This window comes from Flavobacterium sp. YJ01 (genome assembly GCF_029320955.1).
Taxonomy (GTDB): Bacteria; Bacteroidota; Bacteroidia; order Flavobacteriales; family Flavobacteriaceae; genus Flavobacterium.
This window is the reverse complement of record NZ_CP119757.1, coordinates 2,710,557-2,825,899: the sequence shown is the minus strand read 5'-3', so window position 1 is coordinate 2,825,899 and position 115,343 is coordinate 2,710,557. Positions and strand designations below refer to the sequence as shown.

The 115,343-nt window shown below is 33.1% G+C and carries 110 protein-coding genes and 3 tRNA genes (2 of these 113 cut by a window edge); 52 read left to right on the top strand and 61 right to left on the bottom strand.

The genetic code is table 11. The features are described 5' to 3' along the window. From P0R33_RS12390 to P0R33_RS12285, 22 genes are all read right to left on the bottom strand, one after another. Window positions 1-893, bottom strand: the 5' portion of a protein-coding gene (locus tag P0R33_RS12390; protein ID WP_276171435.1) for a beta-ketoacyl-[acyl-carrier-protein] synthase family protein. The gene continues 307 nt to the left of window position 1, outside the view; the window shows 893 of its 1,200 coding nt (coding positions 1-893); its start codon is at window positions 891-893; its stop codon lies beyond the left edge, outside the window. Window positions 894-998: 105 nt separating this feature from the next. Then, a complete protein-coding gene (locus P0R33_RS12385; protein WP_068841663.1) occupies window positions 999-1,256 on the bottom strand; it encodes a phosphopantetheine-binding protein in 258 nt (85 codons plus the stop codon). 2 nt (window positions 1,257-1,258) lie between these two features. Further along, complete coding sequence (locus tag P0R33_RS12380) at window positions 1,259-1,876, bottom strand: 3-oxoacyl-ACP synthase (RefSeq protein WP_276171434.1); 618 nt, start codon at window positions 1,874-1,876, stop codon at window positions 1,259-1,261. An 11-nt stretch (window positions 1,877-1,887) separates the two neighbouring features. Further along, complete coding sequence (locus tag P0R33_RS12375; RefSeq protein ID WP_276171433.1) at window positions 1,888-2,319, bottom strand: hypothetical protein; 432 nt, start codon at window positions 2,317-2,319, stop codon at window positions 1,888-1,890. Between the two features lie 54 nt (window positions 2,320-2,373). Then, window positions 2,374-3,378: a virulence RhuM family protein gene (locus P0R33_RS12370; protein WP_276171432.1), complete on the bottom strand. Its 1,005-nt coding sequence runs from the start codon at window positions 3,376-3,378 to the stop codon at window positions 2,374-2,376. A 1-nt stretch (window position 3,379) separates the two neighbouring features. Beyond that, a complete protein-coding gene (locus P0R33_RS12365) occupies window positions 3,380-4,519 on the bottom strand; it encodes a beta-ketoacyl synthase N-terminal-like domain-containing protein (protein ID WP_276171431.1) in 1,140 nt (379 codons plus the stop codon). A gap of 24 nt (window positions 4,520-4,543) precedes the next feature. Further along, window positions 4,544-5,059, bottom strand: a complete 516-nt coding sequence (locus tag P0R33_RS12360; RefSeq protein ID WP_276171430.1) for a hypothetical protein — start codon at window positions 5,057-5,059, stop codon at window positions 4,544-4,546. Between the two features lie 7 nt (window positions 5,060-5,066). Next, window positions 5,067-5,516: an acyl-CoA thioesterase gene (locus tag P0R33_RS12355; RefSeq protein ID WP_184158666.1), complete on the bottom strand. Its 450-nt coding sequence runs from the start codon at window positions 5,514-5,516 to the stop codon at window positions 5,067-5,069. Then, the gene (locus tag P0R33_RS12350) at window positions 5,491-6,774 is read right to left on the bottom strand and encodes an ABC transporter permease (RefSeq protein ID WP_276171429.1); all 1,284 of its coding nucleotides are present in this window, start codon (window positions 6,772-6,774) and stop codon (window positions 5,491-5,493) included. The genes P0R33_RS12355 and P0R33_RS12350 overlap by 26 nt, the downstream gene beginning before the upstream one ends. After that, window positions 6,764-7,462 (bottom strand): ABC transporter ATP-binding protein, encoded by a 699-nt coding sequence (locus P0R33_RS12345; protein ID WP_229353484.1) that lies wholly within the window; start codon window positions 7,460-7,462, stop codon window positions 6,764-6,766. Before P0R33_RS12345 ends, P0R33_RS12350 begins: the two co-directional genes overlap by 11 nt. A gap of 63 nt (window positions 7,463-7,525) precedes the next feature. Then, window positions 7,526-8,524 carry a BtrH N-terminal domain-containing protein gene (locus P0R33_RS12340; RefSeq protein WP_276171428.1) on the bottom strand — a complete coding sequence of 333 codons (999 nt, stop codon included), beginning with the start codon at window positions 8,522-8,524 and terminating at the stop codon, window positions 7,526-7,528. Next, entirely contained in the window at window positions 8,525-8,929 is a 405-nt protein-coding gene (locus P0R33_RS12335; protein WP_276171427.1) for a hypothetical protein, read from the bottom strand. It abuts the gene before it with no gap. Window positions 8,930-9,263: 334 nt separating this feature from the next. Beyond that, a complete protein-coding gene (locus tag P0R33_RS12330; protein ID WP_276171426.1) occupies window positions 9,264-9,734 on the bottom strand; it encodes an ABC transporter permease in 471 nt (156 codons plus the stop codon). 2 nt (window positions 9,735-9,736) lie between these two features. After that, on the bottom strand, window positions 9,737-10,168 hold the full coding sequence (locus tag P0R33_RS12325) for a hypothetical protein (protein WP_276171425.1): 432 nt from the start codon (window positions 10,166-10,168) through the stop codon (window positions 9,737-9,739). Beyond that, window positions 10,168-11,301: a beta-ketoacyl-ACP synthase III gene (locus P0R33_RS12320; protein WP_276171424.1), complete on the bottom strand. Its 1,134-nt coding sequence runs from the start codon at window positions 11,299-11,301 to the stop codon at window positions 10,168-10,170. The genes P0R33_RS12325 and P0R33_RS12320 overlap by 1 nt, the downstream gene beginning before the upstream one ends. Window positions 11,302-11,318: 17 nt before the next feature. Next, a complete protein-coding gene (locus tag P0R33_RS12315) occupies window positions 11,319-12,221 on the bottom strand; it encodes a dialkylrecorsinol condensing enzyme DarA (protein WP_276171423.1) in 903 nt (300 codons plus the stop codon). A gap of 200 nt (window positions 12,222-12,421) precedes the next feature. Continuing rightward, a complete protein-coding gene (locus tag P0R33_RS12310) occupies window positions 12,422-13,303 on the bottom strand; it encodes a lipid A biosynthesis acyltransferase (protein WP_276171422.1) in 882 nt (293 codons plus the stop codon). Beyond that, window positions 13,304-13,558 (bottom strand): phosphopantetheine-binding protein, encoded by a 255-nt coding sequence (locus tag P0R33_RS12305; protein WP_276171421.1) that lies wholly within the window; start codon window positions 13,556-13,558, stop codon window positions 13,304-13,306. It abuts the gene before it with no gap. Further along, window positions 13,551-14,786 carry a beta-ketoacyl-[acyl-carrier-protein] synthase family protein gene (locus tag P0R33_RS12300; RefSeq protein WP_276171420.1) on the bottom strand — a complete coding sequence of 412 codons (1,236 nt, stop codon included), beginning with the start codon at window positions 14,784-14,786 and terminating at the stop codon, window positions 13,551-13,553. Before P0R33_RS12300 ends, P0R33_RS12305 begins: the two co-directional genes overlap by 8 nt. Before the next feature lie 192 nt (window positions 14,787-14,978). Then, window positions 14,979-15,710 (bottom strand): 3-oxoacyl-ACP reductase FabG, encoded by a 732-nt coding sequence (gene fabG, locus P0R33_RS12295; protein WP_276171419.1) that lies wholly within the window; start codon window positions 15,708-15,710, stop codon window positions 14,979-14,981. Window positions 15,711-15,719: 9 nt separating this feature from the next. Further along, the gene (locus P0R33_RS12290) at window positions 15,720-16,946 is read right to left on the bottom strand and encodes a WG repeat-containing protein (RefSeq protein WP_276171418.1); all 1,227 of its coding nucleotides are present in this window, start codon (window positions 16,944-16,946) and stop codon (window positions 15,720-15,722) included. A 69-nt stretch (window positions 16,947-17,015) separates the two neighbouring features. Continuing rightward, the gene (locus tag P0R33_RS12285; protein WP_276171417.1) at window positions 17,016-18,536 is read right to left on the bottom strand and encodes an aromatic amino acid ammonia-lyase; all 1,521 of its coding nucleotides are present in this window, start codon (window positions 18,534-18,536) and stop codon (window positions 17,016-17,018) included. A 101-nt stretch (window positions 18,537-18,637) separates the two neighbouring features. Between P0R33_RS12285 and P0R33_RS12280 the strand changes: the two genes are divergently transcribed. Beyond that, on the top strand, window positions 18,638-19,888 hold the full coding sequence (locus tag P0R33_RS12280; protein ID WP_276171416.1) for an NAD(P)/FAD-dependent oxidoreductase: 1,251 nt from the start codon (window positions 18,638-18,640) through the stop codon (window positions 19,886-19,888). Window positions 19,889-20,317: 429 nt separating this feature from the next. Here P0R33_RS12280 and P0R33_RS12275 read toward each other — a convergent pair whose 3' ends face one another. From P0R33_RS12275 to P0R33_RS12255, 5 genes are all read right to left on the bottom strand, one after another. Further along, the gene (locus tag P0R33_RS12275; RefSeq protein ID WP_276171415.1) at window positions 20,318-20,920 is read right to left on the bottom strand and encodes a hypothetical protein; all 603 of its coding nucleotides are present in this window, start codon (window positions 20,918-20,920) and stop codon (window positions 20,318-20,320) included. A gap of 162 nt (window positions 20,921-21,082) precedes the next feature. Next, on the bottom strand, window positions 21,083-21,418 hold the full coding sequence (locus P0R33_RS12270; RefSeq protein ID WP_276171414.1) for an L-rhamnose mutarotase: 336 nt from the start codon (window positions 21,416-21,418) through the stop codon (window positions 21,083-21,085). A 4-nt stretch (window positions 21,419-21,422) separates the two neighbouring features. After that, a complete protein-coding gene (locus P0R33_RS12265) occupies window positions 21,423-22,280 on the bottom strand; it encodes a fumarylacetoacetate hydrolase family protein (RefSeq protein ID WP_276171413.1) in 858 nt (285 codons plus the stop codon). Between the two features lie 286 nt (window positions 22,281-22,566). Continuing rightward, entirely contained in the window at window positions 22,567-23,331 is a 765-nt protein-coding gene (locus P0R33_RS12260; protein WP_276171412.1) for a glucose 1-dehydrogenase, read from the bottom strand. Between the two features lie 38 nt (window positions 23,332-23,369). Beyond that, window positions 23,370-25,025 carry an altronate dehydratase family protein gene (locus tag P0R33_RS12255; RefSeq protein ID WP_276171411.1) on the bottom strand — a complete coding sequence of 552 codons (1,656 nt, stop codon included), beginning with the start codon at window positions 25,023-25,025 and terminating at the stop codon, window positions 23,370-23,372. Between the two features lie 171 nt (window positions 25,026-25,196). Between P0R33_RS12255 and P0R33_RS12250 the strand changes: the two genes are divergently transcribed. Beyond that, window positions 25,197-26,093, top strand: coding sequence for an AraC family transcriptional regulator (locus P0R33_RS12250; protein WP_276171410.1), 897 nt, complete (start codon window positions 25,197-25,199; stop codon window positions 26,091-26,093). A gap of 142 nt (window positions 26,094-26,235) precedes the next feature. Here the strand turns inward: P0R33_RS12250 and P0R33_RS12245 are convergent, their stop codons facing one another. From P0R33_RS12245 to P0R33_RS12225, 5 genes are all read right to left on the bottom strand, one after another. Beyond that, window positions 26,236-27,015, bottom strand: a complete 780-nt coding sequence (locus P0R33_RS12245; protein WP_276171409.1) for an SDR family oxidoreductase — start codon at window positions 27,013-27,015, stop codon at window positions 26,236-26,238. Between the two features lie 275 nt (window positions 27,016-27,290). Beyond that, window positions 27,291-28,976: a sodium/sugar symporter gene (locus P0R33_RS12240; protein ID WP_276171408.1), complete on the bottom strand. Its 1,686-nt coding sequence runs from the start codon at window positions 28,974-28,976 to the stop codon at window positions 27,291-27,293. Between the two features lie 242 nt (window positions 28,977-29,218). Beyond that, window positions 29,219-30,277 (bottom strand): UDP-glucose--hexose-1-phosphate uridylyltransferase, encoded by a 1,059-nt coding sequence (locus tag P0R33_RS12235; RefSeq protein WP_276171407.1) that lies wholly within the window; start codon window positions 30,275-30,277, stop codon window positions 29,219-29,221. Window positions 30,278-30,294: 17 nt separating this feature from the next. Continuing rightward, window positions 30,295-31,455, bottom strand: coding sequence for a galactokinase (gene galK, locus P0R33_RS12230; protein WP_276171406.1), 1,161 nt, complete (start codon window positions 31,453-31,455; stop codon window positions 30,295-30,297). Window positions 31,456-31,491: 36 nt separating this feature from the next. Continuing rightward, entirely contained in the window at window positions 31,492-32,544 is a 1,053-nt protein-coding gene (locus P0R33_RS12225) for an aldose epimerase family protein (protein ID WP_276171405.1), read from the bottom strand. A gap of 101 nt (window positions 32,545-32,645) precedes the next feature. Here P0R33_RS12225 and P0R33_RS12220 point away from each other — a divergent pair, with 101 nt between their 5' ends. Then, a complete protein-coding gene (locus P0R33_RS12220; RefSeq protein ID WP_276171404.1) occupies window positions 32,646-33,644 on the top strand; it encodes a GntR family transcriptional regulator in 999 nt (332 codons plus the stop codon). Window positions 33,645-33,844: 200 nt separating this feature from the next. On the opposite strand, the gene P0R33_RS12215 is transcribed toward P0R33_RS12220, so the two are convergent. Then, window positions 33,845-34,534, bottom strand: a complete 690-nt coding sequence (locus tag P0R33_RS12215) for an NUDIX domain-containing protein (protein ID WP_184158615.1) — start codon at window positions 34,532-34,534, stop codon at window positions 33,845-33,847. A 542-nt stretch (window positions 34,535-35,076) separates the two neighbouring features. On the opposite strand from P0R33_RS12215, the gene P0R33_RS12210 reads away from it, so the two are divergent. The 7 genes from P0R33_RS12210 (at window position 35,077) to P0R33_RS12180 (ending at window position 44,986) form a co-directional block, all read left to right on the top strand. Next, on the top strand, window positions 35,077-36,621 hold the full coding sequence (locus P0R33_RS12210) for an alpha-L-arabinofuranosidase C-terminal domain-containing protein (RefSeq protein ID WP_276171403.1): 1,545 nt from the start codon (window positions 35,077-35,079) through the stop codon (window positions 36,619-36,621). 9 nt (window positions 36,622-36,630) lie between these two features. Beyond that, window positions 36,631-38,616: a glycoside hydrolase family 127 protein gene (locus P0R33_RS12205; RefSeq protein WP_276171402.1), complete on the top strand. Its 1,986-nt coding sequence runs from the start codon at window positions 36,631-36,633 to the stop codon at window positions 38,614-38,616. A gap of 316 nt (window positions 38,617-38,932) precedes the next feature. Continuing rightward, a complete protein-coding gene (locus P0R33_RS12200; protein WP_276171401.1) occupies window positions 38,933-40,624 on the top strand; it encodes a ribulokinase in 1,692 nt (563 codons plus the stop codon). After that, complete coding sequence (locus tag P0R33_RS12195) at window positions 40,608-41,309, top strand: L-ribulose-5-phosphate 4-epimerase (protein WP_276171400.1); 702 nt, start codon at window positions 40,608-40,610, stop codon at window positions 41,307-41,309. Before P0R33_RS12200 ends, P0R33_RS12195 begins: the two co-directional genes overlap by 17 nt. A gap of 152 nt (window positions 41,310-41,461) precedes the next feature. Beyond that, window positions 41,462-42,970, top strand: coding sequence for an L-arabinose isomerase (gene araA / locus P0R33_RS12190; protein ID WP_276171399.1), 1,509 nt, complete (start codon window positions 41,462-41,464; stop codon window positions 42,968-42,970). Window positions 42,971-43,110: 140 nt separating this feature from the next. Next, window positions 43,111-44,295 (top strand): aldose epimerase family protein, encoded by a 1,185-nt coding sequence (locus P0R33_RS12185; protein WP_276171398.1) that lies wholly within the window; start codon window positions 43,111-43,113, stop codon window positions 44,293-44,295. Between the two features lie 220 nt (window positions 44,296-44,515). Continuing rightward, window positions 44,516-44,986, top strand: coding sequence for an OsmC family protein (locus P0R33_RS12180; RefSeq protein WP_276171397.1), 471 nt, complete (start codon window positions 44,516-44,518; stop codon window positions 44,984-44,986). A 117-nt stretch (window positions 44,987-45,103) separates the two neighbouring features. Here the strand turns inward: P0R33_RS12180 and P0R33_RS12175 are convergent. After that, window positions 45,104-45,183: transfer RNA gene (locus tag P0R33_RS12175), tRNA-Leu, on the bottom strand. Between the two features lie 289 nt (window positions 45,184-45,472). Between P0R33_RS12175 and P0R33_RS12170 the strand changes: the two genes are divergently transcribed. The 4 genes from P0R33_RS12170 (at window position 45,473) to P0R33_RS12155 (ending at window position 48,880) form a co-directional block, all read left to right on the top strand. Beyond that, window positions 45,473-46,414, top strand: a complete 942-nt coding sequence (locus tag P0R33_RS12170; protein WP_229353403.1) for a ribose-phosphate pyrophosphokinase — start codon at window positions 45,473-45,475, stop codon at window positions 46,412-46,414. Window positions 46,415-46,536: 122 nt separating this feature from the next. Then, the gene (locus tag P0R33_RS12165) at window positions 46,537-47,148 is read left to right on the top strand and encodes a 50S ribosomal protein L25/general stress protein Ctc (RefSeq protein WP_276171396.1); all 612 of its coding nucleotides are present in this window, start codon (window positions 46,537-46,539) and stop codon (window positions 47,146-47,148) included. A 353-nt stretch (window positions 47,149-47,501) separates the two neighbouring features. Further along, complete coding sequence (gene pth, locus P0R33_RS12160) at window positions 47,502-48,128, top strand: aminoacyl-tRNA hydrolase (protein WP_276171395.1); 627 nt, start codon at window positions 47,502-47,504, stop codon at window positions 48,126-48,128. Window positions 48,129-48,268: 140 nt separating this feature from the next. Then, on the top strand, window positions 48,269-48,880 hold the full coding sequence (locus P0R33_RS12155) for a superoxide dismutase (RefSeq protein ID WP_035646435.1): 612 nt from the start codon (window positions 48,269-48,271) through the stop codon (window positions 48,878-48,880). A 61-nt stretch (window positions 48,881-48,941) separates the two neighbouring features. Here the strand turns inward: P0R33_RS12155 and P0R33_RS12150 are convergent, their stop codons facing one another. The 6 genes from P0R33_RS12150 to P0R33_RS12125 all read right to left on the bottom strand — a co-directional run bounded on the left by P0R33_RS12150 (window position 48,942) and on the right by P0R33_RS12125 (window position 55,159). Further along, window positions 48,942-49,313: a hypothetical protein gene (locus tag P0R33_RS12150; RefSeq protein ID WP_276171394.1), complete on the bottom strand. Its 372-nt coding sequence runs from the start codon at window positions 49,311-49,313 to the stop codon at window positions 48,942-48,944. Window positions 49,314-50,093: 780 nt separating this feature from the next. Then, complete coding sequence (locus P0R33_RS12145) at window positions 50,094-51,992, bottom strand: amidophosphoribosyltransferase (RefSeq protein WP_276171393.1); 1,899 nt, start codon at window positions 51,990-51,992, stop codon at window positions 50,094-50,096. A gap of 79 nt (window positions 51,993-52,071) precedes the next feature. Then, window positions 52,072-52,995 carry a PfkB family carbohydrate kinase gene (locus P0R33_RS12140; RefSeq protein WP_276171391.1) on the bottom strand — a complete coding sequence of 308 codons (924 nt, stop codon included), beginning with the start codon at window positions 52,993-52,995 and terminating at the stop codon, window positions 52,072-52,074. 281 nt (window positions 52,996-53,276) lie between these two features. Beyond that, window positions 53,277-54,185 (bottom strand): alpha/beta hydrolase, encoded by a 909-nt coding sequence (locus P0R33_RS12135; RefSeq protein WP_276171390.1) that lies wholly within the window; start codon window positions 54,183-54,185, stop codon window positions 53,277-53,279. Window positions 54,186-54,192: 7 nt separating this feature from the next. Next, window positions 54,193-54,588, bottom strand: coding sequence for a hypothetical protein (locus P0R33_RS12130; RefSeq protein ID WP_276171389.1), 396 nt, complete (start codon window positions 54,586-54,588; stop codon window positions 54,193-54,195). After that, entirely contained in the window at window positions 54,572-55,159 is a 588-nt protein-coding gene (locus tag P0R33_RS12125) for a sigma-70 family RNA polymerase sigma factor (protein WP_276171388.1), read from the bottom strand. The genes P0R33_RS12130 and P0R33_RS12125 overlap by 17 nt, the downstream gene beginning before the upstream one ends. Window positions 55,160-55,441: 282 nt before the next feature. Here P0R33_RS12125 and P0R33_RS12120 point away from each other — a divergent pair, with 282 nt between their 5' ends. After that, entirely contained in the window at window positions 55,442-55,792 is a 351-nt protein-coding gene (locus tag P0R33_RS12120) for a DUF6249 domain-containing protein (protein ID WP_276171387.1), read from the top strand. Between the two features lie 49 nt (window positions 55,793-55,841). Here P0R33_RS12120 and rnhA read toward each other — a convergent pair whose 3' ends face one another. Then, window positions 55,842-56,318, bottom strand: a complete 477-nt coding sequence (gene rnhA, locus P0R33_RS12115) for a ribonuclease HI (RefSeq protein ID WP_276171386.1) — start codon at window positions 56,316-56,318, stop codon at window positions 55,842-55,844. A 65-nt stretch (window positions 56,319-56,383) separates the two neighbouring features. Next, the gene (purN, locus tag P0R33_RS12110) at window positions 56,384-56,947 is read right to left on the bottom strand and encodes a phosphoribosylglycinamide formyltransferase (RefSeq protein ID WP_276171385.1); all 564 of its coding nucleotides are present in this window, start codon (window positions 56,945-56,947) and stop codon (window positions 56,384-56,386) included. A gap of 175 nt (window positions 56,948-57,122) precedes the next feature. On the opposite strand from purN, the gene P0R33_RS12105 reads away from it, so the two are divergent. The 19 genes from P0R33_RS12105 to P0R33_RS12015 all read left to right on the top strand — a co-directional run bounded on the left by P0R33_RS12105 (window position 57,123) and on the right by P0R33_RS12015 (window position 78,309). Beyond that, window positions 57,123-57,359: an acyl carrier protein gene (locus P0R33_RS12105; protein WP_007137004.1), complete on the top strand. Its 237-nt coding sequence runs from the start codon at window positions 57,123-57,125 to the stop codon at window positions 57,357-57,359. A gap of 179 nt (window positions 57,360-57,538) precedes the next feature. Further along, on the top strand, window positions 57,539-58,792 hold the full coding sequence (fabF, locus tag P0R33_RS12100; protein WP_276171382.1) for a beta-ketoacyl-ACP synthase II: 1,254 nt from the start codon (window positions 57,539-57,541) through the stop codon (window positions 58,790-58,792). 9 nt (window positions 58,793-58,801) lie between these two features. After that, window positions 58,802-59,542 (top strand): ribonuclease III, encoded by a 741-nt coding sequence (gene rnc / locus P0R33_RS12095; RefSeq protein ID WP_276171381.1) that lies wholly within the window; start codon window positions 58,802-58,804, stop codon window positions 59,540-59,542. 125 nt (window positions 59,543-59,667) lie between these two features. Beyond that, window positions 59,668-60,156 carry an IPExxxVDY family protein gene (locus P0R33_RS12090; protein ID WP_109191320.1) on the top strand — a complete coding sequence of 163 codons (489 nt, stop codon included), beginning with the start codon at window positions 59,668-59,670 and terminating at the stop codon, window positions 60,154-60,156. A gap of 5 nt (window positions 60,157-60,161) precedes the next feature. Further along, the gene (gene pyk, locus P0R33_RS12085) at window positions 60,162-61,595 is read left to right on the top strand and encodes a pyruvate kinase (RefSeq protein WP_276171380.1); all 1,434 of its coding nucleotides are present in this window, start codon (window positions 60,162-60,164) and stop codon (window positions 61,593-61,595) included. Window positions 61,596-61,994: 399 nt separating this feature from the next. Beyond that, entirely contained in the window at window positions 61,995-63,674 is a 1,680-nt protein-coding gene (locus tag P0R33_RS12080) for an arylsulfatase (RefSeq protein WP_276171379.1), read from the top strand. 64 nt (window positions 63,675-63,738) lie between these two features. Further along, the gene (locus P0R33_RS12075) at window positions 63,739-64,752 is read left to right on the top strand and encodes an HAD family hydrolase (RefSeq protein WP_276171378.1); all 1,014 of its coding nucleotides are present in this window, start codon (window positions 63,739-63,741) and stop codon (window positions 64,750-64,752) included. A gap of 67 nt (window positions 64,753-64,819) precedes the next feature. Then, window positions 64,820-65,620, top strand: coding sequence for a hypothetical protein (locus P0R33_RS12070; RefSeq protein ID WP_276171377.1), 801 nt, complete (start codon window positions 64,820-64,822; stop codon window positions 65,618-65,620). Window positions 65,621-65,767: 147 nt separating this feature from the next. Continuing rightward, the gene (locus P0R33_RS12065; protein ID WP_276171376.1) at window positions 65,768-67,240 is read left to right on the top strand and encodes a DUF1254 domain-containing protein; all 1,473 of its coding nucleotides are present in this window, start codon (window positions 65,768-65,770) and stop codon (window positions 67,238-67,240) included. Window positions 67,241-67,261: 21 nt separating this feature from the next. Then, a complete protein-coding gene (locus P0R33_RS12060) occupies window positions 67,262-68,671 on the top strand; it encodes a DUF1254 domain-containing protein (RefSeq protein WP_276171375.1) in 1,410 nt (469 codons plus the stop codon). An 11-nt stretch (window positions 68,672-68,682) separates the two neighbouring features. Then, window positions 68,683-70,083, top strand: a complete 1,401-nt coding sequence (locus P0R33_RS12055) for a DUF2252 domain-containing protein (RefSeq protein WP_276171374.1) — start codon at window positions 68,683-68,685, stop codon at window positions 70,081-70,083. 28 nt (window positions 70,084-70,111) lie between these two features. After that, window positions 70,112-70,852, top strand: coding sequence for a DUF2092 domain-containing protein (locus tag P0R33_RS12050; protein ID WP_276171373.1), 741 nt, complete (start codon window positions 70,112-70,114; stop codon window positions 70,850-70,852). A gap of 19 nt (window positions 70,853-70,871) precedes the next feature. Next, complete coding sequence (locus P0R33_RS12045) at window positions 70,872-71,624, top strand: DUF6515 family protein (protein ID WP_276171372.1); 753 nt, start codon at window positions 70,872-70,874, stop codon at window positions 71,622-71,624. Window positions 71,625-71,860: 236 nt separating this feature from the next. Beyond that, window positions 71,861-72,439, top strand: coding sequence for a DUF4136 domain-containing protein (locus P0R33_RS12040; protein WP_276171371.1), 579 nt, complete (start codon window positions 71,861-71,863; stop codon window positions 72,437-72,439). Window positions 72,440-72,564: 125 nt separating this feature from the next. Next, complete coding sequence (locus tag P0R33_RS12035; protein WP_276171370.1) at window positions 72,565-73,740, top strand: helix-turn-helix domain-containing protein; 1,176 nt, start codon at window positions 72,565-72,567, stop codon at window positions 73,738-73,740. A 72-nt stretch (window positions 73,741-73,812) separates the two neighbouring features. Further along, window positions 73,813-74,781 (top strand): transporter, encoded by a 969-nt coding sequence (locus P0R33_RS12030; protein ID WP_276171369.1) that lies wholly within the window; start codon window positions 73,813-73,815, stop codon window positions 74,779-74,781. Window positions 74,782-74,829: 48 nt separating this feature from the next. Further along, window positions 74,830-75,990: a BamA/TamA family outer membrane protein gene (locus tag P0R33_RS12025; RefSeq protein WP_276171368.1), complete on the top strand. Its 1,161-nt coding sequence runs from the start codon at window positions 74,830-74,832 to the stop codon at window positions 75,988-75,990. 211 nt (window positions 75,991-76,201) lie between these two features. Continuing rightward, on the top strand, window positions 76,202-77,398 hold the full coding sequence (locus P0R33_RS12020) for a C1 family peptidase (protein WP_276171367.1): 1,197 nt from the start codon (window positions 76,202-76,204) through the stop codon (window positions 77,396-77,398). Window positions 77,399-77,637: 239 nt separating this feature from the next. Continuing rightward, entirely contained in the window at window positions 77,638-78,309 is a 672-nt protein-coding gene (locus P0R33_RS12015) for a hypothetical protein (protein ID WP_276171366.1), read from the top strand. A gap of 543 nt (window positions 78,310-78,852) precedes the next feature. On the opposite strand, the gene P0R33_RS12010 is transcribed toward P0R33_RS12015, so the two are convergent. From P0R33_RS12010 to rseP, 4 genes are all read right to left on the bottom strand, one after another. Beyond that, window positions 78,853-79,146, bottom strand: coding sequence for a GIY-YIG nuclease family protein (locus P0R33_RS12010; RefSeq protein WP_276171365.1), 294 nt, complete (start codon window positions 79,144-79,146; stop codon window positions 78,853-78,855). Between the two features lie 52 nt (window positions 79,147-79,198). Beyond that, window positions 79,199-79,272 (bottom strand) — tRNA-Asn (locus P0R33_RS12005). Between the two features lie 38 nt (window positions 79,273-79,310). Next, window positions 79,311-79,384, bottom strand: a tRNA-Asn gene (locus P0R33_RS12000). Between the two features lie 83 nt (window positions 79,385-79,467). Further along, on the bottom strand, window positions 79,468-80,811 hold the full coding sequence (rseP, locus tag P0R33_RS11995; RefSeq protein WP_276171364.1) for an RIP metalloprotease RseP: 1,344 nt from the start codon (window positions 80,809-80,811) through the stop codon (window positions 79,468-79,470). A 337-nt stretch (window positions 80,812-81,148) separates the two neighbouring features. Here rseP and P0R33_RS11990 point away from each other — a divergent pair, with 337 nt between their 5' ends. The 15 genes from P0R33_RS11990 to hflX all read left to right on the top strand — a co-directional run bounded on the left by P0R33_RS11990 (window position 81,149) and on the right by hflX (window position 97,466). Beyond that, window positions 81,149-81,469: a hypothetical protein gene (locus P0R33_RS11990; RefSeq protein WP_276171363.1), complete on the top strand. Its 321-nt coding sequence runs from the start codon at window positions 81,149-81,151 to the stop codon at window positions 81,467-81,469. A 65-nt stretch (window positions 81,470-81,534) separates the two neighbouring features. Then, window positions 81,535-81,696 (top strand): class IIb bacteriocin, lactobin A/cerein 7B family, encoded by a 162-nt coding sequence (locus P0R33_RS11985; RefSeq protein WP_276171362.1) that lies wholly within the window; start codon window positions 81,535-81,537, stop codon window positions 81,694-81,696. 20 nt (window positions 81,697-81,716) lie between these two features. After that, window positions 81,717-81,848 carry a class IIb bacteriocin, lactobin A/cerein 7B family gene (locus P0R33_RS11980; protein WP_177211389.1) on the top strand — a complete coding sequence of 44 codons (132 nt, stop codon included), beginning with the start codon at window positions 81,717-81,719 and terminating at the stop codon, window positions 81,846-81,848. A 48-nt stretch (window positions 81,849-81,896) separates the two neighbouring features. Then, entirely contained in the window at window positions 81,897-82,475 is a 579-nt protein-coding gene (locus P0R33_RS11975) for a hypothetical protein (RefSeq protein ID WP_276171361.1), read from the top strand. Further along, the gene (locus P0R33_RS11970; protein ID WP_276171360.1) at window positions 82,456-83,028 is read left to right on the top strand and encodes a DUF3267 domain-containing protein; all 573 of its coding nucleotides are present in this window, start codon (window positions 82,456-82,458) and stop codon (window positions 83,026-83,028) included. Before P0R33_RS11975 ends, P0R33_RS11970 begins: the two co-directional genes overlap by 20 nt. Window positions 83,029-83,039: 11 nt before the next feature. Beyond that, the gene (locus tag P0R33_RS11965) at window positions 83,040-83,285 is read left to right on the top strand and encodes a hypothetical protein (protein WP_276171359.1); all 246 of its coding nucleotides are present in this window, start codon (window positions 83,040-83,042) and stop codon (window positions 83,283-83,285) included. Window positions 83,286-83,394: 109 nt separating this feature from the next. Then, window positions 83,395-84,459 (top strand): HlyD family efflux transporter periplasmic adaptor subunit, encoded by a 1,065-nt coding sequence (locus P0R33_RS11960; RefSeq protein WP_276175649.1) that lies wholly within the window; start codon window positions 83,395-83,397, stop codon window positions 84,457-84,459. Then, window positions 84,460-86,610, top strand: a complete 2,151-nt coding sequence (locus P0R33_RS11955; RefSeq protein ID WP_276175648.1) for a peptidase domain-containing ABC transporter — start codon at window positions 84,460-84,462, stop codon at window positions 86,608-86,610. Between the two features lie 114 nt (window positions 86,611-86,724). Then, window positions 86,725-87,795, top strand: coding sequence for an NADH:flavin oxidoreductase/NADH oxidase (locus P0R33_RS11950; protein WP_276175647.1), 1,071 nt, complete (start codon window positions 86,725-86,727; stop codon window positions 87,793-87,795). Between the two features lie 215 nt (window positions 87,796-88,010). Then, entirely contained in the window at window positions 88,011-89,051 is a 1,041-nt protein-coding gene (locus tag P0R33_RS11945) for a Gfo/Idh/MocA family oxidoreductase (protein WP_276175646.1), read from the top strand. Between the two features lie 419 nt (window positions 89,052-89,470). Then, on the top strand, window positions 89,471-90,691 hold the full coding sequence (locus P0R33_RS11940) for an MFS transporter (RefSeq protein ID WP_276175645.1): 1,221 nt from the start codon (window positions 89,471-89,473) through the stop codon (window positions 90,689-90,691). A 196-nt stretch (window positions 90,692-90,887) separates the two neighbouring features. After that, window positions 90,888-93,707 (top strand): carboxypeptidase-like regulatory domain-containing protein, encoded by a 2,820-nt coding sequence (locus tag P0R33_RS11935; protein WP_276175644.1) that lies wholly within the window; start codon window positions 90,888-90,890, stop codon window positions 93,705-93,707. Between the two features lie 16 nt (window positions 93,708-93,723). Next, entirely contained in the window at window positions 93,724-95,073 is a 1,350-nt protein-coding gene (locus tag P0R33_RS11930; protein ID WP_276175643.1) for a DUF5689 domain-containing protein, read from the top strand. 136 nt (window positions 95,074-95,209) lie between these two features. Then, complete coding sequence (locus tag P0R33_RS11925; RefSeq protein WP_276175642.1) at window positions 95,210-96,070, top strand: hypothetical protein; 861 nt, start codon at window positions 95,210-95,212, stop codon at window positions 96,068-96,070. Between the two features lie 160 nt (window positions 96,071-96,230). After that, a complete protein-coding gene (hflX, locus tag P0R33_RS11920) occupies window positions 96,231-97,466 on the top strand; it encodes a GTPase HflX (protein ID WP_276175641.1) in 1,236 nt (411 codons plus the stop codon). A gap of 166 nt (window positions 97,467-97,632) precedes the next feature. On the opposite strand, the gene P0R33_RS11915 is transcribed toward hflX, so the two are convergent. The 6 genes from P0R33_RS11915 to P0R33_RS11890 all read right to left on the bottom strand — a co-directional run bounded on the left by P0R33_RS11915 (window position 97,633) and on the right by P0R33_RS11890 (window position 101,744). Beyond that, on the bottom strand, window positions 97,633-98,583 hold the full coding sequence (locus P0R33_RS11915) for a DUF3078 domain-containing protein (RefSeq protein ID WP_276175640.1): 951 nt from the start codon (window positions 98,581-98,583) through the stop codon (window positions 97,633-97,635). Between the two features lie 77 nt (window positions 98,584-98,660). Beyond that, window positions 98,661-99,170 (bottom strand): DUF2480 family protein, encoded by a 510-nt coding sequence (locus tag P0R33_RS11910; RefSeq protein WP_229353345.1) that lies wholly within the window; start codon window positions 99,168-99,170, stop codon window positions 98,661-98,663. A gap of 81 nt (window positions 99,171-99,251) precedes the next feature. Next, window positions 99,252-99,575, bottom strand: a complete 324-nt coding sequence (locus P0R33_RS11905) for an SUF system Fe-S cluster assembly protein (protein WP_025570977.1) — start codon at window positions 99,573-99,575, stop codon at window positions 99,252-99,254. Between the two features lie 88 nt (window positions 99,576-99,663). Continuing rightward, window positions 99,664-100,089: a SufE family protein gene (locus P0R33_RS11900; protein ID WP_012023259.1), complete on the bottom strand. Its 426-nt coding sequence runs from the start codon at window positions 100,087-100,089 to the stop codon at window positions 99,664-99,666. Window positions 100,090-100,091: 2 nt separating this feature from the next. Then, window positions 100,092-100,445, bottom strand: coding sequence for a hypothetical protein (locus P0R33_RS11895; protein ID WP_276175639.1), 354 nt, complete (start codon window positions 100,443-100,445; stop codon window positions 100,092-100,094). Between the two features lie 84 nt (window positions 100,446-100,529). After that, on the bottom strand, window positions 100,530-101,744 hold the full coding sequence (locus P0R33_RS11890; RefSeq protein ID WP_276175638.1) for a cysteine desulfurase: 1,215 nt from the start codon (window positions 101,742-101,744) through the stop codon (window positions 100,530-100,532). 221 nt (window positions 101,745-101,965) lie between these two features. Here P0R33_RS11890 and P0R33_RS11885 point away from each other — a divergent pair, with 221 nt between their 5' ends. Continuing rightward, window positions 101,966-103,315 (top strand): serine hydrolase, encoded by a 1,350-nt coding sequence (locus P0R33_RS11885; RefSeq protein ID WP_276175637.1) that lies wholly within the window; start codon window positions 101,966-101,968, stop codon window positions 103,313-103,315. A gap of 119 nt (window positions 103,316-103,434) precedes the next feature. Here the strand turns inward: P0R33_RS11885 and sufD are convergent, their stop codons facing one another. The 8 genes from sufD to P0R33_RS11845 all read right to left on the bottom strand — a co-directional run bounded on the left by sufD (window position 103,435) and on the right by P0R33_RS11845 (window position 108,883). Next, on the bottom strand, window positions 103,435-104,751 hold the full coding sequence (gene sufD, locus P0R33_RS11880) for a Fe-S cluster assembly protein SufD (RefSeq protein WP_276175636.1): 1,317 nt from the start codon (window positions 104,749-104,751) through the stop codon (window positions 103,435-103,437). Window positions 104,752-104,868: 117 nt separating this feature from the next. Continuing rightward, a complete protein-coding gene (locus P0R33_RS11875; protein ID WP_276175635.1) occupies window positions 104,869-105,237 on the bottom strand; it encodes a four helix bundle protein in 369 nt (122 codons plus the stop codon). A gap of 50 nt (window positions 105,238-105,287) precedes the next feature. After that, complete coding sequence (sufC, locus tag P0R33_RS11870; RefSeq protein WP_029271512.1) at window positions 105,288-106,034, bottom strand: Fe-S cluster assembly ATPase SufC; 747 nt, start codon at window positions 106,032-106,034, stop codon at window positions 105,288-105,290. 13 nt (window positions 106,035-106,047) lie between these two features. Further along, window positions 106,048-106,536 (bottom strand): flavodoxin family protein, encoded by a 489-nt coding sequence (locus P0R33_RS11865; protein WP_276175634.1) that lies wholly within the window; start codon window positions 106,534-106,536, stop codon window positions 106,048-106,050. A gap of 6 nt (window positions 106,537-106,542) precedes the next feature. After that, window positions 106,543-106,815 (bottom strand): Txe/YoeB family addiction module toxin, encoded by a 273-nt coding sequence (locus tag P0R33_RS11860; RefSeq protein ID WP_250834504.1) that lies wholly within the window; start codon window positions 106,813-106,815, stop codon window positions 106,543-106,545. Further along, a complete protein-coding gene (locus P0R33_RS11855) occupies window positions 106,806-107,003 on the bottom strand; it encodes a DUF2683 family protein (RefSeq protein WP_276175633.1) in 198 nt (65 codons plus the stop codon). Before P0R33_RS11855 ends, P0R33_RS11860 begins: the two co-directional genes overlap by 10 nt. A 16-nt stretch (window positions 107,004-107,019) precedes the next feature. After that, complete coding sequence (sufB, locus tag P0R33_RS11850) at window positions 107,020-108,468, bottom strand: Fe-S cluster assembly protein SufB (RefSeq protein ID WP_276175632.1); 1,449 nt, start codon at window positions 108,466-108,468, stop codon at window positions 107,020-107,022. A gap of 85 nt (window positions 108,469-108,553) precedes the next feature. Continuing rightward, on the bottom strand, window positions 108,554-108,883 hold the full coding sequence (locus tag P0R33_RS11845; RefSeq protein ID WP_012023267.1) for an iron-sulfur cluster assembly accessory protein: 330 nt from the start codon (window positions 108,881-108,883) through the stop codon (window positions 108,554-108,556). Window positions 108,884-109,214: 331 nt separating this feature from the next. Here P0R33_RS11845 and P0R33_RS11840 point away from each other — a divergent pair, with 331 nt between their 5' ends. Continuing rightward, complete coding sequence (locus P0R33_RS11840; RefSeq protein WP_276175631.1) at window positions 109,215-110,141, top strand: hypothetical protein; 927 nt, start codon at window positions 109,215-109,217, stop codon at window positions 110,139-110,141. Window positions 110,142-110,219: 78 nt separating this feature from the next. After that, complete coding sequence (locus P0R33_RS11835; protein WP_276175630.1) at window positions 110,220-111,077, top strand: MBL fold metallo-hydrolase; 858 nt, start codon at window positions 110,220-110,222, stop codon at window positions 111,075-111,077. Window positions 111,078-111,154: 77 nt separating this feature from the next. On the opposite strand, the gene P0R33_RS11830 is transcribed toward P0R33_RS11835, so the two are convergent. Further along, a protein-coding gene (locus P0R33_RS11830; protein WP_276175629.1) for a T9SS type A sorting domain-containing protein crosses the window boundary here: on the bottom strand, window positions 111,155-115,343 show its 3' portion. The gene runs 671 nt beyond the window's last position; only the last 4,189 of its 4,860 coding nucleotides appear in the window; its start codon lies beyond the right edge, outside the window — the gene reads right to left on this strand; its stop codon occupies window positions 111,155-111,157.

Sequence of the window (115,343 nt, the reverse complement as noted above, 5' to 3'; positions counted from 1 at the left end):
GGCGTTGCGGTTCCATGAACGTTGATGTAGTCAATTTGAGAAGGTTTTAAACCTGAAACTTCAAACGCTTTTTTCATGGCCAGATAAGCGCCGTCTCCATTTTCTGAGGAAGCCGTTTGGTGAAAAGCGTCATTTGCATTTCCATAACCTGAAACTCTTGCCAATACTTTTTTGTTTTGTTTTGCCACAATTTCATCCGATTCTAAAACTAAAAAAGCCGCAGCTTCTCCCAGATTCAATCCTTTTCTGTTATTGTCGAAAGGTTTGTTGTAATCGTCAGATAGAATCATCAAAGTCTTAAATCCGTTGATGGTAAATTTTGCCAAAGCATCAGCTCCGCCCACAATTACGCGATCCAATTTTCCTGTTTTAATTAATCTTGCGCCCAGCATAATAGAATTTGCCGCAGAAGAGCAAGCTGTAGAAATAGTAGTTACCATTCCTTTTAAACCTAATTCTTCGGCAATTTTTTCGGCAACATCACCGCCATCGTGACAAGTGATATATTTAACCAATTCTGGTTTTTCGAAATAATCGTAATAATGTTTCTCTGTCATGTCCATTCCGCCCACGCTAGTAGCCGAAATAAGTCCAGTTCTAAATTCGTTGATTGAGGTAATGCCAGCGTTTTCAACAGCTTGTTTTGCTGCTAAAGTACCAATCATAGCGGTTCTGGAGAAATTATTATTCTCGTTTAACTTCAATTCATTGATAAGATCTTCGTTGGTTTTTTTAATTTCTCCAACTTTGATTAAATCTGCATGAACCGTAGAAATATTTTGAATGCGAGAAATACCGATTTTGTTTTCGATCAACGAAAGATAATTTTCCTCAACCGAATTCCCAATCGCAGAAATAATTCCCATTCCCGTTATTGCAACACCTTTTGCCATTTTAGATTTTAGAGTTTTGATTTTAGATTTTAGATTTTGAACTTTGTCAAAGTTGTAGACTTTCAGATTTTCAGAAATCTAAAATCTAAAATCTGCAATCTACAATTACTTCGTTCTGTTAGCGCTGATATACGCCGCCATAGTTTCGATAGATTGGAAAATTGTTTTTCCTTCTTTCGGATCTACTAATTTAATTCCGTAATCTTTATCTAAAATCACGATCAATTCAAGTGCATCAATCGAGTCTAAACCTAAACCGTCTCCAAACAAAGGATCGTTATCAGCAATATCTTCAACTGCGATATCTTCAAGGTTTAAAGTAGTTATGATTTTATTTTTTAATTCTTCTTTTAATGCTTCCATGATTATTTATTATATAATGTATTGATAGTTTCGTTTTTAAATTCTGTGTTTTCCGTTGTACTAATCGTACAAAGAAAAGCTTTATAATTGTCATTGTAAAATTCTACCCAACCGCACAAAACCGTATCTGCTTTATTCGTATTCAGAAGAATATTAGAATAATTGGACATAAATTCGGTATTAAAGGTGTCAAATATAAAGAAAGAATTCTCACTTTTTAGCTGATGACGAATACTTATTTCGCCCAAACAAATATTTGGCAACGTGTAAACAAAGACCGCTGGACTCGGAAAATAGTTTTCTTTGTCTGAAATAGATTCCTGATATTTTACATCGGTATCTAAACTTGACGATTTATTGGCCAAAACCAAAGCAATATTATTTTCTTCTTCTGTTGAAGTTATCGGACTCAAAAGCAATTCTGAACCTAAAAAAGCCAGTTTGCTCAAAGCATCCATTTTGAAAAACTTGGGATATTGCATTTCAAAACTACGATACGCTTGTTTGGCAAAATCTGCAAAATCTGTTGGTTCAATTTTGAATACAGAAGTTCCGTTGAGAACAATTTCGTTGTTTTCAATCGTACAATAATTTTGTATGTAAGTTTTATTTTGAGTCATCAGAACTACTGTTATTTGTTCGACGGAACAAAATTTAAATCGTTTTTCAGTTTATTTAATTTTTTTGCAGCTTCGTAAACGTCCTTTTCCGCGTTATTGTTTTTAGGAACTGCATCAGACGAAAGTCGAGCATTTAAAATTAAAAATTTAAAAGTAATATCGCTTCCTGATTTACTTTGATAAGACTCTGTATATTCTGGTTTGTCAATTTTGTTTATGGTTCTTGAAACCTCATTTCCTAAAACAGAATTTATCGGAGTGCCATAATTTTTATTCGTTTTCAGATCATTCAAATATAGCGTGTCTTTTCCTAAATATCTTAGTGTATAACTGCTCTTTGCATCTTGATAATTAAAGACGAAAGTGGGAGTTTTAATTTTTTCTACTTTTTTGACACAACTCAATGAAGATATTGCCAAAAATAAAATGATTAAATTTTTCATTTAGTATTTTTATAAGTTGTTTTATGAAGTCAAAGTAGCGACAATTTTAATATTTCATTTTTTCTTTCCGATTTGCTTAATTTCTTTGTCAAAATCTGAAATTATTTTTTGAGTTTTATTGAACTCATCATATTCTTTAATCGCTTTTTTATCCGCTTGGATTTTCGATATATTTCCTTTTCCCTCTAGAATTTTGTATTCATTGAAAGAAAGAAATTTATTTACACTTGTAGCCAATTGTTCCATAGTAAAAGTATTTTCTCTCTCAATTAAACTTTCTATGTAATCGAAATAACCTGTAACAGTTCTTTCTAATTGACTAATTTCTTTCTCCTGTAAATAGTTTTTAGCAATAATCACATCTGACTTTATAATTCTTCCATCTGGAGCATTTTTCCAAGATGTAAGTCCCATATTATCTTTAGTTTTATCTGCATTTTTATGGATAATTTCTGCAGCGGTATTTCCGGTTATAGCAAAATGGAATTTATTTTGAACCATAGCATAGAAATTTTTAGTTATCTCCGAATTTCTATCATAATCAATACTACATTCAGCAAAAATATCACTTACTTGTTGGTAAATTCGACGTTCACTTGTACGAATAGAACGTACTCTGCGCAATAATTCTTTAAAGTAATCTTTGCCAAAAATGGTCTGTCCTTGTTTTAGACGTTCATCATCTAAAACAAAACCTTTAATTATATATTCTTTTAAAGTTTGAGTCGCCCAGATTCTAAATTGTGTAGCTTTTGTTGAATTTACTCTGTAACCGACAGATATAATTGCGTCAAGATTATAGAATTTTTGGTTCCTAGAAACTTGACGATTACCTTCAAGTTGAACTTGTAAAATTTCTTTACAAGTTGAATTTTCCTCTAATTCACCTGATCCAAAAATGTTTTTTAAATGCGTTGTAATATTTTGTGTTGTCGTATCAAACAATTCACTCATACCTTTTTGTGTGAGCCAAACTGTTTCATCTTGTACAAAGACATCAACCCGAACATTTCCGCTTGGATGATTATAAATTATAAATTTAGTTTCGTTATTTTCCATTTCATTTTATCTTCTCAAAAACAACCGCCGTATTACAACCTCCAAATCCAGAAGCCGTTTTTAAAAAATAATCAATATCCTTTTCTTCATTTTTTTCAATCACATTTATTGATTCGCTAACACCACTCTCATCAAAACCTTTTGATTCAAAAAGCATGTTTCTGTTCGCAGATTCAATCACAATTACCGTTTCTAATAATCCCGAAGCGCCCAATGTATGACCGTAAAATCCTTTTAAACTATTAATAGGAACATTTTGTAAACCCAAACGATTTAAAGCAATGGCTTCCATTTCATCGTTATAAGGAGTTGCAGTTCCGTGCGCTGAAATATAATCTAATTTATCCGCTTCAATTTGTGCCTCTTTTAATGCATTTTGAATACTTCTAAACAAACCTTCACCTGTTCTTGACGGACCAGAAATATGATTTGCATCGTTGATTGAACTATCGCCAATCACTTTTATTTTGGCGTTTTTGGCTTCCGCCGAAACTAAAACAGCGGCTGTTGCTTCGCCCAAACTTACTCCAGTTCTGTTTTTAGAATACGGTTTACAAGGCAGATCACTCATTGCCTGAAAAGCATTAAAACCAGACAAAACAAATTCTGAAACTTCATCGCCAGCAACAACAAAAGCATGATCGTAAAGTTCAGACTGAATCATTCTTTTGGCAATTGAAACTGCTAAAATTCCAGAAACACAAGCATTTGAAACCACAATTGGTTGTGTTTGAAATTTGAAGAAATCGGCAACGTTTTTGGCTAAAACATCTAAATGTGCGTTGTTAAAACTTTCTTCAGAATCATTTGCTAAAGCCGTAACATTCCCTTTTGTGGTAGAAAGTATAAAAGCGGTTTTTGAATTTAATTCAACTTCTGAATTTTTGATAATCGGCTCTAAAGCCAAAATCATCATTTTCTCTAAACGGGAATATTTTGTTTCAGTGCTGATTTTTGCAAAAGCACTGTTTATTTTTTCATTTGAAATAATGGAAGCATAAAATGAATTTGGCATTAAAGAAATGTCATTGTGAAGCTGAATGCCAGAATCTCCACGAAGAATCGCTTCAACATTTGATTCGACATCAAAACCTAAAGGCGTGATGCAATTTGTTTCTGTAATGTATATTTCTTTTAACATTTTATCATTTTTCTATTAGAAGCACTATTCAAATTCATAATGTCGAGAAGTAATAGATTTCCATTTATGCTTTTCATGACCAAAATTTCGTATTGAATTTTCAATAAACAGATTTTCAATTTCATTAAAATTGAAATACAAAAATTGAGGGAATTCTATTTTTTTGCCATTTTGTAAATACAATATTATAGATTTAAATGTCCAAATTTTTAATGGATATTCTGATGTACTAAAACCTTTAATATCAGTTTTTTTTAATAATTCCTTTTTTCCAGATAAGATAGAAACTATGTATATATTTCCTTCATCAATTATAAAATTATTTGATTGCTTAATAATAAGAACGATAAAATGATAAGCAAGGTATATCATTATCATACTGAATATTATTGCAAATACAACTTCAGTTGAAAAACCTTTTGATTTTAAATTTTCAATTAAAATATAAATCATTGCGAAAGATAATCCTGCAAAAAATATAGAGAAGATAAATCTTGAAACAAGAATTATGTAATTGAATCGAGTTTTAAAAAAGTCCATATAATTTTTACTTTAACAATCCAACTTTCCTTTTCCATTCTTCATAAAAAGGTGGATTCGTCAGCATTAAATTTCCTTCTTTATCTAAAAAAACCTGAGTTGTTTCTCCCGTGCAGGCAACTTCACCTTTATCGTCAATAATTTTAAAACGATAAATCATTTTTGCTGCTGGTGTGTCTACAACCGTTGTTTCAATTGTTACCACATCACCGTAACGCAAAGACAATTTATGTTCGCAAGTCGATTTTACAATTGGTGTTGTGTAACCAGTCGCGGCAATATCCAAATAGGTAAGTCCGTGTTGGCGACCAAAAGCTTCACGTCCATCTTCGAAATAAGTGATATAGTTTCCATGCCAAACAATTCCAAGCGGATCTGTTTCGTTAAAACGAATTCTGATTTCGTGTGAAACGGTCAAGTCTGTAGCCTCGTTAAACTGCTCTTTTCTTTTTATCATAAAATAATGCGATCGAAGTTGTAATAATGAAAAACAAAAATAATAAACTTATTTCTGGAATGATTTCGAGGAAAGAAACGCTGCGCAATAAAACATCGTAAAAAGCTTCCAATCCCCAATTCATTGGAGAAGATTTTGCGATAAACTGCATAATTTTCGGCATCGCAAAAACAGGAACCCAAACACCTCCAACGGCAGCTAAAATGATAACACTTGTTGCGCCAAAAGGAGCAGATTGTTCTTGTGTACTTGCTACGGTTCCTAATAAAATTCCGAAACCAATAGCGGCAAAACCTGAAAATAAAGCCACAACACTCATCATCAATAAATGTCCTTCAATATTTAAAGAAGGTAATCCGATTGATGGAAATAAGAAAACGGCAACGGCAACCATCATATAAAACTGAATCATACAAATGATCGAGTAGGTGATGGTTTTTCCGATAATGACAACCAAATTAGAAACTGGATTTGTTCTCAATCGAACGAAAGTTCCTTGCGATTTTTCTTTTACAATATTGATAGATAACGGAATCACAATAAAAAAGATTGCAAAAAGCGTCCACGCTGGAACGTTGTGTTGTGTCGAATTGGGACGAACTTCTTTGTTATTAATCTTCGGAATTATTTCTTTAAAACTGATGAAATTTTTCTGTTCAAAATCGATTGTTTCTTCTCCCAATTGCTTTTGAAAAGTACTATAAATCGATTTGGTTTCAATTTGCGAAATCATTTTGTCAATCGAACTCATGACCGCATTTTTAAAACTCATTTGAATCGCTGGATCAAAATATAGTTTTACTTCTTTTTCTTTTATAATGCGTTGAGGTTCTGCTGTTGCAGTGCTATCTGTCAAACCTAAATTACTCACAATTTTTTCTACATTCTGATCTACTTTTGCCTGTAAATCAGAACTTAGGTTTTCTGGAATTACAATTGCCAATTGAAATTTTCCTTTGTAAACATTTTCTTTGGCAATTTCTTCTGTAACGGGTTTATTGTCAATTTTAGTTACAACAGTAAACAGATTACTTTTTTCTAAATTTTCAAAAACCGTTTTTGCAACAGAACCTTTGTCGTTATCCACAATCAGAATCTGAATTTTAGAATCGGTTACAGCTTTAAATGTGCTGTCCTGAATTAAAGTCACAGTAATTACCAAAACCAAAGGCATGATAAATAATATAATCAATCCGCCCAAATCTCTTTTTAGTAAAAGGAATTCTTTTACCACCGACATCCAAATTTTATATATCATCTCTCAACGCTTTTCCGGTTAATGAAATAAAAACATCTTCGAGATTTCGAGCGTCTTTCGTAGCTTCAATTAATGCCGATGGAGTATCTTGTGCATAAATCTGACCTTGATCTAAAATAGCGATTTGTGTACAGAAATCTTCGGCTTCAGCCAAATGATGTGAGGTATAAATAATGGTCGTTCCGTTTTGGTTTAAAACTTTCAAGTAATCGATAATCGCAGCTTTAGAATGCACATCGACGCCAACCGTTGGTTCATCTAAAAACAACACTTTTGGTTGATGGAGAATTCCAGCGATAAGATTAACACGGCGTTTCATTCCGCCAGAAAAAGTCTGAACTTGTTTATCGGCAAATTTCAATAAACCCAAAAGATCCAAAGCTTCGATTACTTTCTCTTTTAAATCAGAACCTTTTAAACCGTACATGCTTCCAAAATAATGCAGATTTTCTCTCGCCGTCAAAGTCGGATATAAAGCATATTCTTGAGGAACAACGCCAATGATTTTTTTAATTTTTGAGGCCTGATGCTGATAGTCTAAACCATCAATTGAAAAATGTCCAGAAGTAGGTTTTACCAATCCGCAAAGCATGGAAATTAAAGTGGTTTTTCCAGCGCCATTTGGACCTAATAAACCAAAAATCTGACCTTCGTTTATGTTTAGCGAAACGTTGTTCAAAGAATACATTTCTGCATTTTTGTACTTTTTCGAAAGGGATTCTATTTGAATGATAGACTGCAAAATATTGTTTTAGCTAATCGCTTTTTTTAGTTTTTTGAAAAAGATTTCTTCTCTATTGGCAATGTCCAAAAGTTCATCGGCAATAGTATTGTACGCATCTTCTTTAGCACTTCTGTTTTTGTAAATTCTAGAAGCTTCAACAGCAAAATCTCGCCATGAATCGCCAATTTTTGTCATTTCTTTAGAAAGTTCTTTCAGTTCTTCATTATTCAAAATAACTGAAGCTTCCTGTAAAAAGGCAGCATAAATAAAACGGAAACCACCGCCTCCAGTTCCAATTTCTTCTTGCATACGAACCATTTGTGCCAAATAATGATTGGCTTTTTTGGTTCCGTGTTTTATCGGCCATTTTCTAATTTGCTTAGAAACAAATTTGATGCCGCGAACACCTACAATTGGCATTGGCGCGAGCATATCTCTGCACGTATTTTTTATTCCTTTAATAATGGCGCTTTTTAAATCGACATTCGCAGGAACTTGAATCGGATAATACATTTGTCCGCGTGGCGCAAAAGCTCCTTTAGCAAAACGAACTTTATCTAATTCTTCGTGCGTTAAAGTCGTAACGGTTTCCATAACTGGATCGCTCACTAAATAATCAGTTTCAGTTTTTCCGTAAACCACTAAATTATGCGCGTTGAAATGAAAACGATATTCGTCTGGAAAATAACTTAAATTGTAAACGCCAACTTGTAATCCGGTTGGAATATTATTTTTTAAATTTTCGTCTAATGCTTTAGTTGCATTTGAAACAGAAGAAAATTTTTGTCTTTTTATTTTTAAATTTAAACGAGTGGCAACTTTATTAAAAATCTGTCCAGGCAAAGTTCTGTAACTAATTGCCGGAGCATAATTGACTTTTATAAAAGGTAGATATACAAAAAATAATCCAGAGCCAATACCAAAAACCATCGGTTCGCTGATGTTTAGTCCGCTGTTTTTTAGCAGATTCGACGCTACTCCATTCTCACAATGAGCAGACTGATGATGTGTGAAAGTTAATTCCATTTATTTGGTAATGCTGTTTTTTAATTCTTCAATTGATACTTCAAATGTATCGGCGTATTTCTTCAAAATTTTATCGCTTAATGTTGCAAAAACATTTGGTTTAAAATGTCTTTTTACGCGCCATTTCCAAAATCCTACATAACTCGACAAAATGGTAAGATCCATTTTATTGACTTCCATAAAATACACAATCGGACTCACTTCGCCATTTAAAACTTGTTGTTTGGCATCGGCAATACGTTCGTTTATTTCATCAATAGAATTCGAAAGTGCAATTGTTTTAGGTTCCCAACCTGTACTTAATGTTGTGGTATAATTGCCGTTTTCATCTGTTGCGTACAAAAGTTCTTTAACGTTGTTTTTCGTTAAATTGCTTTTATCCTGAGGTACATTTTCTTTTTCCATAGCAAGTTTATTAAAAACTAAATGACTAATTGCAATAATACCAAAACTGGTGCTATTTCTATTATAATTAAAAAAGCGAGATTTATAAATGCTAAATTCTTGTGTCTTTTCATAAAGAAATAGATCATTTCTAAAAGTAGAAATAAAGAATAAGCTTGAATTAAAAAGAAAGCTAAACCGAAAAATCCAATTTTTGGATTTAAATGTCTGTTGTATGGATTCGGATCGTATGTGTAAGAACTATATGCAAAAACCCCAATAAATAGCAATACAAATATTCCTATTCGAATTAGTAAATGATATAGAGGTTTTTTTATATACATTTTGAAATTTATTACTCAACAATTGAAACCGTTTTTTGAATAAACAAGTTGATTTCGCATTCTAAGAGTATCTGATCTTCGACAGAACTGTTGCAGCTCATCGTGCATAATGTGTAATCGTCTCCTGCAAATTTTGAAACTAAATTTGCTTTGGTAATTATAGTTTCGCCAACTTTTGGCAGCGAATGAATTTTTACATTTTTTAAGGCACTGATAAATCCAATTACATTTACGTTTTCATTTTCTGTTCCGTCTTCGTCAAAAAAGTATTTTTTTCCAACAATAGACGAACAAGTCTGCGCCGTATTTTCAATTAAACCAGCTTCAATAAAAACATTATTCTGAACAAAAATATTGTCTTCTTTTATCAAAAATATGGTTTCTACGAAGTTGGCATCGATATCCAAAATTAAATCAACCATAAGCATTGGCGCTCGGTGCGGTAAATAATTTTGTATGTCAACTCCGGTATTCAAAATCATAATTATTTGGCTAAAACGGTTTTCATTTGTCCGTTTGCAATTTCTTCATTATTTAATTTCGTAACAATGTTCACCAAAGTGATTCCTGCAAATTCTTGCAAAATAGTTACTTCAGACTGAATGTTGTCGTTTAATTGAGGTAGTTTTTTAATTTCAATTTCTTTAATAGAACCGATGTAACCTGTTGGGGCAATTTCGTTTCTTAAAAAATATTGATATCCGGTATGCAAAGCAACAGATTGTGCCATATGTTCAATTAAACCAGCTTCAAGAAAAATATCGTTTTTTACGAAAATATTTTCACTTTGAATTTTTAAACCAGAAACCAAAGAAGTTTCGGTATAAGAATGCATAGCATCGACCATTACAAAAGGAAACTTTTGTGGCAATAAATTTTCGACCGTTTCTTTTTCTAAAAGCGCCATTGTTTCCATTAGCAAACTGTTAAATACGCATACGCGAAAGAAAACCTTCCGCTTTCTGGAACTGATAAAAGAATTTTATCTCCTTTTTTCAGGTTTCCAGCATTCATTAATTCTTCCAAAGCCAGATAGATAGAGGCAGAACCAACATTTCCAACTCTAGAAAGATTCATGAACCATTTATCATCGCTCATTCCGATTCCTTTTTCTGTTAATCCTTTCTTTAAACCTTCCACAAAAAAGTTAGAAGAAACGTGAGGAATAAAATAAGTAATATCTTCAGATTTGATGTTGTTTTTATCCATTGCGTCTTTCATGCTTTCCGCACCTTTAGACAGGATAAATTCATCTAATAATTTTACATCTTGTTTAATTGAGAAAACAGATTCGTTTAACCATTGTTCTGGTGCATAATCGCTCCAACTTTTGATTTCTCCGTTTTCTAATTTATCTCCTCCAGCGTACATGCAGGTTTCTAATTCGTATGCATACGAAAAAGCTTCCATCCATTCTATTTTTAGAGAAAGTGGTCCGCGTGGTTTATTTTCTAATAAGAAAGCACCTGCACCATCAGAAAGCATCCATCGTAAGAAATCCTTTTTGAAAGCAATAATTGGCTGTTCTTCTAGACTTTTTAAATTATCAGCTTCGTGATTGTATTTTTGAGCATTCAGCCAAGTTGAAACTTTTTCTGATCCTGTGCAGATTGCGTTTTTTGAATTTCCAGATTTTATTGAAAGATACCCGAATTTCAAGGAATTCATTCCAGCACAGCAAACTCCAGTAGAAGAATTTAATTCAACCGATTTATTTTTTAGCAAACCATGAACCATCGCAGCATGCGAAGGCAAAAAGATATCAGGAGTTGAAGTTCCGCATGAAAGCACTTCTAAATCTTGAGGTGTAAAATCTTGATCGAATAACGGTAAAATTGCATTTTTTGTTAATTCGGCATTGCTGTGTGTGCTTTTTCCATCTTTATCAACAGCATAATATCGGCTTGTAATTTTATTATTGCGCAAAATAATACGTCTTGCTTTTGAAGCAGTATCGTTGATAAGACCTAAATAGGCTTCCATTTCGTCATTAGAAACAGCTTCGTTTGGCAAATATTTTGCAGCTTTTGTAATATATACTTCAAACATAATTTAAATTTCGTCTTCTAAACTCCCTGATAATATTGAGTTTCCTTTTTTATAGATTTTAACTTAAGCGGATAGGTAATAAGGTGCAATATATACACTATTGGTGAAATTAACCATATCGCAAGGAATAAATAAACATTAAATACTTTAAGCAGCTGTTTTCGGTTTTTTTGATTTTTATAAATGATGTTTGACCATTTATTGAAAATTTTATTTGCCGTTCTGTCTACAGTCACTAAATATGAACTTATTTTTACAGCTCCAGCGTTGACTAATTTTGGCTGTAATTCGGTAAAATTATTTTTTTGCAAAGAATCCAGCATGATTTCTCCAAATAGATCGGATTCTTGTATGTCTTTATCTGAAACTCCTGGAAGCGGAAAAATACCTAAATATTTTTTCTTAACTCCAGAAAACATCCATTCTACAATTGTAATAACGCTAATTAAATTTCCAACGCGATCTACCAAAGCTACATTTCCAACCAAATTTGCATTGGCTTCTTTCAACAAAACTTTGATTTTTTCCTGTGCCATAATCCACATATTTCTAGAACCACTAATGGTGACAACAGGTGTATTGTTCAAGATTTTTTTGGCCTCATCACTTTTCAAAAATGAATTAATCGGAATTGAAGGTGATAAATACCAAACTTGATAATGAAATAAAACCAAATCAAATTTTGTGTTTAAAATCGCTTCCGGAACTGTTTTTAATGCTGTCGGAATCTGTAAAAAAGATTCTGGGAAAGCATCAAAAAAAGATTCTTTATTCCATGGAAAAGGAAAAGGCTTTTCTAATTGTATTTCGTAAAAACTAAGATTTATTTCATCTGAATTTAGAAATGGTTTTGCAATGTTTTTTGCAATAGATTCCAATTGTCCAGATTGAGTATAATAAATTACGAGAACATTTTTCATTTGGGTTTACTTGCTTGGTTGCGGACAAAAGTAAGTAAATTTATTTAAACGAATTTTCTTGTTTAATTGATTAAGATTTTGGTTTTGCTTTAAGAAATTGCATTCTTTTAAATTTTTACAGATGCAATTAAAAAATGATTTAAAAAAAGTGTTTTTTTGACAATATAATTAGCAAAAGCATCAGAATTCGTACAAAAAAATTATGATTTTAAATCGTTCCAAAAATCAAAATAGTTAAACCATTGTAAAGGATAATGTTCTAAAATACTTTCTACACTTTTTACATATTCTTTCAAAAGTGCTTTTTCGTCTCGATGTTTTACTTCGGCTTCTCTTGCGTATAAATGATAATGAAGATTTGGCTCTTTCATTACATAAACAAAAACAACAGGAACTTTAAGTCTTGAAGCAATTAAGAATGGTCCTGCAGGAAAATTAGCCTCTTTGCCCAACAGATTTTCTGAAAGAGATTTGGTTCCTTCAAAATAACGGTCGCCCGTAAAACAAACCAATTCATTATTGGCTAAAGCCGAATTAATCTCAAAAATATGGGACAAATCTTCTTTAATGATAATAAATTTTACGGTTGGTTTTTGTGTAACGCTTTCTAAATAATTTTTGATAGCAGAATGTTCTAAATCTGTAGTAACCAGATTTATTTGAAAGTTAAGATCGATATCGCCCAAAAAATGTTCGGCGATTTCAAAATTTCCGACGTGCGCACTAATTAAAACACCGCCTTTTTTCTCGGCAAGCAGTTTTTTTAGTGTTTCGATTCCGTCAAATTCGTAAGTGAATTTATTTCGCATTCCTGCTGAAATCGAAATCTTATCAATAATAGTTTGTCCAAAAGTGTAGTAACTTTTGAAAACCATTTTTTTGGATTTAAAATGAGAGTATTGAAGTCTTTCTTTAAAGTAATAGAAAATAGCTTTGTTGCTTTTTCTTAGAAATAAAAAATAATAAGAAGCAACAAAGTAAAGTAAGGTATAAGCGGCTTTTACACCCGCTTTTTGAATTAAAAAAACGAATATTCTATAACCTAAAACAGTTCCTTTGGATTTACCATCCCATTGACTCATTTAAGCTGATTTGGCTTTTATTTTGGTTTCAATAAGGTCGTAGAAACTTTGAAAATCAGAAATTCCAACAAAATCTGCTTCAACTAGTTTTACACCAAAGTTTGCTTCAATTGAAACAACTAAGTCAACATAATCGAGACTGTCTAACCCAAGTGTATCTTTTAAATTAGCATTTGGTTCAATGTCGTCATTGTCTACTTCAAATTCATCAACTAAAAAACCATTTATTTTTGCTATAATATCTTCTTTATTCATCGTTCAATTTAAACTTTTTAACCACCAACGCAGAGTTGGTTCCTCCGAACCCGAAAGAATTGGACAAAAATATGTCAAATTTTTTGTTTAACGTAGTTTTAACTAAATTTAATTTTGAAGCATCTTCATCTGGATTTTCCAAATTGATGTTTGGCGCAATGAAATCGTTCTGCATCATTAAGATAGAATAAATTATTTCACTTGCTCCAGCCATCCAGCATTCGTGCCCTGTCATCGATTTTGTTGAACTTATATAAGGATTTCTTTCACCAAAAACCTCAAAAATTGCTTTTGCTTCGTTTGCATCGCCAACTGGAGTTGAAGTTGCATGGGCATTTATGTACTCAATGTCTGATGCTTTTAGTTTTGCATCATCTAATGCACGTTTCATTGCTGTTGCCGGTCCTTCGACGTTTGGAGTAGAAATATGTCCTCCGTTTGAAGAGAATCCATAACCAGAAACTTCGGCAATAATATTGGCGCCGCGTGCAATGGCAGAGTCGTAACTTTCTAGAATTAAAGTTGCGCCGCCTCCACTCGGAATTAATCCGTCGCGGCCAGAATCAAAAGGTCTTGATGCTTTTTCAGGATCACTTTCTCTATTAGAAAAAACGCCTAATCCGTCAAAACTGCTCATCGCATATTTATTGATCTCTTGAGCGCCACCAGTAATTATAATATCTTGAAAACCGCTTTTGATTAAAAAATAAGCCAATCCGATAGAATGAGAACCACTCGCGCAAGCTGCACTTACAGTAAGATTGATTCCTCGAAGTTTAAAAATCGTCGAAAGATTCATTGTTACCGTAGAATTCATCGATTTGAAAATAGCGCCAGAACCAATTAAAGCCGTGTCTTTTTTCTCGCGAACAATATCTGTTGCGTCAATGATTGCTTTAGAAACACTGTCGTTTCCGTACATAATTCCGACTTCGTGTTCATCAAAAAAGGCATCGTCGATGTTGGCATTTTTCAATGCTTCTATAGTTGCCATATAAGCATACTCGGTTTCTTCACCGATGCTCATACGTTGTCTTCGCGTCAATAAATTTTTAAGATCGGCTTTCGGAACCATTCCTGTTAAGGCTGATTGAAAACCAAATTCTTTACGTTCAGAATCAAACTGAATACCAGATTTTCCTTCGTATAACGAATCTTTTACTTCGTCTAAAGAAGTTCCGATACAAGAATAAATTCCCATTCCAGTAATTACAACTCTTCTATTCATCGTCTTTCAAAGTAATTTTTTATCCTTAAAGTATTTTTTAAACACATAGAAACATAGTTTTGTAAACTTAAAAAAGGCGTTTCACTTATTTTAAATAAACATAGCTCTCTATGTGAAAGAAATGTATTTCTCTTAAGTATTCTTTATTGACACATATCCCGATAGCTATCGGGACTATGTGTTTAAAATATTTTAAGAATATATTCCGCCGTTAATATTGATAATTTCTCCTGTAATATAACTTGCTTTTTTAGAAATCAAAAAGCTTACCAAATCTGCCACTTCTTCGGCTTCGCCAAAACGATTTACGGGAATAAGCTTTAATAATTCTTTTTCGTCTAATTCGCTTGTCATATCAGTTTTAATAAAACCTGGAGCGACAGCATTTACCGTAATGTTTCGTTTTGCCACTTCTTGTGCTAAGGCTTTAGTTGCGGCAACAATTGCACCTTTTGCAGCCGAATAATTGGTTTGTCCCGCAGTTCCTTTTACACCAGAAACCGAAACAATATTTACAATTCGGCCATATTTATTGCGAAGCATTTTTTGAATAAAAAACTGCGTTACATTAAAAAAACCGTTTGCACTTGTATTCATTACGTTATTCCAGTCTTGTGGTGTCATCCACATAAAAAGACCGTCTTTTGTAATTCCGGCATTGTTTACAATTGCTTCAACCAATTTTTCAGGATTTGCTTCCTGCCATTGTGTAAGAACGTTTTGTACTTGTTCAAAATTGGCAACGTCAAAACCTAAGATTTCTCCTGTTGCACCTAATTTTTGTATTTCTTGTAATGTTTCTTCGGCAGCTGTTTGATTCGAATGATAATTAATCAGAATATGATAATCAGATTCTACGGCTAGTTTTTTACAAATAGCACTTCCAATCCCTCTAGAACCGCCTGTTACTAATACACACTTCATAAGTGAAATTTATTTCTTTTTCTTAGCTGCTGGTTTCGGTGTCGATTTGGCAGCTGGTTTGGTTGTTTTTGTTTCTTGTTTTGGAGCTTCAGCAGGAGCAGCAACAGGTTGAGGTTTTTCAGATTTTGAAAATAATTCAGCATTTTCAAACCATTGATTTGCTAAAACCGTTCCGTCTGGGTTAAGAAATCCCCATTTTCCTTCGTTCTTAACTCTCGCAACGCCACCAATAAATCCTTTATCTTGTTGTGTAAACATGGCAATAATTCCATTTGTGGTAATTCCATATTGTGTTGGAATAACTAATTTTCCAGATTCGTTGATGAATCCCCAATTGCTTTCTTTTACTGGAGCAAGACCGTTTTTACTAAAAACTTCTGCATCGCTGTAAGTTGGTTCAATTACAAATTTTCCTTCTGGATTAATGAATCCCCATTTTTTTCCAACTAAAACTGGCGCTAGGTTTTTGGAGAAAGCTTTTCCTTTATCATAAATAGGAAGAATGGCCCAGTTTCCTTTTAAATCGATATAACCGATTTTTCCATTCTTTTTAGCAAAAGTCAAATCTTGAGTTTCAAAATCCCAGATTTTTTCGGCTCCATCAACTGGAATAAATTTTCCGCCACTTACCAATCCGAATGTTTTGTCTTTTCTTGCCCAAGTTGTGTTTTTGAAATAATTTCCAACTTCAGCATAAACTGGTTCAACTACTTCTTTTCCTTCGGTATTGATGATTCCCCAGTTTTTGTTTAGCTCTACTCTCGCGTAACCATTTTCAAAAGGCTTAATCTGATCGTATTTTGGTTCTAAAACAACATTCATTTTATTGTTGATTAAACCCACTTTATTGTTTTGTCTAATGAAGGCAACGCCGTCATTAAAATCAAATACTTTGTCAGATGTAGGCGCTTTTTGAATTTCTCCTTTTGTATTGATATAAACCCATTCTTTATCTTTTTGCACAACAGCAATTCCGTTGTTAAAATCTTTGGCATCTTTAAAGTCGGCTGGAATTACCCAAGTTCCTTTTGTGTCAATAAAACCCCATTTTCCGCCATTTTCTACAGCGGCCAAACCTTCAGAAAAACTTCTAGCCGATTTATATTGAGGTTCGATTTTAAAAGATCCATCTTTAGAAAGATATCCAATTTTGGAATTTTTCTTAACTAATGCCAATTCTTGACTATTAACAAATTGAATACTTACCAGCAACAAAAAAATAAGTGTCTTTTTCATGATTTTAAAAATTCAATGTTTAATGATTAAAAAACTAAAACTCTTTGGGGCAAATTTGTAAATCAATTTTTAACTGTTGATCAAATAATCTTTAACTTTTTGAACAAAAGGATACATTACCTGATCTTCTTTAAATTCTGGAATTATATTTCGAATATCGTCGTACCATTTTTTAGTTGTAGACGAAATTTGATCTTTTTGTTTTAAATAATCAATCGCCTGAACAATTGTAATTAATTCGATTGCTAAAACTTCAAAAGAATTCTCAATCACTTTTGATGTAATAACCGCTGCATTTGTTCCCATACTTACAATGTCTTGATTGTCATTGTTGTTTGGAATACTGTGCACGTACATTGGGTTTGATAACATTTGATTTTCGGCAGTTGTTGAAGTGGCAACGAATTGAACACCTTGCATTCCGAAATTAAATCCTAACGTTCCTAAGTTTACGAATGGAGGTAAAATTTCGTTGATTTTTGAATTCAATAAATAATTCAATTGACGCTCTGCCAACATCGTTAATTTGGTAATAACGATTTTCAGTTTATCCATTTCTAACGAAATATAATCTCCGTGGAAATTTCCTCCGTGATAAACGTGTTTGTTTTTTACGTCGATAATTGGGTTGTCGTTTGCCGAGTTAAATTCGTCTTCTAAAATAGAAGCAACATTATTGATAGTTTCTAAAACTGGACCTAAAATTTGAGGAACACATCTTAGAGAATAATATTCTTGAACTTTTTCTTTGAAGATTTCTTCGGTGTTTTCGCCAGAATATAAATGGTCTTCTCGTTTACGGATTAAAGTACTGTCAGAAAGACTGTTTCGCATTCTTTCAGCCACTTCTTGTTGTCCTTTATGACGTTTTGTTTGATTTAATTCTTCAGAAAAATGATCGTCGTAAGCTTGAACTAATTCATTAATTGCACAAGAAGCTTTTAATGACCAGTCTAATAATTTTTTCGCATAATGAACATTTACAACACCAATTCCTGTCATTACAGAAGTTCCGTTGATTAACGCCAAACCTTCTCTAATTTCTACCTGAATTGGTTTTAAACCTTCGATTTCAAAAACTTCCGGAGTTGGACGTCTTTCGCCTTTATAAAAAACTTCGCCTTCGCCAATTAAAACCAAAGCTAAATGTGATAATTGCACTAAATCTCCACTGGCACCAACACCGCCATGTTCGAAAATTAAAGGCGTAATATCTCTATTGATTAATTCTGCCATTAAATGAACTACAGAAGAATGAACACCAGAATTTCCTAAAGAAAGTGTATTTAATCTTGCTAAAATGGCAGCTTTTGCACATTCGGCATTTAAAGGTTTTCCTGTTCCAGATGAGTGGCTTCTAATTAAATTATATTGCAGTTGAATTTGATCTGACTCTTTAATTCTATATTGAGCCATCGGACCAAAGCCAGTATTTACTCCGTAGATTACTTTGTTTCCTGAGAATTCTTTCAAGAAATTAAAACTTTCGTTTACTCGATTTAAAACCACATCGCTTATGGCAACTTTATTTTTTCCAAAAATTATGGCTTCAAATTCTGCTAAACTTAAATATTCATTTATTGTATTCATCAAATCTATTTTGGTTGCGCTAATTTAATTTTATTTATCAAAATAATTGTAGTTATTTTGATGATGGCAAATGTAGGTTAATTAATGATAATAATTCTAATATGACAAAGGAGTTTGTTGATGTTTTAGTGATTGGTGCAGGACCATCTGGATGTGTTTCGGCATCATATCTGTTTAAAAACAATGTTAAAGTTAAAGTTGTAGAAAAACAAAAGTTTCCGAGACTTGTTGTTGGAGAAAGCCTTATTCCGCGTGTAATGGACCATTTTGCTGAGGCAGAATTGTTTGAGGCGCTTGATGCAATGAACTTCGAGAAAAAATTAGGAGCTCGTTTTATCAGAGGTGAAGAAATTTGCAATTTCGATTTCAGCAAGAAATTTGGAGAAGGCTGGGATTGGACCTGGCAAGTTCCACGTGCTGATTTTGACAATACAATGGCGCAGGAAATTATTAGAAAAGGAATCGATTTGGAATTTGAAACCGAAGTTCTGGAAGTTTCTTTTGAAGGAAAAAAATCAAAAACCATTGTAAAAGACAAAGATGGAAATCTAAAAGAAATTCACGCTAACTTTATCATTGATTCTAGTGGATACGGACGCGTTTTACCAAGACTTTTAGATTTGGATACGCCTTCAAAATTAGATCCGCATTCTTCGATTTTTACACATGTTAAAGATATTAATAGACCTGAAGGAGAAGAAGGAACTCAGATTTCTTTTGATATTCTAGAAACAGAAGTATGGCTTTGGGTAATTCCTTTTTCTAACGGAAATACAAGTTTGGGAGTTGTTGGTCCGACAGATTTTATTAACTCACTTTCTGAAAATAAAGACAATGCTGAGGCTCTGAAAAATGCAATTCAGAAATCGGATTATTATATTAAAAGATTTGCTGGAACAGAGTTTTTATTTGAGCCAGTTAAATTAGAAAACTATTCTAGAGCTGTAAAAAGAATGTATGGCGATGGTTTTGCTTTGACAGGAAATAGCTCTGAATTTTTAGATCCGGTTTTTTCGTCAGGTGTAGCTTTTGCAACCGAATCTGGAATGCTCGCAGCAAAATTATATTTGAAAGAATCACAAGGAATTCCTGTTGATTGGGAAGTGGAGTTTACTCAATACATGAAACGCGGAATTGCCGTTTTTACCACTTATGTTCAAGAATGGTACACAGGAAATCTTCAGACTTTATTTTTCCATCAGCCTGAAAACCCAGAAGTAAAAGAAAAAATATGTGCTGTTTTGGCAGGTTATGTTTGGAATGAAGAAAATTCGTTTGTCAAGAAACATGATCACGTAATTGCGAATATGGCGTATTTGTTAAATATGCAAAAAGAACAAAGCCCTGAATAATCAGGGCTTTTTTTTATAAAAAACAATTCATTTTCTGGATTCATTCCACAGGAATGTATCGTCGGTAGAATTAGATTTGAATTGCGATATTACGTTCCGTAGGAACGTTTGATTAATTGATTTTAAAATATTATTTCTGTATATCAAATGTCCCTACAGGACATAATGCAAAACGACAATATTTTTTTCTACCGACGAGATATTCCTACGGAATATTTAACATTGCAGATGCAAAAACAACTCATTCCGTAGGAATGTTTCGTTGGTAGAACACGAAATTTGAATTGCGATAATACGTTCCGTAGGAACGTTTGATTAATTAGATTTAGATATATTATTTCCGTAAATCAAATGTCCCTAAAGGACATAATATAAAACGACAATATTTTTTCTACCGACGAGATATTCCTAACGGAATATGAAATATTGTTATTTCGTTTTCTTTATTATAAGTTTTGACATAGATTTTGCCGTTTTTGCATAACCTTCTCCAAGTCGAGATTCATTACTAAAATTGCTTCCCCATTGATCGCCGGGCGCTTCGTCGCTGGTAATTTCTAATAACACATTTGATTTATTAGACGAGTCAACAAATTTTAGGTTTGTGGTAACTTTTGCAGGTTGTTTCATAATTCCTGCATCCCAGCCAGGGAAAAGCCAAACTGTTTTTACAATAAGCGTGTATGGCGTTTTTAATCCTTCTTGAAAATTTAAATCTTTTTTCTCTTTGGTTAAAACGGTATTGGCAATTTCTAAAAATTTAGGAGTCCAGATTTGTTCTCTTGCTGCAATCCATTTTTTCTCCCAGATATTTCCGTTGCCTTTTGCTTTTTTATCTAAATCTGCTTTGTGTTCTTGAACGTATTGTGCCTCAGGCATTTTTTCTTTCATCATAGTAAAATCACTGTAATCAAATGATACGTTGACTTCTTTTTGGTCTTTTAAAAAGTCAAAATTTCCCTGAACAACATTCATGTCCTGAGCAAAAATAGCTCCAGATATAAAAAAGCATGCAATAATAAGTTTTTTCATTTGTTGATTAATTAAGGTTAATTTTCAATAATTTAAAATTAATTAAAAACATTAATAAACAACATATTACGTGTTAAAATAAAATTACCATTTCGTAATAAAACAAAAAGCGGATTCCAATTTGAAATCCGCTTTTTTATAATTTGAAATAATATTAGAATCTTACAATCCAAATATCTTATCCATTAAAATCCATTTTTGTCCTGGTTTTGCCCATGGTAAAGCTTGTTGGAATTTCCACATTAAAGTTTCCCATTCCTGAACTTTTTCGTTTGCCGTATCGGCTTGGTCTTTCTTTTCGAAAGTAAAATCAGCATCTGCTTCGATAATCATAAACAAGCGGTTTCCTGTACAATAAATATCCAGAACTTCAATTCCAGAATCTTGAATGCTTTTCTTGATTTCTGGCCAAACATTTTCATGCAGTTCTTTATATTCTGCAATCAAATCTGCATCGTCTTTTAAGTCTAATGCCAGATAAAATTTTTGTGTTGCCATAATTTTAGTTTTGTTGATACGCTACGGCAGTTTGTTTACTTGTACCTAAACCTTCAATTCCTAATTCGATTACGTCACCCGCTTTGATGTAAATTGGATCTGGTTTAATTCCTAATCCAACTCCCGGAGGCGTTCCTGTACTAATAACATCGCCAGGAAGCAATGTCATAAACTGGCTTAAATAATGCACTAAAAATGGAATTTTGAAAATCAAGTTTGAAGTATTACTGTTTTGGAATGTTTTTCCGTTTACAGTAAGCCACATTTTTAGATTATTAACATCACCAACTTCGTCTGGAGTTGCCATAATTGGTCCAAGAGGAGCAAAGGTGTCAGAACCTTTTCCTTTTGCCCATTGTCCGCCGCGCTCGATTTGGAATGCTCTTTCACTATAATCATTCAAAAGGCAATATCCAGCAATGTAATTTGGTGCATCTTCTTCAGAAACGTAGCTTGCTTTTTTACCAACGACAAATGCTAATTCCACTTCCCAGTCTGTTTTTTCGCTGTTTTTTGGAATAATCAAGTTATCATTTGGCCCACATAAAGAAGTGGTTGATTTGAAGAAAATAATCGGTTCTTCTGGAATTGCAGCGCCCGTTTCTTCGCAGTGATCCACATAATTTAATCCGATGCAGATAATTTTTGAAGGACGCGCAACTGGCGAACCTAAACGAACTGAATCGTTTACTTCTGGTAAAGATGGGTTGTTTTTTAAAGCTTCTTCTAATTTTGCTAAACCGTCGTTTTCAAAAAAAGCTTCGTTGTAATCTGTTACAATAGACGAAACATCGTATCTTTTTTCATTTAGTAAAACACCTGGTTTTTCCTTTCCTTCTTCTCCGAATCTAATAAGTTTCATATTTTAATTTTTTTAGTAATGTGTATTTTTTTTAGCCACTCCCGATAGCTATCGGGATAAAGGATTAGAATGATTTATTTAGTTTGTCACCCTGAGCGAAGTCGAAGGGCGTTCCAATTGGACGTGGGCTTCGACTTCGCTCAGCCTGAGAAAAGCAGGAAATAAAAATCTTTTAATCCTTTTAATCTGTGGCTTATTTTTTTGCACGCAGATTTTGCAGATCGAGCAGATTTTTTTTAAATCCTTTTAATCCTTTTAATCCTTTAAATCTGTGGCTAAATAATTTTTAGTTATTCAATTTAATAAAACCTCCATCAATTGGATAATCTGAACCTGTGATGAAAGAAGATTCATCACTGCATAAGAATAATGCTAAAGTTGCGATTTCTTCGGGTTTTCCCATACGACCGATTGGTTGCGATTGAGATAGTTTTTCGAAGATTTCTTCTTCTTTTCCAGGATAATTTTTAGCAATAAATCCGTCTACGAAAGGCGTGTGAACGCGCGCAGGAGAAATAGAATTACATCTGATTTTATCATTCAAATAATCTTTAGCAACCGATAAAGTCATTGCCATAACTGCTCCTTTTGCAGTAGAATATGCAAAACGATCTGGAATTCCAACCCAACATGCAATTGAAGCTAAGTTCAAAATCACACCTCTGCCAGAGTTTCTTAGTGCAGGAATCGAAGCATGAAGGCAATTGTAAACTCCTTTTACGTTTACATTCATAATACGGTCAAAATCAGATTCTGAAGTTGTGTCTACTTTTCCAACGTGAGCAATCCCAGCATTATTTACCAAAATATTAATATTTCCGATTTTCTCGAAAGTTGCTTTTACCTGTTCGTGGTTTGAAACGTCGCAGGCGTGAGCAAAAACACTTCCTCCAGCTGATTTTATTTCTTCAACCGTTTCTTTTGCGCTTTCTTCCGTCAATTCTAAAACGTGAACTTCAGCTCCTTGTTTAGCAAATAAAACTGAAATCGCTCTTCCAATTCCGCTACCACCGCCAGTGATAATTGCTTTTTTATTTTGTAATGAAAACATTTGATATAAATTTTTATGAGTTGTTTTTTAATAGTCTTTTACAAAGATACGCCGCGTTTCCACGGAATAAAATCGTCTTGGTTTAATTGAACTGCTTTCGGAATAATTTCGCCGCTTGCCGCTTTGATGCAATATTCTAAAATTTCCTCGCCCATTTCCTCAATAGATTTTTCGCCACTAATGATTGGTCCGCAGTCAATATCGATAATATCTTTCATTCTGGTTGCCAAAACCGAGTTTGTTGCCACTTTAATTACAGGACAAACAGGGTTTCCTGTTGGAGTTCCCAATCCTGTTGTAAACAAAATTAAAGTTGCTCCAGAAGCCGCTTTTCCAGTTGTTGCTTCAACGTCATTTCCTGGAGTACAAACCAAACTTAAACCTGGTTTTGTAACCAATTCGGTATAATCTAAAACATCAACTACGGGAGACGTTCCACCTTTTTTTGCTGCTCCAGCACTTTTGATAGCATCTGTAATTAATCCATCTTTAATATTTCCTGGAGACGGATTCATATGAAAACCAGAACCCACTTTATGCGCCAGTTCATCATAAGATTCCATTAAATTGATGAATTTTTTAGCGTTATCTTCAGTAATACATCTGTCGATTAAATTCTGTTCAGCGCCGCATAATTCTGGGAATTCAGCCAAAAGAATTTTTCCGCCTAAAGCTACGACTAAATCTGAAGTATAACCCACAGCAGGATTTGCAGAAACACCGCTGAAACCATCGCTTCCGCCACATTTTACACCAATGCATAAATCGCTTAAAGGCGCATCTGTTCTTTCGTATTTGTTGATTTCGATTAAACCTTCAAAAGTTTTTTTGATGGCATTGGTAATCAAAACTTCTTCGCTTTCTGTTTGTTGCTGTTCAAAAATAAACAACGGTTTGTCGAAATCTGGGTTTTGTCTTTTTACATCATTTACAAAATCTTGAACTTGTAAATGCTGGCATCCTAAACTTAAAAGTGTGATTCCGCCCACGTTTGGATGATTTGCGTACGAAGCCAATAAAGCACTTAAAGTAGAAGCGTCCTGACGTGTTCCGCCGCAACCGCCTTGGTGGTTTAAGAATTTAATTCCGTCTACATTTTCAAAAACACGTTTGTTTTTTGGAGTCGGATTTAATTCAATATTGATATCGTTAATGTCATTTCCGTTCAAATAACCTTCCAGTAATTCGTGCGTAAATTGGTTGTATTTGTCTGTTACAGCATAACCCAATTGCTTGTGTAAAGCTTCTTTGATGACATCAAGATTTCTGTTTTCACAAAATACAGTCGGGATAAAAAGCCAGTAATTTGCTGTTCCAACGCGTCCGTCTTTTCTTTTGTAACCTTTAAAAGTTCTGTTTTCGAATTTTGAAACATCAGGTGCATTCCATTCGTAAGAAGCATTTCTATATGCGTAAGGATCTGCAGCATGTTTTAGGTTTTCGGTTGTCATTAGACTTCCTTTGGCCAAATCATTTTGCACTTTTCCCACCAAAACACCGTATATATTTACTTCTTCTCCCTGCTTCATGTCCTGCATGTAGAATTTATGTTTGGCTTTGATGAGGTCTTGTAAAACGTAAGTTTCATTTTCAAAATGAATGGTTTCGCCTTTTTGAAGATCGGTTAAGGCAACCAATACATTATCATCTGGATGTAGTTTTACAACCAGTTTTTTTGTGTTATTGTCAGACATTGTGTTGTTTGTTTTTTTCTTTTTTTGATGTCACTGCTTTCGTCTTATAACAATTTAATCCTTTGATTTTGTATAGAATTCGGGCAGTTAACGAAAAATAAAATTAGCCTTTTTACACATTGGTTAATAGTCTAATATTATCCGTATCTAATCTTTAATTATCTTTACAATATGAAATTGGAACAAACCAAAATAGCGTCTTATCTTAACACGAAGGTTTCGGTACTGAATCGTATTGAACCTTTTTTTCAAGCGCCATTTCATTCGCATCCAGAATTGGAATTGGTGTATGTAAAAGAGAGTTATGGCAAGCGAATTATCGGAAATTCGGTAATGCCTTTTGCGCCTGGCGATATGGTTTTTTTAGGTTCTGATATTCCGCATGTTTGGTTAAATGACGAGAAATATTATCAAGGAATTGAAGATTTAAAAGCCAATTCGATTGTCGTATATTTTCATAAAGATATTTTTGGACCGACTTTTTACGAATTAAAAGAAACTCAAAAAATCAACGAACTCTTTTTTCAGGCTGGAAAAGGAATTTCGATTATCGGGAAAACCAATAAACAGATTGCTAAAAAACTGGAGAAATTAGTTTCTAAAAAAGACTTCGAAGTTATTGTCGGACTTTTTGAGATTTTATCTATTCTTTCCGAAAGTCAGGATACGATTTACATCAATGACGAGATTTACTCTTTAATGCAGAAGGATTCGAAAGTAGATCGTCTTTCGGAAGTTTTTCAATATGTGAATAAAAATTATAAAAAGAACATTTCTTTGGAAGAAATTGCCGCTGTCGCAAATATGACTCGGACTTCTTTCTGCAGAATGTTTAGGGTAAAAACGAAAAAGAATTTTGTAGATTATCTGCACGAAATCCGAATTTCGAATGCCTGCAAATTGTTACTAGAAACCGATAAAAGCATGTCTGAGATTGCGTATGAATGCGGTTATAAAACGGCTTCAAATTTTAATAAACTCTTCAAAAAAGTTAAAGGAATAACGCCTTCTGATTTTAAAAATAATGCGAAGGTTAGTTTTGCCACTCCCGATAGCTATCGGGATTAAAGATTAAAAGGATTTTTAGAGGAATCTGATCAATCTGTTTGAAAATTAAAAAGTTGCCACGAATTGCACTAATTTCCACGAATTAATTTTCTAAATGAAAAATTCGGGCTAATTCGTGTAATTCGTGGCAAAAAAAATATTTTTAAATTGAACGATCTAAATGTGTATAACCTCCATCAACATAAATAATCTGTCCAGTTGTATGGCTTGATTTTTCAGACAATAAGAAAACTACCATATTCGCGATTTCTTCAGCTGTTGTCATTCTGTTTTCTAGCGGAATATTTTTGGTAATTGCAGCCAGTTTTTCTTCTTTATTTTCAAAAGTATTGATCCAGGTTTCGTAAAGCGGCGTGTAACATTCTGCTACGATTACTGCGTTTACACGAATGCTGTACTTCAATAATTCAACTGCCCATTCTCTGGTTAAAGCATTTCTACCTCCGTTTGAAGCGGCGTAAGCTGAGGTTCCGCCTTGTCCAGTTTCGGCAGTTTTAGAACCAATGTTTACAATTGCTCCTTTTGATTCTTTTAGATACGGAAGAGCGTGCTGTGCCATTAAATAATAATGCACTAGATTTTTGTGAAGTGAAGCGGCGAAATCTTCATAATTTCCGTTTTCTAATCCAACGCCGTCATTAACTCCGGCATTGTTTACCAATCCGTCGATTCTTCCGAATTTTGCGATTACGGCTTCAACGGCTTTTTTGCAGTCTTCAGGTTTTGTCAAATCGGCGGCAACTTGATGCGCTTCTTTTCCAAGGGCTTTTAATTCTTCTACGGCTTTTATGTTGTCATTTTCGTTACGTCCAACGATAAACGGAATGGCATTTTCTTCGGCTAAAACCTTCACGATTCCTAAACCGATTCCTTTTGCGCCTCCCGTAACGATAATGATTTTTTGGGTTAATGATAACTGCATGATTTTAATTATTATAATTTATTGCTAATATTTTTTTTGCCACAGATTAAAGGGATTAGAATGATTTTACTTTGCTGTTTGTCAGGCTGAGCGAAGTCGAAGCCCGATTCCAATTGGAACGCCCTTCGACTTCGCTCAGGGTGACAATCTAATTCATAAATCTTTTAAATTAGTGGTTTTTATTTTTATGTTTTAGAACTTTTTTTAAAAATTTACAGCTGTTGTTCATGACAAACAACAGCTGTAAAAATAGAGAGAATTGAACTGATAATTTATTACCAGAACTTAACATAAAGAGCCACAATAATCAGTAATGTAATTACGATTAAAACCGTAGTTTGCGGCTGTACTTTGAACATTCCAGGTTCTGTCTCGAATGCTTTTGGGTTTACTTTTGGACCAGCGAAACTCATCAAGATCATCACCAACATTGTGAAGAAGAATGATAATCCCATACAAATGTGGAATGGAATTTCGAAAGCTCCTTTTCCGTTAGGGTAAGCTGTGTATAAAAGTGTATCGTTTCCAAATAAAGCAGGAGCGTATTCGTTGAATAAAACAGATAATAAGAATCCTAAAATTACCCCAACAATTGCTGCAGCTCCAGTAGTTCTTTTCCAGAACATACCTAAAAAGAACATTGCGAAAACTCCAGGGCTAATAAATCCAGTGTATTTTTGGATGTAAGTGAATCCTCCAACACCACCAATTCCTAAAACGTCATTCCAAGTAAATAAAACAGCTAAAAGCATTGCAGCAAAAACGGCAAGTCTACCAATGTTTACTTGTTGTTTTTCACCCGCTTCTTTTTGAATGTATTTTTTATGAATATCTAATGTGTAAATTGTAGAAATACTGTTTACTTTTCCAGCTAAAGACGCAACAATTGCGGCAGTAAGAGCAGCAACAGAAAGTCCTTTTAATCCAGTTGGAAGGAAAGTTAATACAGCAGAATAAGCACCATCTTTTCCTCCAACTAATTGAGGTAAATGTCCGTTTGTGTATAAAACATAAGCAGCAATACCAGGAAGCATTACGATTAATGGCATTAATAATTTTAACATACCAGCAAACAAAATTCCTGTACGTGCAGTTTGTAAATCAGCACCAAGTGCTCTTTGTGTAATGTATTGGTTACATCCCCAGTAGTTTAAGTTGATGATCCAGATACCAGCAGCGTAAGATAACAATCCTGGGAAAGTTAAATATTTATCGATTTCAAGTTGAGAAGATGTCGCAGTTGGTTTTGGAATGATCATTTTGAAGTGCTCAGGAGCTTCTTTCATTAAAACTTTGAAACCAGCAATTGCATTTTCACCAACACCAAAATATTGTCCAACAGTTGTTAGAGCGATGTAAGAAGTTACCAAACCTCCAATAATTAATACAGCAACCTGAATAACGTCTGTGTAAGCCACAACTTTCATTCCTCCAAGAGAAATAAATAAAGCAAAAACAGCTAAACCAATCATAATTGCATGAAGATATTGACCTCCCGCAAGACCGTTAATAGCAACAGCTCCTAAATAAAGAATAGAAGTTAAGTTTACAAAAACATACAAAAACAACCAGAAAACCGCCATAATTAAAGCCGTAGATTCGTTGTAACGTGTTTTTAAGAATTGAGGCATCGTGTAAATCTTGTTTTTAAGATAAACAGGAATAAACCAAACAGCCACAATAATAAGCGCAATAGCAGCAAGCCATTCGTAAGCAGCAACAGCGATTCCTAAGAAGAAACCTTCACCACTCATACCGATGAATTGTTCTGCGGAGATGTTAGAAGCAATAAGAGAAGCTCCAATTGCCCACCAAGTTAAATTTCCTTCAGCCAAAAAGTAAGCTTTAGCATCTTGTTCGTCTTGTTTACGTTTGCGGTAAACCGTGTAACCGTAGACCGAGACTACGATAAAATAGATAATAAAAACCGCATAATCTGCGAAAGCGAGGTTTTGGTTCATTGTTAGTAGTATTTTAAATAATTATTATAGGGTTAAATTTATTTATTTGGTTTTATGCTTTATAATCTTGTTAAAAATGCAAGATGTGTTTTATTTCCGTTATTTTTTTATGAAAATAAAAGTGGAAGCCAAATGTAAAATAAAAATTTATAAATCAACTATCAGCAAATGTGTTTTTTACATTTATCTGATGGTAATTCTGTTAAATTTTTACTTTTTTGACTTCATTCATCCTATAATTCTTAAGCTTTAACCAGACTTTTATAATGTACTTCAGACAATTGTCTTAAAATTTCAGCACTTTTTTCAGGTGTAATATCACGCTGCGATTCGCCTAACATTTCGTATCCGACCATGAATTTTTTTACCGTTGCCGATCTTAACAAAGGCGGATAAAAATGCATGTGGAAATGCCATTCTGGATGATCTAAACCATCTGTTGGAGATTGGTGAATTCCTGACGAATATGGAAAAGAAGTATTGAATAAATTATCGTACTTCGTAGTTAATTGCTTTAATATTTTAGCGAAAGATTTACTTTCTTCACCAGTAAAATTGGTGATTTTGTTTACCGCTCTTTTGCTTACAATCATGGTTTCGTAAGGCCAGATTGCCCAAAAAGGAACTAAAGCCACAAAATGATCGTTTTCGATTACGATTCTTTCTCCAGCTTTCAATTCAGCTTCAACATAATCTTCCAAAAGCGTTCTTTTATTTTTATCGTAATACGATTTTAAGCTATTTTGTGTTTTTTCAACCTGAGTTGGCAAAGAAGATTGCGCCCAAATTTGTCCGTGCGGATGCGGATTGCTGCAACCCATTACACTTCCTTTATTTTCAAAAATTTGAACGTGATTAATGTATTTGATATTTCCTAAATCCGTGTATTCTCTCTGCCAAGTTTTGATGATGTTTTCGATATCGGCAATTTCCATTTCTGGAAGAGTCAAATCGTGACGTGGAGAAAAACAAACTACTCTAGAAATTCCTTGTTCTGGTTTTGCTTTAAAAAAAGTATGTTTAATATCGTCTTCAAAAATAATTTCATCCTGTTTCATTGCGGCAAAATCATTTTCAAAAACAAAACTGCTTTCGTATGCTGGATTATTTACGCCATTTGCGCGAACATTTCCTGGACATAAATAACATGTCGGATCGTATTTTGGAAGTTGTTCTGTTGAAATGGTTTCATTTTGCCCTTGCCAAGGACGTTTTGCACGATGTGGCGAAACTAATACCCATTCGTTAATTAATGGATTGAAGCGTCTGTGCGGATCTTCGTTAATGTCAAAATTTTTCATTGTAGTGTGTTGTGGTGTTAAAGTAGCGTTGTTCCGTTTGAGATTTTTACATCGTAGAATTTTAATTCAATTCCAAATGTATCTAAATAAAGTTTCGAAAACTTACTCTTTACCTCATTTTCATGTCCTTTTTTAACTAAATTGATTGTGCAACCTCCGAAACCGCCGCCCATTAGCCTAGAACCAATAATTGCGTCATCTTCTTTTGCTGTATCAACCAGCATATCTAATTCTTCGCAGCTTACCTCATATTCTTTAGATAAACCGTAATGTGTTTCAAAAAGCAATTCGCCTAAAAGTTCAATATTTCCTGCGTCTAAAGCCTCGCACGCTTTTATTACGCGATTAATTTCTTTTACAACAAAATGAACTCTATCGAAAACTTTCTCGCTCATTTTATCTTTCAAACTTAAAACTTGTTCTACAGAAGAATCTCTAAAACTCTTTACTTCTGGAAAATGATTTTTTATAATCGATAAACCTTCTTCGCATTCAATTCTTCTTGTATTATATTCTGATGTAAAAAGCGAGTGTTTTACATTAGAATCAAACAGAATCAAAGAATAATCTTTGAAATCGGCGTTGTGATATTCAAAATCTAAAGTATTGCAATCCAGTTTTATTACTTTATTTTCCAAACCATGAACGCTCGAAAACTGGTCCATAATTCCGCAATTGATTCCAACCCAATGTTCTGCTTTTTGTCCTAATAATGAAATATCTTTTCTCTCAATTTTTAAATCAAAAAGAGATTTGATTCCGAAAATCGTTCCGCATTCTAAAGCTGCAGAAGAAGATAATCCAGAACCAACCGGAATATTACTGCTGAAAACGCAGTTGAAACCTTCAAACGAAAATCCGTTATCTTGCAATTGTTTGATTACACCACGAATGTAATTTGTCCAAACGACATCGCTCAATTTTACTTCTTGAGTTAAATCGATTTCAAATTCTTCATTCAAATCAATCGCGATTATTTTAGAAGTTTTAGTGTTGTTTTTAGAAAAAGCAAAACAAATTACTTTGTCAATTGCGGCAGGTAAAACGTAACCATCATTATAGTCAATATGTTCTCCAATAATATTAATTCTACCTGGAGAAAGAACCGTTTTTTCTGGAGAAGAACCGAAAGATTTTTCGAAAAAAGCAACGGTATTTTGTATTAAAATATCATTCATTATATAGTTAGTTGTATTGTGGTTTTTAGGATTTTATTAATTTAAACTTTCAAATTTGTAAAGCGTTTTTTGCGTGTATTCTTCGCCTTTTTTCAAAACTGCATTCGGAAAATGGGCGTGATTTGGCGCGTCTGGAAAATTTTGTGTTTCAAAACAAATTCCGCTTTGCGCATTATAATCTACATTTTCTTTTCCTTTTAGTTTTCCGAAACAATTTCCGCCTACATAAATATGTACACTTGGCTGATCGGTGTAAACATTCATTCTTAAATTGTTTTTCAAACTAATCAGTTGCGCCACAATTTCAGTTTTAGAATTTACAACGAATGAATTGTCAATTGGAAATGGACAGTTTTTTGGATTTCTGAAATCAAAATCATGATTTGTCAAATCGGTATAATTTCCTGTCGGAATATTATCAGAATTCGTTTCCAGCATTTTTGCCGATTTGATAAACATTTGCTGTTCTAAAACATTCGTGTCATGTCCGTCGAGGTTAAAATAACTGTGATGCGTCAAATTGATAACCGTATCTTCTGTTGACGTTGCTTTATATTCTAACTTTAATTCGTTTTCTTCAGTTAAAGTGTAAGTCAAATAAACGGTCATTTCTCCAGGAAAACCTTCGTCTAAATGTTCGCTCAAAAGGCTAAAAGTAACCGATGGATTTTCTCCAGAAATCACGTTTGCTACATTCCAGATTTTTCTTCCAAATCCCATATCGCCGCCGTGAAGCGCATTTCCGTTATTATTTTCATCAAGCTTAAATTCGATATCATTTAACGTAAAAGACGCTTTATGAATGCGGCCTGCGTAACGTCCAACCGTTGTTCCAAAATAAGGAGCGCTTGGCAAATTATACGATTCTAAATACGCTTCTAAATTGTCAAACCCTAATACAACATCGGTTAATTTTCCATTTACAGGAATCTGAATTGAGGTTACAGTTGCACCATAATTAATGATTTGAACTTTCATTCCGTTTTTATTAACTAATTCAAAAGAATAAATTTCTTCTTTATTAGGCATTAAACCGAATAATTTGCAATTATGAATCTCATTTAAATGCGATATGTGTTTTATTTCCATATAATTTTTAACAAAAATGAAATCCAAAAATAGAAACATTCTTTATATTTGCATACCAGTACCTACCAGTTTTTAATATTAATAGTCAAAATGACTTTATTATGAACATCATTTCAATTCAAAATAATATTGGTCTTCCAAAATATAAGCAGATTATTCTTTCAATAGAAAAAGCGATAGAAGTAGGAAAATTAATAAAAGGTGATCGGCTTCCGTCGGTAAATAAAGTCTGTCTGGCGTTTTCATTGTCGCGAGATACCGTATTATTAGCGTATGACGAACTCAAGAAAAGAGGAATTATTTATGCCATTCCTGGAAAAGGATATTATGTTAAAAGCGTTGAAATTACTATAACTCAGAAGGTTTTCTTGCTTTTTGATGAGCTGAATATTTTTAAAGAAGATATTTATAATTCGTTTTTGAAGAATATTGGAAAAAATGTTCAGGTTGATATTTTCTTTCATCATTTTAATGTTCAAGTTTTTAAAAAACTGATTAATGACAGCAATGGAAATTACACGAAATATATTATCATGCCTACTAACTTAAACGATATAGTTGATTCGATAAAAACCCTACCAGTAAATGATGTAATTATTTTAGACCAGACCAATTCGGACTTAAAAATGTTTCCAGCGATTTACCAAAATCATCAGAGAGATATTTATGAAGGTTTAATAAAAGGAAAATCCAGATTATCAAAATACAAAAAACTGATTCTCATTTTTCCTGGTTTTAGAGAACCGCCAGGAATGAAAATTGGTTTCGAATATTTTTGTAAAGAATATAAATACGATTATGAAATTATTTCCGATTTCAGCAATCAATCTATTGCACTAGGAGATTTGTATATTATTCCGCACGATCGCGATCTGCTTTCGGTAATAGAAAATGCGATGGGAAGAAATTTGAAATTAGGAGAAGATTTCGGAATCATTTCTTATAATGAAACGCCATTAAAAAAAATTGCCGCAAACGGAATTACCACAATTTCAACCAATTTTGAATTGATGGGAAAAATTCTAGCTGATATGGTTTTGACAGGAAAAAAAGAGCAGATCGAAAATAGATCTGCTCTTATATTGAGGAATTCTTTGTGAAATAATTATAACCCGTTGGGGATAATTATTTTTTAACACATAGAAATATAGATTTTAGTTTTAAATAAAAAGAGGTAAAAGAAAAAACTAGTTTTCACACATAGCTATGTTTATTTAAAAAAGTGAAACGCCTTGTATGCACAAAGAAAAGCTATGTATCTATGTGTTAAATTAAATTTTGTTCAATTTCAACCATAAGGTTATAAATTAAGTACAAAATTGTTTAATAATTTTTCTTCGTATTTCTCTTTGTTAAAAGTGTACAAATAAGAACCTTTTCGAGAAGATTGCATATCTTTTTCGTCTAGTTTATTTAAGATTTCTAGAGAATTAATTTTGCTGATGAAATTTCTTTTATCCAATTCTTTGCTCAAAATGGCTTCATATAATTCTAAAAGCTGGCGCATTGTGAATTTTTCTGGAAGCAATTCAAAACCAATTGGTTTGATCGAAGTTTTGTAACGAAGACGTTTAATTGCATTTTGAACCATTTCATTATGGTCAAAAATTAGATTAGGCGCATCGTTAATCGGGAACCATTCAGCATGATAATTTTGAATCAATTCTTCATTATGGTTTTCGATATTAATCAAAGCAAAGTAAGAAACCGAAATGGTTCTTTCAACAGGATCACGATCGATTTCACTGTAAGCATACAATTGCTCCATATAAATATCGTTCAGACCCGTATAAGTGTTTAAGATTCTTGTGGCTGCAGCATCTAGCACTTCATCGCGTTTTAGAAAACCTCCAATCAAAGACCATTTTCCCTTTTCAGGTTCAAAATCTCTTTGAATCAAAAGTATTTTCAGACCTTCGTGATCGAATCCGAAAATGATGCAGTCAACCGCTAATAAAACTTTATCAGCAGAGCTATAACTATTTAGCATATATAATTAATTTGGATGGTAAATATATAAACTTCTTAAAACGTTTCATAATTTATTAATGTTGATTTTACACTTATGTTAAAATTGAAACAAATAACAAGCTGCATTGATTGATTTATCTACTAAAATCAGGTTTTTTTAAGTCCAAAATTTCTTCAATTATATCTCAAAAATACGAGCCAAAGGTAGAAACATTTTCAAAAGAGCATTAAACAGTTAGCTATATTTTGTAATTGAATGCATAAAAGTTACATTTTTTGTTACAAAGCGATACTGTTTTATATTTTTTTGTCAATTTTTTGAGATTTATAACTTTCCAAAAATCGTATAAAATTCCTTTGTTAGTACTGCTTTTCGAATATTTCTATTGCAAAATCTATTTTTTGCAACCAGTTGTTCTGCGATTTTAATTTTTTTATGAGACTTTTTTTTCTTTAAATTTACAAATGTTAAACAAACACTTATAAAATCTAAAAATCACAAACCGTTATAAAATATGTAAACCACCGTATTTTTTAACAACCAAAAACCACAAAAAACTTATGAAAAAACCACTTTTATTATTGGTTATGGCGCTTTGCATGCAAACCATAACCGCCCAAAAAGACGCTGTAGTTATTGCCGTGAAGAATGATGCGTCTGCACCAACAGTCAATAAAAATATTTATGGACATTTTGCTGAACATTTAGGACATTGTATTTACGGTGGATTTTTTGTTGGAGATACTTCTAAAATTCCAAATACAAATGGAGTTCGAAATGATATTGTAAAAGCATTGAAAGATTTAAAAATTCCGAATTTAAGATGGCCCGGCGGATGTTTCGCAGACACGTATCATTGGAAAGATGGAATTGGACCAAAAGAACAGCGTCCGACAATCGTAAACCAATGGTGGGGAGGAGTTACAGAAGACAATAGTTTTGGTACACACGACTTTTTGAATATGTGCGAATTGCTTGGTGCTGAACCGTATTTGTCTGGAAATGTCGGTAGCGGAACCGTTCAAGAATTAGCAGACTGGGTTCAATACACCAATTTTGGAGGCAAAAGTCCGATGAGTGATCTTCGTAGAAAAAACGGAAGAACAGAACCTTGGAAAGTAAAATATTGGGGAATTGGAAATGAAGCTTGGGGCTGCGGCGGAAATATGACAGCAGATTATTATGCAAATGAATACCGCAAGTTTGCCACTTTTATGTCAGATTGGAGTAATACGGGCGGCATTACAAGAATTGCTTCTGGATCTAATAGTTCAGATTATAATTGGACAGAAGTTTTAATGAAAAATATTCCGTTGCATATGTTAGGCGGTTTAGGCGTTCATCATTATGCAGTAATCAATTGGGACAAAAAAGGTTCAGATGTTAACTTCACAGAAAAAGAATATTTCTTGACAATGCAGTCTGCTTTAAAAATGGAAGAATTGGTTACCAAACATGCTGCAATTATGGATAAATACGATCCAGAGAAAAAAGTTGCCATGATTGTTGACGAATGGGGCGGTTGGTACGAAGTTCAAAAAGGAACAAATCCAGGATTTTTATATCAGCAAAATACCATGAGAGATGCGGTTTTGGCTGGAGCTACTTTGAATATTTTCAATAATCACGCAGACCGAGTTCGTATGGCAAATTTGGCGCAATGCGTAAACGTGCTTCAAGCCGTTATTTTGACTGACAAAGCCAAAATGATTACAACGCCAACTTACAGCGTAATGAAAATGTACAGCGTGCATCAAGACGCAAAATTAATTCCAGTAGATTTCAAATCGCCTTCTTATACTTATGAAGGTCAAACGATTCCGGCAGTATCGGCTTCTATTTCAAAAGATAAAAGCGGATCTGTTCATATTTCATTGGTGAATGTTGATGCGGTGAATAAAAATAAAATCGAAATCGATATTAAGGATTTGGGCGTTAAAAACTTTACGGGAAGTATCATTACCTCTCAAAAATTGCAGGATTATAATTCTTTCGAAAACCCGAATAAAATTGTTCCTGTAGCTTTTAAAGGTTTTGATAACAAAAATGGAAAGTTAACAATAACACTTCCGCCTTTTTCTGTATTGGTTTTAGAAGGAAAATAATTCAATAAAATGAAAAAGTATAACTTTTATTTATTGACAGTTTGTATGCTGATTTTATTTTTGGTTTCCTGTAAAGAAACTAAAAATAAAGTCGTGCAATCTGATGAAAAAACTTCCGCCTTAAAAGCTGGATATCAAATTGAACCAGTTAACATTCAAAATGTAAAACTGACTGATTCTTTTTGGCTTCCAATTATAAAAAGAGTACAAGAAGTTACAATTGCATATGCAATTAAAAAATGTGATGAAGAAGGCCGTTTTGAGAACTTTTTAATTGCAGGAAAACAAAAAACAGGAACAACAAGAGGAGAAATGCCTTTTGATGATACCGATGTTTATAAGATTATCGAAGGAGCATCGAATACATTAATCAGCGCGCCAAATCCGAAATTAGAAAGGGTTTTAGATTCGATGATTGCCATTGTTAAAATCGGACAAGAACCAGACGGATATATCACAACTTGGAGAACCATAAATCCGGCAAAACCGCCCGCAAGTTGGGTTCCAGTTATTGAAGGAAAACGTTGGGAATCATTACAAATTAGTCATGAATTGTATAATCCGGGACATTTAATAGAAGCGGCGATTGTACATTATGAAGCGACTGGAAAAACTAATTTTTTAGAAATTGCCATAAAAGCAGCTGATATGCTTGTTCAAACTTTTGGCGATAATCCTGGGCAAGTAAAAGGCGTTCCGGGACATCAGATTGTTGAAACAGGATTGTTGAAGTTGTATCAAATTACAGGAAAGAAAGAGTATCTAAATCTGGCAAAATACTATTTGGACAATCGAGGAAATCCGAACAATCATAAATTGTATGGAGAATATGCGCAAGATCATATGCCAATTTTAGAACAAAAAGAAGCTGTCGGTCACGCGGTGCGGGCGGTTTATATGTACGCTGGAATGACAGATATTGCGGCTTTAATGAAAGATAAAGGTTATGAAAATGCCGTAAATAATCTGTGGGAAAACATGGTAAACAAAAAAATGTATATCACAGGCGGAATTGGTTCCAGACACGACGGCGAAGCTTTTGGAGCAAATTACGAATTGCCAAATTTAACCGCTTATAATGAAACGTGTGCTGCAATTGGCGATGTATATTGGAATCACAGATTGCATAATTTATACGGAGCTTCTAAGTATTTTGATGTTATCGAAAGAACAATGTACAACGGATTAATATCGGGAATTTCGCTTGACGGAAAACAATTTTTCTACCCAAATGCGTTGGAAGCAGATGGCGTTTACAAATCAAATCGCGGCTCTTGCACACGACAAGGTTGGTTTGACTGTTCTTGCTGTCCAACCAATTTGATTCGTTTTATTCCGTCAATTCCGGGATTGATTTATTCGAAAACAAACGATGTTTTGTATGTCAATTTATATGCTTCGAACAATGCCTCTTTCCAATTAGGGAAAACAGATTTACAGATTTCACAACAGACTTCTTATCCTTGGAATGGGAAAATTGCGATTTCGGTCAATCCAAAAAAAGAAAGTCAGTTTACCATTAAATTTCGTGTTCCGGGTTGGTCTAGAAATGAAGTTTTGCCTGGAGATTTATACAGTTATAAAAAGGCTTCAACTCAAAAAGCAACAATTAGTTTAAACGGAGAAACTTTAGCAATTCAGCCAGAAAATGGTTATTTCAACATTTCTAGAAAGTGGAAAAAAGGAGATGAAATTAGCCTTAATCTTCCGATGGTTGTTCAAGAAGTGCAAACCAGTTCTAAAGTTTTAACGAATGCAAACAAAGTTTCTTTAGAATACGGACCAATAGTTTATGCGGTTGAAGAAATTGATAACAAAAACAATTTTGATAAAATTGATGTAAGCGCTTCTGATACTTTCAAAGTAAAAAAAGAAGCCAATTTATTGCAAGGAGTAAATGTAATTGAGAACTCAAAGTTGAAAGCAATTCCATATTATTCTTGGTCGAATCGAGGAGTTGGAAAAATGAAAGTTTGGTTGGATTATAAGAACTGAAAATAGATTGTAGAAGCAAGAGACAAGATTTCACAGATTAAAAGGATTAAAAAATCATTTAAATCCTTTTAATCTGTGGCAAAAAAATAAAATTCAGTAAGATTTTAAAGCACGATTCAATAACGATTTGAAGATTAAGCTGAAATAATCGCAATGTTATAAATGTATTGCTAACATTTATTTTTTAAAAAGATGCTAAAATGCTGTTTTAATGCATTTATAGCAAAAATTAATTATGCAATTTCAATTAAGTGTTTTTTGTACACTTATAAAATATTTATATCTATATTTGTCAATATTTTAAAAATAAAATAGAATGAAAAATTATGTAATAGGATTGGACTACGGAACAGATTCTGTTCGCGCGGTGCTGATTGACGCTGAAAATGGACAAGAGTTGGCATCGAATGTTTCTCATTACAAAAGATGGAAAAACAAACAATATTGTGACGCATCGATAAACCAATTTCGTCAGCATCCTTTGGATCACATCGAAGGATTGGAAATTACAATTCAAAATGTAGTTAAAGAAAGTAAAGTTGATCCTTCTTTAGTAAAAGGAATTTGTATTGATACAACGGGATCTTCTCCAGTTCCAGTTACAAAAGACGGAACGCCATTGGCATTGACAAAAGGTTTTGAAGAAAATCCAAATGCGATGATGGTTTTATGGAAAGACCATACTTCTATAAATGAAGCAAACGAAATCAACGAATTAGCAGTTAGTTGGGGCGGAGAAGACGTTACAAAATACGTTGGAGGAATTTATTCTTCGGAATGGTTTTGGGCTAAAATCCTTCATATTGCAAGACAAGATGAAGCAGTTCAAAATGCAGCGCACACTTGGATGGAGCATTGCGATTTAATGACCTATTTGTTAATTGAAGATAAAGATTTAAAAACGTTCAAAAGAAGCCGTTGCGCAGCTGGACACAAAGCAATGTGGCATACAGACTGGAACGGATTACCGCCAGTTGAATTCTTAGAAAAATTACATCCTTATTTGGCTCAACTTCGCGGAAACTTATATGATGAAACCTATACATCAGATTTAGTTGCTGGAAAACTAAGCCAAGAATGGGCAGACCGTTTGGGACTTTCTACAGAAACAGTTGTCGCTGTTGGAACTTTCGATGCACATTCTGGAGCAGTTGGAGCTAAAATCGAAGAGAATACTTTGGTTCGCGTTATGGGAACTTCAACTTGTGATATTCTAGTTGGTTCTTATGATGAAGTGGGAACAAAAACCGTTCGCGGAATCTGCGGACAAGTTGATGGTTCGGTTATTCCAGGTTTTATTGGTTTAGAAGCGGGGCAATCTGCTTTTGGAGATTTATTGGCTTGGTATAAAGAATTATTAATGTGGCCGACAGAACATTTATTAAGTGAATCATCTCTTTTAAATGATGCTCAAAAAGAACAATTGAGAGAAGAATTCAGCGATAAATTAATTGTAGAATTGACAAAAGAAGCAGAGAAAATTCCAGTTTCAGAAAGTCTTCCAATTGCTTTGGATTGGATTAACGGGCGACGAACTCCAGACGCCAATCAGGAATTAAAAAGTGCAATTTCGAACCTTTCTTTAGGAACAAAAGCACCTCATATTTTTAAAGCTTTGGTAAACGCAATTTGTTTTGGAGCGAAGAAAATTGTAGATCGTTTTGAAGAAGAAGGCGTGAAAATTGACAGCGTGATCGGAATTGGCGGTGTGGCGAGAAAATCTCCTTTCATCATGCAGACTTTGGCGAATGTTTTAAACAAGCCAATTAAAATTGCAGCTTCAGACCAGACTCCAGCTTTAGGTGCGGCAATTTATGCAGCCGTTGCAGCCGGAATTTATCCAAACGTAATCGAAGCAAGCCAAAAAATCGGAAGTGATTTTGATGGAGAATATTTCCCTCAGACAGATAAAGTTGAAGCGTATCATAAGCTTCTTTTAGGATATGAAAAATTAAGTGCTTTTGCAGATCCAAACCTTAAAATATCGAAACATGAGCTCTCAATATAAAGATTTAAAACAAGAATGTTACGAAGCCAATATGCAGTTAAATGCATTGAATTTGGTGGTGTATACATTTGGAAATGTAAGCGCCGTGGACAGAAAAAATGGTGTTTTTGCCATTAAGCCAAGCGGAGTTCCTTACGAAGATTTAAAACCTGAAGATATCGTAATTGTCGATTTTGATAATAACGTAATTGAAGGAACAATGCGCCCGTCATCTGACACGAAAACGCATGCTTATTTATACAAAAATTGGCCAAATATTGGTGGAGTTGCACATACACACGCAACGTATTCTGTGGCTTGGGCGCAATCGCAACAAGATATTCCGATTTTCGGAACCACACATGCGGACCATTTAACAGCCGATATTCCGTGTGCGCCGCCAATGGCAGATCATTTAATTGAAGGAAACTATGAACACAATACTGGAATTCAGATTCTGGATTGTTTCGAAGAAAAAAATCTTTCATACGAAGAAGTAGAAATGATTTTAATTGGAAATCACGGTCCGTTTGCGTGGGGAAAAAACGCGGCAAAAGCGGTTTACAACAGTAAAGTTTTAGAAGTTGTGGCAGAAATGGCGTATTTGACTTTGCAAATAAATCCAAATGCACCAAGATTAAAAGATTCATTAATAAAGAAACATTACAATCGTAAACACGGAAAAGACTCGTATTACGGACAATAGTTGTTTCAGGTTTCAGGTTTATTTTGTTTCAAGTTTTTGAAACGTTGAACTTGAAACTTGAAACAAATAAAATTTAAAACAAAAATAATAACAATTCGAGTTTTTAGATTCCAGCAACTTGAAACCTGAAACTTGAAACAAAAAATAACAAAATGATTGACATTTCTCAAAAAGAAGTATGGTTTGTAGTAGGAAGCCAAGAATTATATGGTGAAGAAACGCTAAGAAAAGTAGCAGAACATTCGCAAATTATTGCGAAAGGATTAGACGCTTCGTCTTCAATTCCAGTAAAAGTGGTTTATAAAGATGTCGTAAAATCTCCATCGCAGATTTTAGATGTATGTTTGGCTGCAAACTCTGCTAAAAACTGCATCGGAATTATTGCTTGGATGCACACTTTCTCTCCAGCAAAAATGTGGATTGGCGGATTAAATATTCTTAAAAAACCATTATGCCACTTACATACACAATATAATGCTGAAATTCCGTGGGGAAGCATCGATATGGATTTCATGAACTTAAACCAATCCGCTCACGGAGATCGTGAATTTGGTTTCATTATGTCTAGATTACGTAAAAAACGTAAAGTTGTAGTTGGACATTGGGAAGATCAAAGAGTTCAAAAACAATTAGGAATCTGGTCAAGAGTAGTTCTTGGATGGGATGAGCTTCAAAACTTAAAAGTAGCTCGTATTGGAGACAATATGCGTGAAGTTGCCGTTACAGAAGGTGATAAAGTAGAAGCTCAAATTCGTTTCGGAATGTCTGTAAACGGATACGATTCTTCAGATGTTACCAAACATATTGAAAAAGTAACAGACAAGGAATTAAACGATTTATTAGCTGTTTATGAGCAATCATACAACTTAACAGATTCTTTAAAAGAAGGCGGAGCACAAAGAAGTTCATTAGTAGAAGCGGCAAAAATCGAACTAGGGCTAAGAGCTTTCCTTGAAGAAGGAGGATTCGGTGCTTTCACAGATACATTCGAAAATCTTGGAGTTTGGAAACAATTACCAGGAATTGCAACACAAAGATTAATGGCCGATGGTTATGGTTTTGGTGGAGAAGGAGACTGGAAAACTGCTGCAATGGTTAGAGCTTTAAAAGTAATGTGTGTTGGTTTAGAAGGTGGAACTTCTTTCATGGAAGATTACACGTACCATTTCACACCACAAAAATCATACGTCTTAGGATCTCACATGTTGGAAATTTGTCCATCTATCGCTGATGGAAAACCTTCTTGCGAAGTACATCCTTTAGGAATTGGCGGAAAAGAAGATCCGGCTCGTTTGGTATTTAATTCGCCTGCGGGAGATGCAATCAATGTTTCTTTAGTGGATATGGGAACTCGTTTCCGTTTAATCGTTAACGAAGTTGAAGCCATTAAACCAATGGCAGAATTGCCAAAACTTCCTGTTGCTCGAGTTTTATGGGATTGTAAACCAAATCTTGAAATTGCAGCAACAGCTTGGATTTTAGCTGGAGGAGCGCACCACACGGTTTATAGCCAGTCAATCACAACAGAATATATGGAAGATTTCGCAGATATTGCTGGAATCGAATTATTGGTAATTGATGAAAAAACGACTGTAAGAGAGTTTAAAGATAAAATTAATGCTAACGAAGCATATTTCCATTTGTTTCAACACGGCCTGTAAGGTGGTAAAATGTAATTTGTAAGATGTAAAATGTGAAAAAACTTAAAAAGGTAATTTTTACATTTTTAAAATGATTAAATTTCACATCTAACAATTTACATCTAACATTTAACTTTTTTACAAACCCAAAATTATCATTTATGAATGTATTAAAACGCTCTCTTTTTATATTAAGCATGCTTGGTATTGCTATAGTTTCAGTTCAGTGTAAAGGCGATAAAAAAGCTGATACAGAAAAAGCTGAAACCGATGCAAAAGCTTTAGTTACAATTGACAAATCGGAATACGGAACTACTGCTAAAGGCGAAAAAGTAGAAAGTTATAAACTGAAAAATCAAAACGGGATGGAAGTAGATATCATCACTTTTGGTGGAAGAATTACAGATTTGAAAGTGCCTAATAAAGCAGGTGTTTCTGAAAATGTAGTAATCGGATTCAGTTCTCTAGCGCAATACGAAAAAGAAAATCCATTTTTTGGAGCTTTAATTGGAAGATACGGAAACCGAATTGCTAAAGGAAAATTTACTTTAGACGAAAAAGAATATCAGTTAGCAATTAACAATGCTCCAAATGCTTTACACGGCGGACCGCAAGGATATTTTAATGTAGTTTGGAAAGCCGATGAGGTTAAATCTGGTGATACAGCTTCTTTAAAATTATCTTATTTAAGTAAAGATATGGAAGAAGGTTATCCAGGAAATCTGAAAGTTTTTGTGACTTATACATTGACAAATGATAATCAATTAGAAGTTTTGTATGAAGCGACAACAGATAAAAAAACGGTTGTTAATTTGACTCAACATTCTTATTTCAATTTATCGGGAGATTTCACCAAAACAATCTTAGATCACGAATTGACTTTAAATGCAGATAAATTAGTTCCGGTTGATGCGACTTTAATTCCGACAGGAAAATTAGAAGACGTTGCTGGTACGCCTTTCGATTTCAGAACTCCAAAATTAATTGGAAAAGACATCAATGTTAAAAATGATCAGTTAGAAAAAGGAAAAGGTTACGATCATTGTTGGGTATTGAACAATCCTGAAAAAGGAAAAACAATTATTGCAAAAGTATACCACGCAGCAAGCGGAAGGGTTTTAGAAATGACGACTGACGAACCTGGAATTCAGTTCTATTCTGGAAATTTCCTTGACGGAACATTGCCAATGCCAAACGGAGGAACTTTTGCACATAGAACAGGATTATGTCTAGAAACAGAACATTATCCAGATTCACCAAATCAGAAAAACTTCCCGACGACGGTCTTAAACCCTGGAGAAAATTATAAAACGAAAACTACATTTAAGTTCTCAGTGAAGAAATAATTTAGAATTTGTTAATTAGTTTAGTTCTTTAAAAAACCTCGAAGGTAGTGCTTTCGAGGTTTTTTTATTTGTAGAAGTACCAGTTAAAACAAAGACTTCGCACATTTTTGTCATTTCGACGGAGGAGAAATGACAAGATTGTACTTAATCTTCGACTTTGCGAGATTAATTCGTTAGCAGTTTATAAAATCTTAACTTAGCGTCAGTAAAAGCAAGAAAAATGAAACATCTATTCAAAGCGACACTAAATTGGACTATAAACAAAAATCAGGAAGAATCATCCAAAAGATTTTACAGCAAAACCCATCAAATTAAAATTGAAGGAAAACCAGTTTTAGACGTTTCAGCAGCAAAAGCTTTCAAAGGCGATCCTTCATTATATAATCCCGAAGATTTATTGTTAAGCAGTTTGGTTTCCTGCCACATGATGTCCTATTTATACGTTTGTTCTCAAAACGGAATAGAAGTTCTAGAATATTTAGACAACGCTGAAGCAACATTAGAAGTAAATCCAGACGGAAGCGGGCGTTTTGTTGAAGTAAGATTACATCCTAAAGTAAAAATTTCAAATTCAGATAAAATAGAATTGGCTTTAGAATTACATCAAAAAGCAAATCAATTGTGTTTTATTGCTAATTCGTGCAATTTTTCGGTTTTGCATGAGGCGAGTTGTGAGGTTTTCACCATATAAGTTGTAGAAGTTCATCTAATATAGAGTGATTGATCGACTGTTATATTTTCTTAAATCACTTATATGGTTTAAAAAAGACATAAAAAAAACCTCTTCCGTTAAGAAGAGGTTTTTATGTACCCGGAGCCGGAGTCGAACCGGCACGGTTTCCCACAGGTGTTTGAGACCAGCGCGTCTACCAATTCCGCCATCCGGGCTTAGCAGACGAAAAAAACAATCAAAAGAGATTATTTTAACGCAATAGAATGAAGTCATAAATGGCGTCATTCCTTTAACACGGTGCAAATGTAAAAAATAAAATTAAATCAACTACTAAAAATACTTAAATTTTTCCTTTCAGTGTCCAATAAATTTTATAAATTTGCACCTCGTTAAAACGAAGCACACACAACTAACTACATTCGAGGCATTTATAAGGTTTTTTCTTTATCCGAAAAAATAAAGTTAAAATCACATTAAAAGCAACGAAGCAAAAACAACAATATAATGTCGCACCTAGAACCAGAAGCTAAAATTTTTGCTTGTTCACAAAGTGTTTATCTTGCAGAAAAAATTGCAAAAGAGTACGGAATTCCGTTAGGAAAAGTAACGATGTCAACGTATAGCGATGGAGAATTTCAGCCATCTTACGAAGAGTCAATTAGAGGTTTACGAGTATTTATCGTATGTTCAACTTTTCCAAGTGCAGATAATCTGATGGAATTGTTGTTAATGATTGATGCAGCAAAACGTGCATCAGCAAGACATATTACAGCTGTTATGCCTTATTTTGGTTGGGCAAGACAAGACAGAAAAGACAAACCAAGAGTGCCGATTGGAGCAAAGTTAGTAGCAAATTTGCTAACAGCTGCAGGAGCAACAAGAATCATGACAATGGATTTGCACGCAGACCAAATTCAAGGATTCTTTGAAAAACCAGTAGATCATTTATTTGCCTCTACAATCTTTTTACCATACGTAGAAAGTTTAAAATTAGAAAATTTGACAATTGCATCTCCAGATATGGGAGGTTCAAAAAGAGCATATGCTTACTCTAAGTTTTTAGAATCAGATGTAGTAATCTGTTACAAACAAAGAAAAGCAGCCAACGTTATCGATACTATGGAGCTAATTGGTGAAGTAAAAGGACGTAACGTAATCTTAGTAGACGACATGATCGATACAGGAGGAACTTTAGCGAAAGCGGCAGACCTTATGATCGAAAAAGGAGCGCTAAGTGTAAGAGCAATTTGTACGCACGCTATTTTATCTGGCGGAGCATACGAAAAAATCGAAAACTCAAAATTAACAGAGTTAATCGTAACAGATTCTATTCCGTTAAAGAAAGAATCAAAGAAAATAAAAGTGGTAAGCTGTGCGCCTCTATTTGCTGAGGTTATGCAGATGGTTCACCACAACAATTCCATTAGTGGAAAATTCATTATGTAAAAGCAGTAAGCTGTAGGCATTAAGCCGTAAGCTTATTTACTTTGCATAAAAAGCCTAAAGCATATTGCTTAAAGCTTACAGCAAAATAGAATATTTATATTAATAACTATATTTTTTTTACAATGAAATCGATTACAATTAAAGGATCAGAAAGAGAAAGCGTGGGCAAAGTGTCAACTAAAGCCTTACGTAATGCTGGAGCGGTTCCTTGCGTGTTATACGGAGGAAATCAAGCAGTACACTTCTCAGCAGACGCTGCAGCGTTCAAAAACTTGGTTTACACTCCAAACGCACACACAGTTGTGATTGAGCTTGGAAAAGGAAAATCATTCAATGCAATTTTGCAAGATATCCAAGTTCACCCAGTATCAGACAAAATTTTACACATTGACTTCTTCCAATTATTTGATGATAAAGAAATCACAATGGAAGTTCCTGTGAAAATCGTTGGTACATCTAAAGGTGTTCTTGCTGGAGGTGTTTTACGTTTGAACCAACGTAAATTAAAAGTTAAAGCTTTACCAGCAAATCTTCCTGATTTTGTTGAAGCTGACATCACTCCACTTGAAATGGGTAACAAATTATACGTTACTAAAGTTGGAAAACCTGAGTACAAAATTATGCACCCAGACAACACAGTTGTTGCTCAAGTAAGAATTTCTCGTGCTGCTATGAAAGCTGCTCAAGAAGCTGCAAAAGCTGCAAAAGCTCCTGCAAAAGGAAAGAAAAAATAATTTTTTTAAACTATACAAAAAGCCTCAATCTTACGATTGGGGCTTTTTTTTTAGGTTCTAAGTTTCTAAGTTGCTGAGATACTAAGTTTTTGCATCGGTGTCAGGCTGAGCGAAGTCGAAGCCCGCGCAAAGTATGGAGTTTAGATTGTCGATCTTCTTTACAGTTCTTCGACTTCGCTCAGGATGACAATAAGAAATCATGATGAGTCCGCTTAATTAAATATGGGAGAGACATTTTATTATTGACCTTTGCGGTTAAATCAAGGTCAATAAGCAATTATCTAATTTTCACATTCACAAATTATCTAATCAACCAATTGGCACATTCTCTAATTAATCTTACTTTTGCAAACATGATAAAATGGATAACAAAACTGTTTTCATCAACACAAAAAGAAGAGAACATAGATAATATGAAGAAATACTTAATAGTAGGTTTGGGGAATATCGGAGCCGAATACGTAAACACAAGGCATAATATTGGATTTAAAGTGCTTGATTTTTTAGCAAGAAAAGAAAGTCTTTCATTCGAAACCGTAAAACTAGGATCTCTGGCTGAATATAAGTTTAAAGGAAGAACGTTCTTTCTGCTTAAACCAAACACGTATATGAATCTTAGCGGTAAAGCTGTAAAATATTGGATGGACAAAGAAAACATTCCATTAGAAAATATTTTGGTCATTACAGACGATTTGAACTTATCATTTGGAACAATTAGAATAAAACCAAAAGGAAGCGATGGCGGTCATAACGGACTGAAAAACATCAATTTGGTTTTGAATACGCAAAACTACACTCGATATAGATTTGGTATTAGTGATCAATTTAAAAAAGGGCAACAGGTAGATTATGTTTTAGGCGAATGGAATGCAGAAGAAGAAGCAAAACTAGCAGAGCGTTTAGAAACTTCTGCAGAAATTATTAGGACTTTTGGAACTGCTGGTCTAGAAAACACAATGACAACTTTTAACGGAAAATAAAGATTTACAGCTATTTATATAATGAAAAAGTAAATTATCAGTTAATTTAATTGAATTATAACGAAATAGTATTTTCAATTCCAAAGTTAAATGTCTAAATTTGGGATAAATTATTATAAACCATAAAAATTAGAAATATCATGGCTTTTGAATTACCACAATTACCTTATGCATACGATGCACTAGAACCACATATTGATGCGCGTACAATGGAAATCCATCATACAAAGCACCACAATGCATATACTACAAATCTTAATGCAGCAATCGCAGGAACAGATTTAGAAGGAAAAACAATCGAAAATATCTTAATTAACTTAGATAAATCTAACGCAGCAGTTCGTAATAATGGTGGAGGTTTTTACAACCACAATTTATTCTGGACTGTAATGTCTCCAAACGGTGGAGGATTACCAACAGGTGATTTATTAGCGGCTATCGAAGCTTCTTTCGGAACTTTCGAAGAATTTAAAGCAAAATTTGCTAAAGCTGGAGCAACTCAATTTGGTTCTGGATGGGCTTGGTTAACAGTTCAAAAAGGAGGAAAATTAGAAGTTGTAGGTACTCCAAATCAAGATAATCCATTAATGCCAGAAGTTGCTGGTAACGGTGGAACTCCAATCTTAGGAATGGATGTTTGGGAGCACGCTTACTACTTAAACTACCAAAACAGAAGACCAGATTATATTGAAGCTTTCTTCAGCGTAATTAACTGGACTGAAGTTGCTAGAAGATTTGCTTTAGACAAATAAGAAGATAGAGTAAAGAATAAAGAGAAAAGACGAGCTCCGAAAGGTGCTCGTCTTTTTTATTTTACCACTTTCCGAAGAAACTGTTGATGTCAAAATAATATTTTACTGCTTCGCCTTTTTCATTTGTCAAATTTAGCACATCATAATGTTTCTTCCCTTCGCTTATTAAAGCCTGTCCATTTATTTTGCAATTAGGACAAAGTTTTTTCACGATTTGATATTCCTCGGCTACACTTTTTACTTTAATGGCATTCTTTACGGAACTGCCTGCTTCTCTCGAGTTTGTATTAAAAGAAGCTTCTTTATCAGGGATTGAGCTATTTTGGTTTGCAATAGAAGTGCTTGCAAGTGTGTTTTTAGGTTTAGCGCCAGAACAGTTAAAAAGAAATAAACTGAATAAAACGATTAAAGAAATTTTAGAGAATTGTTTCATAGGGTGGATTTTAGTTGAACAATATTATAAAATTTATTCCAATAAAAAAGGTGGAATCTCTTCCACCTTTTTTGCCCCAAATCTACCATAAACTTAACCTACTAATGTTATGGTTTAGTAAAGGTAGTGATGGATGTTTGGGAGAAAAAACTTTTCAGATGAAGTGTATTAATATCCGATAAATGGATTGTAATTTATTGTCTTGTCCTTTTAAAGGAAAAATGGGAATAAAATAGCCTTTTAGAGAGTAGAATAAGGAATGTGAAATAAAAGAATAGGATAATAACAATAGGAAAGATTGTTGTTTCAGGCTTATTGTAATAAAATAAAAAAGGTGGAATCTCTTCCACCTTTTTTGCCCCAAATCTACCATAAACTTAACCTACTAATGTTATGGTTTAGTAAAGGTAATGATGGATGTTTGGGAGAAAAAACTTTTCAGATGAAATGTACTAATATCCGATAAATGGATTATAATTGATTGTCTTGTCCTTTTAAAGGAAAAATGAGAATAAAATAGCCTCTAGAAGTTGAGTAAAGAATGTGAAATAAAAGAATAGGATAATAACAATAGGAAAGATTGTTGTTTCAGGCTTATTGTAATAAAATAAAAAAGGTGGAATCTCTTCCACCTTTTTTGCCCCAAATCTACCATAAACTTAACCTACTAATGTTATGGTATCTCAAAAGTATCATTGCTTTTCAATTTTACCAAACAAACAGGATGAACGGCAAAAAAAACCGATGAAATGCACAAATTAACCTTTTATTAATACTTTTTTAATAAGCTCTAGCGTCTTTTCCTTCGTAGAAATTCATAAAAGCACGATTTACAACACGATTTCCACCTGGAGTAGGGTAGTCTCCAGTGAAATACCAATCACCTAAATTTTTAGGACATGCGATGTGAAGATCTTCTACAGTTTGGAAAATGATTTTTACTTCAGCATTGATTTCTGGTGAGCTTAACATTTCTGCTATTTTATCTGATATTTCCTCATTTGTAAATTGATCGTAAATTTCTGTTACATAATTTACAACGTCAGTATCTGAGAAATTTTCTTGTGCTTTACATTTTGCATAAACTTCATCTACAATATGGTAAAGGTTTCTTTCTTTTAATAAAGCAAGTGCAGCTCTAAAAGCAACTAAACCTTCTAATTTTGCCATATCAATTCCGTAACAATCTGGGTAACGAATTTGCGGTGCAGATGAAACAATTACAATACGTTTTGGTTTCAAACGATCCATCATTTTAATGATGCTCATTTTCAGGGTAGTTCCACGAACAATACTATCGTCAATAATAACCAAATTGTCTTCTGGTTTAATTACGCCATATGTAACATCGTAAACGTGAGCAACTAAATCATCACGGCTACTATCTTCAGTAATAAAGGTTCTAAGTTTAGCATCTTTAATTGCCACTTTCTCCGTACGTATTTTTACAGCTAAAAGTTCCTGAAGTGTATCAGCAGTTAATGTATTTCTGTTTTCTAAGATATAATTGTTTTTTCTTTGGTTTAAGAAATCCTGAGCAGCTTCTACCAAACCATAAAATGAAGTTTCAGCTGTATTCGGAATATAAGAGAAAACAGTGTTGTCTGTATCGCTGTCAATAGCTTTAAGGACTGCTGGTAAAATTAATTTACCTAAATCTTTACGTTCTTGATAGATTTCAGCGTCGCTTCCTCTTGAGAAATAAATTCTTTCGAATGAACAAGCTTTTTTAACTGTTGGTTCTAAGATTTGTTTCATAGAAACATTTCCGTTCTTTTTGATAATCAAAGCATTTCCTGGATCAATTTCTTGAACACTTTCAAAAGGAACATTAAATACCGTTTGAATAACAGGTCTTTCTGAAGCTACAACCACAACTTCATCATCTTGGTAAAAATAAGCTGGACGAATTCCTGCTGGATCTCTAAAAACAAAAGCATCACCATGACCTAATAAACCAGCCATTGCATAACCTCCGTCTAAGTTTTTAGCCGAACGAGCCAAGATTTTTGCAATATCCAAACGCTCTGCAATTACTGGCGAAGCTTCTCTTTTAGAATATCCCTCAGCTTTACAGTCTTGGTACAATTGCATAACTTCTTTATCTAAGAAGTGACCAATTTTTTCCATTACTGTAACAGTATCAGCCATTTCTTTTGGATGCTGTCCTAATTCAACCAAGTTTTCGAAAAGTTCTTTAACATTTGTCATATTAAAGTTTCCAGCCAAAATCAAGTTACGGTGCATCCAGTTACTTTGACGTAAAAATGGGTGAACGCTTTCGATGCTATTTTTTCCGAAAGTTCCATAACGAACGTGTCCTAAAAACAATTCGCCTACATACGGAATTTCAGATTTTATTTTATTGACATCATCACCAATTTCTGGATTAGCTTTTAACTCTTCGCTGATTCTCTCATTGATTTGTTTAAAAACATCTTGTATTGGCTGCGAATGATTTGAACGAACTCTGCTGATGTAACGCTGTCCTGGTTCTACATCCAATTTAATACTTGCAAAACCAGCTCCGTCTTGTCCGCGATTGTGCTGTTTTTCCATCATTAGATACATCTTCTGAATTCCGTAAAATGCAGTTCCGTATTTTTCTTTATAATATTCAAGCGGTTTTAGTAGTCTAACTAAGGCTATACCACATTCGTGTTTTAAAGCGTCGCTCATTTTTTTTGTTTTTTTGTGTGTTGTAAGTTGTGTGTATTAACGTAATAAAAAAGCCCCGTTTTATCGAGGCTTTTGCGCATTATATTTCTATGTCAAACTGAGTTAACGACTTAAATTGCTGTAATCGAATCGCTACTTCGGCTTTGCTTAATGATTCCATCCTTTCTGTTCCAAATTTTTCTACGCAGAACGAAGCTAAATTTGAACCGTAAATAATTGCATTTTTCATGTTTCCAAAAGAAATGTTTTCGCTTTGCGCAATAAACCCAGAGAAACCACCTGCAAAAGTGTCTCCTGCTCCAGTTGGATCAAAAACATCTTCTAATGGTAAAGCTGGTGCAAAGAATACTTCTCTGTTGTGGAATAAAAGTGCACCGTGTTCTCCTTTTTTGATCACCACATATTTTGGTCCCATATCTTGGATCTTAGCGGCAGCTCTTACTAATGAATATTCACCAGAAAGTTGTCTTGCTTCTTCGTCATTGATTGTAATAACATCTACACGTTTGATAACGTCTAATAATTCTGGAAGAGCGCAATCCATCCAAAAGTTCATAGTATCTAAAACTACTAATTTTGGTTTTTTCTCCATTTGATCTAAAACACTGCTTTGTACTAAAGGATGTAAGTTTCCTAACATGACAACATCAGCATCTTTGTAGTTTTGAGGAACTTTTGGCTGAAAATCAGCTAAAACGTTCAATTCAGTAACTAAAGTGTCTCTAGAATTCAAATCGTTGTGATACAAACCGCTCCAGAAAAAAGTCTTTCCCCCTTTTACAATTTCGATACCAGAGATATCAATATTTTTTGAAGTCAATAAATCTAAATGTTCTTGAGGAAAATCGTCTCCAACTACAGAAACAATAGCCGATTGTAAGTTAAAAAATGACGCTGATAATCCGATGTAGGTTGCAGCACCACCTAAAATTTTATCTGTTTTTCCGAAAGGAGTTTCAATCGCGTCGAAAGCAACTGTTCCAACAATCAATAGTTTATTCATTTTATGAATTTCGAATTAGGGTGCAAAGATACTTCATAAGTTACAATCTTGCAACGGTTTGGGTTCTCAAAATTTTCTTAAAAAAAAGAGAACGATTTCGAAGTAAAAATACTGTAAATGAAATGGTTAAAATTGATTTTTTAGAAAGATTAAAATAGGTTTTCTAGAATTAAGATGCAAGTTTTTTGAAAATAATTGCGAATATTTTACAGGTCTTGCTTCTGTTTTATTTTTTTAAAGGAAGATGATTTTCTTTTTCGGATTAAAACGCTAAGAATTCTTTAATTTGTCTTTACATTTTTAATCCAATTCGCAGCATCTTTCATAGGCTCTTCAGAGTTTGAAAATGCTGTGTTATGTCCCAAATCTGGAAACAATTTATATTCGAAATGTTTTCCTTTGGATTTTAATTTATCAAGATATTCCATTGAAAGCATTGCGGGAACTTGAATATCTTTACCACCAAAAATCCAAAGCCCTGGAATTGATACTTTAGAAAGAACATCATTAGGATTTGTGTCTACAAACTCATATTTGTCTGGATCATTAAAAATATGTTTTCTAGCTTCTTCTTCTGAATGTGTATCCCAGAATTTTTTGTCTCCATTTGTGTAAAATTGAAATCTCAATTGTTCTTTAACAGTAATAAGAGCTCCGCTAAATATTGTCATAAATTTGACTTTCTTATTTTTTTCAGCAGTCAAAGGAATTATCCAGCCAGCTTGACTACCTCCTATTAAACCGATTGGTATTTTGTTGTTTAATAAGGATTTAGATAAAGTATTTACGGCAGCACTTGCATCTAAAGACAATAGATTTAGATTTGCGAAATCAACATTGTTAGTGCCTACTTCTGGACCAGCATAAATGCCTTCCGATTCCCCAATTCCACGTTTGTCGTACGTTAAAACTGCAATTCCACTATCGGCTAGCATTGTGGCAAAGTTTAGCATTCTTTTTTCTTGTCCAGATCCATGAACAATCACAACGGCAGCCTTTATATTTTTAGGTGTAACAATAGTTCCAGAGAGAGAAACACCTTCACTAAAAAATTTTATTTCCTTTGTTGTAAAGTTTGAAGAAATTGCTGATGCATTATTGGCGATAAATAGCAACACCATTAAGATAGAAGCTCTGTATGTTTTTTGTGTTTTTAGAATGGGATTAAAAATTACCTTTTTATTTTTCATTTCAAATCTATAGTTGATACTTCTTATCAAAATAATTCTTCAAAACCCCAATCTGAATCAAAACCATAAAAGGAACAATCAAAATAGCGTACAATAAAGTTTTTGAAATATGAATTCCAGAAACAACTGCCGAAATTTTATCCGTATACGATTTTCCTATTTCTAGATTGCTTTGTGTTCCAGCAAAAAACACATTATAAGCAATTAAAAATGCCAAAGCGACTCCAATAAAAATCCATGTTGAAATAGAAATTAAAGGTTTGTAAGGCTTGATTTTTGCTTTTTCAGCAACAAGAATTTGCGACATTAAATTCGAGGTAAAGTCGGCAGATGGAGATTGCAAAGTGTCATCAGCCATCATTTTCTCGATAAGATTTTCTATATTTTTATCTTCCTCTTTCATAACATTCAATTATTTCCGGTTCTAACTGCTTCTTTAAAATGGTGGCTAATTTTTGTCGGCTTCTAAATAATTTCACCTTGACATTATTAGCGTTTAAATTCATGATTTTGCCAATTTCCTCCAAATTCTGATCTTCAAAATAAAATAATGTCAGCAAGAAATTGTCTTCTCTTGGTAACAAATTTAAACAATTCTGAATTGCCTGCTTTCGTTCTTTTTCTTCTAAAGTACTCAAGGCATTATCCATTGTTTTGACTAAATGTGATGAAAACTCATCTATAGAAATATTTAGGTCTTCCTTTTTGTTTTTCTTTAAACGGTCTAAACAATTATTGTATGAGATTTTATAAATCCAAGTTGAGAATTTAGAATCGCCTTTAAATTTGCTCAAAGAATTATATACTTTAATAAATGTATCTTGAGCGGCTTCTTCGGCTTCTTCTCTGTTTTTGACCATTTTGAGCGACAATGTAAAAATCATATCCTTATAACGATCAACCAGCACGGCAAACAAATTAGTCTCGCCATGCAGAATTCTATCGATATAATGTTGATCGGGTATTGTACTCATATTATATAGGACGACAGTTTATTATTTTAGGTTACAAGAATTTTAAAAATAAATTCCAATTTTTTAAAATTCCATCCCGAAGCTTCGGGACCATTGTTGACTTCGTTAGAACTTTGTCAAAGTTTTAAACTTTGACAAAGTTTCGATATTCAAAATTAATTGATTATCAATGGTTTTTGAAGTTTTAAATTTAAATATTGAAATTTTTCACCAAAACTTGTAACCTCAAATTAAAAAGCCTCGTCCTATGGAATATCAATCAATTATAAAAACATAAAAATTATGGGACCACAAGTTTTAGTACCGTTTAGTCTTTTTGCAATGATCTTCGGAATCGTTTACCTTATTTATTCAACAAGAAATAGAGAGCGTTTAGCGCTTATAGAAAAAGGTGTTGACGCCAGTATATTTTTAAAAGGCAGAGCCAAAGCAAATTCGGCATGGAAAATCTTTGTTGTAAATCTGGCATTTTTATTAATAGGAAGCGGTGTTGGAATCTTTCTTGCTTTGATTATCACAACATATACCGCTCTTAATGATGGTGCAGTTTATCCTTCAATTATATTTATAATGGCAGGAATCGGACTATTGGTTGGATTTAAAACAGCAAAAGATTTAGATAAAGAAGAATAGATTTTTTAAGTTAGAAATGACAAACGCATCAAGTAATTGATGCGTTTTTTTATTCTTTAGAGCCTATTTTTTCGTAATATTCATCAACCGAAAGTTTCGGCTGCATAGAAGCCATCACGGCCAATTGATCGCAGCGTTCGTTTTGCGGATGATTATTGTGGCCTTTAATCCATTTAAAATTTACTTGATGTTTTCGATAAGCAATAAGAAAGCGTTTCCATAAATCAGGGTTTTTTTTGTCTTTGTAACCTTTTTTTTCCCAACCAAAAACCCATTTTTTTTCGACAGAATCAACCACATATTTAGAATCTGAAACTACCAGAACTTTCATGTTTGGATTTTTAAGTTTTTCTAAACCAACAATTACGGCAAGAAGTTCCATTCTGTTATTAGTCGTCAAGCGAAAACCCTCGTAAAACTCTTTTTTATATGGAGTTCCAACCAATTCCATTACCACTCCGTAGCCTCCATTACCGGGATTTCCCTTTGCCGCGCCATCTGTATATATATGTACTTCGTGATTCATTTAATTTTAGATTTCAGTCCCGATAGCTATCGGGATGATTTTTGTAATTGTAATTGAATTTGATTTTATTCTCCTAATAATCTATGAATAATCTCAGGAAAATGTTTTTGCTCCAGTTCATGAATCTTTTCTGCAACAGTTTCAGGCGTATCTTCATCTGTTAACGCCACATTTGCCTGAAAAATAATGCCACCTTCGTCATAATGTTCGTTTACATAATGAATAGAAATTCCGGTTTCTTTTTCCTTATTATTAACTATAGCTCTATGTATGTGCATTCCGTACATTCCTTTGCCTCCATAATTAGGTAAAAGCGCTGGATGAATGTTTATTATTTTGTTTGGATATTCTTCAATTATGTTCTCAGGAAATTTTAAAAGAAAACCAGCAAGAACTATCAAATCCGGATCGATTTTTTGTATTTTTTGTAATACATTTCGTTCTAAAAGTTCGTTTTTTGAGAAGATTTCGACAGAAATTTGATGATTTTTTGCTCTTTCGATCACTTTTGCCGAAGCATTATTTGTAAAAACAGAAACTACCTTCGCAATTTCGGTGTTCGAAAAATATTTTATAATGTTTTCTGCGTTAGTTCCTGATCCTGAGGCAAAAACGATAATTTTTTTCATAAAGTTGTGTGTTTTGAGACTGCAAAAAACGGAATAAAAATCGAAAATAAATAGCTTTAAAAGACCTTTCTTGAAATTAATTTTATAAATTAGTGTTACATTTATAAACTAAATAGTTGTTTTAAAATAAAGTTTTTTATTTTTGCCAACAAATTAAATTCTAAAATTAAAGATTATGTCAGACATTGCATCAAGAGTAAAAGCGATTATCGTAGACAAATTAGGTGTTGACGAAAACGAAGTTGTAACAGAAGCAAGCTTCACTAATGATTTGGGAGCTGACTCATTAGACACTGTTGAGCTTATTATGGAATTCGAAAAAGAATTTGATATTCAAATTCCAGACGATCAAGCAGAAAACATTGCTACTGTTGGTCAAGCTATTTCTTATATCGAGGAAGCTAAAAAATAATAATACCACACCCGATTTTTGTGTATCACGAGGTCGGGTGTTATTATTTTTTTAAAATTTAAATTTCGATTGATTTTCAATCAAAAAGATATATTTATATTGTAATTCCCATGGCTCTTAAGTAACAATAAGTTAAGAAAGCGTGGGTTTTATTTGTTTAAAGTACAAAATACATATTTATGGCATTAAGGCGAGTTGTTGTAACAGGATTAGGTGCACTTACTCCTATCGGGAATAATATCCAAGAATATTGGGATGCACTTGTGAATGGGGTTAGCGGAGCGGCTCCTATAACATATTATGATACAGAAAAGCATAAAACGAAATTTGCCTGCGAAGTGAAAAACTTCAATATTGAAGATTACATGGATCGCAAGGAATCTCGTCGATTAGATAAATTTGCACAATACGCTATTGCTGCCAGTGATGAAGCTATTAAAGATGCTGGAATTACAAATGATAATGTAAACAAACAAAGAGTTGGTGTTATCTGGGGAGCAGGAATTGGAGGTTTAGAAACTTTTCAAGAAGAAGTTTTGTATTATGCAAAAGGCGATGGAACTCCAAAGTTCAATCCGTTCTTTATTCCTAAAATGATTGCCGATATTGCGCCTGCACATATCTCTATGCGAAATGGATATATGGGACCAAATTATACAACGGTTTCTGCTTGTGCATCTTCTGCAAATGCATTAATTGATGCTTTCAACTACATTCGTTTAGGAATGTGCGATGTTATTGTTTCTGGCGGTTCTGAAGCTGCTGTAACAATTGCAGGTATGGGAGGTTTTAGTTCTATGCACGCTTTGTCTACAAGAAATGAAAGCCCAGAAACAGCTTCAAGACCTTTTGATGCAACCAGAGATGGTTTTGTTTTAGGTGAAGGAGCAGGAGCTTTGGTTCTTGAAGATTATGAGCATGCAAAAGCAAGAGGTGCAAAAATTTATTGCGAAATTGGAGGAGGCGGTATGTCATCTGATGCTTACCACTTAACAGCACCACATCCAGAAGGAATTGGAGTGATTGCAGTAATGGAAAACACTTTAAGAGATGCTGGAATGACTCCAGATCAAGTTGATCACATTAACACCCACGGTACTTCGACTCCTCTAGGAGACGTTGCTGAGTTAAAAGCGATCAGTGCAGTTTTTGGAGAACATGCTAAAAACATCAATATCAATTCAACAAAATCAATGACAGGACACTTACTTGGTGCTGCCGGAGCTATTGAAGCAATTGCTTCTATTTTGGCAATGAAGCATGGAATTGTTCCTCCAACGATTAATCATACAGTTGTAGACGAAAATATTGATCCATCTTTAAACCTTACTTTAAACAAACCTCAAAAAAGAGAGGTAAATGTTGCTATGAGTAATACATTTGGTTTTGGTGGACACAATGCTTGCGTATTGTTTAAAAAATTAGCTGACTAATTTCTGTATATGAATATTATCAAAAAAATATTTTCTAAATCCCGTTCTCTAGAAGACGGGATTTTTTTTGACACTATTCAGAAAATTCTTGGTTTTCAGCCAACTAACATTGATTTTTATAGAAGAGCGTTTACACATCGCTCATCTAATAAGTTAGATCAAAGCGGTCAGCCTATTAATTACGAACGCTTGGAATTTTTAGGAGACGCGATGTTAAGTGCCGTAATTGCAGCACATTTATTTAATAAAGCTCCAAATGGCGACGAAGGTTATTTAACCAAAATGCGTTCAAAAATTGTAAGTCGTGAGCATTTGAACGAATTAGGGAAGGATTTGAATTTAGTGCAATTTGTAGAGAGTAAAGTGCCAATTCAACATTTTGGAGAAAACATTCACGGTAATATTTTTGAATCTTTAATTGGAGCAATTTATTTGGACAAAGGCTATTCTTTCTGCGAGAAATTTATTGAAAAAAGAGTCGTTACGCCTTATGTAGATATTGCACGATTAGAAGGGAAAGTTATAAGTTATAAAAGCCTTGTTATCGAATGGTGTCAGAAAGAAAAAAGAGTTTTTCATTATGACATTTTTGAAGATAACGGTATTGACGGACAACGCTTATTTGGTGTAAAGCTTAGTATTGATGATAAAGTTGTAGCAAGAGCGCGAGCAACTTCAAAAAAGAAAGCTGAAGAAAAAGCATCACAAAGAGCTTATTTTGCGTTTCAAGAAAAAATTGACAAGAAATAGCTGCAAAAATGTTGTAAGTATCACAAGGCTACATCGTTTTCGTTTATAATTTAACAAAACAAGCATGTCATAACTGTTGATGCTCCGTTTAGAAATAGTATATTTACAACTTGATTTTTCAAGACATGGCTATTCATAAATTGGATTTAGACGAATTTGACGAAATTGATTATTATTTAATGGCAATTCATACTTCATTAGAAGATTATAGATTAGCCTATTTTATCAATAAAATCCTTCCGATAAACTTAAGTAAGAGCAAAAACGAGATCCATGCTCAAACTAAGGAAGGTGAAGCAAATTTTTCTAGATTCTATTATTATGATGAAGAAAAAGCTGTTTCCTGGAATTTAATTCAGAATAAAAACGAAATCATTTCTGTGAGTACAAATGATTTTCAGAATTTGTTTTCTAATGAAACAAGTGAGGTTTCGACAACAATTCATTTACTTCCTGAATTTAAAAAAGTCGATTTTTTCCTGAAAATTGATAATAGCGAAGAGGCGCTTAATTTTTCAGAAATTCAACAAAAATTAAAAACAATCGAAAGTATTGCAGCAATTTATGCTGTTGATACGGACAATATAAAATCAAAAAACAATCTAATTTTTTAAAAAAAATGCTAACAAACAAGAAAACCAAAATTGTTGCTACACTTGGCCCCGCTTGTAGTACAAGAGAGATCATTAAAGACATGATCGAAGCAGGTGTTAATGTGTTTAGAATCAATTTTTCGCATGCAGATTACGAAGGAGTAAAAGAAAAGATTAACATTATTAGAAGCCTAAACGAGGAGTTTGGTTACACTACAGCAATTTTAGGAGATTTGCAAGGACCAAAACTTAGAGTTGGTGTAATGGAAGAAGGTACTGTTGTTAATGACGGTGATGAAATTACTTTTACAACTGCAGAAGATATTGTCGGAAATGCAAAAAAAGCATTCATGAAATATCAAAATTTCCCAAATGATGTTAATGTTGGAGAACGTATTTTGCTTGACGATGGTAAACTTATTTTCGAAATTGTTTCAACAGATAAAAAAACAGAAGTTGTTGCTAAAGTTATTCAAGGTGGAGAATTAAAATCTAAAAAAGGGGTTAATCTTCCAAACACAAAAATTTCTTTACCAGCTTTAACAGAAAAAGATATTGCTGATGCGATTTTCGCAATTGAGCAAAAAGTAGACTGGATTGCACTTTCATTCGTGAAAACTCCTCGCGATTTACAAGATTTGCAAGAATTAATTGCGAAGCATTCAGATGTTAAAATTCCAATTGTTGCTAAAATTGAAATGCCAGAAGCTCTTGAGAACATGGACAAAATTGTAGCATATTGCGATGGTTTAATGGTGGCTCGTGGAGATCTTGGTGTTGAGCTTCCTGCTCACGAAGTGCCATTGGTACAAAAAGATTTGATCAGAAGAGCTAAAACAGCTAGAATTCCAGTTATCGTTGCTACACAAATGATGGAAACAATGATTACGAGTTTAACTCCAACAAGAGCAGAAGTAAACGACGTTGCGAACTCAGTAATGGACGGTGCAGATGCGGTAATGTTGTCTGGAGAAACTGCTACAGGAAATTATCCAGTGCAAGTTATTCAGAGAATGACTCAAATTTGCGAAGCTGTAGAAAACTCTCCGCTTATTCAAGTTCCTCAAAATACACCACAAATCAAAACAAATCGTTTTGTAACTAAAACTGTTTGTCACCAAGCAGCTTTATTAGCAAATGAAATAGAAGCTAAAGCAATTTGTACTTTAACAAATAGTGGTTATACAGCTTTCCAAGTTTCAGCTTGGAGACCATCAACAGCGCATATATTAGTATTTACTTCAAACAGAAGAATCCTAACACAATTGAATTTATTATGGGGAGTAAAATCTTTCTACTATGATAATGAAGAAAGTACAGATGATACTGTAACAGATGTAAATCAAATTGCAGTTGAAAAAGGTTATGCTCAAAAAGGAGATTATTTAATTAACCTTGCAGCAATGCCAATTAAAGAAAAAGGAATGGTTAATACAATGAGAGTTTCTCAAATAGATTAATCCGATCTTCATAAAAACAAAAAAGCCGCTTATTTAATAAGCGGCTTTTTTGTTTTTATACTTTTTCATTTATTTTTTGAAGATAGAATAGGTTTCATTTTGTAAAATGAAACATTTTGGTGCAAATTCTAAATTTTTGTTGTTTCATATTATAAAATGAAACAAGCTCATGCCGAATAAATGCGATAGTTCGGTTTTTTATTAGTTAATTTTGAGTCACTTAAAAAAAAGTTAAAAAAAATGTTTCAGATTTTAATGTAAAATACATTTTGAAACATATCAAAAAATGAAAACTTTAATTAGGAATTATTTTTTGAAAGCTTACCCATAATTTCCCATTTGTTTTTTGGATTCACAACTCATACATATAAAAAGAATCATTAACGAATTTTTATTATCATGAAACAAATCAAACGAAAATGCGGATTAAAAAATACTCTACAAGTATTTACATTACTATTTTTTGCAGGAGTTTCTTTAACAGCTCAAAAAAAACCAAATATTTTGGTGCTTTGGGGAGATGATATCGGGACAACTAATATTAGCGCTTACAGCGACGGCGTTATGGGATATACAACCCCAAACATCGATCGTTTAGCCAATGAAGGGCTACGTTTCTTACATTATTATGGAGAACAAAGCTGTACCGCAGGGCGTGCGGCGTTTTTAACAGGACAGCACGGTCTTAGAACAGGATTGACAAAAGTAGGTTTCCCTGGAGCGCCAATGGGAATGAGTCAGTTAGATCCTTCTATTGGAGGTATTATGAAAAGCTTAGGTTATACAACGGGGCAGTTTGGTAAAAATCACGTAGGTGATCGTAATGAAAGTTTACCGACTGTAAATGGTTTTGATGAATTCTTTGGAAATCTGTATCACTTAAATGCAGAAGAAGAACCAGAATTGCCAGATTATCCTAAAGATCCAGAATATTTGAAAAAATTTGGTCCGAGAGGAGTTTTAAAATGTACAGCAACAAATGTTGATGATGCTACTACAGATCCTCGTTTTGGAAGAGTTGGAAAACAAAAAATAGAAGATACAGGAGCTCTTACTAAAAAAAGAATGGAAACAGTTGATGATGAAACATCTGCTGCTGCTATTGATTTTATTAAAAGACAAAATGCAGCTGGAAAACCATTTTTCTGTTGGTTTAATGCTACACGTATGCACTTGCGTACACATGTTAGACCAGAACACCGAGGAAGATATACTCACGGAGACAGTGAATATATTGATGGTATGATTGAGCATGATGAAACTATCGGAAGCATTCTTAAAGCATTAGATGAATTAGGAATTGCAGATAATACAATCGTTGTTTATTCTACAGATAATGGCCCTCATATGAATACATGGCCAGATGCAGCAATGACACCATACCGTTCTGAGAAAAACACCAACTGGGAAGGAGCTTTCCGTGTACCTTGTATTGTTCGTTGGCCAGGACATATTAAAGCAGGAGCTGTAACTACTGAATTAATGAGCCATAATGACTGGATCCCAACTTTTGCTTCTATTGCAGGTGAACCAGATTTAACAAATAAACTTCTAAAAGGATATTCTGCAAACGGAAAAACTTACAAAGTGCATTTAGATGGTTATGATCAAAGTAATTTTTTACTTGGCAAAACTCAAAAAAGCGCCAGAGACAAATTCTTTTATACAGATGATGATGGTCTTTTGGTAGGTTTAAGAGAAGGAGATTATAAATATGTTTTTGCAGAACAACGTTTAGGCGGTACAATGGGAGTTTGGGCAGAACCTTTTACAAAACTGCGTTTGCAGAAAATATTCAATTTATATCAAGATCCTTTCGAAAGAGCAGATATAACTTCAAACACCTTCTGGGATTGGCAGATGAACCATGTCCAGTTGATGTACGGTGCAATTCAAGATGTAGTTGTATTTGCAGAAACGTTTAAAGATTATCCTCCAAGATCAATTCCTCCAAGTTTCTCTGCTTACACTATTATGGAAGAAGCCATGAAGGATATAAAAGCAAAACAATACATAGAGAAAAATGTAATGCCTAAATTAAAAGAGGAAGAACAGACAGCTTCAAAAAAGAAAAAATAGAAAATAATCACAAAAGAGATTTAGGCGTAAAATCCTGAATCTCTTTCAATAAAATACAAACATCATGAAGAAAAGAGTATTTATCTTATCATTCGTCGTTTTATCTTTATTCTCTTGTAAAAAATCTGAACCTGCAACCTCTACAACGACAGAAAGCAAACAAACTGAAACGGTTGTAAATGGCGATCCGTTGCCAAGTTGGAATGATACTGCGCTAAAAAAAGACATCATTGCTTATGTTGAAAAAGTAACCAAAGAAGGAAGTCCTGATTTTATTCCGGTAAATAGCAGAATTGCGACTTTTGATAATGATGGAACGCTTTGGGCCGAAAAACCTTTAGTTCAGGAATTATTTGCTTTTTATAGAGTAAAAAAAATGGTAGAAGCTAATCCTGCTTTAGCTCAAAAACAACCCTTTAAAGCAGTGCTCGAAAAAGATAAAAGCTATTTTGCAAAAGGTGGAGACAAAGCGCTTATCGAATTGGTGGCAGCGACACATACAGGAATGTCTGAAGATGAATTTGAAACTTCTGTTGCCGAATTTTTTAAAGTCGCAAAAATTCCGGGAAAAGAAACTGCGCTGAAAAGCATACGTTACCAACCTCAATTGGAATTGCTTAATTATCTGCGTGCCAACGGATTTAAAACATTTATTGTAACAGGCGGAACAATAGAAGTGGTTAGAGGAATTTCTGAAGATTTTTACGGTATTCCAAAAGAACAAGTTGTCGGAACTTCTTTTAAATACAAATACGATCCAGAAAAAAATGTAGTATTGAGAGAACCAGCTTTAGATTTATTTAATGATAAAGAAGGAAAACCTGTAAGCATTCAATTGCATATTGGACAGCGACCTGTTTTCGCTTGCGGAAATGAAGGCGGAGCAGGAGATCTTGCCATGCTAAAATATTCCCAAGGAAGTAAATATCCTTCGTTTCAAATGCTTGTAAATCATAATGATTCAATACGAGAATACAATTATCAAGAAAAAGATAATTTATCACTCAATACAGCAGCAAAAAACAAATACCATGTTATCGACATGAAAGAAGATTGGAAAAAGGTTTTTGCAGACTAAATGAAAGAGAGTTGTGACAATATAATGGTTTGAGAATGAAGTTTTTTAACAAATAAATTTAAGCCACATGAAACATATTTTTTTAGCAATATTAACTCTTTTCACTTTTACAATTTCTGCTCAAGAAGAAGCGTCAAAAGCAGGAAGTAGTGCGCAAGAACTTGCCGATAAAATGGCAAATCCTGTGGCAAGTTTAATTAGTGTTCCGCTCCAAAATAATCTTACTTATGGAATTGGTCCATACAATGGAATAAAATATCAGATTAACATACAGCCCGTTGTTCCTTTTAAATTAAGCGAAAATCTAAATTTAATTACGCGTTATATTCTTCCAGTTGTTGATCAGCAAGATGTCACAGGCGAAAACACACACGAATTTGGTTTAAGCGATGCAACAGTAACAGCTTTTTTTGCTCCTAAAACAAAAGGAATCATCTTTGGAGCCGGCCCCGCTTTTTTGGTGCCTACTGCTACAGAAAAATTTTTAGGAACAGAAAAATTTGGAATAGGACCAAGTGTTTTGGTAATGCATCAAGGAAAAGGTCTTTCTATAGGTTTTTTGGCTAATCAAATTTGGTCTGTTGCTGGAGCTTCCGATCGAGCAGATTTCAACCAGTTTTACACGCAAATATTTCTAACACATAGTTATAAAAGTGGTGCAAGTTTAGGAGTTACTTCAGAAATTACTCAAAACTGGCAAGGAAATACAACTCTCGTTACAATTAGTCCTAATGTTGGTGCAATTACAAAATTAGGCGGTCAGACCATGCAATTTGCTGTTATGCCTTTAATTCCTGTTGTTGGACACCAATCTATTAAACCAGATTGGGGATTAAGAGCGGTTGTGGCTTTTATATTCCCGCAGTAGTTTTATAAGAAGTTTTAAATAAAATAATTCTCATATTTTTTACGAAATAATTTCACCTTGGTCTTATTGTTTTAAGCCTCTAAAGAAAAATGAAACGGTTTTTTGGGGATTAATTTCAAATGATTTAAAACCATAAAAAGATATAGTATGAAAAGTAAATGCCTTGTAATTTTAGCTCTAATTTCTTTACTATTAAATTTCGGATGCAAAGAATCAACTATAAAAAATCCAGATTCAAAAACAGTTGCGCAATCCAGTTCAGAAATAAAAATGGATGGTGATTTGCCGTCAAAAGAATCGATTCCTTTATTGTTTGACGAAATGGATTTTCAGCAGGCAACGCAATGTTATTTGTGGGGACTTCCAATTGTGGCTTTCGCCGAATGGCAGCACCAACATTATAAAGCATTCAATGCCACAAGCAATGATCTTGTGTTGTACAACTCCTATCATGACAGATTAGGAATTTTGACAGCAAATGCTACAACTCCTTATGTCATGTCTTTTATAGATTTAAAAGCAAATGGTCCAACAGTTATAGAAATGCCCGCCGGCCGAACTGCTGGAGGACTTGCTGATTTCTGGCAGAGAGAGCAAGCAACCATTGGTGAAATGGGACCAGACAAGGGAAAAGGTGGTAAATATGTTTTGGTTCCGCCAACAATGAAAGATTTTAAAGCAGACGGTTATTACATAATTCCATGTTATACTGTAAATATGTTTTTTGGTTTTAGAACATTAGATCCTGATCCAAAAGTTACTGAAGAACTTGTAAAAAAGGTTAAAATATATCCTTACTCACAAAGAGCAAATCCAATAGCAACAAAAATTGTGAGCCCGCCAGCAGATAAAAATTGGTACGGAATTCAGCCAACTGGGATTAAATATTGGGAACGTCTTCATGCTATTTTGCAAGACGAACCTGTAGAAGAACGCGACCGCTTTTTTATGGCATGGCTTAAAAATCTAGGCATCGAAAAAGGAAAACCTTTTGCACCAGACGAACGTCAGAAGAAAATTTTAATTGCTTCAGCCGAAAAAGGACAGCAAATGGCAATGGCAAACTCTTTTGAAAAACGTTTTGCAGATGTTAAACATTGGCCAGATAAAAAATGGGATTATGTTATGATTCTTTCAGATCCTTCTCAACGTACAGCCAATTATGATGAGTTTTTCGAAAGATCATCTTATTTCTACGAAGCAGTTACTTATTCAAAAGCTATGATGACCAAAATACCAAATGTAGGTCAAGCCTATTTAGGGGCTTATTTTGATAATAACGGAAATTGGTTAGATGGCTCAAAAAACTATACTTTAAATATTCCAGCAAATCCGCCAGCAGTTAATTTTTGGTCGATTACGGTTTACGATTCTGCAACAAGATGCTTGATTGATAATCCTCAAAAAAATGCTGATTTGTCTTCGCGTAAAGATTTGATAAAAAATACGGATGGTTCTGTCGATTTATATTTCGGACCAAAAGCCCCAGCAGGAAAAGAGAAAAATTGGGTTCAGACTTTACCAGGAAAACATTGGTTTACTTATATGCGTTTTTACGGACCAACAACCGCTTACTTTGATAAAAGCTGGAAAATGGATGATATAAAAGAAATAAAATAGAGCAATTTAAAAATATTCAAAATGAAAAAAATCTTGTTTTTAACATTCGTTTTTCTTGCTGTTTTTTCTTGTAAAAAGAAAGAAAATATAACAACTGTAAGCGAAATAACAACAAACATAGCAATCACAAAATCGGCAGATTCTGCAAAGGCAATCGCAAAAGAAGCGTGGACTTATATTTTTCCGCTGGCAATGAATTACAGAACAATGCGTTTGTATGCTTTGGACAAAAACTATCCAGATTACGCAGGAGGATTTAATAAATTTAAACATTACGATAAGATTTTTACACCTAAAGATACAGCGGTAGTTACACCAAATAATGATACGCCATATTCTTGGGCAATTTTAAATCTTTCAGACGAACCTGTTGTTTTAGAAGTACCAGAGATTTTAAACAGATATTATTCTTTTCAGTTTATAGACTTAAACACTTTCAATTTCGCTTATGTAGGCAGTCGGGCAACAGGAGATAAAGCAGGTAAATATTTAATTGCTGGGCCAGATTGGAAAGGCGAAAAACCAAACGGAATTGATAAAGTAATTCAGTCAGAAACTAATCTAGTTACTTTATTAGGAAGAACAGAATTAAAAATGGCGGCAGGAGATATTGAAAATGTAAAAAAAATACAGGCTCAATATAAGATTACTACTTGGCATGAATTTTCAAAAACGACAGCCCCAGCACAAAAAAAATATGCTCAACAATTTCCAGCATTTAAACAAACAGATTTAGCTTCTGCAGAATTTATAGGTTTGGGAAGTAATTTACTTCAATATACATCTCCAAATAATGCAGAAACAGATTTGAGAATCAAATTAGCCAAAATCGGACTTGTTCCAGGAAAAGAATTTGATGCTAAAAATTATTCGCCAGAAGTTCTAAAAGCAATCAATGAAGGTGTTCAAGAGGCAGGAAAAGAATTGGAAGATGGCGCTAACAAGCTCACCAATGCAACCGACTTATTTGGAACAAGAGAGGAACTAAATGGCGACTTTACCAAAAGAGCTCTAGGTGCCGCAGCAGGATTATATGGAAACACAAAACAAGAAGCCATTTATATTGGAACAAGAACAGACAAAGAGAATGCTATTTTATCTGGAAAAAATAAATATGTTATTCGATTTCCAAAAGGACAAACGCCACCGGCAAAATATTTCTGGAGTATAACATTGTACGAATTGCCTAGCCGTTATCTGGTTAATAATCCAATAAACAGATATTCGATTGGAGACAGAACTACAGGGTTGAAATATGAACCGAATGGAGACCTAAATATTTACATTCAAAATGAAGTGCCTAAAGGAAAAGAATCCAATTGGCTTCCTGCTCCTAAAAATGCTTTTTATTATTTAATTCGAATTTATGGACCAAATGAATCTATTTTAAATGGAACATGGAAAGCGCCACAGCCTGAATTGATTAAATAAAATTCATTTTTATGACCGAAAAAGCAACAAATAGTACCGATAACTTTTATGATCCATTAGCATCAAAAGCAGAGCGTTATGACAAAGGTGCGGCGATTAGGAAAACTGTGCCTCGTTCTTCTCATCAGGAATGGAAGCCATCAGAAGACCGAGAAGATCCAATTGCTATTTTGATCAAAACTAGTGTTGGTAGAATAGAAGATTTGTTGCCTATTCGATATAGAAGAATGATCGAATCGCCTTTTGCTTTTTATAGAGGTGCTGCGGCAATTATGGCGGCCGATTTGGCAAACACTCCAAACACTGGAATGCAATTACAGCTATGCGGAGATTGTCATTTAATGAATTTTGGAGGATTTGCAACTCCAGAACGCAAACTCGTTTTTGATATTAATGATTTTGATGAAACTTTTCACGGGCCGTGGGAATGGGATGTTAAAAGACTAGCCGTAAGTTTTGCAATTGCAGGGAAGTGGAGAAAATTTTCTAACAAAGATTGTAAAGAATTTGCTTGGCATGTCGCAGATAGCTATAAAAGACATATGCTCGAATACAGCAAATTATCGGCATTGCAAATTTGGTATGCAGATCTAGATTTAACGCAACTTATTGAATTAGGAAAAGATGAGGAATTAAAAGAGTTTCAGCAAAAACGAATTAAAAAAGCAGCCGAATCTACTGCTCATGAAAAAGAATTTGCAAAAATGACCTATCATGACGGAGTTCGAGCCAAAATAAAAGATGATCCACCGCTGATTTATCATCCATCAGGAACCGATGAAAATTATACATTAAGAGAAGCCAAAATTATTCATAAACGTTATGTAGAATCGCTTCCAGAAGACAAACAGGTTTTATTAAGCCGATATACCATGCATGACTTTGCCATTAAAGTTGTAGGTGTAGGAAGTGTTGGAACTTTGTGTGGCATCAGTTTATTAATGTCGGCAACTGGAGAACCGATTTTTTTACAGTTTAAAGAAGCCAGACATAGTGTTTTGGAATCCAATGTAAAAAATAAACCTAAATACAAACATCAAGGTGAGCGAATTGTAATGGGACAAAAATTAATGCAATCTGCTTCGGATATGTTTTTAGGATGGACAAATGATGACAGAGGAAGATTTTTTTATATCCGTCAGCTTCGAGATGCTAAGATAAAACCCGTTATCGAAATTATGAAAGCAGAAAACATGGGAGATTATGCCAAAGCTTGCGGTTGGGCGCTTGCACGAGCGCACGCAAGATCAGGCGATCCGTCGATGTTGTCAGGTTATATTGGAAATAATAATGAATTTGCAAATGCGATTTCTAAATTCTCGATTTCTTATGCGCATCAAAATGAATTGGATTACAACAAACTCGTCGAAGCTGTAAAAGAAGGAAGACTGCCAATTTCGACAGAAATATAATTTTAGTAAAGATTTAAAAAGAGTTAGTATGAATAGAAAATTTATGTTACTAATTGGTTTTCTGATAATGGCAATTACAACGCAAAGTCAGACGCAACGTATAGATTCTGCTGCTGTTTATATTTTAGGACGAACGACAGAATCATTACAATATATAAAATCATGCAGCTTTAAAGCTGTAATGACTTATGATATTTATAACGAATCTCTAGGTTTAATAAAACATTCTATAAACGAAAAAGTTTCAATGAAATTTCCAGATAAAATGAAAATTACATCATCTGGCGATAAAGGAAACAGAAGTTTATGGTACAACGGAAAGACGCTTTATTATTATTCATTCGATAATAATACTTATGCAGTTACCGATGCTCCAAAATCGGTTATCCAAACCATTGATGAAACTAGCAAAAAGTTCGGTATTGAATTTCCCGCCGCAGATTTTTTTTATGAAACATTTCTGGATGATTTAAAATCGGAACAGGGAACATTAATGTATTTAGGAAAAACGATCATTGACGACAAAGAATGTTTTCATATTGCAGGAAAAGACAAAAACAAAAGTTTTCAATTCTGGATCGGAAACGATGATAATTTCCTGCCCATTAAAATGGCTATTGTTTACACCAATGATAAAGATAAACCGCAATACGAAGCAGTTTATAAAGATTGGATTGTAAATCCTGATTTTTCAGATTATATGTTCGAATTTTCGATTCCGCCAAAAGCTTCCAAAATAAAATTACAGCCGAGAGAAGAAAAAAAATAATCATTGTAAATTCTTTGTCATGAAATTAGCGATACTAAAAAATATAAAATCATGGATTCTCGTAGCGGTATTTGTAATGATGCTTATGCCAGAATCTGTAACTGCACAACGATTCGGACATTTTACGCCACATGCCGTAATGCCTCGTCCGATGCCAATACGCCCCATGCCGCATCCAACACCAATAAATCCTGGGCCGCGACCAATTCCACCAGGACCAAGACCAATTCCGCCAGGACCGCGTCCAATTCCACCGCATCCATATCCGAGACCGTTGCCACCTCCGCCGCCGTTTCATCCTTATCCAGTGCCGTTTCCATACATTTATCATCCTTTTGTTCCTTATTATTGGGGGCCAACTTGGTATCCTGTTGGATTCTTTTTAACAACATTAACAACCGCAGCGATAGTTATTTCTGTTGAAAATAATAGTTACAATTATGATGATGGAGTTTATTATGTAAAAGAATCTGATGGTTACAAAGTAGTTCCTGCGCCACTAGGAGCCACCATTCCAGAATTGCCAAAAGGGTATGTTACGATAACCGTTTCTGGAGTTGACTATTATTACTATGGCGGAACTTATTACATAAAAGACACCACAAAATATAAGGTTGTAACTCCTCCTGTTGGTGCTGTTGTCACGTATCTGCCCGAAGGCGCTGAAGAAAAAAATATAGATGGACAGAAATATATGGTTTACAATAATGTATACTATCAGCCGATTTCTAAAGACGGACAGGATAGCTATGTAGTTGTACAAGGGAAATAATAATAGCAAGTCTTTGGAATGATAAAGCAGAAAAATAACTAAGTAAGATTTTATTTATTTAATTGTGTTAATTAATTAAAATCATTTATCTTTGATAGTGTGTTAATTGGTTGTTTTCTAGTTGATTATAATCATTAAACAATTGTTAACAAACTTCTCCGCCCTTCATCCAAGATTTTTTAGATTTTAATACATTCGAGTTAAACTGATTTAATTATTAATTTAAATTTTAAAAGATGAATATTAAAAGAACAAATCTTCGTATCATCCCAATGTTGTTTTTGGGTTTAATTTACAGCTGTTCTCCAACTGTAAAGGTTACAAATGACTATGACCATTCAGCAAATTTTAGTGAATACAAAACCTTTGCGGTTTATGATTTAAAGGCGCAAGAAGGGCAGGTTAATCAATTGAATGTTGACCGTGTAACAAAAGCAATTCGAAATGAAATGTTGGCAAAAGGTTTTACAGAATCTGACAATCCAGATTTTAAAGTAAATGCAGTTTCTATCTTAAAAAACAAAACTTCAGTTAGTTCTAATACCAATTTTTATGGATATGGAGGAATGTATCGTCCTTACGGATATTGGGGTGGAGGAGCTATGATGGGCGGTGCTAATACAACATTTAATACTTACGATTATGTTGACGGCTCGCTAGTAATTGATGTTGTGTCAACAAAAACAGGTAAATTAATTTGGCAAGGAGTTGGAAATTCCGAAATAGACAGTAAACCAGATAATCCAGAAGAGTTTATCAATGGTGCGATTAATAAAATCTTAGCCGGTTTTCCTCCCGGAGCAGAAAAAAAATAATCTGAAAATAAGATTCATACAAATGTGCTTGGTCTAATCAGCCGATAAGCACATTTGTTTTCTAGACGAAAGTTCCCCCTTTCGAAACAATTTTTAAGAAGTATAAACAAATTAAGCTAAAAAAAATGATCGATATTTTACTTTCGCTATTCTTCTTTATAGCTACAATTGCCGGTTTTGCTACAGCTTTAATGGTTCTTTTATCGAGGAAGAACTATTCAAAAAGTTTCTTTTTGGGTGTTTTCTTACTGAGTCTTGCAGTAGTAAGTATTTATAATTTTTATTTATCAGCTAATATCTTTAAGACTTTTCCAGATTTGATTACAATTACAAAAGCGTTTATTTTTCTAACTGCTCCTTGCTCTTTTCTGTATGTTAGAAATATTTTGTCTCTTAAAAAAAGCTTTAGAAAATATGATTGGCTGCATTTTATGCCGTTCATTATATATTTTGGTTTAACTATAATTGTCTACATCGGAAGTTTTACAAATATAAAAGCGATTGGTTACCTTGCAAACATCATTAAAAATCCATTTTCAATTCTTACGCTTACACTTTGGCTTTGCTATGTTTTTTTTCAAACCATGTTGATTTTAAACTATGATCTGAAAAAATTCAAAGGAAACCAATTTCACAGAAGCAAAGTAATCAATTGGATTAAGGTTTATAACCTGATGATTTTATTCTTGTTTTCGGCGCTTTTCGTGCATCATTTTCTTCTCAAAAAAGTTGCGGCTGTAGATATTTCCTGTTATGTGTTAATTTCATCTGTTTTGTTTTTTACAGTCGGTTGGCTTTATTTTAGACCGAATATTTTTCATGACGAAGAAGAAACATTCGAATTTGTAGTTGATAATGCCATCCTTGTTAAATCTAAGGAAACAAAAAATGTAATTCCGATAACAAACGAGTTGACTCCTGAAAAAAAAGAAGATTATCTTTTGAAATTAGATTATGTCTTGAATTCTAAAAATCTCTTCCTGAAAAAAGATTGTGTAATCAGAGATTTATCAGACGAAACCGGAATTTCGGTTCATCATTTATCTAATTTGATCAATTCTGAATTCGGACTTCATTTTCAGGATTATATCAATCTTAAAAGGATAGAATATTTTAAAGATAAAATAAATGATCCAGAATGGAAAGATTTATCATTAGAAGGAATGGCTTGGGGTTCTGGGTTTAAATCTCGAACAACTTGTTTTAGAGCATTTATAAAACATACCGGAAAATCTCCTTCTGAATACTTTAAAACAATTAGAATAAATCCAGATCGAACAGGCGCTTACTATTTTAAGTAGATGTTGATACTTTCAAAAATGAGATTATTGGTAGCGGTTGTAAAGTCTTAATTCATTTTAAAAAATTTCGCCATGAAAGAAAAAAATAATTATTCGAAAAAAATGCTGCAATCTGCTTTATTAGTAATCACGCTATTCGTTTCCTTTATTGGAAATGCGCAATTGAAAGGCGGTCATATTTTAGGAGCAATGGGACTACAATCAGGAACTCAAGCTCCAGAAAACACTTTTAGTGTCTATGTGCCAGCATATATTTATACCGCAAATTGCTTGCGTAATGGAGACGGAGATAAAATTGGAAATCCAGACTTAACAATGTTTATAACAGGTGTTGGAGCTAATTATGTAAGTAATTTTAAAATTCTAGGAGCCAATTACGGAGCAACTATTTTGCTGGCTGGAGCTTCAAATACTATTCAAGGAAGTTATATCGATTCTAAAAGTAGCTTTGCCTTTACAGATATGTATGTGCAACCCATTCAATTAGGCTGGCACAACAAAAAAGCCGATTTTGTTTTTAGTTATCAAATGTATATTCCGACTGGGAAGTATGAACTTGGAGGTAGCGATAACAGTGGATTGGGAATGTTTATGAACGAATTCTCGGCAGGAACGACTTTGTTTTTTAACGAAAAGAAAACATTCCATTTTTCTGCATTAGCGGCGTATGAAATCAATGGAAAAAAGAAAGATACTGATATAAAAACAGGCGATATTTTAAGTATTGAAGGAGGTTTAGGGAAGACATTTTATTGTATGAATGCAGAAAAAACGGCTCCAAAAGGAATCTTAAACGCAGGATTAATCTACTATTTCCAGTATAAAGTTTCAGACGATAAAATTCCAGTTGGAAGTTTCCTTGTTCTTGAACCAGACAAAGATCATGTAAGCGCGCTAGGAGCTGAGGTTAATTATCTTCATATTGGCTGTATGACGCAAGCAGGTTTTAGATGGGTTTCAGAACTTGGAGCGGTCAATAGATTTCAGGGAAATACTTTTTTCATCACTCTAGCACATGTTTTCAGTTTAAAGAAAAAATAACTTTTTAGAATAAGGTAACTTTTAATTGTAATTTAAAGATTCAGTCTTATGAAAAACAGAAAACTATCAAGAAAAAATATCTTATTCTCCCTTTTGATTCTTTTGTCATTTAATACTTTAAGTGCGCAGAAATATCATATCAGTGTAAAAGATTCTTTAGATGGAGCTTTCGATTTGAGTGACTACATTATTTACGCACATGGTTTTATTGTTGTCCCGACAATTATTACAGAGCCCGCTTTAGGAAATATTGGAGGTGCATTGGTTCCCATTTTTTTAAAAAAACATGCGCCAGTAATAGAGGAAGATGGAAAAAAACGTATTGTAAGTCCAGATATAACGGGAGGAATCGGAATGTACACTGGAAACAAAAGTTGGATGGTAGGAGCTTTTCGTTCTGCGACACTCGTAAAACCTAGAATATTATATCGTGTTGCGGCAGGATATGGAGATGTAAATCTTTCGTTTTACGCAAACAACAGACCAAATCTTCCAGACGAAGAATTTAAACTCAATTTTAGATCTACGATTTTTTATACACAATGGCTCAAACAATTTAAAAATGCAAAATGGAGTGCAGGTCCGCAGTATTTATTTTTAAACTCTAAAATCAATCTGCCCGATTTTAATCTGCCGCCGCCATTTGTGAAACCTGGCGATATCAAAAGTACGGTGAGTCAGTTTGGAGGAGCAATTCAGTTTGATGGACGTGACAATATATTTACACCAGATAAAGGAATTAGGATTCAATCTGATTTCTTTTGGTCAGACAACGCAATAGGAAGCGACTACGATGCCTGGCGCGTTAATTTATCAGCAATAGGATATTATCCATTAGCAAAAACATTAATTGGCGGACTAAGGGTAGAAGGAGAGCAGGCGTTTGGGAGTCCGCCTTTTTATTTAAGGCCAGGAATTAACCTGAGAGGAATTCCCGCAGCACGTTATCAAGGAAAAACAAGCATTGTAACCGAAGCCGAACTAAGATGGGACTTTTATAAAAGATGGAGCATTATGGGATTTGGTGGACTTGCAAGTGCTTTTAACGATTGGGATCAGGCTTTTGCAAAACCCGTTGTTTACAGCTACGGAACAGGTTTTAGATACCTAGTTGCTCGAAAATTTAAACTCAGAATGGGAGTAGATGTTGCAAAAGGAAATGAAGATTGGGCTTACTATATCGTTTTTGGAAGCAATTGGATGCGATAGAAATTACTTGTAAGAAGTTGATTTATAAAAAAATAATGATTAAAAGCCTCAATAAAACAATATTGAGGCTTTTTGTCTTAAATAACTTAATAATTAATACCGTTAAGAAAATATTAACAATTTTGAAGCGCGCAAATTGTATAATATTTAATTGTTTTGTAACAAATTAGAAACATTGTAGACTAATTTTGTTAAATCTTAAACATAACTTATGAATACATTTTCATTCAAATCAATGTTTGCAGCTTCAGTATTTTTGGCTGGAACAGCAGGCTGTTTTGCGCAAGACATTTTAGTAAATTCACTAAAATTAAACGCTAGCGACAAAAGTAAAGAGAACTTTAAATTTACAGAAGTAATTAACTTAGGAACAACCTCAGTAAAAACTCAAGGTTCGTCTGGAACTTGCTGGAGTTACTCAACAAACTCATTCTTAGAGTCAGAAATGATTCGTTTAGGAAAACAGCCAGTAGAATTATCTCAAATTTATTCTGCAAGAAATGTATATGTTGAAAAAGGAATTAACTACGTTCGTATGCATGGAGCAATTACTTTAGGTGATGGTGGAGCTTTGCACGACGTAATTAATATGTATAAAAAATACGGAACTGTTCCGAGAGAAGTTTACACAGGTTTAAATTACGGAACAGACAAAAATAAATTTGGCGAAATGGCAGCTCTTATCGAAGGCGTTTTATCAGCGGTTGTTAAAAATCCGAATGGAGAATTAACACCAAACTGGCAAAAAGCGTATGCAGCTGTTATTGATTCTTATTTAGGAAAAGTGCCAGAAAACTTCAATTATAAAGGAAAAAACTACACGCCACAATCTTTTGCTAAAGAAGTAGTAGGTATTAATCCAGATGAGTATATAGAAATGTCTTCTTTTACAAATACGCCATACTACCAAAAAACAACTATGATGGTGCCAGACAACTGGTCGTTGGATCAAGTTTACAATGTAAAATTGAACGACATGACAGATGTTATCGACAATGCATTGAAAAAAGGATATACAGTTGCTTGGGCAACAGATGTTAGTGAGAAAACATTCAGCTGGAAAAATGGTGTAGCTTATGTTGCAACTAAAAAATTCGACGATATGACTGCAGAAGAAAAAGCAGACTTATTTAACGGACCAAAAGCAGAACCAGAAATTACTCCAGAAATGCGTCAAGCTGCGTTTGATAACTACACAACAACAGACGACCACGGAATGCACATTATTGGTTTAGCAAAAGACCAAACTGGAAAAGAATACTATATCGTAAAAAATTCTTGGGGAGAAACAAACGACTACAAAGGTTTCTTGTTTGTAACTAAGAACTTCGTGAAATATAAAACTACTGCATTACTAGTAAACAAAGGAGGAATTCCTGCTGAGATTGCTAAGAAATTAGGGGTTTAATTACTTTAAGTTTTTAAAGAAAATAGAAAAGCGCTGCAATTTATTGTGGCGCTTTTTTGTTTTAAGTGTCTAAAGAAAAACAATTTAAGGACTCTTTCTCCCTAATCAGGAACGCTTAACTGAAAAAAAGCATTTTAACGTTTTTTCGAGTTGTTTGCGGAAAATATTAAGTAAAACTCTAACAATGCAATATTTTTGATAAAATTTTAAGACAAACTGTTGATTTTATTGAATTGTTTATGAGAAAGCAAAAAGCATTTTGGAGCATATTTTTATTGATCATTTCGCTTAATTGTTTTGCTCAACGTGCAGCAAATGCGGCTTCTTCGGTAAAAGGACAAACGATATTATTAACAGATAGTAAGTCAGACGATGATTGGTATATAAAGTCTTATTATGTAGAAGAACGAATTAATAAATTGTTCGGCGGAAGAATCATAACCTACGAAGTTTCTAAACTTGATATGGTCGATACTTACGATTTAGGTCCGAATAATGTTCGAACAATAATTCCGAAATATGTAAAAAGAAAACAAAAAATAACTGCGGTTGCTGAGACAAAACCCCAAACAGGAAATTTGAGTGCCACATTGCAACCTGTTAAAATCGACATTAAAGCTCCTGCTAAAGAAATGCAATACGCAAACGTAGATGTAACGGGAACTTACGAAAAAGTCTTAGAGAAAGGCTATAAATCGCCAGAAATGCTTCAAAAAGTAGCCGACCGACTTTATTTTGAAGGAAACCTAAATACAGCAGCTGGTTATTATGAGCAATTATTTATTTTGGTAAAAGATCCAGACGTTATTTATTACTACAGATATGCTCAGTCTTTAAAAGCAATCAATCAAATCGATAAAGCAGAGATTTTAATGAAAAGGTTTAAGAGTGAGACTTTGGTAGCGAAGTAATTCTTACCCTTGAACTTTTAACCGCAAAGAACACAGAGAAAGCGCAAAGGTCGCAAAGTTTTATTTTTAAGCTTTGCGACCTTTGCGTATGAAGATTATTAGCCATTTTTTTCTGAAGAAATAACCGTCATTTAATATAGCCCGTGGTTTCAACCACGGGAACACAATCACGATCAAAATATGTAACCTCGTGGTTTCAACCACAAGCTATGTTTAAATATTATGATTTAAATAAACGATTTTATTTTATATATAAAGAAATAGTTTTGTCATTTCGACTGAAGGGAGAAATTACACATGTTGATCGACACAGATTTTAGATATGTTTTGTAGAGTTTCTTGTGTGATTTCTCTCTTCAGTCGAAATGACAAGATTGTATATCTTGCGACCTTTGCTTAAAAACCTTGCGTTCTTTGCGGTTAAATAGGCAATCCTAATACTGGAATTTGGAATTTTCAAAAAAAAAAGACCATCATTTCTGATAGTCTTTTTTGCTCCCCTTCTTGGGCTCGAACCAACCCCGAAAGCTTTCGGGGCTCTGATTAACATTCGATTCTGTATTTTATTAGAAGTTTGTCAATTATTTCTGGATATCGTATTAAATTTTCAATGTATGTTTTGCTCTTCATTTTTTTAATGTGCTTTTCTATCGAGAGCGCTTGAGTTTTATCATTACAGTTAAAATTAAGAAACAATACCCAGTCGTTTGCATTTGCTGTAAATTTGTTAGAAGGTGAATTTTTGTAAAACTCCAATCTTAATTCAAAATTAGTTGTGTAACCAATGTAATATCGATTAAGTTTTTTTGAATGTAAGATATATACAATATGATTCATGATATAGGTATAAAAAAAATACCACTTACATGTGTAAGTGGTATTTAATAAGCTCCCCCTCTTGGGCTCGAACCAAGGACCCTCTGATTAACAGTCAGATGCTCTAACCAACTGAGCTAAGGAGGAATCACCTTAAAGGTAAATATGTTTGCTAAAAAAAGTTGCTCCCCCTCTTGGGCTCGAACCAAGGACCCTCTGATTAACAGTCAGATGCTCTAACCAACTGAGCTAAGGAGGAAGTTGTTGCTCTTTTTAGCGAGTGCAAATATAAAACTATTTTTAGTTTCTCAAAAACATTTCCACTCTTTTTTTGACTTTTTTTTACTTGCCTACAATTGCTTTGTAAATGTCGTTTCCGTTAGCAAATAGTAGTAGTGAAATAAGTAAAACAAAACCAACCATTTGCGCATTCTCTAGGAATTTATCGCTCGGTTTTTTGCCGCTAATCATTTCGTACAATAAAAACATCACATGACCACCATCAAGTGCTGGAATTGGCAATAAATTCATAACTCCAAGCATAATTGACAACAAAGCAGTGATTGACCAGAAAACTTCCCAGCTCCAAGAAGTAGGAAAAATATTGAAAATTGCTGCAAAACCACCAACTTGTTTGTAAGCTTTAGTTTCTGGATTAAAAATCATTTTCAATTGTTTTCCGTAACCTACTAATTGATCTTTTCCTTTTTCAAGACCAACTGGAATAGATTCGAAGAAACCATATTTTTTAGTACTGATTTTATAGTATCCTAATTTCTCTAAAGATTTCATGTCTAAACCACCAGAAACAACACCCAATTTTCCGTCATTAGTAACTTTTAAAGTAATTGGAGTTTCTTTTAAATCACGTAAAACAACAGCAGGAATTTGTTTTCCTTTGTTAGTTTCTAAAACCGCTTTTGCTTCATCAAAATATTTAATTTTTTGTCCGTTAAGAGAAAGAATTAAATCTTTTGGTTTTAAATTTTGGTTTGGAGAATCTTCAGCCACTTGACTAATTGCAAAAGGTCTGCGTATTCCGATAAGAAGTCCTTTTTCTGTTTTAGAAAGCTGATCAACGAAATCAGTTGGCATAGTAATAGTCTGTTGTTTTCCATCTCTTTCTATCAAAACATGCTTTGCCATAATAACATTCATGTTCATATCGCTGTCGTAATTTTCTACTGTTTTTCCGTCAATAGAAATAATTTTGTCTCCAGTTTTAAAACCAGCTTTAATCATCGCAGGATTTTCAATAGAAACACCATCTTTTAAGTCAGCATTTGCAATATAAGTATCGCCGTAAGCAAAAGCCATACCTATATAGATGATAAAAGCTAATATAAAGTTTACGGTAACGCCGCCAAGCATAATAATTAAACGCTGCCAAGCTGGTTTAGTACGAAATTCCCAAGGTTGTGGAGGCAAAGCCATTTGCTCTTTGTCCATACTTTCGTCAATCATTCCAGAAATTTTCACATAACCTCCCAACGGAAGCCATCCGATACCGTATTCTGTTTCTCCGATTTTCTTTTTGAAAAGTGAATATTTAACATCAAAAAATAAATAAAATTTTTCGACTCTAGTTTTAAATAATTTAGCAGGGATAAAATGCCCTAATTCATGCAGAATAATAAGTAAAGATAAACTCAATAGAAATTGAGAGAGTTTGATAACTATATCCATTTTTTGTTTTTAATTCGTATTTAACGCACAAAAGTAGCGTTTTCTATTTTAATATAAGTGTGCAATATAGTGTTTAAGATTTTAAATGTTTGTTAATAATTATATTAGTTTTTATTAAACAAAAAGTAAATCTCACTTATTGTATTAGTACTTCATTGCAAGAAAATGTTACAAAATGCCCTATTCTGATATTTTTAAAACTTATTGAGAAAGGTTTTTTAAAATTTCAATTCTAATTTCATTTTTTAATCCTATAAGGTTATTCTTAAATAGTTAACAAAACTATTTTGAATTTCTTAAAGACTTTTTTGTTTTATTAATTTTTTACAGTGAGAATATGAATTTTATTAAACAAATTGAAAGAATCAAAAAAATGCATAGGCTAATTTGTGGAGAAAAAACAGGTTCTCCTTTAACATTTGCTAGAAAGTTATGTTTGAGCCGAAGCCAGTTTTATAACGAGCTAGATCTTATAAAAGAACTCGATGCGCCGGTAAAATATTGTAAAAAGAGGGAGACATTTTATTATGAAACTCCTTTTGAATTGATATTAATTTTTTCGCTAAAAACAATAAAAGATGATGAATCAAGAGAAATTTTTGGCGGTTCTAACTTCCGTCCAAGTTTATTGGACGGAACTCTGATAAGTTTGCTATAACAAATTGTTTCTCGAGAAAATGATTTTTGTTGAATTTATTAATTAACATTTTAAATTTTAAAGTTATGGAACTAACATTAGTGAGTTTAAAAGATTATGGTTTAGTTGAATTAAGCACTCAGGAGTCACAAGAAATAGAAGGTGGCATTGCACCCTTATTAGTATATGGAGGTGCATGGTGCGTAGGTTTTGCTGTGGGTTGTGCAATTGCATATTATTATTCTTAAAATATTTAAAAAAATAGAACATGATGAACTTAATTGAATTAAATGTTTCTCCATTATCAACTCAAGAGATGATTGATATTGATGGAGGTATACTGATTGGGCTGGTTATAGTATGTTTTGCTGCAGGTATGGCTTGCGCGTTATTGCTTTAATTTATGAGGTGGCGTCATATGATGCCACCTTGAAATATTTTTATCCTTATGTATAGTTTAGTGTTTAATTTAAGATTTGGCGGAAAAAATATTCTGCAAAAAATATTAGTTGATGACTCTATTGTCCTCGTATTTTTTGAAGATAAAAAAAGTATTTACATAAAAGAGGTTGATAAGATATATTCAATAAATTCTGAAACACAACACTTATCTTCAATTGATTTTTCAAATTTTCAAAAGCAAAATGATAATATATCTAAAAGAATTGGTTTTTTAAACTTTACAAAAGAATCAAATCCAGGAAATATTTTTGAATTTGAGTCTTATTTATACCACTATTTCAATCAAGATAATACCTTTAATTGTATTATAAAAACTATTTGTGATATTGATTTTATTGACACATCCTATAGTGATTACTTTAATTTCAATATGAAAAATCAATTAATGAGTGTTTCATTTGATAAAAATGAAATTTTGGCATATAACAAAACTGAAATAAATTTTAATCAAATAAATCAAACTGTTGAAACAGAATTAATATCAATCGAAAAAATTAAAATTCCACGGGAGTTGTTAGAAATTAGAAATTATAAAATCATAGAAAATGAAAGAAATCTCTATTGATTCTAAAAAAGTACAAATTTTAGGAATGCTAATAAGTGTTCCAATTATTTTGCTTTTCCTATTTGTTTTGTATTTGACATGGAATGAGATTTTTACAGCGAATTTGAAAGCAGTAAAGCAAACATTACAGCTTTTTGATAATAAAAAACTAAATGTGCTTTTAATTTTATTGGTTCCCAATTTAATTATTTGCGTAGGTATACTTGTGCATGAAATTATACATGGGATTTTCATGGCACTTTTTTCAAAAAAAGGATGGCAATCGGTAAAATTTGGTTTCATTAAGAAATATTTAATGCCTTTTGCAAATTGTACAGAACCGTTAGAATCCAAGAAAATGTTAGTTGTTGCACTTGCACCATTTTTTATTCTTGGCTTATTGCCTTCAATTTATGGATTTCTTTATCATAATTTGACTTTCTTATTTATTGGCTTTTCGATGACTTTAGGTGCAATCGGGGATTTTATCTATGCTTATTTAATATTAAAAGCGGGTTTAAATCATAAATTATTAGATCATAAGAGCAAAGTCGGTTTTATGATTATAGATTAAAATGAAATAAAGTGATCCAGGAAAAAAGAAGAATATCTGTTCACCAAGGAAGTAAAGAAGAGGCAACTATTTTGAAAATGTTATTGGAAAGTTTTTCTATTCAAGTTTTTGAAGATGCATCACTAATGTCTGTTTTTAATCCATGGGGCGTTTTAGTTGGAGATATAAATGCTATAAAGCTAAAAGTAGCCGAAGAAGATTATGAAAAAGCAAAGGCAATAATCGATAACTACAATTCTGGAGAATACCATATTTAATTTATTGACAAGCACCTCAAATTAATTTATTATGCAGTTTAGCTCAGACCCTATAAACACTCTCGAAAATCTTATTGCAAAAAACAAATCAAAAAGCTTTTCAATCTATTTGATTTTAATTTTAACCGTTCTGATTTTCTTGGGATTATTGCCTTTAATTAAAATTGACATCAGTAGTCAGAGCCGAGGTATTATTAGAAGTAAGATAGATAATGTTCCTGTTGCAACAATTGTAAGTGGCAGGATAAATTGGATAGCATTAAAAAATAATGCTTTTGTAAAAAAAGGAGATACACTTTTAAAGATCTCTACAGAAAATTTGGAAAGCGATAAAAGAACTCAAGATACGTTGTCAAGTTCTGTTTTGCTATTGTTAAGTGATGTTTCAAATCTTTTACAAAATAAGCCATCAAAATTGCAGACATCCACAGCGCGTGAAGATTTATTTAAATTTCAATCTGCAAAAAATGAACTGCAAAGCAAAATCTCTCACGCTCAGTTAAATTATGACCGAAATAAGATTTTGTTCGATAAAGATATTATAGCAAAAGCAGATTTTGAAAAATATGAATATGAGTTGCGCTTAGCCAAACAAGCATTGCAAAGTTTTATAAGTCAGCAAAAATCAACATGGGAAAATCAGAAGAGAGATTTAGAAGAACGATTAAAAAATCTTAATGGAACTGTTGCAAAAATAAACGTTGAGGCGAATAATTATTTTGTTTTGGCTCCTATTTCGGGAACTATAGAAAACTTTTCAGGGATTCAAAAAGGTTCTTTTGTAAACGTATCGCAATCTATTGCAACAATTTCTTCTCCAGACCATCTTATTGTTGAGAATAATGTTTCTCCAAACGATATTGGTTTGATTATGAAAAATCAAAAAGTAAAAATTCAATTAGATGCTTTCAATTATAACCAATGGGGTTTATTAGAAGGGAAAGTAATTGACATTGACCAAAATATAACAACACAGGGAGAGCAGGTTTTTTTTAAAGTTCGCTGTGTATTAGATTCTAAAACTTTGCACCTAAAATCGGGTTACAAGACTGATGTTTCAAAAGGAATGACCTTAACCACAAGATATATAATTACGCGCCGAAGTTTATTCGATTTGCTATTTGACAAAATAGACAATTGGCTAAACCCGAAACAATTATCAGCTAAAAAATAAATGGCTTCAATAAAAATAAAACAACATGATATTAAAGATTGTGGTGCTGCTTGTCTGGCATCTATTGGAAACCATTTCAAAGTTAATCTTCCCATAGCGAGAATTCGTCAATATGCCAATACTGATAAACGAGGCACTAATGTTCTTGGGATAATTGAAGCTGCCGAGAAAATGGGTTTTACAGCAAAAGGAGTAAAAGGAGGTTTAGATTCTTTAGATAAAATTCCGCTTCCAGCTATTGCCCATATTCTTGTAAAAGAACAATTACAACATTATGTAGTTATTTACAAAGTTGAAAAATCTACAATTACAGTTATGGATCCAGGTTTTGGTAAAATGGGAACATATACTTTTGATGAATTTCAAAAAATCTGGACAGGCGTTTTAATTCTTTTTGCACCAAATGATGATTTTAAAACATTAAATGAAAAAACGTCACCTATAAAACGGTTTTGGAATCTAATTCAGCCACACAAAACGATCTTAATTCAAGCATTAATTGGTGCTATAGTATTTACGATTTTAGGATTGGCAATGTCTATTTATATTCAAAAAATAACAGATTATGTTTTAGTTGATGGCAATAGAAATCTTCTTAATTTATTAAGTGTCTCCATGATCGCTATTATTTTGCTTCAAGCTTATATTGGGTCAAAGAAGAGTATTTTTGTGATGAAGACAGGCCAGTTAATCGATGCTAAATTAATCTTAGGGTATTATAAACATTTGCTTCATCTGCCACAGCGGTTTTTTGATACCATGCAAATAGGAGAAATCACCTCTAGAATAAATGATGCTGTAAAAATACGATCCTTTATAAATGAAACCGCAATCGAAATGATTGTAAATATTTTTATCGTCGTCTTTTCATTTGCATTAATGTTTACCTATTATTGGAAATTGGCTTTGGCTATTATTCTAGTTATTCCGTTTTATGCTTTTGTTTATTTTCTACTCAATAAATTCAACAAAAAGGTTGAAAGAAGCATAATGGAGAATGCTGCAGAATTACAAACGCAATTAGTTGAAAGCATTACGCATGCTAGAACTATCAAAGAATTTGGGATAGAAGAATTTTCAAATTTAAAAACGGAAAACAGGTTTGTAAAACTATTGTTCATAACTTATAAATCTGGTCTAAATGGCATTTTTGCTGGAACTTCGACACAATTTTTAGCCTCTGTATTTACTGTAATTTTAATGTGGATTGGTTCAGGTTATGTAATCGATAGAGCAATTACTCCTGGAGAATTGTTTTCATTTTATGCTCTGATAGGATATTTTACTTCTCCTGTAGCTTCTTTAATAAACATGAATAAAACAGCTCAAAATGCATTAATTGCTGCTGACAGGCTTTTTGAAATCATGGACTTGGAAAGAGAAGAAACAGAAAACAAGATTGAATTATCAAAAGAAAATTTGGGAGATATAAAATTTGAAAGTGTCTCTTTTCGATATGGATCTCGTGTGGAAGTTTTTAAAAATTTTAATGCCATATTCAAGAAAAACCAAACAACAGCGATTTTAGGTGAAAGTGGTAGCGGAAAAACAACTTTAATTTCGCTGTTGCAAAACCTTTATCCAATAAAAGAAGGTAAAATTAATATTGGAGATTTTGATCTTCAACATGTTCATTATAAGAGTTTAAGAGAAATTGTTGGTGTTATTCCCCAACAGCTTAATTTGTTTTCTGGAAATATTATAGAAAACATTGCTTTAGGGGAATCTTTTCCTAATATTCAGAGAATTTTAGAGCTTTCAAAACAACTTGGGATTCATGAGTTTGTTGAAAAACTGCCAAACGGATTTGAAACACAAATTGGAGAAAATGGTGCAATGCTTTCTGGAGGTCAAAAACAGAGAATCGCAATTGCCAGAGCATTGTATAAAAATCCAGAAATTTTATTAATGGATGAAGCAACAGCATCATTAGATACTCAATCAGAAAAAATTGTGAAAGATGCTATCGATAATTTTAAATCTTCAGGAAAGACTATAATTATTATTGCACATCGTTTGAGCACAATAGCGAATGCAGATACTATATTAGTTATGAAAAATGGTTCAATTGTGGAGTCTGGAAATCATTTTGATTTGTTAGAACAGAAAACAGAGTATTATAATTTATGGAATAAGCAGAATTTGGTTTAAATGTTTGTTAATTAATAAACATTTCAATATCTCATTTTAACAAGATACTGTAACTTTACTTTTTCAACATTATTTATACTAATAGGTAGTATAAAACCATTAAAAGTTACAATTATGGCTTCAAGATTATTTTCTCCTTTAACTATAAAAAACATTACCCTAAAAAATAGAATTGCTATTTCTCCAATGTGTCAATATTCTGCCGAAGACGGTTTTGCAAACAATTGGCATTTGGTTCATTTAGGAAGTCGCGCAACGGGCGGCGCCGGACTAATTATTCAGGAAGCGACTGCAGTTTCTCCAGAAGCTAGAATTTCTCCTTCCGATCTTGGAATTTGGAAAGACGAACATATCGAAAAACTAAAAGAAATCAACCAATTTATTGTTTCTCAAAATTCAATTCCAGGAATTCAGTTGGCACACGCCGGAAGAAAAGCCAGTGTATCTTCTCCTTGGGAGGGAAATAAAAAATTAGATTTCGCTCAAGGCGGATGGCAGACGGTTGCGCCAAATGCAATTCCGTATCACGATAATGAGCCTTTTCTTCCAGAGGCTTTAGATAAAAACGGAATTCAAAAAGTAATTTCAGATTTTAAAACAGCAACAAAAAGAGTAGTCGAAGCGGGATATCAGGTTTTAGAAATCCATGCGGCACACGGTTATTTATTGCATCAATTTCTTTCTCCATTAACAAATGTAAGAACAGATGAATATGGAGGAAGTTTCGAAAATAGAATTCGTTTTACTTTAGAAATTCTAGAAGCCGTTCAAACAGAATGGCCTTCAGATTTGCCTTTGTTTGTTAGAATCTCAGCAACAGATTGGGCAGAAAACGGTTGGAACCCAGAAGAATCTGTACAGCTTTCTAAAATATTGAAAGAAAAAGGAGTAGATTTAATCGACGTTTCATCAGGCGGATTGGTTTCGCATCAAAAAATTACGCTTGGACCTGGTTATCAAGTTCCTTTTGCAGAAAAAGTAAAAAAAGAAGCAGGAATTTCAACAGGAGCAGTCGGATTAATTACCGAAGCCAAACAAGCAGAAGAAATTTTAAATAATGGTCAAGCCGATTTGATTTTGTTTGCCAGAGAATCTTTGAGAAATCCGAATTTGCCTTTAGATTTCGCAAAAGAATTAAACAGCGAAATTGAATGGCCAAAACAATACGAAAGAGCTAAACTTTAAATATTTTTATTAGCCACAGATTAAAAGGATTAAAATGATTTTTTTAAATGTTTTTTGCCACGAATTGCCCGAATTTTCACAAATTAAAATTTTATAGATACTGATTTGTGTTAATTTGTGTAATTGCTTCGCCTGTTCGCTATCGCTCGGGTCGTGGCAACTAAAAAAAAATCTGTTAAAATCCATTTAATCTGTAGCAAAAAAAACATAACAACATGCAAAAAATAAAAACAGCATTATTATCATACGGAATGTCGGGTAAAGTTTTTCACGCTCCGTTTTTAGATATTCACGAAGGATTTGAATTATTAGGTTCTTGGGAGAGAAGTAAAAAGTTAATTCAAGAAGATTATCCGTACGTAAAAAGTTATGCTTCTATAGACGAATTATTAAACGATGATGTCGATTTGGTAATTGTAAACACGCCAGTTGGAACGCATTACGAATATGCGAAAAAAGTACTTTTGGCAGGAAAACATGCCGTTGTAGAAAAAGCATTTACAACAACTGTTGATGAAGCAAAAGAATTGGCAAAAATTGCAAAAGACAAAGGATTAAAATTAGCCGTTTTTCAAAATAGAAGATGGGACAGCGATTTTAAAACCATTAAAAAAGTAATTGACGAAGGCGTTTTAGGAGATTTAGTTGAAGCAGAATTTCATTTCGACAGATACAATCCGTTATTGAGTCCTAAAGCACATAAAGAAACAGCGAATGATGGTGCAGGAGTTCTAAAAGATTTAGGTCCGCACATTATAGATCAAGCAGTTAGTTTATTTGGTTGTCCGAAAGCCGTTTTTGGAGATATTCGCGTAACCAGAGAAAATTCTGTGGTAGACGATTGGATTGATTTGACTTTGTTTTATTCTAATTTTAGAGTTAGGCTAAAAGCAGGATTTTTTGTTAGAGAAGCTAATCCGGCTTACGTGCTTCACGGAAAAAAAGGTTCATTTTTAAAACCGCGCGGAGATGTTCAAGAAGACGATTTAAAAGTAGGCAAGAAACCAAACCTAGAATCTTGGGGAACAGAAGATGAAAATCTGCAAGGGATTCTGCACACAGAAATTGACGGTAAAATTGTGAGAGAAAAAATTCCAACACTTCAAGGAAATTATTTTAGTTTCTTCGATGGCGTTTACGATTCGATTGCAAATCATAAAGAAGAACCAGTTACAGCACAAGACGGCGTAAAAGTAATGCAGGTTATAGAAGCCGCGATTGCAAGTAATGCACAGCAAAAAGTAATTAGTATATAATAATACATTCCATAGGAATGTTTCGTTGGTAGAAAAAGAATTTCCAAATCATATTTACGTTCCGTAGGAACGTTTGGTATGTCAGATTGTTAAAAAATAATATCAAAATCAAACGTTCCTACGGAACGTAAATAATGAATATAATTTTCTACCGACGAAATGTTCCTAAGGAACAAGAAATATAAATAAATGGAGTTTTCTCAAAAGTTGAGATTGCTCCTTTTTTTTGCACTTAAAAATTTTGCGACAAATTATACTCTCAATAAATCCGAAAAAATCGTAATTTTAATAAGAAGAAATTAACTGAAAACTTCTTAATTTATAAACAATAACGTTGTATATTGTGCATAACGTTAGACTTTATAGGCTTTGAAGCGTGTTTTTAGTATTTTTGAAAATATCATAAATAAAAAATAAATATGCTGATAAACATTAATCCATTATCGCTTTTTCAAACCAAAGGAAAAATCAAGAAAGTATTTAGAGAAGCAAAAGCTTCTTATTTAAATAGAATTCGATTTGCCGTTGGAATGTTTTATTTCGGAATGGGTTTAAGTTTTGCGACTTGGGCCAGCAGAATTCCAGATATTAAAACCGCTTTGCATTTAACAGAAGGCGATTTAGGTTCGATACTTTTTGCACTTCCAGTTGGGCAATTGATTATTATGCCTTTTTCTGGAAAAATGGTGACCAAATTTGGAAGTCATCGCATTTTAATTTTTTCTTTAATCATGTACGTTTTCTGCCTTATTAATTTAGGTTTAGCAACAACCGCATTACAATTATCTCTCGGATTATTCTTGTTTGGATTATTTGGAAACTTAGCCAATATAGCTGTAAATACACAGGGAGTTTATACCGAAGTTTTATTTAAAAGAACAATTATGTCGGCATTTCACGGAATGTGGAGCTTTGCAGGATTTACAGGCGCGTTGGTCGGTTTAGGAATGTTGGCTTTAAATTTAAGTCCGTTACATCATTTTATAATTGTAGCCGGAATTGTTTTATTGATGGTCGCATTTAATTTCAAATTTTTGGTTAGAGCCAAAGAAAAAAAGAAAGCCAAAGAAGAAGGAAAAAAACTATTTGTAAAACCAGATACTGCTTTGCTTTGGCTTGGTGTTATTGGGTTTTGCAGTATGGCGAGTGAAGGTGTAATGTTTGATTGGAGCGGAGTTTATTTTAAAGATATTGTAAAAGCACCAGGACCTTTGGTAGTTTTAGGATACACTTCTTTTATGATTATGATGGCAAGCGGAAGATTTCTTGGTGATGGCTTAATCAATAAATTTGGTCGCGAACGCGTTATGCAAATTAGCGGTGTTATGATATCGGCTGGACTTTTTACGGCTGTTTTTCTTCCTTATATTATTCCGTGTACAATAGCATTTATGTTTGTTGGTTTGGGCGTTGCAACAATTGTTCCTACCGTTTATAGTATTGCAGGGAAAAACCCGACGGTTCCTGCGGGCGAAGCTTTAACCATTGTTTCGAGCGTAAGTTTTCTTGGTTTTTTAATGGGACCGCCAGTTATAGGACATATTGCACAAAGTTTCGGATTACAATTTTCTTTCGCCTTTATCGGAATTTTTGGTGTTCTAATCGCTTTTATGGTTTCTAAGATTAGAACGTCGGCATAATTTTCATTTTCATTAAATTTTATTAAAACACAATAAATTTGTAAGAATTTATTTAAATTTAAATATTTTATCTATATTTGAATTTGAATGATACCACTTAGGTATTAAACTGCTCTTTTTTCCAAAAACCAATTTTATCTTTTGAATTAAGGATTGATTTCCTATAAATAATTTTAAAAGTAAATTGGATTTTTTAATGATAAAAAAATACATATTCTTCTTTATTGTATTGGTTTTTAATTTTGCTTCGGCGCAGCAGGAAATAACAGTCACAGGAATTGTTATCGATGCGCGAACGCAAAATCCACTAGAAAATGTAGTGGTGTTGATACAAAACACAGCTGTGATGCAGTTAACTTCGAAAACGGGAAAATTTGAACTGCATATATTTCCCAAAAAAGAACAATTACTTTTACTTCGAAGTCAGGGATACAAAGACTTTCTTTTAAAATTTCTATCTAATTCTGGAGAAAATATCAATCTCGGAATACTACAATTAGAAGATACTTATTCAGATGAAGTTCCTGCAGCATTGATCACATTATCAGACAGCGATTTTTCCGAAGATAATAGTTCGTCAGAAATGACTTCTGGACTTTTGCAATCTTCCAAAGATGCTTTTATGCAAGCGTCGGAATTTAATTGGGGACAAGCAAGATTTCGAGTTCGCGGTTTAGACAGTGAAAACGGAACGATGATGCTAAACGGAATGACGATGAATAAAATCTACGACGGCAGACCGCAATGGAATAATTGGGGAGGTTTGAATAATGTACTTCGCAATCAGGAATTTTCAATCGGAACTGCGGCTTCCAATTATACTTTTGGAGGAATTTTAGGAACACAGCAAATTTTTACTCGTGCTTCTTTATATAGAAAAGGAACTTCGCTCACTTTTTCAGGAAGTAATACAACTTACACTTGGCGCGGAATCGGGACGTACGCATCGGGTATGAATGCATCTGGCTGGGCGTATGTAATTTCTGCGGGAAAACGTTGGGCTGATGAAGGTTATTTTGAAGGAACAAATTTCAATGCCGATTCTTTTTTTCTTAGTGTTGAAAAGAAATTAAACAATAAACATTCGCTAAATTTTACTGGATTTTACACGCCAAATTCAAGAGGAAAAAATGCTGCCAATACAAATGAAGTTGTTGGTTTAATAGATGAAAAATACAATTCGTATTGGGGATTTCAAAACGGAAAAAAACGAAATGCAAGAGTAAAAAATGTCGAAGAACCACTTTTTATGCTCAGTCATTATTTTAAAATTGATGATAAAACGAATCTGAATTCAGGAGTTATGTATCAATTTGGAAAAGTGGGAAACAGCAATATCGATTACCAAAATGCCGACAGTCCAGATCCGGTTTATTATAAAAAAATGCCAAGTTATTTTAGTTCGCTTTACGCGAAAGATCAGGGCGAATTTTCAGGAGAATTTACGCCAGATTATGAAAATGCAGAAAAAAATAAAATAGCATTTTTAGCAAATCCGCAGATAGATTGGAATGCAATGTATTTGGCAAATCAGAAGCCAGGATTGAATGGTTACGAAGCTTCGCAAAGTCATTATGTTCTTTATGAAGAAAGAACTGATGATAAAACTTTAGCCATAAATTCAACTTTAAATACGCAGCTTACACCTAATATTTCTTTTGATGCAGGTTTCACTTTTAAGAAATTAAAGTCGCATAATTTTCAATATTTATTAGACCTTTTGGGAGGCTCATATTTTGAAGATATTGATGCATTTTATAAAGGAAATCTTGCCCAATCCGATTTGCAAAATCCAAATCGTAAAGTTAGAAAAGGAGATCTTTATGGTTATAATTACAATTTGCTGGCAAATACTTTAGATGTTTTTACACAGTTTAAATTTACTTACAACAAAACCGAGTTTTATCTGGCACAATCGTATTCAATGTCTGATTATCAAAGAGAGGGATTGTATCAAAACGGACTTTATCCAACCACTTCTTTAGGAAAAAGTGAAAAAGTAGATTTCGAGAATTTTGGCTTTAAAGGTGGACTTACATATAAAATTTCAGGTAAACAATTACTATTTTTTAACGCAGCACATTTAACCAGAGCACCTTCGCTTCGAAATATATTTTCAAATTCAAGATTAAATAATGCTGTAGTTAATGGAATAGAAAGTGAAAATATTAGCAGTATTGACGCTAATTATATGTATCGCTCTCCAAAACTGAAATTGCGCTTAACAGCTTATTATTCATTAATAAAAAACAGCACAAAAACCTCTTTCTTTTATGCTGAAGGAATTTTTGATAACGGAGCAGGTTACGATGCTACAGATGCATTTGTAAGTCAAACTTTAACACATTTAGACAAGAAAAATACAGGTGTAGAATTGAGTTTGGAATATCAGATTTCATCAACATTAAAAACTACTTTATGTGCAGCTTACGGAAAATATATTTACAGCAGTAATCCAAATGTCTCAATTACAAATGATGCTAATTTAGCGAAGGATGGAATGCAGACAACTTTTGATTTTGGAAGTGCATTACTTAAAAATTACAAACAGCCAGGAACTCCACAACAAGCATATTCAATTGGTTTAGAATATAGAGATCCCAAGTTTTGGTGGATCAGTGGTAACATAAATTATTTGGCAGAAAGTTATATTGATGTTTCTCCGATTTCTAGAACGCCTCAATTTTACATTAATCCAGCAAATAATTTTCCTTTTCCAGAAGCAACTTCCAAAAGAGGAAATGAATTATTAAAACAAGAAAAATTTGATCCCGTTTCATTATTAAATATAAGTGGTGGAAAGTCTTGGCGCATTCGCAAAAAATATATCGGACTTTTTGCCAGCGTTAATAATGTATTCAATTCTATATATAAAACTGGCGGATTTGAACAAGCAAGAAACGCAAACTTTAGAGCATTAAATCAAGATATTTCTGGCGGAACGCCATCATTTGGACCAAAATATTATTACGGTTACGGAAGAACTTATTTCTTAAATCTCACAATTGGTTTATAAATCAAATTTAGTTGTTATGAAAAACATATTTTTAAAATCACTTTTTGGATTATTATTTTTAATTATTTGCAGTTGCAGTAATGAAGTTGAAACCCCAAAATTAGAATGTACACAACCTGATTTTGAAGTAAATAAAACGGTCGAAAAAGTTTATGAACTTTCAGGAAATACGGCAAAACAATATTCATACGATGATATAATTGAAGCTTATGTAGTTTCAAGCGACGAAGGTGGAAATTTTTTTAAAAGTATTTCATTGCAAACAAAAAAGACTGAAAAAAATCCAGCAATTGGTTTCAGCGTTCCTATTGATGCTTCAAATACTTACATCGATTATCGTTTAGGAAACAAAGTGTATGTAAAACTTAAAAACCAATTTACAGATTTATATTATGGTGGTTTAAGAATTGGCAGTTTATATGTGAGTAATGTAGGAGATCCGACAATTGGCAGAATTTCTCAAAATGAATATAAAAATGTATTAAATGCTTCATGTACAATAATTGATGAAGGAGTATTAGTTGAATCAGTTTCTATCGAAGAAGCGCTAAATGATAATAAATTAAATACTTTAATAGAATTGAATGATGTCGAGTTTACAGAATCGGCTTTGGGACGTCATTATTTTGAAGAATCAAATAATGTTGGCGGATCGACAAATTGGAATCTGAGAGATAAGACAGGAAATCAAATTATTTTCAGAACGAGTGCTTATGCAAAATTTGCAGATCATTTTGTGCCTGAAGGAAGCGGGAAAGTACGAGGAATTTTAACCAAATTTGGAACAGATTATCAATTGATGGTTCGTTTTGAAAGTGATATTGAAATGAATGGAAAAAGAAATACTCCGTTTTTTGCAGAGGATTTTCAATCGGTTAAAAACAATGTCAATTTTGCACTTCCAGGTTGGAGCAATATTGTAGAAAAAGCAGCCAAATTATGGAAAAGTATGGTTTACGCTGGAAATGGTTATGCTGAATTTAATACTACAAGCACAACTGCTGCCGAAAATGTTGCTTGGCTCGTTTCTCCGAAAATTAATCTAACAGGTTATAAAAATGCAGTGCTTTCTTTTAGAAGTGCGCAACACGATTTAAAATTAGATTCTCCGCTAAATACTTTGGAAGTTTATGTTTCAACCAATTTTGATGGCTCAAGTGTTGCCAAAGCAAAATGGACAAAATTGGAAGCAAAAGTTCCAAATCTTTCGACTCCCGCACGCGAATTTATAAGTTCTGGTGGAATTGATCTTTCGGCATATTCGGGAAACATAAACATTGCGTTTAAATACATCGGATCAGGAAAAGACAAAACTTTAAACGGCGCTTTTATGGTAGACGATATTAAGATTTTTGGAGAAAAATAAAATGCGATTTGGGATTTAATAAATAATAAGTTGGTTTTTAGAGTTTTATTGAAAAGTTTGTAGTTTTTGTATTTCAAATTCCTGAAATCTAATTGAATTTTGTATTTTGGTCATCCCAAATCAATACAAATATCACATGAAAACCTACTTTATTGCCATCTTAATGATGGTTTTTCCATGCGTAATACATAGTCAGGACGCTCCAGTTCGACTTAAGCAAATCAACGTTGTAAAGACAAATTACCAAAATTCTAAAGACGGCGAAATTGTAAACAAAACGTTTGTATTTAAAGATGGTAAACTTCAAACAGTAACAACTTCAGATGTTGTACAACACTTCTTTTACAATAAAAACGGCTTGCTTGACATGACCGTAAAAGATAAAGTGGGAAGCGACTGGAAAGAAGTTGTAAATTATACATACAACGCTGATAACAACATTACAAAGTTTGTAAAAAAATATCAAGAAGGACCAAATTATATTACAAAGACCGTTTCTTTTTTTTATGAAGGTGCACGAATAAAAGTAACTACAAAAAAGAGCACTAATCACCAGAATTTGGTTGACGATATTGAATATCTTGTCGAAAACGGCTTAATCGTAAGACGTACTTCAAGAGATCGAAATAAGGCCATTATTGGAAAATTAGAATATGTTTATGTAAACGATAATGTATCAAAACATAAAGGGTTGGTTGGAGATAAAATTTCTAAAACATATACTTATGATGATAAAAAATCGGTAGATCAATTAATTGTTCAAAGTCTTTTTGGAGATAATTACAAAGTAATTGTTCCGATGATTTCGTATCACGAAGAAGAATTTCCGTTTGAATCAATTTCTTATAATAATGAAATGAATTTCAGCCCGTCTTCTACAGCATTAGTTGCAGTAAGCAGAAAGTATAAATACAATAAATTAAACTTTCCGATTTCTTGTTCTCAGATAGAAGAAAACGGAATTGTAAAAACGGAGAAAACCTTTATCTACGAATAAAAGTTTCTATAAAAAGACCATTCAGAGGTGGAATTTTGCTGAGGTAAAACTTGGCGGAGTTCCATTTTTTTATGATAATGATTTGGATATAAATTTAAAAACCAAATTGTGTAATTGATTGTAGCCGACAAATGATTAAATTTGCACCTTATTCAAGAATATGTTAGAAAAAGAAGTTATAAATTTTGAGAGAACGGTAATTGTTGGAATCGTTACTCAAAGTCAAAGTGAAGAGAAACTAAATGAATATTTAGACGAATTAGAGTTTCTGACTTTTACCGCTGGAGGTGAAGTGATAAAACGCTTTTCGCAAAAAATGGAACGCCCGAATCCGAAGACTTTTGTGGGTACGGGAAAAATTGACGACATCAATCTTTTTGTAAAAGAGAACAAAATATCGACTGTAATTTTTGATGATGAATTAACGCCTTCGCAACAAAAAAATATTTCAAGAATTATTGATTGCAAAATCCTAGATAGAACCAATTTGATTCTGGACATTTTCGCACAGCGAGCTGAAACATCTTATGCGAGAACTCAAGTAGAATTGGCGCAATGTCAATATTTGCTTCCAAGACTTTCTGGTTTATGGACGCACCTTGAGCGTCAAAAAGGAGGTATTGGTATGCGTGGACCTGGAGAAACTGAGATTGAAACCGATAGACGTATCGTGCGTGACAGAATTTCGTTATTGAAAGAGAAAATCAAAACTATCGATAAACAAATGGGTATTCAGAGAAGTAATCGCGGCGCAATGGTTCGTGTGGCTTTGGTTGGATATACCAATGTTGGAAAATCGACTTTGATGAATGCAATAGGTAAAAGTGATGTTTTTGTTGAGAATAAATTATTCGCAACTTTAGATACAACAGTTAGAAAAGTGGTTATCAAAAACCTGCCATTTTTACTTTCAGATACAGTTGGATTTATTAGAAAATTACCAACGCAATTGGTAGATTCTTTTAAAAGCACTTTGGATGAAGTTCGCGAAGCAGATTTGCTTTTGCATGTTGTAGATATTTCTCATCCCGATTTTGAAGATCATATTGAATCGGTTAACAAGATTTTGCAAGAAATCAAAAGTAATGATAAGCCAACGATTATGGTTTTTAACAAAATCGATACTTACAAACACTTGACAATTGATGAAGGCGATCTAATTACAGAAAGAACACGTAAACATTATACGCTTAACGAATGGAAACAAACGTGGATGAGTAATGTTGGAGAAGATAAAGCATTGTTTATTTCGGCGAGACAAAAAGAAAACTTCGAAGAATTTAGAGAAAGAGTTTATGAAGCTGTTCGACAAATTCATATTACGCGTTTTCCTTATAATAAATTCTTGTATCCTGATTATAAAGATGCAGTTGAAAAGGAAGAAGAGCAGGAATAAATTAATTTTAACGCAAAGAAAGCTAAGATTTTTATAAGAAGATCTTCTTAAAGTAAAAAGTTCGCAAAGCTAAATTTATATATAGCTTTGCGAACTTTTTTTACATAAAAACGGACTAATAAAAATCTTAGCGTTCTTTGCGTTAAAAAATATAAGTCGTTTCGAATTAGAATCCAAAATTAACTCCTAAACCAAATACTTGTCTGGTTTGAAGTCCTCTAAAAGCATTATCATCATATATTGCTTGAAAAGCAAAATTCGCAGATAAGAATTTATTAATTTTCATAATGATATTCAAAGAATAATTGATATCTACATTTTGCGGATCTTCTAAATAATTAGAATATAAATTTAGTGTGTTTTCTGCCGTTACGTTGGTCATAATAGCGAGTTTATAATAAACAGATGCATAGAAACCTAGTTCGTAACGCATGGTTTTGCCTTCGTCAACGCCAAAATAATCGCCATCAACATATGGCAAACCTGTAAATCTATCAATTCCGCTTGTATAAGCATTGTCTACAAAAGTGAATTTTGAAGTTAAAGGCGCAAAGTTTATTTTTAAATTTTCATCTTTAGACCAATAAATACCAGGACCAGTAGTAAGATATCCAGGCGACATAAACTTAGTTTGTTCTGTTCTGATTTCTTTTCCATTGGCATCTTGACCATAAATATAACCCGTTGTAAATTGGGTTCTAAAATTTAGAAAGAAAGAGTAATACCAATCGCCAAAAGCTCGCTTACCAAGAATAGAGTTGAATTCTAATCTATCATCGGTTTTTTTGCTAAAATCGGTATTTTTGGTTTGAAGTATACCGTAAGAGGCAAGGACTTTATTATCCCAAGTTACGTCGTCTTTTTTATAATTAAAATCATAATTGATTCCGAGTGTTCCTGAGAAACTGTCTTCTCCACCAGCAATCCAGTTGTTAAAACTCGACTGATTTAATAAAAGTGATACAATTCCTTTGGCCTTCCAGCCTTCTTTTTCAATGGTGTCATTGAGTTTTTTTACGGCTTTTTCGGTATTTTGAGCTAATTCTTTTTCAGTGTTTTGGGCTTGAACAAAAGTAAGATTTGCTAAAACGAAGAGTAATAAAAAGATCTTTCTCATGGTATCTAGTTTAAGTGTGTAATCAAATATACTAAAAACCAATCGAAAGATAAAGGTTGATTGCGTGTTATTGCAGGTTATTTCTTAGATTCTTTATATAAGGGCACTGCAGAACATGCTTCGCCATACATAATGCTTCTTGCAAAGGGCTGCAAATAAGTAGTGGCTAATATATAGGCGCGCATTGGAACAGGTTTTCTAGAACAACCTTTAACAATTACAGGCTTGCTTTGATAAACCGAATAATCTATTTTACTTAAGATCTCTTCGTATAAGCTTCCGTCTAAATCTTCTATTGTTCCGTTAACAACTTTTTTTGCAAAAGGAGCTAAATGAACGCTAACTAAAATTAACGCCCAAGCCGGAATAATAGCGTCTGTACTGCAATGTACAGCCACATATTGATCTTGATATTGCGACCAATCGTGATTTTTAAGATGTTCTCTAAAGTCTTTTTCTTTCAAAAGAAATCCTTCCAAAAGCCATTGCGAAATGTCAATTTGCACACGCATTCCTTTTGGATAATAATCCTCTAAATCAAAGACTTCTAAAGCACTATTGGCAACTTTATTGATGATTTCTTCCATTCTTTAAGTCTTAAAGTCGAAGGTCGAAAGTCATAAAGTCTTTTGCTTTTGACTTTATGACTTTCGACTTTTGACTATTTTTTAAAGCATTCCTAATTCTAACTTAGCTTCTTCGCTCATTAAATCTTTACTCCAAGGCGGATCGAAAGTAATTTCAACCTCTACATCTTTAATATGTTCGATTGTTTTTACTTTTTCTTCTACCTCTCTTGGTAAACTTTCTGCAACTGGGCAGTTTGGCGAAGTAAGTGTCATAAGGATTTTTACTTCGTAATCTGTGTTTACCATTACGTCGTAAATTAACCCTAATTCGTAAATATCTACAGGAATCTCAGGATCGTAAATTCCTTTTAAAATTCTTACGATAGATTCTCCTAATTCGTTTGTGTCTATTTCTTGTTCCATTTTGTTATTTGTTTTTTCGCCACGAATTTCACAAATTTCCCGAATTTAAAAATTAGTGTCAATTCGTGAAATTCGTGGCAAAAGAAATTTAATTTTTGTTTTTAGCATCAAAAGCCAAAGCATACATTTTGATGTTTTTTATCATCGAAACCAAACCGTTGGCGCGTGTTGCGGATAAATGTTCTTTTAAGCCAATTTCGTCTATAAAATCAGTATCTGCTTCTAGAATATCTTTTGCTTTTTGATTGGAGAAAGCGCGAATTAAAATCGCAATTATTCCTTTTGTCAAAATGGCGTCGCTGTCTGCTGTAAAAACAATTTTATCATCATTTTGTTCGCCTTGTAACCAAACTTTAGATTGGCAACCTTTGATTAAATTATCATCGGTTTTGTATTCTTCTTTAATTAACGGAAGACTTTTTCCTAATTCAATAATGTATTCATAACGCTGCATCCAATCATCGAACATTGAAAATTCGTCTATTATCTCGTCTTGTATTTCTTTTATCGTCATAATTATTCTTTAGAAAAATCAACTAATAAATTTACCAGTTTTTCGATTTCTTTTGGCGGAAAACCATTGTCGAAACCTGGAGTTTCGTATGTTTTTCCATCTTTTGTTATTTTTAAATTTCCCATCGCGGCCCCATCATAAGTGCGTTTGTCGGTTGGTGCTTTTAGAGAAGAAAGACTTTCTAAATTTACTTTCGAATAGGCATCAACAATTTCATTCCATTTTGCATCATCAATATTGTTTTTTACAGCTTCGGCGTTACGTTCTTTAACCACAGAAACAGCTTTATTTTGCACTACAATAGTTTTGTAATAGCCTCTAGACATTGCAGAATATTCAATTTGCGTAGATTTCATATCTGTTTTTTTTTGACTGCAGCATCCCGTAGCAATAAAAAGTGTCAGGAGCAATAATGATACTATTCGCATATAATTTGTTTTTTAGCTTAACATAGTTTGTGCCTTTTTAACAGCATCAACCATGGCATCAATTTCTTCTTTTGTATTATAGAAAGAGAAAGAAGCGCGAATTGTTCCCGGAATACAGAAGAAATTCATAATTGGCTGTGCACAGTGATGTCCTGTTCTAACCGCAATTCCCAATTTATCTATAATAGAACCAGCATCATACGGATGAATTCCATCAATATTAAACGAAACTACAGATGCTTTATTTTTGGTGTTTCCGTAAATTCGGATACCTTCAATTTCGTTAAGACGTTTTGTAGCATGTTCTAAAAGTTCATTTTCGTATTCATGAATTTTATCAAAACCGATCTCATTTAAATAATCAATGGCAGTTCCTAAAACAATTCCGCCAGCGATATTTGGAGTTCCAGCTTCAAATTTATGAGGCAGATCTGCGTAAGTTGTTTTTTCGAAAGTCACTTCTTTGATCATTTCGCCACCGCCTTGATAAGGAGGAAGTTTGTTTAACCAAGCTTCTTTTCCATAAAGAATTCCAGTTCCCGTTGGACCACACATTTTATGCCCTGAAAAAGCATAAAAATCGCAATCTAATTCCTGAACATCTGGTTTTAAATGCGGAACAGCTTGAGCGCCATCAATTAAAACTGCAGCGCCAACGGAATGCGCTTTGTCAATAATATATTTGATTGGATTGATTACACCCAATGCGTTTGAAATATGATTTACAGTAACGATTTTCGTTTTATCCGAAAGCAATTTGTCAAATTCGGCAATGATTAATTCTCCATTGTCATCGATTGGAATAACTTTTAAAACAGCACCTGTTTTTTCGCATAACATCTGCCAAGGCACAATATTACTGTGATGTTCTAATGAAGAAACAACAACTTCGTCACCAGGTTTTAAAATTGAACCAAAACCGTTTGCAACCAAATTAATTCCGTGTGTTGTTCCAGAAGTAAAAAGTACTTCGTGAGCATGTTTTGCATTAATGTGATCTTTTACTTTTCCACGAGAAATTTCGTAAGCATCAGTAGCTAACTGGCTTAATGTGTGAACGCCACGATGAATGTTGGCATTAATTTCCTGGTAATATTTAACTTCAGCATCAATTACAACTTGTGGTTTTTGCGAAGTAGCTCCGTTGTCGAAATATACTAATGGCTTTCCGTTTACAGTTTGTGAAAGTATCGGGAAATCAGCTCTTATTTTTTGAATATCTAGCATGTCTTATTTAGAAAAAATCTATTTACAAAAGTACTAAAACTAAATTTGTTTATACAGCAATTCTATAATTTCCTTTTATGATGCCATTGATTAAAGGCTTAAATGCTGATTTTATAAAAATGAGTTCACTTTTCTGAATAATCTGAAACAGATTTATAATTTGAGTCTTAAAATCGTGAACATAAATTATTTATATTGCAATAAAAATAACTTAAATCATCATGAAAAAATTTCTCAAAGTACTTTTGCTTGTTGTGGTTCTTGCTTTTTTGTATTTCGGATTTACAACTTATCCAAAGCTTGATTTGATTTCAGGCTTCTCGGCCAAAAGTGTCGCATCTGGACATTTTATAGATAATCGTCCGTTGGATTTAATCCAAAAAACTGACAATGATATCGACATGATTGATTTGGCGAAAAATTCAATTGATGAAGCAGGGAAATTTGCCATTTCTTCTGTTTACGGATTGAAAGAAAGAAAAGCAATTTATCGTGAAGGTTTAGGAGCAACTTTGATTAATGATAATTTTGATATTTCAAAACCATATTTACTTCCGAAAAGAACAAAATTGATAAATAATCTTCCGTTTCCATATGGGAATAATGAACCAAAAGATACTTCGTTTTCGAATGTGGATTATTCAAAATTAAAAAAAGCGGTTGAAAATGCTTTTGACAAATCGGGTGGAAAAGCAAAAAGAACTCGTGCGGTTGTGGTTTTGTATAAAGACAAACTGATCGCCGAAAAATATGATACAGGTTTTAATAAAAACAGTAAAATTTTAGGCTGGTCAATGACAAAAAGTATAACAAGTTCTGCTTTTGGAGTTTTAGCCAAACAAGGAAAAATTGATATTTATAAACCTGCTCCCGTTAAAGAATGGCAAAATGACGATCGTAAAATTATTACGATTAACGATTTGCTTCATATGAATTCTGGTTTAGAATGGGAAGAGAATTACAGCACAATCTGCGACGCTACAAAAATGCTTTTTCAGGCCGAAGATATGGGAAAAGTGCAATTGGATAAACCAGCTCAGTTTAAACCCAACACACATTGGAATTATTCGTCTGGAACAACCAATTTATTATCCCTGATTTTAAGAAGACAATTCAAAACACAACAAGAATATCTTGATTTTTGGTACAGCGCCGTAATCGACAAAATCGGAATGAGCTCGATGATTGTTGAACAAGACATGTCAGGAACTTTTGTTGGTTCTTCTTACGGATGGGCAACAACAAGAGATTGGTCTAAATTCGGATTACTTTATCTCCATAAAGGAAACTGGAATGGCGAACAAATTCTAGACGAAAGCTGGGTAAAATACACCGCAACACCAACGAATACTTCTGAAGGAAAATATGGAGCGCAATTTTGGTTAAATGCGGGAGGAAAATTTCCAGATGTTCCTAGAGATATGTTTTATTGCAGCGGATATCAAGGGCAAATGGTAGCGATTATTCCATCTTTGGATATGGTAATTGTAAGAATGGGAGTTAGAGAAGGTGATAAAAGTTTTGACTTTAATGGGTTTTTGAAAGAAGTTATTGCTTCAGTAAAAAAATAAAATTTTACCGCAAAGGCGCCAAGTAAAAAGCGCAAAGTTCGCAAAGTTTAAAACTAAACCTTGCGAACTTTGCGTAAATCTTTGCTCCCGATAGCTATCGGGATTGCGGTTAAACCTGACTACAAATCAAATCCTAAATTCACGCCCAATTTCATGGCAATGATTTTAGTAATTCTTTGTTTTAATTCTGGTATTTTAATGCTTTCGATAACGGCATTTGAGAATGCGTACATCAATAAAGCTTTTGCTTCTTTTTTCGGGATTCCACGAGACTGCATGTAGAACATTGCTGTTTCATCAAGCTGTCCAACAGTACAACCGTGAGAACATTTTACATCATCTGCAAAAATCTCTAATTGTGGTTTTGCGTTGATAGTTGCTTTGTCACTCAATAAAATATTGTTGCTTTTTTGGAAAGCATTTGTTTTTTGAGCTTCTTTTTCTACCAAAACTTTTCCGTTGAAAACTCCTGTCGAACGATCAGAGAAAATTCCTTTATAATCTTGGAAACTTTCGCAGTTTGGTTGTGCGTGGTTTACCAAAGTATAATGATCAACGTGTTGTTTGTCATTTAAAATAGAAATTCCGTTTAAGGTACTTGTTAATCTTTCACCAAAATGGTAAAAGTTTAAGTTGTTACGAGTCAAGTTTCCTCCAAATGAAAAAGTATGAACAGAAGCGTGACTTTCTTGTTGTTGAGAAACGTAAGTGTTGTCAATTAAATTCGCTTCGCTGTTATCATTTTGAATTTTATAATAATCAACAATCGCACGTTTTTGAGCAAAAATCTCCGTAACAGAGTTTGTTAAAACAGGATTTTCATTCAAACTTTGGTGACGCTCGATAATTTGAACATGTGAATTTTCACCCACAATAACCAAATTTCTTGGCTGAACCATTAAAGCTGCTTCATTTCCTGTTGAGAAATACATAATCTCAATTGGTTTGTCTGCTACTTTTTTCTTTGGGATATTGATAAATGCACCTTCCATTGCAAAAGCAGTATTTAATGAAGTTAAACTATCATCTTTACTTGCAATTTGATTGAAATAGTTATCAATAACCATTTTATATTTTGGTTTGGTCAATGCCGATGACATTAAGCAAACATCGATTCCGTCGTGCGTTGTAGAAGACAAATGCGAACTGAAAACACCATCGATAAATACTAATTTATAAGTGTCAATTTCGTGTAAAAAGTATTTTTTTACCTGATTGAATTCGATTGCATTTTCCTGCTTTGGAAAAACCGTAAAGTCATTTTTTAAGATGGCATTTAGCGATGTGTATTTCCAAGCTTCTTCTTTTTTGGTTGGGAAACCTTTATTTTCGAAGTTTTTTAAAGCATTTGTGCGTATGTCATGTAAATCTGAATGTACATCGACACGCTCTTCAAAAGCCATAAAAGACGATACTAATTTTTCTTTTAAATCCATTGTTCTTTTTAGTCTTAAAGTCGAAAGTCGAAAGTCAAAAGACTCAGGATTGTCGACTGTTTTTGCCTAAAGGTCAAGAATTAAAGCATAAAGTTTTTGACTTTATGACTTTCGACTTTATGACTTTGGGCTCAAATATTTAATGAAACCGCTTAATAATTTCGATATTTCTGTAATCGATTCTAAAAGCATTTCAAATTCTTCTTTTATAATATATTCTAAATCAAAAGCTAAATATAATTGAGATCTAACTTCTCCTGCCGATGCTTTGGCTACATATAAAAAGTAAATAAACTCTTTATCTGTATTTCTTTCAAAACCTTCTGCTACATTTGATGATATCGAAAGTGATGCGCGTCTAATTTGTCTAACAAAATCAAAGTCTTTTTTGAAATTAGAATTTTCAGTAATCAAATATATTTTCTTATTGAAGATTCGAGATTTTTGCCAAGAATTTATTTCCTCAAAAGATTTGAACTTACTCATATTGTATTTTCGACTTTATGACTTTTGACTTTCGACTTTACGACTTAGAATTAGTTCTCCGCCTTGATCCAGTCGTATCCTTTTTCTTCTAATTCGTAAGCTAGTTCTTTTCCGCCAGATTTTACGATTCTTCCGTTGTAAAGAACGTGAACGAAATCAGGAACGATATAATCTAGCAAACGTTGGTAGTGAGTAATTACAATAATAGCGTTTTTGTCGCTTTTTAATTTGTTAACTCCATTAGCAACAATTCTTAAAGCGTCGATATCAAGACCAGAATCTGTTTCGTCAAGGATTGCTAATTTTGGCTCTAACATTGCCATTTGAAAAATCTCGTTTCTTTTTTTCTCTCCTCCAGAAAAACCTTCATTTAAAGAACGAGATAAAAATTTACGGTCAATTTCTAATAATTCAGATTTCTCACGAATTACTTTCAACATTTCGTTTGCCGGCATTTCTTCCTGTCCGTTTGCTTTGCGAGTTTCGTTGATGGCAGTTTTCATGAAGTTAGTAACGCTAACTCCAGGAATTTCTACAGGATATTGAAACGAAAGAAAAACACCTTTATGCGCTCTTTCTTCTGGAGCTAAATCAGCAAGATCTTCTCCGTCAAGAATAACTTCTCCGTCTGTAACTTCATAGTTTTCGTTTCCTGCGATAACTGCAGAAAGTGTACTTTTTCCAGAACCGTTTGGTCCCATGATAGCGTGTACTTCGCCAGCTTTAACTTCTATATTAATTCCTTTCAGGATTTCTTTATCACCAATTGAGGCGTGAAGGTTTTTTATTGATAACATTGTTTTTTTTATTTTATATAAATGTCAATTCTATTTTTGTTTGTTGGTTTAGGATGTTGGCATTAAAATGTGCGTGTCCTAAATATTCCATGCCTAAATAATCGGCAGTTTTTTGAAATGGAATGTAAAAACTATCTTCAATTACATTGTCATGTGAATTTGTGATCACTCCGATTTTCTTTCCTCTTAGCTTTCTTCCGGTTTCTTTTTCAATTCGGATCAAATCTGAAATCCTATCGAAAAAAACCTTCATAATTCCGCTCATATTATACCAATAAATGGGCGTTGCAAAAATTAAGGTGTCGTACTTTTCGATAATTCCTCTAATTAAAGGCAAAAAATCATCGTCTATATTTTTGCTTTCGTAATCATAATACGAAATATTATAATCGCTTAGATTTACTACATCAATATTATGTTCTTTCGCAATTTCATCCACAATTCTAGTTGTGTTTCCATTTTTTCTAGAAGAACCTAAAATGATGACTTTTTTATTTTCCATTAATACTTATTCGTAATGTCCTTTCAGTGAAAGAATATTTAGTATTTCTATATTGTTTTCTTCGGTTATTCTGTAAATAATTCTATGCTCTTTATCAATTCTTCTTGACCATCTTCCAGATAATTCATATTTTAATTGTTCTGGTTTTCCAAGCCCTTCATAAGGATGAAGTAAAATATCTTCAATTAAATTTGTGATCTTTTTCATTATTGATTTGTTTCCGGACTTCTTCCAAAAAAGAATGTCTTTTTGTGCCTTTTCAGAATAAATTATTTCCACAAATCCTCAACTTTTATTTTAATTCCTTTTCCTTCTTCAATACTTTTTTCAGCGTCAAGAATCTCTTTTACAAATTCTGGATTATATGGCTTTTCATTATCTTCAACAATTTCAAAACCAAGAGATTTTGCCAGTGATTTTAAAACTGGAAAATCTTTTTTCTTTACATTTTTTAAGATGATATCCATAATTGTTTGCTTTTTCTTATCCTACAGAACCTTCTAAAGAAATCTCTAATAATTTTTGAGCTTCAACAGCAAATTCCATTGGCAATTTGTTCAAGACATCTTTACTGAAACCGTTTACAATTAAGGCAATCGCTTTTTCAGTTGGAATACCTCTTTGATTACAGTAGAAAACCTGATCTTCTCCAATTTTACTTGTCGTTGCTTCGTGCTCGATTTTAGCAGATGGATTTTTACTTTCGATATATGGGAAAGTATGCGCACCACAATTGTTACCCATTAATAATGAATCACATTGCGAAAAGTTTCTGGCATTCTCCGCTCTTGGCGAAATCTGCACCAAACCACGGTAACTGTTTTGTGATTTTCCAGCCGAAATACCTTTAGAAATAATAGTCGATTTAGTGTTTTTTCCTAAATGGATCATTTTAGTTCCTGTATCAGCTTGTTGGTAATTATTGGTTACAGCGATCGAATAAAATTCTCCTACTGAATTATCACCTTTTAGTACGCAAGAAGGATATTTCCAAGTAACAGCAGAACCTGTTTCAACTTGTGTCCAAGAAATTTTAGCGTTTGTTTCGCATAAACCTCTTTTCGTTACAAAGTTGTAAACTCCACCTTTACCTTCTTTATTTCCAGGAAACCAGTTTTGAACTGTAGAATATTTAATTTCTGCATCATCCAAAGCGATTAATTCAACCACGGCAGCGTGCAATTGATTTTCGTCACGGCTTGGAGCAGTACATCCTTCAAGGTAAGAAACGTAACTTCCTTCGTCAGCAATAACAAGAGTTCTTTCGAATTGTCCAGTTCCTGCTTGATTGATTCTGAAATAAGTTGAAAGTTCCATTGGGCATTTAACGCCTTTTGGAATGTAACAGAAACTTCCGTCAGAGAAAACTGCTGAGTTTAATGCTGCGTAGAAGTTGTCTTTTTGAGGAACAACAGTACCTAAATATTTTTTTACTAATTCAGGATGTTCTTTAATAGCTTCAGAAATTGGACAGAAAATAATTCCTTTTTCGGCCAATGTTTTCTTAAAAGTTGTTGCTACAGAAACAGAATCGACAACAATATCCATTGCGATATTGTTCATTTTTTTCTGTTCGTCTACAGAGATTCCTAACTTTTTGTACATCTCTAATAATTCAGGATCTACATCGTCTAAAGTTTTGTTAGGATCTACTTGTTTTGGAGCCGAATAATATGAAATAGCCTGAAAATCTGGTTTTTCGTAATTTACATTTGCCCATTCTGGTTCGATCATTTCTTTCCATGCGCGGAAAGCTTCGATACGCCACTCAGTCATCCACTCAGGTTCTTCTTTTTTAAGAGAAATTGCGCGAACGATCTCTTCGTTTAAACCCACAGGAAATGTTTCAGATTCTATATTGGTATAAAATCCGTATTCGTATTCTTTAGTTTCGAGTTCGATTTTTAAATCGTCTTCTGTGTATTTGCTCATTATTTTTTTATTGTCTAAAGTTTTAAAGTCTAAAGTTCGAAAGTCAATCTGCAGTCTTTAAGACTTTATGACTTTCGGTTTTTGACTAAAGAGAGAATGATTCTCCACATCCGCAAGTTCTACTTGCATTCGGATTATTGAAAACAAATCCTTTTCCGTTTAATCCTCCAGAAAATTCTAAAATTGTTCCGGCTAAATAAAGGAATGATTTTTTTTCAACGGCAATTTGTATATCGTTATCTACGAATATTTTATCGTCTTCTCCTTTGGTTTTGTCAAATTTTAAATCATAAGACAAACCAGAGCATCCACCGCTTTTTACACCTACTCTTACGTAGTCGCTAGCAGCGTCAAAACCATCATCAGTCATCAGGTCGATGATTTTCTTTTTGGCAGTATCTGAAACTTTTATCATTGTTCTTAGATGTTTAATTTAATGAGCATTTATCTTCTGTAATGAAATTAGTACAGATTTAAAACGCTTATTTTCAATGTTAAATAGAAATTGTCTGCAAAGATACGACTTAAAAACCTTTTTCCATAACGGTTCACATTATTATAACAAATGTTAAAATAGATATTAGTTATTTTGATAAAATTTGACTCCAAAATGAGCCTATAAATGCTGAAAATGTTACTTTTTTTTCGATTTTTTGCAATTTCACGTTTTAAATGTTAAAAACGAGTATTTCTACTGATGTAACTCTGTGATTATTTGGTATTTTTGCGAAAAATTGTGACTAATTATGAAAAAACAAAATACAATAAAGTGGTTTAAACCATTATTTGCTTTAATTTTTGTTTTAGGAATAGGCGCTACGGTATTGGTTTTTAGCAGCGAGCCTGAAAATGAGGAAAGTGAGATAAAAGAAGAAGTTGTTACCAAAGCAAATCCCGTTGTTAAGCGAGAGTTGAGCGAACAAATGAATATTCTAGATTCTTTAAATACTTTAAAGGAAGCGTACGATGTAGCTATTCTTGAGAAAAATACGATGTCTAGAGAATTAGAACTGGAACGCAAAAATGTTGAAAATTTAATGCAGCTGATTAAAGTTTCTCAAAATCCGACGGCGGCTCAAATTAAAATATACAGAAATCAGCTTTTAGATCTAAAGAATTCTTTGGATACGAGAGTGCAGGAAATTAAAAAACTGAAATTTCAAAATAAAAACCTTTTAACAGAAATTGAAAGTCAGAATGTTGTGATGTACCAACAGAAAGCGGAAAATGATACTTTAGTTTCTAAACAAAAAAAGCTGGAATCCACTTTAAAAGATGCTTCAAAACTTTCTTTGAGCAATTTTAAAGTTATTGCACTTCGTGAAAAAAGCTCTGGAAAAGAACTGGAAACTACAAAATCGAAGAGTACGGATAAACTTAAAATCAGTTTTACAATTAATGGAAATGCGGTTGCAAAAACTGGAAAACGAGTATATTATGTTCAGGTATTAGATCAAAAAAATACCGTTTTAGGAGATGATAAACTAATCGAATTCGGAAATAATAAAGCTTTGGTTTATAGTTTTATTGTGGCAGCAGATTTTCAAGGCAAGTCTGTCAATGTTTACGGAATCTTAAATGCGAATGAAGATCATTTTAAGAAAGGTACTTATTTTGTAAATTACTTCGACAAGCAAGAAATAATGGGAAGCACTTCTATCACATTAGAATAAAGCAAAAGTTTTTTAAGTAGAAATTTTAGTAAAAGGAGTCGGGATTTCCTAGCTTTGTTCTTTTACAAAACTACTCTCATGAAACTGTATCCTATAGAATCTGGAAATTTCAAATTAGATGGCGGCGCTATGTTTGGCGTTGTTCCTAAAACGATTTGGAATAAAACAAATCCAGCAGATGCTAATAACTTAATTGATATTGCGGCACGTTGTTTATTAATTGAAGACGGAAAACGTTTAATTTTAATTGACACCGGAATGGGTGATAAACAATCTGAAAAGTTCTTTGGATATTATTCGCTTTGGGGTTCTCATTCTATCGATAAATCGCTAGCAAAATATGGTTTTAGCCGTGATGATATTACGGATGTTTTTATGACGCATCTTCATTTTGATCATTGCGGAGGAAGCGTGAAATGGAATTCAGATAAAACAGGTTACGAGCCTGCTTTTAAAAATGCCAAATTTTGGACAAATGAAAATCATTGGAAATGGGCCACAAAACCAAACGCACGTGAAAAAGCTTCTTTTTTGTCTGAGAATATTGTCCCAATGCAGGAAAGCGGACAACTTAATTTTATTGAAAGACCAGAAACTGATTTTGGTTTCTCAAAAGAATTGAATTTTGACATTTACTACGTTGACGGCCACACCGAAAAACAAATGATTCCGTACATAAAATATCAAGATAAAACCATTGTTTTTTGTGCTGATTTATTGGCTACAGCTGGACATATTCCGTTGCCTTATGTTATGGGTTATGATACGCGACCTTTGCTGACAATGCCAGAAAAGTCAAAATTTTTGAATTTGGCGGCAGATCAGAATCATTATTTATTTTTAGAACATGATGCGCACAATCAAATTATAACTGTTGAACATACAGAAAAAGGCGTTCGTTTAAAAGATGTTTTTACTTGCGAAGATATTTTTTAAACGAAAAAAGTAAACATAAAAAAATCCCATTTCAAATATTGAAAATGGGATTTTTTAGTTGAACTAAATTGTATGGTTTATTCTAGGATTATTTTTTTCGCTGAAGCGGCATCTTCATTTATTAAATAAACATAATACACACCTCTTGGCAAACCAGATAAATTTATGGTATTACTATTTTCGCCATTGTTGAAAATAAAGGATTTTACTAATTGTCCTAACGAATTGTAAACGTTTGCTTTTTCTAAAACAATGTTGTTAATATGAACTTCGCCTTTTGTTGGATTCGGATAAACTAAGGCTTTGTCAAAAACAGAATCTTCTATTCCAAGTGCTTGACAATTTTCAGAATATGTTGTTTTACTTTCTTTAATTTTAGACCAATTGGCGTTAGAATAAGCTGTATTGTCAACATTAATGCAACTTAAAGTTGTAAGTCCTAAAAAGGTTGTTGCAACATTAGTATTGAACTGTTTTGCCGTTTCAGAAGCAAGAATGAAGTTGCTATTGTTTCCGTTTTTAATATTTAGATTTGTTAGCGGATTTGTTATTACATAAACAACATTAAGTTTAGTATTTCTAGACAAATCTAATGTTGTAATTTGATTAGAAGATGCATTTAATATCTCCAGATTAGCATTTTTACTAAGATCTAAAGTCGCTAAATTATTAGTACTGCTGTTTAAAGATTTTAATGCTGGAAAATTCTCAATACCTTTTAAATTTGTAATGTTACTGTTTGAAAGATCCAAATCAATAACAGTATTTATATTTTGATTTGCCACTTTACTATCTAGCACATCATCAATTCCTAAGTCAATTAATTTTTGCTCAAAATTATGATCTGGAATCATTGTGTAACTATTTGCAATACCGCAATTTGTGCTAAATGTTGCAATGGCATCTTTTTTACCTGCCCAATTTGTATTCGAATACAGAATATCGTCAACTTGTATACAGGTTAAATATGGATTTGTTGCAAAATTTATTTCTTTACTATCCAGCAGATTATTTTTCCCGTTTTTTAAATTAAGTTCTGTTAATCTATTTTCATGACATCTAAAGATTATTAATGCTGATTGATTCGTTAAATCTAGAGTAGTTAATAGATTCCTAGTGCATTGTAAATTAGTTAAAGCTTTGTTGTTAGAAACATCTAGACTAGTCAGCATATTATAATAGCAATGCAATTCTTTTAAAGCTTTGTTGTTAGAAACATCAAGAGTTCTAAGCCTACTATCCCAGCAACTCAAATAAGTTAAAGCTAAATTATTAGAGACATCAATAGTTGTCAATCCTCTATTATGATGATTGTCGATATTGTCGCATTTTAATGTTTGTAAAGCTAAATTTTTAGAAATATCTATATTAGTTAGACGATTCGAGCTACAGTCTAAATAAGTTAGTGAAAGGTTTTTTGACAAATCAATGGTTGTCAAATTATTGTCACTGCAATCTAAATAGTTTAAAGCTTCAAAATCTTGAATTCCGGTTAAATCTTCAATACTTTTAAGATCCATGTCTAATCTTTTAATGGATTTTATATTTGCAGTTTCAACTTTTCCATCATGAAGTCCATTATAGATTGTATCATATCCAGCTCTAAGTAGAAAATTCTCGAAATTTTGATCTGGAATAAGCGTGTATTGTGTACAAGCTGTTACACTGTATACAACATAATTATCTTTTGCGTTAAACCAGTTTGTATTTGAATACAAAAGATCATCTACCTGAATACAGCTTAGTTTTGTATTAAGTTTAAAATTATAAGAAGATAATTTAATGTTATTAGCATTTTGAATATTCAGGTTAGCCAAATTGTTGCTGCTGCAGTTTAATGTGGTTAAATTTGGGTTTTTTGAAAAATCCAGTTTTTTAATTTGATTTGAATTACAATCTACAGTAACCAGCATTTTGTTTTTAGATACATCCAGATATTCTAAATTATTTGAAGAGCAATCTAAATTCTTTAAAGACGGATTTGAAGATAAATCCAATTTTGATAATAAATTGAATCCGCAATTTAAATTGATAAGATTAGGATTTCCAGAAACATCTAAAACAAGTATAGGATTATGAGAAGAATTCAGTTCCTTAAGTTCTAAATTATCTGAAATGTTTAAGGTTGCTAAATTATTATTTTGACAATTTAAAATTTCTAAATTTTCAAAAGCCTCAATTCCTGTCAAACTATTTATTGAGCTGTAAGAAACATTTAATGAAGTTACTTCTTTAATGCTAGAAGTTAGCACTTTTCCATTCTTACCATCTTTGTCAATTCCTAAATCAATTAGTTTATTTTCAAAATTTGAATCTGGAATTAAAGTATAATTAGAGAAACAATCTACGTTGTAATTAACCGAGGCATCTTTAGAATCCATCCAATTGCTGTTTGAATAATTGGCATCATCAACTGTAATGCAAGTCAAATTAGAATTGTTTTTAAAATTTGGTTTAATCAACTGCTTGTTATTTCCATTTTTTAAATTCAAAGTAGCCAAATTATTATCGTGACAATCAAGGCTTTTTAAATCAATATTTGGAGAAATGTCAAGAGAAGTTATTAGATTAGAATGACAATCTAAATTGGATAGGAATGCATTTTCAGAAATGTTTAAAACTGCAAGTTTATTAGAATTACAATTTAAATTTTTTAACGCTTTATTTTTTGAAACATTCAAATTTATTAATTGATTAGAGCTGCAGTCTAGATTAATTAAGGCAATATTTTTTGAAATGTTTAAACTTTTTAGCTGATTAGAATTACACTTTAAATCTTGTAGCGCAGTAAAATCTTGTATTCCAGATAAATCCGTGATATTACTTGATGATACATCTAAAGAAATAATTTCTGAAATTTTTGAAGTAAGTATTTTTCCATCTGGCGCATCAGAATCTATACCCAGAGCAATTAATTTATTTTCGAAATTAATGTCAGGAATTGTTGTGTATAGTGTACAAGGAGTGTCGCTAAAAACAATATGCGTGTCTTTATCCTGAGACCATTTTGAAGTTGCATAAGCAGCATCATCAACTAATATGCAAGTTAATTTGTCATTGTAATTAGAGGAAAATCTTGTTATGTTCTTGTTGTTTCCATTTTTTAAATTCACGTTTAACAAACTACGATTACCGCCAAAATACAAATAATCTAGAGTAATATTCTTGCTAAAATCTAGACTTGTAAGCAGATTGGAACCACATTCTAACCAGGTCAAATTTATATTGTGAGAAAGATCTAATTGTGTTAATTTGTTTTGGTCACAAAAAAACCATCCAACATTTTTATTGTTAGAAACATCAATATCTGTTAATTGATTTTGAGAAACATCGAGTTCGTATGCCAGTAAATTTTTAGAAATATTAATATTGGTTAACTTATTTTTTTTACAATATATTCTTTCTAATAGAGAATTATTAGAAAGATCAAGAGATGTAAGTTCATTTTCGGAGCAATAAAGATCTACTAAAGCGCCATTTTTAGAGATATCGATTGTTGTTAATTTATTTCCATCAATGAACAATCCAGTTAAGGCTAAGTTTTGTGTAAGATTAATATCGCTTAAAAGGTTTCCATAACAGCGCATTTGCTTTAAAGCAAGGTTTTTGGAGAAATCTAAATTCGTTAAATAATTTTGAGAAGCATTAAAACTAGTAAGCTTTAGATTTTGAGAAATGTCAATTGTGCCAGCTATTAGATTAGAATAGGCTTCTAGTTTTTCTAAATTGATATTCTTAGTAATATCTAATGATTTTAATTTATTATTGCTACAGTCTAAAACTTTTAAAGATTTAAAATCCTGAATTCCTGTTAAATTTGTAATTGAACTTCCAGAAAGATCTAAAGATTTAATGTACACGATGTTCTGAGTTTGTACTTTTCCGTTTTTTCCATCAGTATCATATCCTAGAAAAATAAGTCTGTTTTCAAAATAAGGATCAGGAATAAGAGTATATTCTGGTGTACAAACCGTTTGATTAAAGCTTGTGTTAACATCTTTGTTTGTCCAGTTTGATGTCGAATATTCTGCATTATCAACTAATACGCAAGACAACTTGGGATTCGATTTAATATTGACAGAAACCAAAGAAGTATTTTTTCCGTTTTGGAGATTTAAACTAGAAAGGTCGTTTTTTGAACAATCAAGAGAGGTCAGTTTTAAATTTTTAGTAATGTTTAAAGACTTGAGTAAATTTGAAGAACAATTCAATGATTCCAAATTGGGATAAATGGAAGAATCGAAATAAGGGATATCATTACCAGTA

Excerpts from the sequence above, each read along its gene's own strand:
- P0R33_RS12385 (WP_068841663.1), bottom strand. The coding sequence starts at position 1,256 with ATGGAAGCATTAAAAGAAGAATTAAAAAATAAAATCATAACTACTTTA.
- P0R33_RS12380 (WP_276171434.1), bottom strand. The coding sequence starts at position 1,876 with ATGACTCAAAATAAAACTTACATACAAAATTATTGTACGATTGAAAAC.
- P0R33_RS12375 (WP_276171433.1), bottom strand. The coding sequence starts at position 2,319 with ATGAAAAATTTAATCATTTTATTTTTGGCAATATCTTCATTGAGTTGT.
- P0R33_RS12370 (WP_276171432.1), bottom strand. The coding sequence starts at position 3,378 with ATGGAAAATAACGAAACTAAATTTATAATTTATAATCATCCAAGCGGA.
- P0R33_RS12365 (WP_276171431.1), bottom strand. The coding sequence starts at position 4,519 with ATGTTAAAAGAAATATACATTACAGAAACAAATTGCATCACGCCTTTA.
- P0R33_RS12360 (WP_276171430.1), bottom strand. The coding sequence starts at position 5,059 with ATGGACTTTTTTAAAACTCGATTCAATTACATAATTCTTGTTTCAAGA.
- P0R33_RS12355 (WP_184158666.1), bottom strand. The coding sequence starts at position 5,516 with ATGATAAAAAGAAAAGAGCAGTTTAACGAGGCTACAGACTTGACCGTT.
- P0R33_RS12350 (WP_276171429.1), bottom strand. The coding sequence starts at position 6,774 with ATGATATATAAAATTTGGATGTCGGTGGTAAAAGAATTCCTTTTACTA.
- P0R33_RS12345 (WP_229353484.1), bottom strand. The coding sequence starts at position 7,462 with ATGTATTCTTTGAACAACGTTTCGCTAAACATAAACGAAGGTCAGATT.
- P0R33_RS12340 (WP_276171428.1), bottom strand. The coding sequence starts at position 8,524 with ATGGAATTAACTTTCACACATCATCAGTCTGCTCATTGTGAGAATGGA.
- P0R33_RS12335 (WP_276171427.1), bottom strand. The coding sequence starts at position 8,929 with ATGGAAAAAGAAAATGTACCTCAGGATAAAAGCAATTTAACGAAAAAC.
- P0R33_RS12330 (WP_276171426.1), bottom strand. The coding sequence starts at position 9,734 with ATGATTTTGAATACCGGAGTTGACATACAAAATTATTTACCGCACCGA.
- P0R33_RS12325 (WP_276171425.1), bottom strand. The coding sequence starts at position 10,168 with ATGGAAACAATGGCGCTTTTAGAAAAAGAAACGGTCGAAAATTTATTG.
- P0R33_RS12320 (WP_276171424.1), bottom strand. The coding sequence starts at position 11,301 with ATGTTTGAAGTATATATTACAAAAGCTGCAAAATATTTGCCAAACGAA.
- P0R33_RS12315 (WP_276171423.1), bottom strand. The coding sequence starts at position 12,221 with ATGAAAAATGTTCTCGTAATTTATTATACTCAATCTGGACAATTGGAA.
- P0R33_RS12310 (WP_276171422.1), bottom strand. The coding sequence starts at position 13,303 with ATGAGTCAATGGGATGGTAAATCCAAAGGAACTGTTTTAGGTTATAGA.
- P0R33_RS12305 (WP_276171421.1), bottom strand. The coding sequence starts at position 13,558 with ATGAATAAAGAAGATATTATAGCAAAAATAAATGGTTTTTTAGTTGAT.
- P0R33_RS12300 (WP_276171420.1), bottom strand. The coding sequence starts at position 14,786 with ATGAATAGAAGAGTTGTAATTACTGGAATGGGAATTTATTCTTGTATC.
- fabG (WP_276171419.1), bottom strand. The coding sequence starts at position 15,710 with ATGAAGTGTGTATTAGTAACAGGCGGTTCTAGAGGGATTGGAAGTGCT.
- P0R33_RS12290 (WP_276171418.1), bottom strand. The coding sequence starts at position 16,946 with ATGAAAAAGACACTTATTTTTTTGTTGCTGGTAAGTATTCAATTTGTT.
- P0R33_RS12285 (WP_276171417.1), bottom strand. The coding sequence starts at position 18,536 with ATGAATACAATAAATGAATATTTAAGTTTAGCAGAATTTGAAGCCATA.
- P0R33_RS12280 (WP_276171416.1), top strand. The coding sequence starts at position 18,638 with ATGACAAAGGAGTTTGTTGATGTTTTAGTGATTGGTGCAGGACCATCT.
- P0R33_RS12275 (WP_276171415.1), bottom strand. The coding sequence starts at position 20,920 with ATGAAAAAACTTATTATTGCATGCTTTTTTATATCTGGAGCTATTTTT.
- P0R33_RS12270 (WP_276171414.1), bottom strand. The coding sequence starts at position 21,418 with ATGGCAACACAAAAATTTTATCTGGCATTAGACTTAAAAGACGATGCA.
- P0R33_RS12265 (WP_276171413.1), bottom strand. The coding sequence starts at position 22,280 with ATGAAACTTATTAGATTCGGAGAAGAAGGAAAGGAAAAACCAGGTGTT.
- P0R33_RS12260 (WP_276171412.1), bottom strand. The coding sequence starts at position 23,331 with ATGTTTTCATTACAAAATAAAAAAGCAATTATCACTGGCGGTGGTAGC.
- P0R33_RS12255 (WP_276171411.1), bottom strand. The coding sequence starts at position 25,025 with ATGTCTGACAATAACACAAAAAAACTGGTTGTAAAACTACATCCAGAT.
- P0R33_RS12250 (WP_276171410.1), top strand. The coding sequence starts at position 25,197 with ATGAAATTGGAACAAACCAAAATAGCGTCTTATCTTAACACGAAGGTT.
- P0R33_RS12245 (WP_276171409.1), bottom strand. The coding sequence starts at position 27,015 with ATGCAGTTATCATTAACCCAAAAAATCATTATCGTTACGGGAGGCGCA.
- P0R33_RS12240 (WP_276171408.1), bottom strand. The coding sequence starts at position 28,976 with ATGAACCAAAACCTCGCTTTCGCAGATTATGCGGTTTTTATTATCTAT.
- P0R33_RS12235 (WP_276171407.1), bottom strand. The coding sequence starts at position 30,277 with ATGAAAAATTTTGACATTAACGAAGATCCGCACAGACGCTTCAATCCA.
- galK (WP_276171406.1), bottom strand. The coding sequence starts at position 31,455 with ATGAATGATATTTTAATACAAAATACCGTTGCTTTTTTCGAAAAATCT.
- P0R33_RS12225 (WP_276171405.1), bottom strand. The coding sequence starts at position 32,544 with ATGGAAATAAAACACATATCGCATTTAAATGAGATTCATAATTGCAAA.
- P0R33_RS12220 (WP_276171404.1), top strand. The coding sequence starts at position 32,646 with ATGAACATCATTTCAATTCAAAATAATATTGGTCTTCCAAAATATAAG.
- P0R33_RS12215 (WP_184158615.1), bottom strand. The coding sequence starts at position 34,534 with ATGCTAAATAGTTATAGCTCTGCTGATAAAGTTTTATTAGCGGTTGAC.
- P0R33_RS12210 (WP_276171403.1), top strand. The coding sequence starts at position 35,077 with ATGAAAAAACCACTTTTATTATTGGTTATGGCGCTTTGCATGCAAACC.
- P0R33_RS12205 (WP_276171402.1), top strand. The coding sequence starts at position 36,631 with ATGAAAAAGTATAACTTTTATTTATTGACAGTTTGTATGCTGATTTTA.
- P0R33_RS12200 (WP_276171401.1), top strand. The coding sequence starts at position 38,933 with ATGAAAAATTATGTAATAGGATTGGACTACGGAACAGATTCTGTTCGC.
- P0R33_RS12195 (WP_276171400.1), top strand. The coding sequence starts at position 40,608 with ATGAGCTCTCAATATAAAGATTTAAAACAAGAATGTTACGAAGCCAAT.
- araA (WP_276171399.1), top strand. The coding sequence starts at position 41,462 with ATGATTGACATTTCTCAAAAAGAAGTATGGTTTGTAGTAGGAAGCCAA.
- P0R33_RS12185 (WP_276171398.1), top strand. The coding sequence starts at position 43,111 with ATGAATGTATTAAAACGCTCTCTTTTTATATTAAGCATGCTTGGTATT.
- P0R33_RS12180 (WP_276171397.1), top strand. The coding sequence starts at position 44,516 with ATGAAACATCTATTCAAAGCGACACTAAATTGGACTATAAACAAAAAT.
- P0R33_RS12170 (WP_229353403.1), top strand. The coding sequence starts at position 45,473 with ATGTCGCACCTAGAACCAGAAGCTAAAATTTTTGCTTGTTCACAAAGT.
- P0R33_RS12165 (WP_276171396.1), top strand. The coding sequence starts at position 46,537 with ATGAAATCGATTACAATTAAAGGATCAGAAAGAGAAAGCGTGGGCAAA.
- pth (WP_276171395.1), top strand. The coding sequence starts at position 47,502 with ATGATAAAATGGATAACAAAACTGTTTTCATCAACACAAAAAGAAGAG.
- P0R33_RS12155 (WP_035646435.1), top strand. The coding sequence starts at position 48,269 with ATGGCTTTTGAATTACCACAATTACCTTATGCATACGATGCACTAGAA.
- P0R33_RS12150 (WP_276171394.1), bottom strand. The coding sequence starts at position 49,313 with ATGAAACAATTCTCTAAAATTTCTTTAATCGTTTTATTCAGTTTATTT.
- P0R33_RS12145 (WP_276171393.1), bottom strand. The coding sequence starts at position 51,992 with ATGAGCGACGCTTTAAAACACGAATGTGGTATAGCCTTAGTTAGACTA.
- P0R33_RS12140 (WP_276171391.1), bottom strand. The coding sequence starts at position 52,995 with ATGAATAAACTATTGATTGTTGGAACAGTTGCTTTCGACGCGATTGAA.
- P0R33_RS12135 (WP_276171390.1), bottom strand. The coding sequence starts at position 54,185 with ATGAAAAATAAAAAGGTAATTTTTAATCCCATTCTAAAAACACAAAAA.
- P0R33_RS12130 (WP_276171389.1), bottom strand. The coding sequence starts at position 54,588 with ATGAAAGAGGAAGATAAAAATATAGAAAATCTTATCGAGAAAATGATG.
- P0R33_RS12125 (WP_276171388.1), bottom strand. The coding sequence starts at position 55,159 with ATGAGTACAATACCCGATCAACATTATATCGATAGAATTCTGCATGGC.
- P0R33_RS12120 (WP_276171387.1), top strand. The coding sequence starts at position 55,442 with ATGGGACCACAAGTTTTAGTACCGTTTAGTCTTTTTGCAATGATCTTC.
- rnhA (WP_276171386.1), bottom strand. The coding sequence starts at position 56,318 with ATGAATCACGAAGTACATATATATACAGATGGCGCGGCAAAGGGAAAT.
- purN (WP_276171385.1), bottom strand. The coding sequence starts at position 56,947 with ATGAAAAAAATTATCGTTTTTGCCTCAGGATCAGGAACTAACGCAGAA.
- P0R33_RS12105 (WP_007137004.1), top strand. The coding sequence starts at position 57,123 with ATGTCAGACATTGCATCAAGAGTAAAAGCGATTATCGTAGACAAATTA.
- fabF (WP_276171382.1), top strand. The coding sequence starts at position 57,539 with ATGGCATTAAGGCGAGTTGTTGTAACAGGATTAGGTGCACTTACTCCT.
- rnc (WP_276171381.1), top strand. The coding sequence starts at position 58,802 with ATGAATATTATCAAAAAAATATTTTCTAAATCCCGTTCTCTAGAAGAC.
- P0R33_RS12090 (WP_109191320.1), top strand. The coding sequence starts at position 59,668 with ATGGCTATTCATAAATTGGATTTAGACGAATTTGACGAAATTGATTAT.
- pyk (WP_276171380.1), top strand. The coding sequence starts at position 60,162 with ATGCTAACAAACAAGAAAACCAAAATTGTTGCTACACTTGGCCCCGCT.
- P0R33_RS12080 (WP_276171379.1), top strand. The coding sequence starts at position 61,995 with ATGAAACAAATCAAACGAAAATGCGGATTAAAAAATACTCTACAAGTA.
- P0R33_RS12075 (WP_276171378.1), top strand. The coding sequence starts at position 63,739 with ATGAAGAAAAGAGTATTTATCTTATCATTCGTCGTTTTATCTTTATTC.
- P0R33_RS12070 (WP_276171377.1), top strand. The coding sequence starts at position 64,820 with ATGAAACATATTTTTTTAGCAATATTAACTCTTTTCACTTTTACAATT.
- P0R33_RS12065 (WP_276171376.1), top strand. The coding sequence starts at position 65,768 with ATGAAAAGTAAATGCCTTGTAATTTTAGCTCTAATTTCTTTACTATTA.
- P0R33_RS12060 (WP_276171375.1), top strand. The coding sequence starts at position 67,262 with ATGAAAAAAATCTTGTTTTTAACATTCGTTTTTCTTGCTGTTTTTTCT.
- P0R33_RS12055 (WP_276171374.1), top strand. The coding sequence starts at position 68,683 with ATGACCGAAAAAGCAACAAATAGTACCGATAACTTTTATGATCCATTA.
- P0R33_RS12050 (WP_276171373.1), top strand. The coding sequence starts at position 70,112 with ATGAATAGAAAATTTATGTTACTAATTGGTTTTCTGATAATGGCAATT.
- P0R33_RS12045 (WP_276171372.1), top strand. The coding sequence starts at position 70,872 with ATGAAATTAGCGATACTAAAAAATATAAAATCATGGATTCTCGTAGCG.
- P0R33_RS12040 (WP_276171371.1), top strand. The coding sequence starts at position 71,861 with ATGAATATTAAAAGAACAAATCTTCGTATCATCCCAATGTTGTTTTTG.
- P0R33_RS12035 (WP_276171370.1), top strand. The coding sequence starts at position 72,565 with ATGATCGATATTTTACTTTCGCTATTCTTCTTTATAGCTACAATTGCC.
- P0R33_RS12030 (WP_276171369.1), top strand. The coding sequence starts at position 73,813 with ATGAAAGAAAAAAATAATTATTCGAAAAAAATGCTGCAATCTGCTTTA.
- P0R33_RS12025 (WP_276171368.1), top strand. The coding sequence starts at position 74,830 with ATGAAAAACAGAAAACTATCAAGAAAAAATATCTTATTCTCCCTTTTG.
- P0R33_RS12020 (WP_276171367.1), top strand. The coding sequence starts at position 76,202 with ATGAATACATTTTCATTCAAATCAATGTTTGCAGCTTCAGTATTTTTG.
- P0R33_RS12015 (WP_276171366.1), top strand. The coding sequence starts at position 77,638 with ATGAGAAAGCAAAAAGCATTTTGGAGCATATTTTTATTGATCATTTCG.
- P0R33_RS12010 (WP_276171365.1), bottom strand. The coding sequence starts at position 79,146 with ATGAATCATATTGTATATATCTTACATTCAAAAAAACTTAATCGATAT.
- rseP (WP_276171364.1), bottom strand. The coding sequence starts at position 80,811 with ATGGATATAGTTATCAAACTCTCTCAATTTCTATTGAGTTTATCTTTA.
- P0R33_RS11990 (WP_276171363.1), top strand. The coding sequence starts at position 81,149 with ATGAATTTTATTAAACAAATTGAAAGAATCAAAAAAATGCATAGGCTA.
- P0R33_RS11985 (WP_276171362.1), top strand. The coding sequence starts at position 81,535 with ATGGAACTAACATTAGTGAGTTTAAAAGATTATGGTTTAGTTGAATTA.
- P0R33_RS11980 (WP_177211389.1), top strand. The coding sequence starts at position 81,717 with ATGATGAACTTAATTGAATTAAATGTTTCTCCATTATCAACTCAAGAG.
- P0R33_RS11975 (WP_276171361.1), top strand. The coding sequence starts at position 81,897 with ATGTATAGTTTAGTGTTTAATTTAAGATTTGGCGGAAAAAATATTCTG.
- P0R33_RS11970 (WP_276171360.1), top strand. The coding sequence starts at position 82,456 with ATGAAAGAAATCTCTATTGATTCTAAAAAAGTACAAATTTTAGGAATG.
- P0R33_RS11955 (WP_276175648.1), top strand. The coding sequence starts at position 84,460 with ATGGCTTCAATAAAAATAAAACAACATGATATTAAAGATTGTGGTGCT.
- P0R33_RS11950 (WP_276175647.1), top strand. The coding sequence starts at position 86,725 with ATGGCTTCAAGATTATTTTCTCCTTTAACTATAAAAAACATTACCCTA.
- P0R33_RS11945 (WP_276175646.1), top strand. The coding sequence starts at position 88,011 with ATGCAAAAAATAAAAACAGCATTATTATCATACGGAATGTCGGGTAAA.
- P0R33_RS11940 (WP_276175645.1), top strand. The coding sequence starts at position 89,471 with ATGCTGATAAACATTAATCCATTATCGCTTTTTCAAACCAAAGGAAAA.
- P0R33_RS11935 (WP_276175644.1), top strand. The coding sequence starts at position 90,888 with ATGATAAAAAAATACATATTCTTCTTTATTGTATTGGTTTTTAATTTT.
- P0R33_RS11930 (WP_276175643.1), top strand. The coding sequence starts at position 93,724 with ATGAAAAACATATTTTTAAAATCACTTTTTGGATTATTATTTTTAATT.
- P0R33_RS11925 (WP_276175642.1), top strand. The coding sequence starts at position 95,210 with ATGAAAACCTACTTTATTGCCATCTTAATGATGGTTTTTCCATGCGTA.
- hflX (WP_276175641.1), top strand. The coding sequence starts at position 96,231 with ATGTTAGAAAAAGAAGTTATAAATTTTGAGAGAACGGTAATTGTTGGA.
- P0R33_RS11915 (WP_276175640.1), bottom strand. The coding sequence starts at position 98,583 with ATGAGAAAGATCTTTTTATTACTCTTCGTTTTAGCAAATCTTACTTTT.
- P0R33_RS11910 (WP_229353345.1), bottom strand. The coding sequence starts at position 99,170 with ATGGAAGAAATCATCAATAAAGTTGCCAATAGTGCTTTAGAAGTCTTT.
- P0R33_RS11905 (WP_025570977.1), bottom strand. The coding sequence starts at position 99,575 with ATGGAACAAGAAATAGACACAAACGAATTAGGAGAATCTATCGTAAGA.
- P0R33_RS11900 (WP_012023259.1), bottom strand. The coding sequence starts at position 100,089 with ATGACGATAAAAGAAATACAAGACGAGATAATAGACGAATTTTCAATG.
- P0R33_RS11895 (WP_276175639.1), bottom strand. The coding sequence starts at position 100,445 with ATGAAATCTACGCAAATTGAATATTCTGCAATGTCTAGAGGCTATTAC.
- P0R33_RS11890 (WP_276175638.1), bottom strand. The coding sequence starts at position 101,744 with ATGCTAGATATTCAAAAAATAAGAGCTGATTTCCCGATACTTTCACAA.
- P0R33_RS11885 (WP_276175637.1), top strand. The coding sequence starts at position 101,966 with ATGAAAAAATTTCTCAAAGTACTTTTGCTTGTTGTGGTTCTTGCTTTT.
- sufD (WP_276175636.1), bottom strand. The coding sequence starts at position 104,751 with ATGGATTTAAAAGAAAAATTAGTATCGTCTTTTATGGCTTTTGAAGAG.
- P0R33_RS11875 (WP_276175635.1), bottom strand. The coding sequence starts at position 105,237 with ATGAGTAAGTTCAAATCTTTTGAGGAAATAAATTCTTGGCAAAAATCT.
- sufC (WP_029271512.1), bottom strand. The coding sequence starts at position 106,034 with ATGTTATCAATAAAAAACCTTCACGCCTCAATTGGTGATAAAGAAATC.
- P0R33_RS11865 (WP_276175634.1), bottom strand. The coding sequence starts at position 106,536 with ATGGAAAATAAAAAAGTCATCATTTTAGGTTCTTCTAGAAAAAATGGA.
- P0R33_RS11855 (WP_276175633.1), bottom strand. The coding sequence starts at position 107,003 with ATGGATATCATCTTAAAAAATGTAAAGAAAAAAGATTTTCCAGTTTTA.
- sufB (WP_276175632.1), bottom strand. The coding sequence starts at position 108,468 with ATGAGCAAATACACAGAAGACGATTTAAAAATCGAACTCGAAACTAAA.
- P0R33_RS11845 (WP_012023267.1), bottom strand. The coding sequence starts at position 108,883 with ATGATAAAAGTTTCAGATACTGCCAAAAAGAAAATCATCGACCTGATG.
- P0R33_RS11840 (WP_276175631.1), top strand. The coding sequence starts at position 109,215 with ATGAAAAAACAAAATACAATAAAGTGGTTTAAACCATTATTTGCTTTA.
- P0R33_RS11835 (WP_276175630.1), top strand. The coding sequence starts at position 110,220 with ATGAAACTGTATCCTATAGAATCTGGAAATTTCAAATTAGATGGCGGC.